Source organism: Gaetbulibacter sp. M235 (genome assembly GCF_043876835.1).
Taxonomy (GTDB): Bacteria; Bacteroidota; Bacteroidia; order Flavobacteriales; family Flavobacteriaceae; genus Yeosuana.
This window is the reverse complement of the sequence record NZ_JBAWJZ010000009.1, coordinates 1-115,343: the sequence shown is the minus strand read 5'-3', so window position 1 is coordinate 115,343 and position 115,343 is coordinate 1. Positions and strand designations below refer to the sequence as shown.

112 protein-coding genes and 1 tRNA gene (1 of these 113 running past the window's edge) are annotated in these 115,343 nt (G+C 31.4%); 58 read left to right on the top strand and 55 right to left on the bottom strand.

Annotated features, from left to right (window positions below):
• The 3 genes from V8G69_RS14145 to uvrB form a co-directional block, all read left to right on the top strand.
• On the top strand, window positions 1-904 hold the final stretch of the coding sequence (locus tag V8G69_RS14145; protein WP_394882718.1) for a choice-of-anchor L domain-containing protein. Its footprint begins 3,923 nt before the window's first position; only the last 904 of its 4,827 coding nucleotides appear in the window; its start codon lies off the left edge, out of view; it ends in the stop codon at window positions 902-904.
• A 93-nt stretch (window positions 905-997) separates the two neighbouring features.
• Window positions 998-3,277, top strand: a complete 2,280-nt coding sequence (locus tag V8G69_RS14140) for a choice-of-anchor L domain-containing protein (RefSeq protein WP_394882717.1) — start codon at window positions 998-1,000, stop codon at window positions 3,275-3,277.
• A gap of 27 nt (window positions 3,278-3,304) precedes the next feature.
• Window positions 3,305-5,308, top strand: coding sequence for an excinuclease ABC subunit UvrB (uvrB, locus tag V8G69_RS14135; protein ID WP_394882716.1), 2,004 nt, complete (start codon window positions 3,305-3,307; stop codon window positions 5,306-5,308).
• Window positions 5,309-5,376: 68 nt separating this feature from the next.
• Here the strand turns inward: uvrB and V8G69_RS14130 are convergent, their stop codons facing one another.
• Entirely contained in the window at window positions 5,377-5,778 is a 402-nt protein-coding gene (locus V8G69_RS14130; RefSeq protein ID WP_394882715.1) for a TerB family tellurite resistance protein, read from the bottom strand.
• A gap of 371 nt (window positions 5,779-6,149) precedes the next feature.
• Here V8G69_RS14130 and V8G69_RS14125 point away from each other — a divergent pair, with 371 nt between their 5' ends.
• A complete protein-coding gene (locus V8G69_RS14125) occupies window positions 6,150-6,410 on the top strand; it encodes a DUF1456 family protein (protein ID WP_394882714.1) in 261 nt (86 codons plus the stop codon).
• 36 nt (window positions 6,411-6,446) lie between these two features.
• Here V8G69_RS14125 and sucC read toward each other — a convergent pair whose 3' ends face one another.
• On the bottom strand, window positions 6,447-7,637 hold the full coding sequence (gene sucC, locus V8G69_RS14120; protein WP_394882713.1) for an ADP-forming succinate--CoA ligase subunit beta: 1,191 nt from the start codon (window positions 7,635-7,637) through the stop codon (window positions 6,447-6,449).
• A 204-nt stretch (window positions 7,638-7,841) separates the two neighbouring features.
• Between sucC and lysA the strand changes: the two genes are divergently transcribed.
• The 27 genes from lysA to V8G69_RS13985 all read left to right on the top strand — a co-directional run bounded on the left by lysA (window position 7,842) and on the right by V8G69_RS13985 (window position 32,730).
• Window positions 7,842-9,077, top strand: coding sequence for a diaminopimelate decarboxylase (gene lysA, locus V8G69_RS14115; protein ID WP_394882712.1), 1,236 nt, complete (start codon window positions 7,842-7,844; stop codon window positions 9,075-9,077).
• Between the two features lie 211 nt (window positions 9,078-9,288).
• Window positions 9,289-11,211 carry a tetratricopeptide repeat protein gene (locus tag V8G69_RS14110; protein WP_394882711.1) on the top strand — a complete coding sequence of 641 codons (1,923 nt, stop codon included), beginning with the start codon at window positions 9,289-9,291 and terminating at the stop codon, window positions 11,209-11,211.
• Entirely contained in the window at window positions 11,212-11,952 is a 741-nt protein-coding gene (locus V8G69_RS14105; RefSeq protein ID WP_394882710.1) for a LytR/AlgR family response regulator transcription factor, read from the top strand.
• 186 nt (window positions 11,953-12,138) lie between these two features.
• A complete protein-coding gene (locus V8G69_RS14100; RefSeq protein ID WP_394882709.1) occupies window positions 12,139-12,654 on the top strand; it encodes a nuclear transport factor 2 family protein in 516 nt (171 codons plus the stop codon).
• A gap of 140 nt (window positions 12,655-12,794) precedes the next feature.
• Window positions 12,795-13,733: an NAD-dependent epimerase/dehydratase family protein gene (locus V8G69_RS14095; RefSeq protein ID WP_394882708.1), complete on the top strand. Its 939-nt coding sequence runs from the start codon at window positions 12,795-12,797 to the stop codon at window positions 13,731-13,733.
• Between the two features lie 37 nt (window positions 13,734-13,770).
• On the top strand, window positions 13,771-14,256 hold the full coding sequence (locus V8G69_RS14090; RefSeq protein WP_394882707.1) for a YybH family protein: 486 nt from the start codon (window positions 13,771-13,773) through the stop codon (window positions 14,254-14,256).
• An 18-nt stretch (window positions 14,257-14,274) separates the two neighbouring features.
• Window positions 14,275-15,156, top strand: coding sequence for an ester cyclase (locus V8G69_RS14085; RefSeq protein WP_394882706.1), 882 nt, complete (start codon window positions 14,275-14,277; stop codon window positions 15,154-15,156).
• A gap of 6 nt (window positions 15,157-15,162) precedes the next feature.
• A complete protein-coding gene (locus tag V8G69_RS14080; protein ID WP_394882705.1) occupies window positions 15,163-15,933 on the top strand; it encodes a sterol desaturase family protein in 771 nt (256 codons plus the stop codon).
• 29 nt (window positions 15,934-15,962) lie between these two features.
• Window positions 15,963-17,138: a dipeptidase gene (locus V8G69_RS14075; RefSeq protein WP_394882704.1), complete on the top strand. Its 1,176-nt coding sequence runs from the start codon at window positions 15,963-15,965 to the stop codon at window positions 17,136-17,138.
• Between the two features lie 11 nt (window positions 17,139-17,149).
• Complete coding sequence (locus V8G69_RS14070) at window positions 17,150-18,196, top strand: proline iminopeptidase-family hydrolase (protein ID WP_394882703.1); 1,047 nt, start codon at window positions 17,150-17,152, stop codon at window positions 18,194-18,196.
• Between the two features lie 38 nt (window positions 18,197-18,234).
• Complete coding sequence (locus V8G69_RS14065; RefSeq protein ID WP_394882702.1) at window positions 18,235-19,260, top strand: hypothetical protein; 1,026 nt, start codon at window positions 18,235-18,237, stop codon at window positions 19,258-19,260.
• A 23-nt stretch (window positions 19,261-19,283) separates the two neighbouring features.
• A complete protein-coding gene (locus V8G69_RS14060) occupies window positions 19,284-20,327 on the top strand; it encodes a hypothetical protein (RefSeq protein WP_394882700.1) in 1,044 nt (347 codons plus the stop codon).
• Complete coding sequence (locus V8G69_RS14055; RefSeq protein ID WP_394882699.1) at window positions 20,324-21,379, top strand: hypothetical protein; 1,056 nt, start codon at window positions 20,324-20,326, stop codon at window positions 21,377-21,379. The genes V8G69_RS14060 and V8G69_RS14055 overlap by 4 nt, the downstream gene beginning before the upstream one ends.
• Before the next feature lie 2 nt (window positions 21,380-21,381).
• Complete coding sequence (locus V8G69_RS14050) at window positions 21,382-22,797, top strand: MBOAT family O-acyltransferase (protein WP_394882697.1); 1,416 nt, start codon at window positions 21,382-21,384, stop codon at window positions 22,795-22,797.
• Between the two features lie 35 nt (window positions 22,798-22,832).
• The gene (locus V8G69_RS14045; RefSeq protein WP_394882695.1) at window positions 22,833-24,143 is read left to right on the top strand and encodes a DUF418 domain-containing protein; all 1,311 of its coding nucleotides are present in this window, start codon (window positions 22,833-22,835) and stop codon (window positions 24,141-24,143) included.
• Between the two features lie 44 nt (window positions 24,144-24,187).
• Entirely contained in the window at window positions 24,188-25,609 is a 1,422-nt protein-coding gene (locus V8G69_RS14040) for an amidohydrolase family protein (protein ID WP_394882693.1), read from the top strand.
• Between the two features lie 18 nt (window positions 25,610-25,627).
• The gene (locus tag V8G69_RS14035; protein ID WP_394882692.1) at window positions 25,628-26,809 is read left to right on the top strand and encodes a DUF1624 domain-containing protein; all 1,182 of its coding nucleotides are present in this window, start codon (window positions 25,628-25,630) and stop codon (window positions 26,807-26,809) included.
• A gap of 14 nt (window positions 26,810-26,823) precedes the next feature.
• Window positions 26,824-28,125, top strand: coding sequence for an APC family permease (locus V8G69_RS14030; protein ID WP_394882691.1), 1,302 nt, complete (start codon window positions 26,824-26,826; stop codon window positions 28,123-28,125).
• A complete protein-coding gene (locus V8G69_RS14025) occupies window positions 28,122-28,337 on the top strand; it encodes a DUF6090 family protein (RefSeq protein WP_394882689.1) in 216 nt (71 codons plus the stop codon). Before V8G69_RS14030 ends, V8G69_RS14025 begins: the two co-directional genes overlap by 4 nt.
• A complete protein-coding gene (locus V8G69_RS14020) occupies window positions 28,334-28,504 on the top strand; it encodes a hypothetical protein (protein ID WP_394882687.1) in 171 nt (56 codons plus the stop codon). Before V8G69_RS14025 ends, V8G69_RS14020 begins: the two co-directional genes overlap by 4 nt.
• Window positions 28,497-29,243 (top strand): DUF6090 family protein, encoded by a 747-nt coding sequence (locus V8G69_RS14015; protein ID WP_394882686.1) that lies wholly within the window; start codon window positions 28,497-28,499, stop codon window positions 29,241-29,243. Before V8G69_RS14020 ends, V8G69_RS14015 begins: the two co-directional genes overlap by 8 nt.
• Complete coding sequence (locus tag V8G69_RS14010) at window positions 29,240-30,031, top strand: DUF6090 family protein (protein ID WP_394882685.1); 792 nt, start codon at window positions 29,240-29,242, stop codon at window positions 30,029-30,031. Before V8G69_RS14015 ends, V8G69_RS14010 begins: the two co-directional genes overlap by 4 nt.
• Window positions 30,024-30,767, top strand: a complete 744-nt coding sequence (locus V8G69_RS14005; protein ID WP_394882684.1) for a hypothetical protein — start codon at window positions 30,024-30,026, stop codon at window positions 30,765-30,767. The genes V8G69_RS14010 and V8G69_RS14005 overlap by 8 nt, the downstream gene beginning before the upstream one ends.
• Entirely contained in the window at window positions 30,764-31,216 is a 453-nt protein-coding gene (locus tag V8G69_RS14000; protein WP_394882683.1) for a DUF6090 family protein, read from the top strand. The genes V8G69_RS14005 and V8G69_RS14000 overlap by 4 nt, the downstream gene beginning before the upstream one ends.
• Complete coding sequence (locus V8G69_RS13995) at window positions 31,182-31,577, top strand: hypothetical protein (protein ID WP_394882682.1); 396 nt, start codon at window positions 31,182-31,184, stop codon at window positions 31,575-31,577. Before V8G69_RS14000 ends, V8G69_RS13995 begins: the two co-directional genes overlap by 35 nt.
• Complete coding sequence (locus tag V8G69_RS13990) at window positions 31,574-31,696, top strand: hypothetical protein (RefSeq protein WP_394882681.1); 123 nt, start codon at window positions 31,574-31,576, stop codon at window positions 31,694-31,696. The genes V8G69_RS13995 and V8G69_RS13990 overlap by 4 nt, the downstream gene beginning before the upstream one ends.
• Before the next feature lie 137 nt (window positions 31,697-31,833).
• On the top strand, window positions 31,834-32,730 hold the full coding sequence (locus tag V8G69_RS13985) for a TolB family protein (protein ID WP_394882680.1): 897 nt from the start codon (window positions 31,834-31,836) through the stop codon (window positions 32,728-32,730).
• Between the two features lie 10 nt (window positions 32,731-32,740).
• On the opposite strand, the gene V8G69_RS13980 is transcribed toward V8G69_RS13985, so the two are convergent.
• From V8G69_RS13980 to V8G69_RS13970, 3 genes are all read right to left on the bottom strand, one after another.
• A complete protein-coding gene (locus V8G69_RS13980) occupies window positions 32,741-33,256 on the bottom strand; it encodes a hypothetical protein (RefSeq protein ID WP_394882678.1) in 516 nt (171 codons plus the stop codon).
• A 59-nt stretch (window positions 33,257-33,315) separates the two neighbouring features.
• Window positions 33,316-34,698 carry a M20/M25/M40 family metallo-hydrolase gene (locus tag V8G69_RS13975; protein ID WP_394882677.1) on the bottom strand — a complete coding sequence of 461 codons (1,383 nt, stop codon included), beginning with the start codon at window positions 34,696-34,698 and terminating at the stop codon, window positions 33,316-33,318.
• Window positions 34,699-34,787: 89 nt separating this feature from the next.
• Entirely contained in the window at window positions 34,788-35,669 is an 882-nt protein-coding gene (locus V8G69_RS13970) for a PPK2 family polyphosphate kinase (RefSeq protein ID WP_394882676.1), read from the bottom strand.
• Window positions 35,670-35,791: 122 nt separating this feature from the next.
• Between V8G69_RS13970 and V8G69_RS13965 the strand changes: the two genes are divergently transcribed.
• Complete coding sequence (locus V8G69_RS13965) at window positions 35,792-36,529, top strand: hypothetical protein (protein WP_394882674.1); 738 nt, start codon at window positions 35,792-35,794, stop codon at window positions 36,527-36,529.
• 67 nt (window positions 36,530-36,596) lie between these two features.
• On the opposite strand, the gene V8G69_RS13960 is transcribed toward V8G69_RS13965, so the two are convergent.
• The 9 genes from V8G69_RS13960 to V8G69_RS13920 all read right to left on the bottom strand — a co-directional run bounded on the left by V8G69_RS13960 (window position 36,597) and on the right by V8G69_RS13920 (window position 45,715).
• Complete coding sequence (locus V8G69_RS13960; protein WP_394882673.1) at window positions 36,597-37,760, bottom strand: sigma-54-dependent transcriptional regulator; 1,164 nt, start codon at window positions 37,758-37,760, stop codon at window positions 36,597-36,599.
• A 10-nt stretch (window positions 37,761-37,770) separates the two neighbouring features.
• Window positions 37,771-38,646, bottom strand: coding sequence for a mechanosensitive ion channel family protein (locus V8G69_RS13955; protein WP_394882672.1), 876 nt, complete (start codon window positions 38,644-38,646; stop codon window positions 37,771-37,773).
• Between the two features lies 1 nt (window position 38,647).
• Complete coding sequence (locus V8G69_RS13950) at window positions 38,648-39,961, bottom strand: ABC transporter permease (RefSeq protein WP_394882670.1); 1,314 nt, start codon at window positions 39,959-39,961, stop codon at window positions 38,648-38,650.
• Between the two features lie 2 nt (window positions 39,962-39,963).
• On the bottom strand, window positions 39,964-40,890 hold the full coding sequence (locus tag V8G69_RS13945; RefSeq protein ID WP_394882669.1) for an ABC transporter ATP-binding protein: 927 nt from the start codon (window positions 40,888-40,890) through the stop codon (window positions 39,964-39,966).
• A 253-nt stretch (window positions 40,891-41,143) separates the two neighbouring features.
• Window positions 41,144-42,262 (bottom strand): molecular chaperone DnaJ, encoded by a 1,119-nt coding sequence (gene dnaJ / locus V8G69_RS13940; RefSeq protein WP_394882667.1) that lies wholly within the window; start codon window positions 42,260-42,262, stop codon window positions 41,144-41,146.
• A gap of 9 nt (window positions 42,263-42,271) precedes the next feature.
• The gene (locus V8G69_RS13935; RefSeq protein ID WP_394882665.1) at window positions 42,272-42,820 is read right to left on the bottom strand and encodes a nucleotide exchange factor GrpE; all 549 of its coding nucleotides are present in this window, start codon (window positions 42,818-42,820) and stop codon (window positions 42,272-42,274) included.
• Window positions 42,821-43,094: 274 nt separating this feature from the next.
• Window positions 43,095-44,585 carry a hypothetical protein gene (locus V8G69_RS13930; protein ID WP_394882663.1) on the bottom strand — a complete coding sequence of 497 codons (1,491 nt, stop codon included), beginning with the start codon at window positions 44,583-44,585 and terminating at the stop codon, window positions 43,095-43,097.
• A 10-nt stretch (window positions 44,586-44,595) separates the two neighbouring features.
• Window positions 44,596-45,180 carry a hypothetical protein gene (locus tag V8G69_RS13925; protein ID WP_394882662.1) on the bottom strand — a complete coding sequence of 195 codons (585 nt, stop codon included), beginning with the start codon at window positions 45,178-45,180 and terminating at the stop codon, window positions 44,596-44,598.
• The gene (locus V8G69_RS13920) at window positions 45,164-45,715 is read right to left on the bottom strand and encodes an RNA polymerase sigma factor (protein WP_394882660.1); all 552 of its coding nucleotides are present in this window, start codon (window positions 45,713-45,715) and stop codon (window positions 45,164-45,166) included. The genes V8G69_RS13925 and V8G69_RS13920 overlap by 17 nt, the downstream gene beginning before the upstream one ends.
• Window positions 45,716-45,888: 173 nt before the next feature.
• Between V8G69_RS13920 and V8G69_RS13915 the strand changes: the two genes are divergently transcribed.
• The 6 genes from V8G69_RS13915 (at window position 45,889) to V8G69_RS13890 (ending at window position 52,212) form a co-directional block, all read left to right on the top strand.
• Window positions 45,889-46,461 carry a DUF2911 domain-containing protein gene (locus V8G69_RS13915; RefSeq protein WP_394882659.1) on the top strand — a complete coding sequence of 191 codons (573 nt, stop codon included), beginning with the start codon at window positions 45,889-45,891 and terminating at the stop codon, window positions 46,459-46,461.
• A gap of 21 nt (window positions 46,462-46,482) precedes the next feature.
• On the top strand, window positions 46,483-47,562 hold the full coding sequence (gene meaB / locus V8G69_RS13910; RefSeq protein WP_394882658.1) for a methylmalonyl Co-A mutase-associated GTPase MeaB: 1,080 nt from the start codon (window positions 46,483-46,485) through the stop codon (window positions 47,560-47,562).
• A gap of 133 nt (window positions 47,563-47,695) precedes the next feature.
• On the top strand, window positions 47,696-49,669 hold the full coding sequence (locus V8G69_RS13905; RefSeq protein ID WP_394882657.1) for an LTA synthase family protein: 1,974 nt from the start codon (window positions 47,696-47,698) through the stop codon (window positions 49,667-49,669).
• A gap of 5 nt (window positions 49,670-49,674) precedes the next feature.
• Entirely contained in the window at window positions 49,675-50,556 is an 882-nt protein-coding gene (locus tag V8G69_RS13900; RefSeq protein WP_394882655.1) for a diacylglycerol/lipid kinase family protein, read from the top strand.
• A 129-nt stretch (window positions 50,557-50,685) separates the two neighbouring features.
• Window positions 50,686-51,225 (top strand): phosphatase PAP2 family protein, encoded by a 540-nt coding sequence (locus V8G69_RS13895; protein WP_394882654.1) that lies wholly within the window; start codon window positions 50,686-50,688, stop codon window positions 51,223-51,225.
• 6 nt (window positions 51,226-51,231) lie between these two features.
• Window positions 51,232-52,212: a phosphatase PAP2 family protein gene (locus tag V8G69_RS13890; protein WP_394882653.1), complete on the top strand. Its 981-nt coding sequence runs from the start codon at window positions 51,232-51,234 to the stop codon at window positions 52,210-52,212.
• Window positions 52,213-52,221: 9 nt separating this feature from the next.
• Here V8G69_RS13890 and V8G69_RS13885 read toward each other — a convergent pair whose 3' ends face one another.
• The 3 genes from V8G69_RS13885 to V8G69_RS13875 are packed head-to-tail and all read right to left on the bottom strand — an operon-like array spanning window position 52,222 to window position 54,408.
• Window positions 52,222-52,791: a phosphatase PAP2 family protein gene (locus tag V8G69_RS13885; RefSeq protein WP_394882652.1), complete on the bottom strand. Its 570-nt coding sequence runs from the start codon at window positions 52,789-52,791 to the stop codon at window positions 52,222-52,224.
• Window positions 52,791-53,018 carry a hypothetical protein gene (locus V8G69_RS13880; protein WP_394882651.1) on the bottom strand — a complete coding sequence of 76 codons (228 nt, stop codon included), beginning with the start codon at window positions 53,016-53,018 and terminating at the stop codon, window positions 52,791-52,793. The genes V8G69_RS13885 and V8G69_RS13880 overlap by 1 nt, the downstream gene beginning before the upstream one ends.
• Entirely contained in the window at window positions 53,005-54,408 is a 1,404-nt protein-coding gene (locus V8G69_RS13875; RefSeq protein ID WP_394882650.1) for an MATE family efflux transporter, read from the bottom strand. Before V8G69_RS13875 ends, V8G69_RS13880 begins: the two co-directional genes overlap by 14 nt.
• A gap of 344 nt (window positions 54,409-54,752) precedes the next feature.
• Between V8G69_RS13875 and V8G69_RS13870 the strand changes: the two genes are divergently transcribed.
• Window positions 54,753-55,694, top strand: a complete 942-nt coding sequence (locus V8G69_RS13870) for a hypothetical protein (RefSeq protein WP_394882649.1) — start codon at window positions 54,753-54,755, stop codon at window positions 55,692-55,694.
• Here the strand turns inward: V8G69_RS13870 and V8G69_RS13865 are convergent.
• The 12 genes from V8G69_RS13865 to bshC form a co-directional block, all read right to left on the bottom strand.
• Window positions 55,689-56,630 carry an NAD(P)H-dependent flavin oxidoreductase gene (locus tag V8G69_RS13865; RefSeq protein WP_394882648.1) on the bottom strand — a complete coding sequence of 314 codons (942 nt, stop codon included), beginning with the start codon at window positions 56,628-56,630 and terminating at the stop codon, window positions 55,689-55,691. The two genes, V8G69_RS13870 and V8G69_RS13865, sit on opposite strands and share 6 nt — an antisense overlap.
• Window positions 56,631-58,253 carry a S8 family serine peptidase gene (locus V8G69_RS13860; RefSeq protein ID WP_394882646.1) on the bottom strand — a complete coding sequence of 541 codons (1,623 nt, stop codon included), beginning with the start codon at window positions 58,251-58,253 and terminating at the stop codon, window positions 56,631-56,633.
• A gap of 26 nt (window positions 58,254-58,279) precedes the next feature.
• Window positions 58,280-59,467 carry a tRNA 2-thiouridine(34) synthase MnmA gene (mnmA, locus tag V8G69_RS13855; protein ID WP_394882645.1) on the bottom strand — a complete coding sequence of 396 codons (1,188 nt, stop codon included), beginning with the start codon at window positions 59,465-59,467 and terminating at the stop codon, window positions 58,280-58,282.
• 76 nt (window positions 59,468-59,543) lie between these two features.
• Entirely contained in the window at window positions 59,544-60,242 is a 699-nt protein-coding gene (locus V8G69_RS13850) for a toxin-antitoxin system YwqK family antitoxin (RefSeq protein WP_394882644.1), read from the bottom strand.
• Window positions 60,243-60,312: 70 nt separating this feature from the next.
• Window positions 60,313-62,211, bottom strand: a complete 1,899-nt coding sequence (gene yidC / locus V8G69_RS13845) for a membrane protein insertase YidC (protein WP_394882643.1) — start codon at window positions 62,209-62,211, stop codon at window positions 60,313-60,315.
• 63 nt (window positions 62,212-62,274) lie between these two features.
• Window positions 62,275-63,915, bottom strand: coding sequence for a CTP synthase (locus tag V8G69_RS13840; protein WP_394882642.1), 1,641 nt, complete (start codon window positions 63,913-63,915; stop codon window positions 62,275-62,277).
• Window positions 63,916-64,068: 153 nt separating this feature from the next.
• Window positions 64,069-64,296 (bottom strand): DUF3820 family protein, encoded by a 228-nt coding sequence (locus V8G69_RS13835; RefSeq protein WP_394882767.1) that lies wholly within the window; start codon window positions 64,294-64,296, stop codon window positions 64,069-64,071.
• Window positions 64,297-64,304: 8 nt separating this feature from the next.
• Window positions 64,305-64,841 (bottom strand): DUF922 domain-containing protein, encoded by a 537-nt coding sequence (locus V8G69_RS13830; protein ID WP_394882640.1) that lies wholly within the window; start codon window positions 64,839-64,841, stop codon window positions 64,305-64,307.
• Window positions 64,842-64,886: 45 nt separating this feature from the next.
• Window positions 64,887-66,821 carry a LysM peptidoglycan-binding domain-containing protein gene (locus V8G69_RS13825; RefSeq protein WP_394882638.1) on the bottom strand — a complete coding sequence of 645 codons (1,935 nt, stop codon included), beginning with the start codon at window positions 66,819-66,821 and terminating at the stop codon, window positions 64,887-64,889.
• Window positions 66,822-67,085: 264 nt separating this feature from the next.
• On the bottom strand, window positions 67,086-68,621 hold the full coding sequence (gene guaA / locus V8G69_RS13820; RefSeq protein WP_394882637.1) for a glutamine-hydrolyzing GMP synthase: 1,536 nt from the start codon (window positions 68,619-68,621) through the stop codon (window positions 67,086-67,088).
• A gap of 61 nt (window positions 68,622-68,682) precedes the next feature.
• A complete protein-coding gene (locus V8G69_RS13815; RefSeq protein WP_394882636.1) occupies window positions 68,683-70,056 on the bottom strand; it encodes a pyridoxal phosphate-dependent decarboxylase family protein in 1,374 nt (457 codons plus the stop codon).
• A 3-nt stretch (window positions 70,057-70,059) separates the two neighbouring features.
• Entirely contained in the window at window positions 70,060-71,664 is a 1,605-nt protein-coding gene (bshC, locus tag V8G69_RS13810) for a bacillithiol biosynthesis cysteine-adding enzyme BshC (RefSeq protein WP_394882766.1), read from the bottom strand.
• A gap of 263 nt (window positions 71,665-71,927) precedes the next feature.
• Here bshC and V8G69_RS13805 point away from each other — a divergent pair, with 263 nt between their 5' ends.
• Window positions 71,928-73,232, top strand: a complete 1,305-nt coding sequence (locus V8G69_RS13805; protein ID WP_394882635.1) for a carboxypeptidase-like regulatory domain-containing protein — start codon at window positions 71,928-71,930, stop codon at window positions 73,230-73,232.
• 8 nt (window positions 73,233-73,240) lie between these two features.
• On the opposite strand, the gene V8G69_RS13800 is transcribed toward V8G69_RS13805, so the two are convergent.
• Entirely contained in the window at window positions 73,241-73,438 is a 198-nt protein-coding gene (locus V8G69_RS13800; protein WP_394882634.1) for a hypothetical protein, read from the bottom strand.
• A gap of 177 nt (window positions 73,439-73,615) precedes the next feature.
• On the opposite strand from V8G69_RS13800, the gene V8G69_RS13795 reads away from it, so the two are divergent.
• The gene (locus V8G69_RS13795) at window positions 73,616-74,122 is read left to right on the top strand and encodes a hypothetical protein (RefSeq protein ID WP_394882633.1); all 507 of its coding nucleotides are present in this window, start codon (window positions 73,616-73,618) and stop codon (window positions 74,120-74,122) included.
• A gap of 152 nt (window positions 74,123-74,274) precedes the next feature.
• Here V8G69_RS13795 and rimO read toward each other — a convergent pair whose 3' ends face one another.
• Window positions 74,275-75,576: a 30S ribosomal protein S12 methylthiotransferase RimO gene (gene rimO, locus V8G69_RS13790; RefSeq protein ID WP_394882632.1), complete on the bottom strand. Its 1,302-nt coding sequence runs from the start codon at window positions 75,574-75,576 to the stop codon at window positions 74,275-74,277.
• 141 nt (window positions 75,577-75,717) lie between these two features.
• Between rimO and V8G69_RS13785 the strand changes: the two genes are divergently transcribed.
• Window positions 75,718-76,794 (top strand): serine hydrolase domain-containing protein, encoded by a 1,077-nt coding sequence (locus tag V8G69_RS13785; RefSeq protein ID WP_394882631.1) that lies wholly within the window; start codon window positions 75,718-75,720, stop codon window positions 76,792-76,794.
• Here the strand turns inward: V8G69_RS13785 and V8G69_RS13780 are convergent.
• From V8G69_RS13780 to recR, 12 genes are all read right to left on the bottom strand, one after another.
• Window positions 76,791-77,219: an SRPBCC domain-containing protein gene (locus tag V8G69_RS13780; RefSeq protein ID WP_394882629.1), complete on the bottom strand. Its 429-nt coding sequence runs from the start codon at window positions 77,217-77,219 to the stop codon at window positions 76,791-76,793. The genes V8G69_RS13785 and V8G69_RS13780 overlap by 4 nt on opposite strands.
• Before the next feature lie 2 nt (window positions 77,220-77,221).
• Complete coding sequence (gene ftsY, locus V8G69_RS13775) at window positions 77,222-78,175, bottom strand: signal recognition particle-docking protein FtsY (protein WP_394882627.1); 954 nt, start codon at window positions 78,173-78,175, stop codon at window positions 77,222-77,224.
• A gap of 190 nt (window positions 78,176-78,365) precedes the next feature.
• Window positions 78,366-78,518 (bottom strand): DUF4295 domain-containing protein, encoded by a 153-nt coding sequence (locus V8G69_RS13770; protein ID WP_394882626.1) that lies wholly within the window; start codon window positions 78,516-78,518, stop codon window positions 78,366-78,368.
• Window positions 78,519-78,564: 46 nt separating this feature from the next.
• Entirely contained in the window at window positions 78,565-78,747 is a 183-nt protein-coding gene (gene rpmG / locus V8G69_RS13765) for a 50S ribosomal protein L33 (RefSeq protein WP_007648529.1), read from the bottom strand.
• 25 nt (window positions 78,748-78,772) lie between these two features.
• Window positions 78,773-79,009 (bottom strand): 50S ribosomal protein L28, encoded by a 237-nt coding sequence (rpmB, locus tag V8G69_RS13760; RefSeq protein WP_394882624.1) that lies wholly within the window; start codon window positions 79,007-79,009, stop codon window positions 78,773-78,775.
• Window positions 79,010-79,091: 82 nt separating this feature from the next.
• Entirely contained in the window at window positions 79,092-80,342 is a 1,251-nt protein-coding gene (locus tag V8G69_RS13755) for a competence/damage-inducible protein A (protein ID WP_394882622.1), read from the bottom strand.
• Window positions 80,342-80,683 (bottom strand): Hpt domain-containing protein, encoded by a 342-nt coding sequence (locus V8G69_RS13750; protein ID WP_394882621.1) that lies wholly within the window; start codon window positions 80,681-80,683, stop codon window positions 80,342-80,344. The genes V8G69_RS13755 and V8G69_RS13750 overlap by 1 nt, the downstream gene beginning before the upstream one ends.
• Window positions 80,683-81,294: a fumarylacetoacetate hydrolase family protein gene (locus tag V8G69_RS13745; protein WP_394882620.1), complete on the bottom strand. Its 612-nt coding sequence runs from the start codon at window positions 81,292-81,294 to the stop codon at window positions 80,683-80,685. The genes V8G69_RS13750 and V8G69_RS13745 overlap by 1 nt, the downstream gene beginning before the upstream one ends.
• Window positions 81,295-81,315: 21 nt before the next feature.
• Window positions 81,316-82,089, bottom strand: coding sequence for an exonuclease domain-containing protein (locus V8G69_RS13740; protein ID WP_394882619.1), 774 nt, complete (start codon window positions 82,087-82,089; stop codon window positions 81,316-81,318).
• A 95-nt stretch (window positions 82,090-82,184) separates the two neighbouring features.
• Window positions 82,185-83,504: a dihydrolipoamide acetyltransferase family protein gene (locus V8G69_RS13735; RefSeq protein WP_394882617.1), complete on the bottom strand. Its 1,320-nt coding sequence runs from the start codon at window positions 83,502-83,504 to the stop codon at window positions 82,185-82,187.
• Between the two features lie 86 nt (window positions 83,505-83,590).
• Window positions 83,591-84,694, bottom strand: coding sequence for a glycosyltransferase family 2 protein (locus V8G69_RS13730; RefSeq protein ID WP_394882616.1), 1,104 nt, complete (start codon window positions 84,692-84,694; stop codon window positions 83,591-83,593).
• 10 nt (window positions 84,695-84,704) lie between these two features.
• Window positions 84,705-85,322, bottom strand: coding sequence for a recombination mediator RecR (recR, locus tag V8G69_RS13725; protein WP_394882615.1), 618 nt, complete (start codon window positions 85,320-85,322; stop codon window positions 84,705-84,707).
• A gap of 127 nt (window positions 85,323-85,449) precedes the next feature.
• Between recR and V8G69_RS13720 the strand changes: the two genes are divergently transcribed.
• On the top strand, window positions 85,450-86,892 hold the full coding sequence (locus V8G69_RS13720) for a sodium:solute symporter (RefSeq protein ID WP_394882614.1): 1,443 nt from the start codon (window positions 85,450-85,452) through the stop codon (window positions 86,890-86,892).
• Here the strand turns inward: V8G69_RS13720 and V8G69_RS13715 are convergent.
• Window positions 86,863-87,225 (bottom strand): CoA-binding protein, encoded by a 363-nt coding sequence (locus V8G69_RS13715; protein ID WP_394882613.1) that lies wholly within the window; start codon window positions 87,223-87,225, stop codon window positions 86,863-86,865. The genes V8G69_RS13720 and V8G69_RS13715 overlap by 30 nt on opposite strands.
• Before the next feature lie 136 nt (window positions 87,226-87,361).
• On the opposite strand from V8G69_RS13715, the gene V8G69_RS13710 reads away from it, so the two are divergent.
• Complete coding sequence (locus tag V8G69_RS13710) at window positions 87,362-89,827, top strand: TonB-dependent receptor domain-containing protein (protein ID WP_394882612.1); 2,466 nt, start codon at window positions 87,362-87,364, stop codon at window positions 89,825-89,827.
• 485 nt (window positions 89,828-90,312) lie between these two features.
• Here the strand turns inward: V8G69_RS13710 and V8G69_RS13705 are convergent, their stop codons facing one another.
• Window positions 90,313-91,317, bottom strand: a complete 1,005-nt coding sequence (locus V8G69_RS13705) for a 3-oxoacyl-ACP synthase III family protein (protein ID WP_394882611.1) — start codon at window positions 91,315-91,317, stop codon at window positions 90,313-90,315.
• A gap of 178 nt (window positions 91,318-91,495) precedes the next feature.
• Between V8G69_RS13705 and htpG the strand changes: the two genes are divergently transcribed.
• The 7 genes from htpG to V8G69_RS13670 all read left to right on the top strand — a co-directional run bounded on the left by htpG (window position 91,496) and on the right by V8G69_RS13670 (window position 100,408).
• Window positions 91,496-93,406 carry a molecular chaperone HtpG gene (gene htpG / locus V8G69_RS13700; RefSeq protein WP_394882610.1) on the top strand — a complete coding sequence of 637 codons (1,911 nt, stop codon included), beginning with the start codon at window positions 91,496-91,498 and terminating at the stop codon, window positions 93,404-93,406.
• A 196-nt stretch (window positions 93,407-93,602) separates the two neighbouring features.
• Window positions 93,603-94,469: a 3-keto-5-aminohexanoate cleavage protein gene (locus V8G69_RS13695; RefSeq protein WP_394882609.1), complete on the top strand. Its 867-nt coding sequence runs from the start codon at window positions 93,603-93,605 to the stop codon at window positions 94,467-94,469.
• 9 nt (window positions 94,470-94,478) lie between these two features.
• Complete coding sequence (locus V8G69_RS13690; RefSeq protein WP_394882608.1) at window positions 94,479-95,123, top strand: hypothetical protein; 645 nt, start codon at window positions 94,479-94,481, stop codon at window positions 95,121-95,123.
• Window positions 95,124-95,151: 28 nt separating this feature from the next.
• Entirely contained in the window at window positions 95,152-95,790 is a 639-nt protein-coding gene (locus V8G69_RS13685) for an MOSC domain-containing protein (protein WP_394882607.1), read from the top strand.
• Window positions 95,791-95,915: 125 nt separating this feature from the next.
• Window positions 95,916-98,099, top strand: a complete 2,184-nt coding sequence (locus tag V8G69_RS13680; protein WP_394882606.1) for a B12-binding domain-containing radical SAM protein — start codon at window positions 95,916-95,918, stop codon at window positions 98,097-98,099.
• 231 nt (window positions 98,100-98,330) lie between these two features.
• Window positions 98,331-98,921, top strand: coding sequence for a hypothetical protein (locus V8G69_RS13675; RefSeq protein WP_394882605.1), 591 nt, complete (start codon window positions 98,331-98,333; stop codon window positions 98,919-98,921).
• A gap of 248 nt (window positions 98,922-99,169) precedes the next feature.
• Window positions 99,170-100,408: a DEAD/DEAH box helicase gene (locus tag V8G69_RS13670; RefSeq protein WP_394882604.1), complete on the top strand. Its 1,239-nt coding sequence runs from the start codon at window positions 99,170-99,172 to the stop codon at window positions 100,406-100,408.
• A 31-nt stretch (window positions 100,409-100,439) separates the two neighbouring features.
• On the opposite strand, the gene V8G69_RS13665 is transcribed toward V8G69_RS13670, so the two are convergent.
• Both V8G69_RS13665 and V8G69_RS13660 read right to left on the bottom strand, forming a co-directional pair.
• The gene (locus V8G69_RS13665) at window positions 100,440-100,856 is read right to left on the bottom strand and encodes a hypothetical protein (RefSeq protein ID WP_394882603.1); all 417 of its coding nucleotides are present in this window, start codon (window positions 100,854-100,856) and stop codon (window positions 100,440-100,442) included.
• Window positions 100,846-101,427, bottom strand: a complete 582-nt coding sequence (locus V8G69_RS13660; protein WP_394882602.1) for an RNA polymerase sigma factor — start codon at window positions 101,425-101,427, stop codon at window positions 100,846-100,848. The genes V8G69_RS13665 and V8G69_RS13660 overlap by 11 nt, the downstream gene beginning before the upstream one ends.
• A gap of 139 nt (window positions 101,428-101,566) precedes the next feature.
• Between V8G69_RS13660 and V8G69_RS13655 the strand changes: the two genes are divergently transcribed.
• Entirely contained in the window at window positions 101,567-101,911 is a 345-nt protein-coding gene (locus V8G69_RS13655) for a DUF6249 domain-containing protein (protein WP_394882601.1), read from the top strand.
• A gap of 56 nt (window positions 101,912-101,967) precedes the next feature.
• Here the strand turns inward: V8G69_RS13655 and V8G69_RS13650 are convergent, their stop codons facing one another.
• A complete protein-coding gene (locus tag V8G69_RS13650) occupies window positions 101,968-102,633 on the bottom strand; it encodes a M15 family metallopeptidase (protein ID WP_394882600.1) in 666 nt (221 codons plus the stop codon).
• Between the two features lie 44 nt (window positions 102,634-102,677).
• Between V8G69_RS13650 and V8G69_RS13645 the strand changes: the two genes are divergently transcribed.
• The 6 genes from V8G69_RS13645 (at window position 102,678) to V8G69_RS13620 (ending at window position 110,041) form a co-directional block, all read left to right on the top strand.
• Window positions 102,678-103,037, top strand: a complete 360-nt coding sequence (locus tag V8G69_RS13645) for a MauE/DoxX family redox-associated membrane protein (protein ID WP_394882599.1) — start codon at window positions 102,678-102,680, stop codon at window positions 103,035-103,037.
• A gap of 6 nt (window positions 103,038-103,043) precedes the next feature.
• Window positions 103,044-103,637, top strand: a complete 594-nt coding sequence (locus tag V8G69_RS13640) for an alpha-ketoglutarate-dependent dioxygenase AlkB family protein (protein WP_394882598.1) — start codon at window positions 103,044-103,046, stop codon at window positions 103,635-103,637.
• Between the two features lie 707 nt (window positions 103,638-104,344).
• Complete coding sequence (locus V8G69_RS13635) at window positions 104,345-105,271, top strand: alpha/beta hydrolase (RefSeq protein ID WP_394882597.1); 927 nt, start codon at window positions 104,345-104,347, stop codon at window positions 105,269-105,271.
• Window positions 105,272-105,534: 263 nt separating this feature from the next.
• Window positions 105,535-106,845 carry a DUF819 domain-containing protein gene (locus V8G69_RS13630; RefSeq protein WP_394882596.1) on the top strand — a complete coding sequence of 437 codons (1,311 nt, stop codon included), beginning with the start codon at window positions 105,535-105,537 and terminating at the stop codon, window positions 106,843-106,845.
• 77 nt (window positions 106,846-106,922) lie between these two features.
• Window positions 106,923-107,621, top strand: coding sequence for a DUF4369 domain-containing protein (locus tag V8G69_RS13625; protein ID WP_394882595.1), 699 nt, complete (start codon window positions 106,923-106,925; stop codon window positions 107,619-107,621).
• 116 nt (window positions 107,622-107,737) lie between these two features.
• Complete coding sequence (locus V8G69_RS13620) at window positions 107,738-110,041, top strand: transglycosylase domain-containing protein (protein ID WP_394882594.1); 2,304 nt, start codon at window positions 107,738-107,740, stop codon at window positions 110,039-110,041.
• Window positions 110,042-110,121: 80 nt separating this feature from the next.
• Here the strand turns inward: V8G69_RS13620 and V8G69_RS13615 are convergent.
• The 7 genes from V8G69_RS13615 to V8G69_RS13585 all read right to left on the bottom strand — a co-directional run.
• Window positions 110,122-110,195: transfer RNA gene (locus V8G69_RS13615), tRNA-Thr, on the bottom strand.
• A 61-nt stretch (window positions 110,196-110,256) separates the two neighbouring features.
• A complete protein-coding gene (locus V8G69_RS13610; protein ID WP_394882593.1) occupies window positions 110,257-110,526 on the bottom strand; it encodes a hypothetical protein in 270 nt (89 codons plus the stop codon).
• A gap of 124 nt (window positions 110,527-110,650) precedes the next feature.
• Complete coding sequence (locus V8G69_RS13605) at window positions 110,651-111,061, bottom strand: 6-pyruvoyl trahydropterin synthase family protein (RefSeq protein ID WP_394882592.1); 411 nt, start codon at window positions 111,059-111,061, stop codon at window positions 110,651-110,653.
• Window positions 111,045-111,584: an isopentenyl-diphosphate Delta-isomerase gene (gene idi / locus V8G69_RS13600; RefSeq protein WP_394882591.1), complete on the bottom strand. Its 540-nt coding sequence runs from the start codon at window positions 111,582-111,584 to the stop codon at window positions 111,045-111,047. Before idi ends, V8G69_RS13605 begins: the two co-directional genes overlap by 17 nt.
• Before the next feature lie 86 nt (window positions 111,585-111,670).
• Window positions 111,671-113,605 carry an OmpA family protein gene (locus V8G69_RS13595; protein WP_394882590.1) on the bottom strand — a complete coding sequence of 645 codons (1,935 nt, stop codon included), beginning with the start codon at window positions 113,603-113,605 and terminating at the stop codon, window positions 111,671-111,673.
• Window positions 113,606-113,622: 17 nt separating this feature from the next.
• Window positions 113,623-114,552: a type IX secretion system membrane protein PorP/SprF gene (locus tag V8G69_RS13590; protein WP_394882589.1), complete on the bottom strand. Its 930-nt coding sequence runs from the start codon at window positions 114,550-114,552 to the stop codon at window positions 113,623-113,625.
• A gap of 29 nt (window positions 114,553-114,581) precedes the next feature.
• Window positions 114,582-115,343, bottom strand: a 762-nt coding sequence (locus V8G69_RS13585; protein WP_394882587.1) for a gliding motility-associated C-terminal domain-containing protein, incomplete at its 5' end; no start/stop codon positions are given.

The window sequence follows — 115,343 nt, the reverse complement described above, 5'->3', positions numbered from 1 at the left end:
GCAAAATAGTACTATAATCGGATTAGAAAATCCAAATGATTTTTCAGTAACCTATTACACAACATTGGTTGATGCTGAAAACGGTAATAATCCATTAAATTACATTCATTCAGCCTATGATGGTGAAGTAATTTTTGCTAGAATGGAAAATATTTCAACAGGTTGCTTTGATACAACTTCATTTAGTACTACTGTATATCCTTTACCAGTCATAAATGTCGAAGATATTGTTCCTTTATGTATGAATGATTTACCATTAATAATTAATGCTGATACAGGAAATTCTGGAGATACTTATTTATGGTCTACGGGAGAAACTACAAATGAAATTCAGCTTATGCCAGAAGATCTGGGAGATTATTGGGTAACTATTACCACACCTAATAATTGTCAGGCCACCAAATCATTTTCAGTTATTCAATCAGAAGAAGCAACTATAAATTTCACAACCACAATAGATTTTGCCGATCCTAACAGCATAACCGTCAATGTTAGTGGTATTGGTTCTTATGTTTATATTTTAGATAATGGAGAACCTCAAACTTCAAATGTATTTGAGAATGTAACTTTTGGTCCTCACACAGTTACCATAAGAGATCTTAATGGTTGTAACGATGTCTCAAAAGAAGTAGTCGTTATTGATGTTCCAAAATTTGTGACACCAAATAATGATGGTTATTTCGATACTTGGCAAATAGTTGGCATTGAACAACTTCCTGGAACAGTAGTCTATATTTATGACAGACATGGAAAACTTCTAAAAACTTTACCATCTAGTTCCATAGGTTGGGACGGAACTTATAGAGGTGCAAACATGCCATCAGATGATTATTGGTTTCTTGCCAAAGTAAAAAAAGATGGCGTTGACTTTGATGTTAAAGGTCATTTTGCTTTGAAGCGTTAAAATATTAATTCATTAAATACAAGTCGTTATATTTGTAATTACTTAATAAATTTAATGAAGCCTCTTTTTTTTATATGTTTTCTTATTGTTAATATGTACTCATTTGGACAAAATGTTCAAGTAGATAGCCAAACATATACTCCACAACAACTTATTGAAGATATTTTAATTGACAGCAACTGTATTACTAACGTTGTTGTAATCAATGTTGTTGGAGGAAACTTTGGCGGAACAGACCAAAGTTATGGATATTTTGATGCTTCCGGAACAACGTTTCCATTTCAAAGCGGTATTGTTTTAAGTACTGGAAAACTAGCCAATGTTGAAGGCCCAAATAATACGCTAAGTGACGATAATGCTACAAATTGGGTTGGTGATAACGATTTAGAATATGTTTTAAACGAAAACAATACCATAAACGCTACCATTATTGAATTTGAATTTACCGCTATTGTTTCACAAATTAGTTTTAGATACCTTTTTGCTTCAGAAGAATATCAAATCAATAATGCAAACACCTGTCAATATTCAGACTTGTTTGGGTTTTTAATTCGAAACGTAAATGATTCTCAGTATGAAAATATTGCACTAATTCCAAACACGCAAACACCCGTAAAAGTTACAACCGTTCACCCAAATATTCCAGGTGGTTGTTCTGCCCAAAACGAGGCCTATTTTGGTAGCTGGAACAATTCAAGTGCTCCAATAAACTTTAATGGGCAAACTGCGGTATTGACTGCTACAGCCAATACGGTACCAAATGAAACCTATCATGTTAAATTAGTGATTGCTGATGAACAAAATTATCGATATGATTCTGCTGTATTTTTAGAAGCCGGTAGTTTTGAATTAAATACAGATTTAGGGGATGACAGATTATTGGCAAACAATAATCCCCTTTGTGAAAATGAAACGTTGCTTCTGAATGCAAATGAACCTGGAAACAATTCATACAAATGGTTTAAAGATGGTGTAGAACTTATTGGTGAAACCAGTGACACTTATACAGTTATTGAAGATGGAATATATAGTGTAGAAGTAACTCTAAACAATAGCTGTGTTGCTTACGGAAACATTACTGTAGAATATTCTGAAAAGCTTCAAACTACAGGAGTCTTTCTTGACACTTGCGATAATGATACCGATGGATTAACCTTTTTTGATTTACGTTTGGCTGACCAATTTTTTACGCTAAATGGATTTCCTCTTTTACCTGTAATTGATTATTATTTAACAGAGAATGATGCCATTCAAAATATAAATCCAATTGATTATCCTAATAGTTTTATTAACACAACACCAATACAAGTTATTTTTGCTAGACTTGAAAATGAATATGGCTGTTTTGCTGTTGAACCATTAACTCTTCGCGCTAACTACACAAGTTCAAACGTTAACTCTTTTATAGCTTGTGATTATGATAGTGATGGATTTACATTATTTAATTTAAATGAATTGAGAGATCAAATAAGACCTGAAGTTTCACAAAGTTCAAATATTACGTTTTATAGTACTTATCAAGATGCAGCTAATAATACCAATCTATTAAATGACTCATATTTAAATACAACAGCATTTTCGCAAGAAATCTATGTAAAAGCACAAGAAATATATTGTGAACTATTTACAACCATCAATTTAATTGTAAACAATTCTCCCAAACTATTACCAAATGAAACTGTAACATATTGTTTAAATAGATATCCTGAAACCATAACTATAGATTCTGGTCTTTTAAATGGCTCTGGAAATAATCCTTCCTTTGAATGGGTTTTCAACAACAACTCCATCAGTAACTTAGATAGTATGGATATAAACGAAACTGGAACTTATACAGTAAATATTACATTTCCAAACGGATGTTCTTCAAGCAGAGATATTATTGTTAACCCTTCAAATGTGGCTACAATTCATTCAATTGAAATAAAGCAAGCCTCTTCAAACAACACAGTTACTGTTAATGTTTCTGGAGAAAGCGATTATCAATATGCTTTAGATAACCCAATCTTTCAAGACGACAATTTCTTTTCCAATGTAAAACCAGGGTTTCATACCGTTTATGTTTATGATGTTAATGGTTGTGGAACTGTTTCAGAAGAAATTTCCATTTTAGGATTTCCAAAATTCTTTACACCAAACAATGATGGAATGCATGATACTTGGAAACCATATGGTGTGAACGACCAATTTAACTCAGATATTGACATTAAAATATTTGATCGCTATGGCAAATTTATCAAGCAGATCAACCCTTTAAGTTCTGGGTGGAATGGCTCCTTTAATGGTAATCTTCTTCCAAGTGATGATTATTGGTATGTGGTTATTTTATCAGATGGCACAAAATATAGAGGTCACTTTACTTTAAAACGATAACACATATATTTTGCTTAATTTTGCGAAATGAAATTCAAAATCAAATCAGAATTTAGTCCTACTGGAGATCAGCCACAAGCTATTTCCCAACTTGTAAATGGTATTAATTCCAACGAAAAATACCAAACCCTACTTGGTGTGACAGGTTCTGGAAAAACATTTACAGTAGCCAATGTAATTCAAGAAGTTCAAAAACCAACTTTGGTTTTAGCGCATAATAAAACCTTGGCAGCCCAGTTATATTCTGAGTTTAAGCAATTTTTTCCTGATAATGCAGTAGAATATTTTGTATCCTATTATGATTACTATCAACCTGAAGCCTATATCCCTGTAACAGGTGTTTACATAGAAAAGGATTTATCTATAAATGAGGAAATTGAAAAAATGAGATTGAGCACCACTTCTTCCCTGCTTTCTGGTCGTCGTGATGTAATTGTAGTAGCTTCAGTATCTTGTTTGTATGGTATTGGGAATCCTGTGGAATTTCAAAAGAATGTCATTTCGTTAGAACGTGATCAAGTCATATCCAGAACCAAATTGCTGCACTGTTTAGTTCAAAGTTTATATTCGAGAACCGAAGGTGAATTCAATCATGGAAACTTCAGAATAAAAGGTGATACCGTTGATATTTTTCCAAGTTACGCTGATGATGCATTCAGAATCCATTTTTTTGGTGATGAAATAGAAGAAATTGAATCATTTAATATTCAAACCAATCAAATCATTGAAAAATACGACCGATTGAATATTTATCCTGCCAATATGTTTGTAACATCACCCGATGTTTTGCAAAATGCCATAAAGGATATCCAAGACGATTTAGTAAAACAACATGATTATTTTAAGGAAATAGGTAAACATTTGGAAGCGAAACGTTTAAAAGAGCGTACCGAATTTGATTTAGAAATGATTCGTGAATTGGGTTACTGTTCTGGAATTGAAAACTATTCCAGATATTTAGATGGCAGACAACCAGGGACTCGTCCTTTCTGTTTATTGGATTATTTTCCAGATGATTTTTTAATGGTAATTGATGAAAGCCATGTGACCATTTCACAAGTTCATGCTATGTATGGTGGAGATAGAAGCCGTAAAGAAAATTTGGTTGAATATGGTTTCAGGCTTCCTGCAGCGATGGACAATCGTCCTTTAAAATTTGAGGAATTTGAAGCCTTGCAAAACCAAGTGATTTATGTGAGTGCTACGCCTGCTGATTATGAACTTCAAAAATCAGATGGTATTTACGTTGAACAGGTTATTAGACCAACTGGATTATTAGACCCAGAAATAGAGGTAAAACCTAGTTTAAACCAAATAGACGATTTAATTGAAGAAATTCAGCTTCGTGTAGAAAAAGATGAACGCACATTGGTTACCACATTAACCAAACGAATGGCTGAAGAATTGACAAAATATTTAGACAGAATACAAATACGTTGCCGTTACATTCATAGCGATGTGGACACTTTGGAACGTGTTGAAATCATGCAAGATTTAAGAAAAGGTTTATTTGATGTTTTGGTAGGAGTTAATTTGCTTCGAGAAGGCTTGGATTTACCTGAAGTTTCTTTAGTTGCTATTTTAGATGCAGATAAAGAAGGATTTTTACGTTCAGCCCGTTCATTAACACAAACTGTTGGTAGAGCCGCCAGAAACTTAAACGGTAAGGCTATTATGTATGCAGATAAGATAACCAACAGCATGCAAAAAACAATAGATGAAACCAATTACAGACGTGAAAAACAAATTGCCTATAACACAAAACATAATCTGGTTCCAAAAGCTTTAAATAAAAGTTTAGACAATGCTTTATCAAAAAATTCTATAAGTACCTATAGTTATGAATTGGAGGCTTTAAAAGCGGCAGAACCTGAAAGTAAATACTTAACCAAACCCGAATTAGAGAAAAAAATTAGAGAGAAACGAAAACTTATGGAAGAAGCAGCAAAAGCGTTAGACTTTATTGTTGCTGCTAAACTACGTGATGAGATAAAAGCATATCAGGAAAAAATAGAAAAGCTAAATGTATAAACATTTAGCTTTTAAAAACCCACTAAAAGGTTAAAAACACTTAAATAATTATAATCTTAGCAGACTATTTAATTGTATTGTGTTTTAAAAATATCAATCAATACATCTGGTGGTACAATTTTATTAGGAAAACTTTCCATTAAATATAAAACCTTAGTAATTGATTCATGGCTTAGCCCCATTCTGAGACCAAAATTGTACAATTTTATAACACTTGAAGGAGAGTGCTCATTGTCAATATTCATTAATAATACCAATCGATGAAATTGTACTATACGTTCACTATGAGATTTTAAATGTATATAATTAATAGGATGTTCTATCAAATAATCAAAATCCTCGCGAGATATTTCTAACTGTTTAGCAACACCTAACAGAAAATTATATTCTATGTTTTTTATGTTTTTATCAGACTTAGCAAAAGCTATCATTTCAGATAAAAGACTTAGTTTTTCTACCCTATTAACCATTGTTTGAAGGATTAAATAATTACATTATAAAGTTACGACACAACTTAACTTTTATAATCGTTGATATTATGTAACTTATCGAAAACACTGGGTTTATTCATCGATAATATTATTTACTTCATCAAACATTTGCATTTTAATTTTTTGAAAAAAGTCAACATTCAATTTGAATACTTGTAGTTAACATGAATAGTATTCAATTTAAAACACTGTATTTCAATAGCTTAAGTGTTAAAAAATAAAATATACAAAAACAGAAAACGTAATAAAATTCATATGTCACAATAAAAATTACAAAAACGCTAGAAATGGTTAAGGATTCAATTATTTTTGTCAAAAATTCGCTTCCATTGTTTATATAAATTATAGATATGACAAATAATGATATTTTAAAGAAATTACGTGTTGCATTAAAACTTAGGGATGATGATATTGTAAAGATTTTAGAGCTCGTAGATTTCAGAATTTCAAAGAGTGAACTTGGTGCTTTCTTTAGAAGTGAAGACCATCCAAAATATATGGAGTGTGGCGATCAAATTTTAAGGAATTTTTTAAATGGGCTAATTATACATTTAAGAGGGCCAATGCCAAAGAAAGAAAACAATAAGCCACAAAAAAAGAGCAACGATTAAAGTTGCTCTTTTTTTTATTTATATTTTATTTAAATATTAAGCTAATACTTGCTGAACTTTATCTGCAGCTTCTTGAAATTCCGTAGCACTTAAAACAGCTAATCCTGAATTATCTATTAATTCTTTAGCAATGTCAGCGTTGGTTCCTTGCAAACGTACAATAATAGGTACATTAATGGTTCCCATATTTTTATAGGCGTCAATAACACCTTGTGCAACACGGTCACAACGAACAATACCTCCAAAAATATTGATTAAAATAGCTTTTACAGCTGGGTCTTTCAATATGATTTTAAAAGCAGCTTCTACTCGAGCAGCATCAGCAGTTCCTCCTACATCTAAAAAATTAGCTGGCTCTCCTCCTGCTTGCTTAATTAAATCCATGGTAGCCATTGCTAAACCAGCACCGTTTACCATACATCCCACATTTCCATCTAAATCAACATAATTCAATCCAACTTCTTTGGCTTCAACTTCAATAGGATTTTCTTCACGTAAATCACGCAAATTCACATAATCTTTATGTCTATAAAGCGCATTGTCATCAATAGTTACTTTAGCATCAACAGCTAAAATTTTATCATCACTTGTTTTTAAAACCGGATTAATTTCAAATAACGAAGAGTCAGATTTTATGTATGCTGTATAAAGACAATCAACAAACTTTGTCATTTCTTTAAAAGCGTTACCTGATAGCCCTAAATTAAAAGCTATTCTTCTAGCTTGAAAAGGCATTAAACCCACACTAGGATCAATTTCTTCTGTAAAGATTAAATGAGGTGTTTTTTCTGCTACTGCTTCAATATCCATACCTCCTTCAGTAGAATACATAATCATATTTCTGCCTGTTCCTCTGTTTAACAAAACAGACATATAAAATTCATCTGTTTCACTTTCGCCTGGATAATAAACATCTTCAGCAACTAAAACTTGGTGAACTTTTTTTCCTTTGGCAGAGGTTTGAGGAGTAACTAAATTCATTCCTATAATTTGTCCTGCAATTTCTTCAACTTCTTTTAAGTTCTTTGCAAGTTTAACACCGCCACCTTTACCGCGTCCACCTGCGTGAATTTGAGCTTTAATAACATACCAGCTTGTACCAGTTTCTGTTGTTAAATGTTTGGCAGCTGCAACAGCTTCATGTGCATTTTGGGCAACAATTCCTCTTTGAATACGCACACCAAAACTGCTTAATATTTCTTTACCTTGATATTCGTGTAAATTCATAATTTGCTTAATAGTTTAAGAACAACAAATGTAAATAATACCTATTAATTACACTAATGTTTTATTAAGGAATACGATGTATAGTTTTATTATAAATTAAATTGTTATATATTTAACAGTTTGTTTAATATGTGAAATTATTAAAATAATTATTTTTACTATAATTAAAAAAAATACCTTTGCACAAAAAATTAAAGTAATATTATGTTAAATTCTCAATTGCTTAAAATAGCAGAAGATTTTGGAAGTCCTGTTTATGTATATGATGCCGAAAAAATTGCATCACAATATAAAAGATTAACCAATGCTTTTAAAGACGTTAAAAAACTTAAAATTAACTACGCTGTAAAGGCTTTATCAAATATTTCAATATTAAAATTCTTCAATACATTAGGTTCTGGAATTGATACTGTTTCTATTCAAGAAGTTCAATTAGGATTGGCAGTTGGCTTTTTACCAGAGCAAATTATATTTACACCAAATGGTGTTTCTTTAAATGAAATTGAAGAAGCCACAAAATTAGGAATACAAATTAATATTGATAATCTTTCCATTTTAGAGCAATTTGGAACAAAACATCCTAATGTACCTGTTTGTATTAGAATCAATCCTCATGTAATGGCAGGTGGAAACAGTAAAATTTCTGTTGGTCATATAGATTCTAAATTTGGAATTTCCATTCACCAAATACCTCATTTGTTACGTATTATAGAAAATACTAAAATGACAATTAATGGTATTCATATGCATACTGGTAGTGACATATTAGACATTGAAGTGTTTCTTTATGCCAGTGAAATTTTATTTGAAACAGCTAAACAATTTAAAAATTTGGACTTTATAGATTTTGGTTCAGGCTTTAAAGTACCTTACAAAACCGGAGATATTGAAACCAATATTGAAGAATTAGGCAAAAAACTAAGTGAAAAATTTAATGCTTTCTGTAAAGAATACGGAAAAGATTTAACCTTAGCATTCGAGCCTGGTAAATTTTTAGTAAGTGAATCTGGTTACTTTTTAACTAAAGTAAATGCAGTAAAACAAACTACCTCAACCGTTTTTGCTCAAGTAGATTCTGGATTTAATCATTTAATCAGACCTATGTTTTATGGTTCGCATCATGATATTATAAACATTTCCAACCCTTCTGGTAGAGAGCGTTTCTACACAGTCGTTGGTTATATCTGTGAAACAGATACCTTTGGAAGCAACCGAAGAATTAATGAAATAAATGAAGGTGATATATTATGTTTTAAAAATGCCGGTGCTTATTGCTTCTCTATGTCAAGTAATTACAATTCTAGATATCGTCCTGCCGAAGTGCTTTGGTATAATGAAAAAGCACTTTTAATAAGACAACGTGAAACGTTTGAAGACATCCTTAAAAATCAAATAGAAGTAGATTTTGTTTCTAAAAAAAATAAGGCCACAATAGCTTAAACCTTACTGTTAAATCTTAGTTATAAAAAGACCCATCAATTATTGGGTCTTTTTTGTTTAAAATCATTCAAATATTTTCAGTAATTAAAAATGAATATAAATAAGATTCAAAACTTTTTTGAAAACTTTAGTTTTTTATTATATTTAGCACTTATTCCCTGACCCTAAGTCTTTTTAATAATAATTTAAATTTTTATAATAAAAAGACAGTATGCTATATTTAACTTTTATCTCTCACATTAAAGTAAGAATAACACTTCTCTTTATAATTTTATTTAATCAAGTATATTTTAGTCAAAATAAATCTGTTGATAGTCTTAATCTCTTACTCTCAAAAGAAACGGTTAATAGCACAAAGCTAGAAATACTTAGCCAAATAGTTAGTTTTGAATCAAACACAGATTTAAAAAAAGCTTTGGTTTATGCAAGGCAAGGTGTAACCCTTTCAAATGAAATAAAGGATAAAAACTGGCAACCAAAATTCAATGAAATGAAAGGGAGAATTCATGCTAATTTATTAGAATTAGATTCTGCATCTTATCATTTTAAAAAAGCTTTAGATGGATACATTGCAATAAAAGATAAAAAAGGACAGGCAACAACCTACTTTAAAATTGGTTGGGTACATAAGAAAAAAGGAGAGTTAGAAAAAGCAATGGAAGTTGATATTGAAGCATTGCGCCTTATGGAATCTATAAATGACAACTTAGGAATAGCTGGCGCAAATAATAGAATTTCAGAAGATTTATCTCGACAAGAAAGAAATTCAGAATCACTTGAATATGCAAAAAAAAATATTGAATTCTGCAAAAAGAACAAATTAAGTGAAGAATTGGTTTATGCCTATACATCTGCAGGTGGCGCTTGCATTGCAATGAACAATCCGCAAGAATCCTTTTTTTATTTTGATAAAGCGCTACGTTTAGCTAAATCTTTAGGTTTTAACCCAATGAATTTAAGTGATTTCAATAACAATCTAGGAAACTCACTAAAAAGACTAGGTAAATACAGTGAAGCATTAACTAATTATGAAAATGCATTAACGTTAGCAAAACAAACCAATTACAGAAATGCCGTTGTTACCGTTACTGCTAATTTAGGAGAGATAAATCTGCTTACTGGAAATTACAAAGAGGCATTAAAATACCAGCTACAAACCGTTCAATTTCAAGAAGACGATAATGATTTAAGTAACCTAACTGAAAATTACGGGCATATAAGCACCATTTATGAAAAGTTAGGAGATTATCAAATGGCTTTAGAATACCAAAAAAAAGCCAGAATAATGAGAGATAGTACGGCAAAAACAGAAAGTGACAAAACCATGTCTGAACTATTGACTCAATATGAAACCGAAAAAAAAGAAAACACCATAGCATCACAAAAAACCCAACTTGCACAGCAAAAATTAGTACAGTGGCTTAGTATTGGTTTTGCATGCTTACTCTTAGCATTTCTATTTTTTGGATATAGAAGCTATCAAGCTCGAACCAAAAGCAATCAATTATTAGCAGCAAAAAACCAACAAAACGAATTGCTCTTAAAAGAAATTCATCATCGTGTTAAAAATAATCTGGAGCTTGTTAAAAGCTTAATATCATTGCAATCTGCACAATTAGAAGATTCTGTAACAAAAGACGCCATGATTGCCAGCCAAAACAGAGTACAATCCATGGGCATTATTCACCAAAAACTGTATCAAGGAGAAAATCTTGGTAGTATAGAAATGAAAGACTATTTTATTAATCTTGGAGAAGGTATTTTAGACACTTTTAATGCAGACGACAAAGTAAAAATTGAATGTGCCATGGACAATTTAGAATTGGATGTTGACACGGCTGTTCCTATTGGGTTAATTGTAAATGAATTACTTACCAATGCTTTAAAATATGCATTTCCTGACAATGCAAAAGGAAATATTTTAATAAGTCTGTCAAAGTCAAATCCAGAAATATTAACACTGAAAGTTTCAGATAATGGTATAGGAAAAATTGCCGGTTTAGCTCCAAAAGGAACTGGTTTTGGTTCGCAACTCATCCAACTATTAACACAACAACTCAATGGAAAAATGACAGAAGACTCTCAAAACGGAACTTCAGTTTTATTTCATTTTAAATTAAATACTGCAGCCTAAATGAACCAACCCACAAAAATATTGATTATTGAAGACGAAATGATTATTGCCGCAAACATATCATTACAGCTTACCTCGCTTGGTTATGAGGTTACTGGAATTATCCCTAGAGGTGAAGAAGCATTATTACATATAGACCAACAACAACCAGACATTGTTTTACTGGACATCAATTTAAAAGGCAAAATAGATGGTATCGAGACGGCCAAAATCATGCAAAAATCTTATAATATCCCAATAATCTATTTAACAGGTAATGCAGATGAAGCTCATTTTAATAGAGCAAAAACAACAAATCCTTATGCATTTATCTCAAAACCTTTTAAAAAATTAGACTTGCAACGTGCTATTGAGCTAACAGTAAATAGAATTAAAACTGAAAATACACCAGAAAACACATTTGAAGAAAAAGCAATACCCTATATTTTAAGTGATAGCATTTTTGTGAAGCACCTTGAAAAAATGGTGAGAGTTGATATTAAAAATATTTTATACATTGAAGCAGAACGTAATTACTGCCGTATCTACTCAAAATCTAAAGAATACTTATTGGTAATGACTTTAAAAGACCTTGATGAAAAATTACCAAGCAAACATTTTATAAGAGTACACAGATCCTTTATTGTGAATTTAGCACAAATTGATGAATTAGCAACAAGCCACATTGTAATTGGTAAAAAAGCCATTCCTGTAAGCAAAGCACTAAAAGAAGAATTATTAAATCGCTTACAAACAATTTAGTCTTGATAATTAAACCAAGAGGTTCGGACATAAAAACCTGAAACTCGTCCTAAGTGATTTTTATTATTATTTAATTAACTGTTATTTTAAAATACTGGACATACCAATGTCCTTTTTATAACCTAACCAACCTAAAACCGGTTGATGAACTTCAACCGGTTTTTAAAAAAGACAAAACCAACCAACATGAAAAAATTATTCCTTTTTGGACTTGCCATAGTTCTATTCACGGCTTGTAACAAACAAGAAAAACGTTATACACAACAATCACCAGAAATTGATACCTACAAAAAGGTTATTGAAGCATATGAAAAACAAAATTGGAAAGACTTAGCTTCTCATTATGCTAATTCCGCAAAAATATTGAACAATGTTACGCTTGATCATGCACAAACAGTTTCTCAATTAATAGAACAAGGCAAAGAAGATGCTAAATTATTTACATCTTGGAGATATGATCCTGAAAGCCTAGAGTATGAAATGGTTGTAACAGATAACGGTGAAACTTGGGTGAATTTTTGGGGACATTGGGAAGGTACTTTAAAATTAAATGGACAATTATATATTATTCCAGTACATATTACAGCACAGTTTTTAAATGGCAAAATTATTAGAGAAGATGGTTATTGGGATGTCTCAAAATTAATGATGGATATCCAAGCAATGGAAGCAAACAAAAAATATACAAACAGAAAAAACTGAATAAATTTATCATAACAGGCAAAATTTTTGGGAGAAAAATTTGGCAATAGTAACAATCCGTTATCATTTATAATGTTTTTTTGAATTAGTCACCAAAACTATTGTCAACTGCCTGTTATATTTAACAATCAAAAAGTATCATGAAAAAGGTAGGAATTATAGGTGGTTCTGGCTTTATAGGAAGCTACATCACAAAAGAATTTTTAAATAACGGTTTTGAAGTTAAAGTATCTGCCACAGATATTACAAAAGAAGAAAAATATAAGCACTTAATGAAATTAAACAAATCAGATCATTTATATATAAGTGAACTGAATGTTGAGGGTAAATATGCCTTAAGAGAATTTGTAAAAGATTGCGATATTGTTATTCATGGAGGCACGCCTTTTCAATTAGATGTTAAAGATCCGCAAACAGAACTTTTCGATCCGACCATTAAAGGCACAGAGAACTTTTTAGAAATTGTTAATGATACACCGAGTATTGACAAGGTAGTTTTTATTGCATCTGTTGCAGCATGGAACACAAACTTTCCAATGCCAGCAGATGGAAAAACAATATCAGATTCATTTAATGAAAATGACACACCTTTTATGAGTAATGAAAGCCATCCATATGCACAAGCAAAATTTATTGCCAATCAAGTGGTGAATGAATTCATTAAAAATCATCCAAAGCTCGATTTTGAGATTACAAGTGTTTCACCAGTCATGGTTATGGGAAAATCATTATCAAACAGAGAAGACTCAACCTCAACAGGGATCCAATTTTTATTTAAAAGCAAAATAGCTCCGAACTCATTCATTCAAATGTTTTATGATACAGATTTACCATTAGCTATTGTTAATGTACAAGATGTAGCAAAAGGTGTTTTTAAAGCTGCTACTATTTCTGGTTTACATGGAAAAGATTATCTGTTAAGTAGTGAAACCTACCCTGTTTCTGATGTTTCATTAATGCTAAATGGTCAACCACCAATAAACGAAGCGAAAATAATTTATCAAAACCAATTAGCTAAACATGATTTGGGAATAACATTTCAATCTGTAAGAGAAACATTAAGTCAATATTCAAATTAATATTTTAAACATGAATAATCAATTAAACAAAATAAATATGAAACCACTAAAATTTTTAAAATCTATAATTTTAGGTTTATTACTAACAACCTCGTTAATAGGTTGTAAAGAAAAAGTTGTTGAAACTGTTGAACCACCAAAACCAGCAACGGTTGAAGAATTAGGGCAAATGAACCGGGATTTTGCAAAAGCTTTATTAGCAGGAGATGCCGAAGCCGCAGCTAATTTATATGACGAAAATGCTTCACTCCTGCCACCAAATGAACCCATTGTTACAGGTAGAGAAAACATTAAAGCCTATTGGCAAGCTGGTATTGATTCTGGAATCGTTGGCGCTTCAGTAAAAACTATTAGTGCTGGAAATAATGGTGATTTAGGTTATGAAATTGGAACCTTTGAATTACAAATAAAACTTGAAAATGACTCCATAATTATTGATAAAGGGAAATATACCGAAATCCTTCGCCGAAATGCTGATGGAAAATGGATATCCATTTACGGTATGTGGAGCAATAACGAATAACTTAAAACTAACTAAACAATGAAAAATTCAATTAAATTACTTTTACTGGCCCTAACCTTTATTTTAACTGGTTGCAATTCCAACGAAAAACACGTTCAGGACAATATTGCAATGTACTCCAAAACTTGGGATGACATAATAAACAATGGCAATTTGGATGCTATAAATAGTTCCAATTTTGATGAAAATGTCACCATGGTTTCAAGTCCTGATAACATTGTTGGCATTGATGCCTTTAAAGCCTATTATTCAAACTTCGTGACAGGATTTTCCAATAAGGAATTTACCTTTGTTGATATTTTTGGACAAGGAGATAAACTTGTGAAGCATTGGAGATTTAAAGGCACCAATTCTGGTGAATTTTTTGGTATACCAGCTACTGGTAAAGATCTGGACATTGAGGGAACTACGTTGGTTGTAATGAAAGATGGTAAAATTGCTCAAGAGCAAGACTTCTTTGACAATGCTGTGTTTATGCAACAGATGGGAATTTCATCATCTCCTGATAATGTTGGCATTATTGAAGGTACATATAATTCATTTGCCGCTGGAGATGTGGACAGTGTTTTGGCTGCTTTTGACCCCAATATAGTATGGAATGAAGCGGAGAATTTTCCTTATGCAGACGGCAACCCCTACATTGGAGGTGAGGCTATTGTTAAAGGAATATTTGCACGCTTAGGTGGAGAATGGGATAATTTTCATATTGCAAATCTAAAAATTCATGATATGTCCAACAACATGGTATTGGCAACAGGTAGATATCAAGGTACTTACAAAAAAAATGGGGCAGCTTTAGATATACAAATGGCTCATTTATGGACATTAAAAGATGGAAAAATAGTGTCTTTTCAACAGTATGCCGACACCAAAGGTATAGACCAAGTTATAAAAAAATAATTATCTATGGGACTTGTAGAAAAAATATCAAACATTGACTCAAATTATATTGCAATTACTTTGATTGTGTTATTTTTTTCTTTGGAGCAAATTCTTAACACTCAATTTAATTTTAAAAAAAGGTCTCTGCACTTGTTTCAAAACTTACCTTTCTACATTATTTTTTTCGTTGCTAATTTTGCTTGGGCAGTTTTTGTTGTTTTTAGTATTGAATGGTTAAATGAAAATCAAATTGGTCTTTTTTATTACATAGAACTTCCTGTATGGTTAAAATTAATACTAGGCGTTGCCATGATAGATATGGTGACTTATTGGTTTCATAGAATAGCTCACAATGTCCATTTCGTGTGGCGTTTTCATAGAGTCCACCATAGCGATACAAGCATGGACTCATCTACATATTTCAGAGGACACCCCATTGAGGTATTTTTTTGGTTTGGCGCTTCAAATATTATAGCTGCAGGGATTTTTGGCCTTGATTTATTAACTCTTGGATTGTATTATGTTATTGCTACACCCTTTTTTGTGATTGAACATGTTAACCTCAAATTTCCTGATTGGTTAGACAGAACACTTGGTTTAGTTATCACAACTCCTAACTTACATAAAATACATCATGAACAAGATGAATATTACACAAATTCAAATTATGCTGATGTTTTTATTATTTGGGATAGATTATTTGGTACATTTAAATACAAACATCCTAATGATATAAAATTAGGCTTAAAAGAATTTGATCATCCTAAAAAAACAAACTTTTTTGGTATCTCTTGAAAAGTCCTTTTATTAATATAAATAAGTAAATGAAAACAAAAATCATCATTATTACTATCTTACTTACAAATCAACTTATGGCACAGTCCTATAAAAAAATTCATGATGACGCTATTTCAATAGATACTCATAATGATTTCTTAACCCAGACCATGGACTACGGTTATTCCTTAGACTCTAATTTGAAAGGGAAAACACATAGTGATCTAAATCGTTTCAAAAAAGGAGGTTTAGATGTACAATTCTTTTCTGTTTGGAGTGATGGTAACCAGCTAAATCCATATGCGTTTGCTAACCGACAAATAGATAGTTTAGACGCTGTCATTAAAAGAAATCCTGATAAGATTGTAAAAGTTAAAAACACTGAAGAGCTATTAGATGTTGTTAAACAGCATAAAATTGCTGCATTGATTGGTTTAGAAGGTGGTCATCAAATTGAAGATAATTTAGATAACCTTAATGCGCTTTATAATCGTGGAACACGATATATGACACTAACCTGGAATAATTCTACGAATTGGGCAACTAGTGCTTTTGATGATAAATTCAATCCAGATTTAAAAGGTAAAGGTTTATCTGATTTTGGAAAGCAAGTTGTAAAACATATGAACTCTATTGGAATGATGGTAGATGTTTCGCATGTTAGTGAACAAACTTTTTGGGATGTTATTGCAACAACAACAAAACCAATTATCGCTTCCCATAGTTCGGTATATTCACTTTGTCCTCACCAACGCAATTTGAAAAATGACCAAATTATTGCTATTGCAAAAAATGGTGGTGTAATTCAAGTTAATTTTAATTCTGGTTTTATTGACCCTACTGTTGATGAAAGAGAAAGCGCATTTATCAAAAAATATCAAGGAGAAATAGATTCACTTAAAGAATCTGGAATAAATGCATACAAAGCTGAAGAGATTATTTATAAAAAACACAATGAAGAATCTGAATCTTTAAGAGCACCTTTCAGCTTAGTGATTGAACATATTGAATATATCATCAAATTGGTTGGTGTAGACTATGTAGGAATAGGTTCAGACTTTGACGGCATTATCCTAACTCCAAAACAATTAGACGATGTTACAACCTATCCTCTTATCACTAAAGCTTTACTTGAAAAAGGATATACTGAAACCGATTTAAATAAAATTTTAGGTGGAAATCTGTTACGTGTTTTAAAAGCTAATGAAGAAAATAAGAATTAAAATCAATCATAATGAAAAACACTTTTTTTTGTTTTATAATTTTAACTCTGGTCATAGCTAGTTGTAAAGAAAACAAACAAATTCAGCCAGAAAAAGATTGCGATACTAGTTATTTAGACTATTCTGGCAGTGATGACCAATTTACTGGTGGTATAAAAATGATTCCTATTACCACTCCAAAAGGAACTTTTAACGTTTGGACCAAACGCGTTGGAAACAATCCAAAAATGAAAGTACTATTACTTCATGGTGGCCCAGGTGGGACACATGAATTTTTTGAATGTTTTGATGGTTATTTTCCAAAAGAAGGCATTGAATATATTTATTATGACCAATTAGATTCGTATTACAGCGACAAACCAAATGATTCAACATTATGGACAACGGAGCATTTTGTTGAAGAAGTTGAACAAGTTAGAAAAGCATTGAATCTAAATAAAGACAATTTCTATTTATACGGACAATCTTGGGGCGGTATATTGGCAATGGAGTATGCCCTAAAATATCAAGATAACATTAAAAGTCTTGTTATTTCAAATATGATGGCTAGTATTCCGGAATATGAAAAATATGCAGCAGAAGTCTTAGGGCCTCAACTTCCTCCCGATGTTTATAAAGAAATTAAAGGCATGGAAGCTAATAACGATTTTGAAAATCCAAAATATGCAGAATTAGTAACCAATTATTATTACACTGAACATATATTGAGAATGCCCCTAAATGAATGGCCTGAATCAATAAATCGTGCATTTAGTCATTTAAACCCAAATATTTATATCTTTATGCAAGGTCATAGTGAGTTTGGAGTTACAGGAAATGCCTCATTAAAAGGATGGGACGTTTCAGAAAGATTAAAAACACTAACTATTCCTACGTTAGTAATTGGTGCGCAACATGATACAATGGATCCAAAATATATGGAATGGATGTCAAAAGAAGTACAAAACGGACGATTTTTATTAACAAGTGGAAGCCATTTATCTCAATATGATGATCAAAAAATTTTTTTTAACGGACTTATAAAATTTATAAAAGATGTAGATAAAGGCTCGTTTTAAGCCAATTAAAACAAAAAAACTAACCAAAACCAACCAAAATGCAATTAAAAAAATCAATAATTATTGCTTTTTTATTGAGTATAATTTGTCTGACAACTTGGGAATTCTATTGGAAATCCCAAGGAAAAAAAGCTGATATTGATGACTCTGATATCTTATGGACCTTTGAGAGATCAAAGGTTGATGATTTATCAAAAGAAGATGTAGTTCTAATAGGGTCTTCTAGAGTTCATTTTGATATTCAATTAGATGAATGGGCAAAAACTATTGGCAGGAAACCAATACAATTAGCTTCAGGTGGTTGTTCACCTTTACCCTTTTTCCATGACATTGTAAATACATCTAATTTTTCTGGAACTATTTTAGTTGGGGTAACACCTGGATTATTTTTTTCTACTACAAACCCAGAGGCACAACCTTGGGCATGGCCTCAAGCCAGAGTTGATCTTTTTCACAAAAGAACTTATGCCCAGTGTTTAAATTATTCCCTATCTATTCCTCTTCAAAAAAGTTTTGCATTTATCAGTGAAATTGAAGGTGTTGATGGCATTAATTTAAAAGAATTACTTAATAAAGTTAAAATAGGTAAACGTGTTATTGATCCTATGCCACCATTTCATCAATTTGAAGATACAAGACTTGATAGGAATGTAAGAATGTGGAAACGTATGGAAACAGAGACATCTTACGCCAATACAGTAAAAACAGTTTGGAAATTTTTCATGAATAGCAATGGTCCACCGCCAGACAAGGAGGCTACCATGTCTTTTTTTCTTAAAGATTTACAAAAATTCAAGAGCAAAGGCGGTAAGGTTTTATTAGTACGCTGTCCATCCTCTGGATATTTAAGAGACTTTGAAAACAATGTGACTCCAAGAAAAAATTTTTGGGATGAATTGGTAAAGAAAGCCGATGTTAAAGCTTATCATTTTGAAGATTATAAGCAAATGCAAAATCTAACTATACCTGAATGGTCACATTTATCAGCAAGTGATGCTGATTTATTTACAAAAGAGTTATTACAAATATTTATAAATGATAAAGTCATAAATAATTCGATTTAAATTAATATAAAAACCAACTTCTAATGCAACTAAAACAATCTTTAATTATTGCTCTCACAATTTTTGTGGTTGCAATATCTTCTTGGGAATTCTACTGGCGTTCACAAGGTTTATGCCCAACTTTAGATGACAATGAAGCACTTTGGGCCGTACAACGTGGCCGAGTAGAAAAAGCCACTAGTAATGACATTCTTCTTATGGGATCTTCAAGAGTCCTTTTTGATATGCAATTAAATGAATGGGAAGCCGAAACAGGCATCAGGCCAATTCAACTTGCATCTGTAGGCAGCTCACCATTACCCATCTTTCATGATGTTGTGAACAATACAGATTTTAGTGGAACCATAGTAGTTGGTGTTACACCTGGTTTGTTTTTTTCCACAACTTCACCAGAGGCGCAACCTTGGCAATGGCCACAATCTAAAGTAGATTATTATAAAAAAAGAACCTATGCACAAATTGCAAATCATTATTTGTCATTGCCTCTTCAAAAAAGATTTGCATTTTTAAGTGACGACCAAGGAGTTGATGGGATAAAATTAAAAGAATTGTTAGGTAAAATCCAAATAGGAAACAGGTATGTTGACCCAATGCCCCCATTTCATGAATTTGGTGAAATAGGATTAGACAGAAATCTAAAAATGAAACCAATTACAGTTACCGATACGGCCTATGCCAATTCTATCATTAAAGTTTGGCGATTTTTTATGAAAGGTGCTGCAAGTGGACCTCCGCCAGATAAAGCAGGAACAATGGCTTTCTTTTTAAAAGATCTAGAAATTTTTAAAGCTCGTGGCGGACATGTTATTTTAGTAAGATGCCCATCAAGTGGTAGTTTAAGACATGGAGAAAACATGGGCGTACCAAGAGCAACTTTTTGGGATGAATTGGTTAAACAAGCAGATGTAAAGGCTTATCATTTTGAAGATTATGACCAATTAAAAGATCTCAAATGTCCTGAAGAATCACATCTCTCTGCTACAGATGCTGAATATTTTTCGACAGAAATTATTAAAATAATGAAAGTAGATGGTGCTTTAACTAACTCTAAAGCAACTAAAAAATGAAATTAACAAAATCATTGATAATTGCTTGTATATTAAGTTTTACTGGGCTGTTATTATGGGAGTTGTATTGGCGTTCACAACCAGATTATTATAAAGCCTGTTTAGAAGATGATAGATATTTGTGGGCTAAAGAAAGAGCAAAAGTTGAGACAGCAACAAAAGACGATATTGTCATTATTGGCTCATCAAGAACAGGTTTTAATTTTAACACTCATATTTGGGAAGACACTCAAGGTATAAAACCTATTAATTTATCCACAGATGGAAAACCGCCTGGACCTTTTTTAGAAGACATTGTTTATACAACCTCTTTTAATGGAACTATAATAGTTGGAGTTACTCCATTAATGTGGTTTGGAGGGAAAGACAATCAAAGATGGAGTGATGCAAAAAAATGGGCCGATCATTACCATAAGCAGACCTATGCTCAAAAATTAGGATATATATTATCAAAACCCTTACAAAGAAATTTGGTAATGCTTTCTTCTTCTGAATTAAAATTCTTTAACGACTTAGATTTAAAATCGCTCATTAATAGAATTTATATTAAGGGCAGACCTGATAATCGTTTTAAGCTGCCAAATTTTAGTTATCATGATGAAGATAGAAATCTAATCATGTTTCCTTCCATGGTTAAAAACCCTGAATTTGCAAAACAAGTTTCGGATATTTGGAATGAATTTTTACCTTTTATACCTGATTATGACGTTGTTAAAGATGAAATTCCCATAATTATTGAAAATTATGCAACCGTCATTGCTAAATTTAAATCTCGTGGGGGCAAAATAATTTTTGTACGACACAAAGCAGAAGAACCTTGGAATAAGGCAACAAAAAGACTACTTCCAAAAGACAAAGTATGGGACAAGTTTGTTGAAAGAGTAAACTGCCCAGCCTATCATTTTGAAGATTATGAATTCATGTCAAAATATACATTACCAGATTGGTCGCATATGTATGTTACAGACGCTAAAAAATACACCAAAGACATGGTTAACCAACTTATTAAAGATGACCATTTAACTAAACATCAACCAAAAAAAACCAACTAATTATGTTATTCAATTCATTAAGTTTTGTCATTTTTTTAATTATAGTTTTAGCACTATACTATTCAAAAATATTTAATTGGACTGGTAAAAAGAGGATGCTGCTTTTTGCTAGTTACGTATTTTACGGCTTGTGGAATCCGCCATTAGTTATCTTACTTTGGATTTCTACTGCTGTAGATTGGGTTACAGGAAAGAAACTGGCCACTGAAGAAAACAAACGCAAAAGACTCTATTGGCTACTATTGAGTATGTTTGTTAATTTGGGCTTTCTAACTTTTTTTAAGTACAGGGATTTTCTACTTGATAACTTCACTGCGGTAGTGAACACTTATGGATACGGTTATAAAACTCAACCCATGGACATCATACTCCCTATGGGTATATCTTTTTATACCTTTCAAACCATGTCATATACCATTGATATGTATTTAAAAAGAACAGAACGAGCAAAAACATTTTTAGATTTTGCTTTGTATGTAACATTCTTCCCTCAATTAGTGGCTGGTCCTATTGTAAGAGCTCAAGATTTAATCTCTCAGTTTTATGAAGAAAAAAGAGCAACTTTTAATCAATTTGTTTGGGGACTATTTTTATTAACCATTGGGCTTTTTCAAAAAGTTGTCATGGCCGATACAATGCTTTCAGACACCGTTGATAAAGTTTATGGCTCTGATAAAATTTTAAACTTTTGGGATGCCTGGATGGGAACCTTAGCTTTCTCTGGACAGATCTTTTTCGATTTTGCTGGCTATTCAACATGTGCCATTGGTATTGCATTATTGCTGGGAATTGTGTTACCAGACAACTTTAAATATCCATATGCATCATTAGGTTTTTCCGATTTATGGAAACGTTGGCACATCACTTTATCTTCATGGCTAAGAGATTATTTATATATTCCATTAGGAGGAAATCGTCATGGCGTGGTACGAATGTATTCTGCATTAATGATTACTATGCTATTAGGTGGCCTTTGGCATGGAGCTGCTTGGACATTCATTGTTTGGGGTGGTTTACATGGAACTTATTTAATTTTAGAACGATTACAACGTCAATATATTCCTTTTAAAATAACAGCTTGGAACGGCATGTTTTTAGCTTTCACAACCTTTACCTGTGTGAATATTACTTGGGTATTTTTTAGAGCCAGAAAATTTGATACAGCTTGGAATATGATTAAATCCATGTTTTACATGCAAGCAGATGGTGAAAAAATCCTGGATACGTTTACCATAATAAAAGTAAGTATTGTAATTGGACTACTTTTTATATGTCACTGGTTTATGCGTAACACCTCATTAAAAGAAGTCTCTTTAAAAACGTCTCCATGGGCACTTGGAGTAGTTTGGGCTATCATGTTCTTTTTGATTGTAATAGCACAAGGTAGTGGCGAACAATTTATTTATTTTCAGTTTTAAACCAATAAAAAACAATTAATATTTAATCATTATATATGACCACAACCAACCAACCCAATTTTAAACCCGTTCAACAAAGCGGGAGAATAAATTCTCTTGATGTAATAAGAGGAATAGCTTTGTTAGGCATTTTATTAATGAACATAAATGGCATGGGGCTTCCCTTTGCCTATTCAGACCCAACTATTTCTGGAGGTTCAGACGGACTAAATTTACAAGTATGGATTGCAAATAATATGTTTTTTGAAGGCACTATGAGAGGCTTGTTTACCATGCTTTTTGGTGCAGGAGCCATATTATTAACCAGTAGATTAGAAAAAAGTGGTGCTGGAATAACCACAGCAGATATTTACTACCGTAGAATACTATGGCTTCTTGTTTTCGGAATTATAAATGTTTACATATTTCTTTGGCATGGTGATATATTATATCCTTATGCCATTTTTGGATTGATGTTATTTCCTTTCAGAAATGCAAGTGTTAAAAATCTCATTTTAGTTGGATGTATTTTGATAAGTATTGGAGTTTTGTGGGATATAAGTGACTACCATAATAATCTTGAGATACAAAAAAATGGCATTGAAATGCAAACACTTAAAGAGCAAGGAACTATTTTAAATGATGATCAAAAAGAAGCCTTGGACAAATGGGAAAAATTAAATACTAAGCATACCCCAGAGGAAGTACAAGAAAAAATTGAAAAAATGCATCAAGGTTATTGGGCTGTTCTTATGGAAAAAGTAAAAGGCAATCAGTTTATGCAAACTTGGTTACCATACAGATTATGGGTATGGGATATTTTAAGTTTTATGATACTGGGCATGGCTTTGTTTAAACTTAGAGTGTTTCATGGTGAGCGGAGTAACAAATTTTATATTTTGCTTTTAGTAATTGGATATCTAATAGGTCTAAGCATAAATTATATAGAAACAATAATGCTTATTGATAGTAATTTTGATCCAGTGATAATTTCAAAAGCAGATCAATCCTATCAAATTGGTCGATTGTTTACTACCTTAGGTCATATTGGTCTTTTTATGTTATTTATAAAATCTGGCATTTTAGGCTTTTTACAAAAATCTTTAGCAGCGGTTGGCAAATTAGCCTTAACAAATTACTTAACCCATAGTGTTGTTACTTCCATAATTTTTTATGGTGATGGCTTTGCTTTATTCGGTGAACTTCAAAGATATGAACTCTATTATATTGTAGGTTCTATTTGGATTGTTCAATTAATCTTTAGCCCTATTTGGCTTAAATATTTCTTATACGGACCAGCAGAATGGGTATGGCGTTCTTTAACCTATCAACAAAAGCAACCTTTTAAAATAAGCCAAAGCGTTTAAGTTTCTGAAAAAACATATCATCAAAAAAAATTAATAATAAATAAATGAAAAGAAAAATCTTCTTTTTTACAATTTGCTTACTATCTATAAGTCAAATTTTTGCTCAAAATTTTACACCAGAAGTAAAGGAATTTATAACTGTTGACACAACTAAAGTCGCAATTACAAATGTTACAATTATTGATGGGCTAGGAAAAAGCATTAAATACCATCAAACAATAATCTTTGAAAATGATAAAATTACCCAGTTAGGAGATAATTCAAATGTCAATATTCCAGCTGAAAGCTTAATTATTGATGGCACAGGAAAAACAATAATTCCAGGATTGGTGATGCTTCACGAGCACATGTTTTACACCAAGCGCTTTGAAAATTGGTTCAGTGTTGGTCAAATGACCTTTAGCTTTCCTAGACTCTATTTAGCAGGCGGAGTAACAACCATGAGAACGGCAGGAAGTATTCAACCACAAACAGATCTTAATGTTAAAAACTGGATAGATGAAGGAAAAATGTTAGGACCAAAAATGAACATTACCAGTCCTTTTATAGAACGAGAAGGTTATGATATTCCTGAACTAAATTTTATTAAAGACACAGAAGAAGTAAGTAAAATAGTTAATTATTGGGCAGATAAGGGCGTAACTTCTTTCAAAGTATATAACCATATAAATAAAGAAGACTTAAAAATGTGTTTAATCGAAGCACATAAACGAGGCTTAAAAGTTACAGGTCATTTATGCTCTCTTACTTATGAAGAAGCTTCCAATTTAGGAATTGACAACTTAGAACATGGTTTTAGAGTGTCCTCAGATTTTGTAATTAATAAAGAGGAAAATTTTTGTGATCCTTTTGAAGCACAAAAAGCACTTGCTGCAGAAAATGTAGATAGCTCAAAAATTAATAATCTTATCGATTTACTTATAAAAAATGGCACTGCAATTACCACTACCCCAAATGTTTTTGAACCTTATACAAACCATGAGTTAATTCCAGGTGGTGGTGAAAAAGCTGTAACTCCTCAAGTATTGGATGATGTAAAAAGAAACTACGACAGAGCTGTTGGTAAAGATTCAGCTCATATTGCCGTATATAATAAAAACATGATTTGGGTGAAACGTTTTTATGATAAAGGAGGAAAACTTGTTGCAGGCACAGATCCTACTGGTGCTGGACGAACAGTAGCAGGATATGCCAATAGACATACGGTTGAACTTTTAGTTGAATCGGGATTTTCATTACTCGATGCCATTAAAATCTGCACGTTAAATGGCGCTACTTTTCTAGAAAAAGAAAAGAGTGTTGGTACTGTTGAAGTTGGCAAAAAAGCAGACTTAATTTTAATTGATGGAAATTTAGAAACCGATATCAAAAACATTAGAAACATGGAAATTGTTTTTAAAGATGGAGTTGGTTTTGATTCAAAAAAAATATTCAAATCAGTTGAAGGTAAAGTAGGATTAAATTAAAACACAAACAACTATATAATGAATTTAAAAACCAACCGCATAGAATCCATTGACATTTTAAGAGGCCTTGTAATGGTAATTATGGCTTTAGACCATGTTAGAGATTATTTTCTTTATGGGTCTTTTTTTAGAGATCCAACCAATATTGAAACCACAACGCCAATACTATTTTTTACACGTTTTATAACCCATTTTTGCGCTCCTATCTTTGTGTTTTTGGCAGGAACCTCAGCCTTTTTATATGGGTCTAAAAAAACAAAAAAAGACCTTTTTAAATTTCTATTTACACGAGGTATTTGGCTTATTTTTTTAGAAGTTTTTGTAAACAGCCTTATCTGGACTTTTGATTTAACTTGGAGTTTAACAATCTTTCAAGTTATTTGGGCAATAGGTTTTAGTATGGTTTGTTTATCATTTATCATTTTTTTGCCAAAAAAAATAATTGTAATTCTTGGTATTATTTTAATTGCAAGCCATAATCTTTTAGATGGTATTGTTTTAAACGGTAATGGGTTTCAATCTGTTATTTGGTATCTCTTACATCAAGATAATATGTTAGTATATAGTTCAAATTTCATTGTTATACTGCATTATCCAGTCATTCCATGGATAGGTGTAATGACTTTAGGATATTGCTTTGGCCAATTATACCATAAAGATTTTTCAGAAAAAATTAGAAAAAAATGGTTACTAATCTTAGGATTAAGCAGTATTGCCATATTCTTGGTGTTAAGAATCATTAATGTTTATGGAGATTTAGTCCCTTGGTCAATACAAGATAATGAAACTAAAACTTTGCTTTCTTTCTTTAAGGTAACCAAGTATCCACCTTCGCTGTTATACCTATGCATCACTTTAGGACCTGCTTTTCTGTTTTTATATGCAGTTGAAAACATTAAAAATAAATTTACCGATTTCTTTTTGGTCTATGGACGAGTTCCTCTTTTTTACTATTTCTTACATGTTTTGGTAATTCATGTTGTAGCCATTGTTGGCATACTAATTTTTGGAGGTAATTGGAGAGATATGATTTTAACTGCAGAAAACTTCAGTAATGAAAATCTTTCAACTTACGGTTATTCTCTTTTAGTTGTGTACATAGTTTGGATTGGTGTTGTGCTATTACTCTATCCATTTTGCAAAAAATATATGATTTACAAAGCCAATAATAAAGATAAATGGTATTTGAGTTATTTATAAATTAAATTAAAAAAATGACACAAAACGAAGAGGGATTAAAAAGAAGTGTTGGGCCAATAGGCTTATCTGCTAATATTATAAACATAATTATAGGTTCAGGAATTTTTGTGCTTCCAGCTATTATTGCTGCAAAAATGGGTGCTTCCAGCATTATTGCTTATATATTTTGTGGTTTTTTAATGGCTATGGTAATGTTATGTTTTGCAGAAGCAGGTAGTAAAGTAACAAACACTGGTGGCCCTTATACTTATATTGAAACTGCTTTTGGCGATTATGCAGGGTTTATTGGGGGAATTATTGCTGTAAGTGGCAATTTTTTTGCCGATGCCGCAGTATCAAATGCATTAGTAGATGTAATAGCTTCGACTTACCCAATATTTGGGAATGGGTGGGTTCGATTTTTATTTATTTTTATCCTGTTTTATGGCTTAGTTTATATTAATATAATTGGTTTAAAGCAAGGAATTGGATTGGTAAAATTTAATACCATAGTTAAACTTATCCCTTTGCTTTTACTTATTATTATTGGTTGGAAAAATGTTTCTTTAGGTAATTTGGAATTTCATTCCATGCCAAGTATTAAATCTTTAGGAGAAACATCTCTTATTTTATTTTTTGCATTTCAAGGCTGCGAAACAGGGCTTATTGTTGGTGGAGAAGTTATAAACCCTAAACGTACCATTCCTAAAGCAGTTTTTATAAGTATCGCATCTGTAGTTATAATCTATATGTTGGTTCAAGGAGTTGCGCAAGGTGTTTTGGGCAGTGAATTACCAAACTTTAAGGCTGCACCGCTTGCCGAAACAGCCAAAGTAGTTTTTGGATCATTTGGGCCTATATTATTTCTCGTTGGTTCTATAGTATCTATGTTCGGTTTAATAAGTGGCTCAATATTAAACAGTCCAAGAATTTTATACGCGCTTTCAAGAGACAAGGTTATTCCTATAAATTGGTTGTCAAAAATCCATAAATCATTTGCTACACCTCACATTGCCATTTTTGTATATGCATCTATAGGCTTTACGCTAGCTGTTATAGGAAATTTTGAACAACTAGTAGTCATATCAACTAGTTCTATACTTTTACTTTATTTAGGTGTCGCCTTATCAGTAATTAAATTACGGAAAACCCATAAATCGTTACCAGGCGAGTTTATAATCCCTGGAGGTTTAACTGTACCAATACTATCCATAATAATTATACTTTATTTTCTATCAAATTTAGCTGTTAAAGAAATTATTGCCACAGTAATAATTATATGTGCTTTATCAATAATATTTTATTTAATAAAGTTTATAAAGAAAAATAAATTATGATAAAACTCTTTAGAAACATACGCCAAAGTCTTCTCAAAGAAGAGCAAACCAGCAGATATTTCAAGTACGCCATTGGAGAAATTGTGCTTGTTGTTATTGGAATTTTGATTGCATTAACAGTAAACAACTGGAATGAGCGCAACAAGATGGGTTCACAATTCAAAACAAGTATTGAAAACCTGTATAACTCCATCTCAAGAAAGGTTTGGTGAAATTTAGATGTCGTGACAGCTGGACTATCAATTGGGGTGGCGACACTTTCCCAGAAGGTAAAGGCTACCAAGACGGTCCGGATATAGAAATACCTGAGGATGGGAACTACCATATAACCCTAAACCTTACTGATAAAACATACCAATTTGAAAAGCTAAATGATTAAACTTTTTCGTAACATCCGCAAAAAACTAGTAACAGAAGGCAAAACTGCCAACTACCTTAAATATGCCATTGGCGAAATTGTGCTTGTAGTGATTGGCATTTTGATAGCCTTACAAATAAACACTTGGAATGACAACAAAAAAGAGAAAAGAGAAGAGCAACTTATCATCAAAAATCTAAATTTAGAATTTCAGAAGAACAAAAAAGAATTGCAGTTCTTTATACAGCATCACGATTCAATATTGGCCACTACCAAAACCATTATGAGTTTAATTGGAGCTTCAGATGATGTTCTAAAATCCCAAAATATAGATAGCCTCATATACCAAAGTATCGATTATTGGTCATACAACCCAAGTCAATCTGTAGTTTCTGACTTGGTTTCCTCAGGAAAACTTAACCTTATTTCATCAAGCGACCTAAGGCAACTTATTTTTGACTGGTCCAGCAAACTAGATGAAAAAAAAGAAGCTTATTCCACTATTGATGAAGTTACACAATCTATTTTATTGATCTATTTGACTAGACAAGGTTCCATGAAAAATATTGATCGTTACAGTTTTTTAAAATGGAAGAAAACATCCAATTTGAATCGGGACAACTTCAAACTCTTTCAAGATTTTGAATTTGAAAACAATATGGATAACCAAGCATGGAATTTAGCCAACTATATATCAGCCCTAAAAAATCTAGAAAAAGTAATTGATGATATTCTTGCAAAAACCAACTCTAATCCATGATAAAGCTTTTTAAAAATATTCGTAAAAAACTTCTAAAAGAAGGAAAAACCACCAATTACTTAAAATATGCTATTGGTGAAATCGTCCTTGTCGTGATTGGCATTTTGATAGCCTTGCAAATTAATAACTGGAATGAACAGCGCAAGGCCAAAATTATAGAAGCCATTTTTTTTGAAGATGTGCTTCAGGATTTGAAAAAGGACCAGGACAGGCTTGAATATTATGAATTATTTCATACAAAAAGAGCTGAATACTTAGACACGCTTTTGACCTATTTGAGAAATCCTCAAAAAACTATGGGTATCGACAAATTTCAGCAGTATGTCGAGCCTTTGTATTATTCGGTTAGCGCCACCTGTTATTCCACTTCTTTTGAATCTGCAAAGGCCACAGGCGTATTTAACGACATTGAAGCCAAAGGCCTCATCAAGGATCTTTCACAATACTATAGCGATTTTGCCCAGATTGAAAATAATTTCACCTCCATTACCCGATATATAGAAGATAAATTTGAACCCATCATGTACAACTTCCCCGAAGGTAAAATGAATAAAGAAACTGGGAACCTGGTCATCAACGAAGAAAATGTACAGGCATTTTACGGTAAAATAGCTGCAATTGAGGACAACCGAAACATTACCATTGACTATGAAATAATTTTAAGAACTCCAAGGATGGAAAACTATTTAATAGGCGATATGGGAAGGACATTTAATGCCATCGGAAAAATAAAATCGAGACAGAAAAAACTAAAAGAATTAATGCAAAAAATTGAACAACGTGATTAAACTATTTCGTAATATTCGCAAAACTCTGATTAAAGAAGGTAAAACTACCAACTACCTTAAATATGCCATCGGCGAAATTGTGCTGGTGGTGATTGGGATTTTGATTGCATTGCAGATTAATAACTGGAATACTTCTCGTATTGCTTCTATTGAAGAAAGTGAAATATTGAGCAATATCAACTCAGAATTTAAACAAAACAAAGAAAATTTAAACAATGATATTTTATTAACTGCACAAAGTATTGCCACAGGTAAGCACATAATGAGTTTAATAAATAATGATGATGAAATTCTTAAAACTAAAAATATAGATAGCCTTTTGTTTGCTGTTTTTGAATATCCCGGCATCAATATTTCAGAAAATACAATTATTGAAATCATACAGTCTGGAAAATTTCAAAATTTAACTAACACCAAATTGAAACAATTAATAATTGATTGGACACAGAAAAAAAATAAAGCTCAATCAAATCTTGATGATACCAAATTAAATTCTAAACAATTAATTTCCTATTTGTACAAAAGATATCCTATAAAAAACATTGATGCTTACGGTATTTTAAAATGGAAAGATAATTCAACTATAATTATTAATAAAAACTTGATTTTTAAAGATATTGAATTTGAAAATCTAGTTGACGATCTTTTATATAAATTAGTAAATCTTCAAGAAAAATTAAAAATATTACAAGATATAATTGATGCCATCATTGCAGAATCTCAAACACAAAAATGATAAAACTCTTTAGAAACATCCGTAAAAAACTTGCAGCTGAAAATAAAGTTCCAGCGTATTTACGCTATGCCATTGGCGAAATTGTACTGGTGGTTATTGGTATTTTGATCGCCTTACAAGTAAATAACTGGAATGAGACACGTATTGAACAAAAAAGAATCAAGCAATACGCAAAATCATTGATTCAAGACTTAAAAAACGATATAGAAATGCTTAAGGTAAGTAAATTTCAAGCTGAAAAAAAATTCATGTATATAGACAGTTTAAGACAATATGTTAACATTACCCCTTATTCTAACTTATCCAATACAGACTTATATGTTATTGCCCATGACATTATGTACAGACCTTATTTTTGGAACCGCGCAACATTAAATGAATTAAAAAATTCTGGTGGACTTCGCTACATTTCTAATGATAGTTTGCAAAAAAAAACTGGTAGCTTATGAAAGCTTTTCAAACCATTTAGATGAAGACTTTCAATTCGACAAATCCAATGCTGAGAAGGGGGACGATATCATGGCGTTACTTTTAAATTTGAATTCTCCTTATATATCTAAAATAGTAGTGCTTGAGAATAGTGATTTTAACGATCTTTTTTTTAATATTTACAACACTGAAGCATATCGAGATTCAAAAGCAAACGACATAAAGTTGCTAAGTTATGATGACATCCTTATTAAAAAGTTTGTGAATACCTTTATATTAATACAAGATAACTATCGTATACGTGCCTTTAAAGAAATGCCAAAAATAATTAATGATGCAAATGACCTTATCAACCTTTTAAAAAAAGAGTACAACTTATGAACGGATTTGATATTGTAATGGTATTTGCGGTTATTCTATTCGCCAGATTAGGAGCCAGACTTATTTCTAAATACATTGAAATGAAAAAGAATAACAAAAAAAATGATCATAAGGACTAAATAATATCAAGAGTATATAAAAGTTTATTAAAAACCAATTTCTGCTTTCTAGACTTTCCGGTAAATTCAATTCACAAAAACTGTCTTTAAAATGTTATATATTAGTATAACTTTTTTATTTCAATATATCACAGCAAATGAAAATTTTGAAATCTGCAATTACTTCAACCATATTATTAATAATGTCTCACTGTTGTATTGCTCAAGCCAATGGGTACAAAGAAGTTCAATTAACTGATAATACTTTTGACAATAGATATGCCAGTTATAACAAAAGTGGCGATTTAATTTTATTTGAATCAAACAGAGATGGTCACTGGCAAATTTATACCATGGATGTTAATGGTAACCACCAAAAGCGATTAATTAATAGTGTTTATAATGATAGACGTCCTGCGTGGAATCCTCTTAAGAATATTATTTTGTTTGAATCAGACAGAAGTGGCACCAACGAATTGTATAAATTATATTTGGATACTAATACCATTCAAAAAATACCCATGTCATTAAATGGTAATAAGTCATTTGGTCAATTTGCCCCTAACGGAGTAGATGTGGTTTTTAATTATGAAAATTCAAGCGAGGATATTGACATTTACTCAATAACCCATAACGGTAAACGACAAAAAATGTTAGTTGATGATACTTATAAAAAATTGAGACCCATTTTTTCTCCAAAAGGAAATAGTATTGTGTATTACACCAATAAAAATAACACGGGTGATACGGATGTTATTTATGTTTATAATTTATTTCTGAAAGAAAAGAATAAGTTAACGTATTTTAAAGATCAAAGCCAATATCCTGCATATTCAAATACTGGAAGACGAATTGCATATTCAACATCTTACAAAGATGAACAACCAGAAATATACATTATGGACTCTGATGGGGATAATAAAAAAAGAATAACATTTAACGATACTGAAGATATCTTACCCTATTGGTCACCAAAAGATATAAATATACTTGTTTCAAGACTTATTAATAATAGATATCAAATTTGTAAAATACTCTTAAAAGAGCCATTATAAATTATAAAAATCACTCTTTAACTTTACCTGTAAAAACACTCGCTTTTGAGTTATAAGGATTACCCGAAGACCGCCTAAAAGATACTATTTGTCCACAATGCCAAACGGCATCTTCAATTGGGCCATTAAGGTTGTTCCAAAAAGGGAATTCGCGTGCTCCAAAAATCAGTTTGAATTGAGAAACATCCTCTGAGTTTCTTAAAATATCTGCTGCTGTTTTTATGTTCTCTAAAGTTTGTTTTCTTTTTTCTGAAAATGTCGATTCAAGAATATCATTCCCTCCTTCATTTGATTTTTTTAATGTAGCATTAACAATCACTTTTGACAATCCATAAATATGCTCAATAGTTTCTCCACTTGTCCTTGCCTCTTCACTTGGTTTAAAATTTAAATCATTTTCTGTTAATCCTTCTGTTGCCCAATAATATCTAAAACCCAAACCATCTAACATCCTAGCTGCAACACTACCAGCTGTATATGTTTCTGGGTAATCTGGAATTTCATAATAAGGTAATTTAGTTTTCATATCTGTTTGAGATTGAAGTTGAAACGCAATAAAAAGGGTAAGTATTAATAACATTTTCATTATTTCACTCCGTATTTATCAAACAAATACATTAAAGATGTCATGCTTGCAGCACCAAGTTCTAATTCCCTTTTATTTATGGCATCAAATGTATCATTACTAGCATGATGATAATCGAAATAACGTTGAGAATCTGGTTTTAATCCAGCTAAAACTATCTTATCATTTTTTAAAGGACCAACATCAGCACCACTTTCACCTTTTTCAAAATAATGTATCAAATAAGGCTTGAATAAGGGTTCCCAAGATAATACCTGGCTTAAATTAGCATCATCACAATCAAATGAAAAACCTCTCGGTGTAAATCCGCCAGAATCACTTTCCAAAGCAAAAACATGTTTTTCTCCTTTTTGTTCAGCTACTTCTGCATATTTTTTTCCACCCCTTAAACCGTTTTCTTCATTCATAAATAATACGACTCTAATACTATGCTTAGGTTTAATATCTGATTCCTTTAATAATCTTAAAACCTCCATAGATTGTACAATTCCTGCGCCATCATCATGTGAACCATCTCCTAAATCCCAAGAATCTAAATGACCTCCTACAACCATATATTCATTAGGGAATTCACTTCCAGTAATTTCTCCAATAACATTATAAGATTGAACATCTTTTAACTGCTTGCAACTTTGTTTAAAATAGAATTTCACATTTTTATCAAGCTCTAGCATGGTGCTCAACAATTCGGCATCGTTTGTGGAAATAGCTGCTGATGGAATTCTTTGTTCTACTGGCAAATCATTATAGGTCATAGCACCTGTATGAGGTAAATCATCTAATCGCAAATTCATTGATCTCACAATAACTGCAGCTGCACCATATTTAGCTGCTTCAACAGCTCCCAAGTAGCGTTGATTAACACAACCTCCATAAGCTTCATGGGTCTGAATTAAATCGGCCTGCATGGGTCTGTTATAAAACACTATTTTTCCTTCAATATTTTCTTTTCCTAAAGCTTCAAGTTCTTCAAAATTATGAACTTCTACAACATTGGCTTTAATTCCTAAAGCAGGTGTTTCCACAGAGCCGCCAAGGGCACAAATATTTACGGTAGTAGTTTTTCCCGGTTCACTTTCTATAAAGGCATATTCTTTAGCGCCTCTGACCCATTTTGGAACCATAACTGGTTGCAACCAAACTTTATCCAATCCTAACTTGTCTAACTCCTCTTTTCCCCATTCAACTGCTTTTTCTGCTCCTAAAGAACCTGATAACCTGCTTCCAATTTGATTTGACAAATAATTCAACCAATCGTAGCTTTTTCCGTTTGTTAAGGACTGTTTGTAAAATTCTTTAATTACTTCTTCATCTGATTGTGAAAAAACTGGAACAGTAATTAAGAGCGCTAATAGAAAAAAGGTAGATTTAAACTTAACCATATGTTTTATTTTAGATTTTAAAGGTAGTATTAATCAAAATTTTAAGATGTGAACAAATTCATAAAATTTATAGAAAATAACTTGATTTGTTATGATTCACTTTCAAGTTGTTGCTTATAAATCTCAATATTCGATTTTAAGTCATCGTCAACATCAGGATATTTAATATCTGTATAAGTGCTTAAAGTATCATACATTATTTTAGCGACAATATAACGCGCTGTCGATTTATCGTCCGCTGGAATATTGTACCATGGCGCATATGGTGTTGATGTTCTGTTTATGGCATCTTCATAACACTCTTGATATTTTTCCCAAAGTTTACGCTCTTTTAAATCGCCGGCTGAAAATTTCCAGTGTTTTTCTGGTTTTTCCAATCGTCGTAGTAACCTTTGTCTTTGTTCTTCTTTAGAAAGATTTAGAAAGAATTTAAAGATAATGGTTCCGTTTTCAGATAAATGCTTTTCAAAATTATTTATTTGCTCAAACCGTTTATCCCAAAAAGCATCATTAACATCTTCAACCGATTTTACTGTTGGAATATTTTCAGATAAAATATATCCGGGATGAACTCTGGTAACCAATACATTTTCATAATGCGTTCTATTGAAAACTGCAAATTTCCCTCTAACCGGAAGTACTAAATAATGTCGCCATAAATAATCATGGCCCAATTCTAATTCGGTTGGCACCTTAAAACTATGAACAACAACACCTTGAGCATTAAAATCTTTAAAAACTTCTCGAACCAGACTGTCTTTTCCAGAAGTATCCATGCCTTGGAGGCAAACCAAAACAGCATATTTACCTTGTGCATACATGGTGTCTTGAATACTACTTAGTTTTATTCTAACTTCTTCTAATTCTTTATTTATTTTTTTTTCGGAAACCTTTAAATCATAGTGTGTGGAGACTTCTTTTAAATTAATTTTTGATGATAAGCGAAACTCTTCAAGTGAAATTCTTTTCATAAGTCAATCCTTTTAAATAGTTTATAAATATAACGAAAACAATAAACTCGATGAAATGCACCTTACTTTAATATGTTTTTAATATTTTTGGGCACCTACTTATTAATTTTACACCAAATACCATGAAAAGAAACTACCTTTTTTATTTATTCATTATTATTTGTTTAAAATTTCAAGGACAGACTAACTGTTCTGAAGCAGATTCTGATTTAATATATGCCTACTCTGATATAAAAACGTCATACGAATCCAATAACATTTCACATTTAAAGTATAACGCACATAAATCGCTCGAAGCTTTTAAACTTGCTAAACCAAAATTAAAATCCTGCGGTTGCGAAGCTTCATATAATCTTGTTTATGACGCTATAGAATTATTAGAAAAAGTTGATCCAACTGAAACTTATGAAGATGGAAGATTTTATGTGAAAAGAGTTAGAGAGCTTGCCAAACAAAGTATTATTGAATTGGATAAATGTACAGCTGGAGCTGATGTTCAAAAAGACAATAGTCTTGAAACATTGCAAAATGAGCAAGAAGCATTAAGAAAGCAACAAATGGAGCTGAAAGCAAAGGAAAAAGAAATTCAGCTTAAATTAAAGCAACAACAAGAAAAGGAATTAACACTTCAAAAAGAGCAAAAAATAAGTAAATACGAAACTGCACTTTCTACAAGTTTAAAAAACTACAATGACATATTAAAAATATGCAACTGCGAAAGTGAGATTACAGCTTTTAATGAAAATTCAGATTCTTTAAAAGATAAAAGCCTTGAAGAGATTAAGACTTATTATATCAAAATTATTAAGTCTGTATCATCAGATTATTTAAGTGCTTTAAATTCCTGTACCAACAACTAAAACTTTTAAATTAAATTTTGAGGATTAAGATTTTTAGTTTTAATACAGTAAAAGGATTTAGAATAAATTATTTAGACGCAAACAATTTTACATCATTCTCGGTAACTTCTTTATCTCCAAGAATGATTAATCGTTCTACGACATTTCTAAGCTCTCTAATATTTCCTGTCCAGTCATAATCCTGTAATAATTTAATTGCTTTATCTGAAAAAAGTTTTTTTGCAGTTCCATGTTCACTGGCAATTTTTTCTGTAAAATGATTAATTAGCAACGGAATATCTTCTCTCCTATCATTTAACGAAGGAACTTGGATTAAAATAACAGCAAGTCTGTGATATAAATCTTCTCTAAACCTGCCGCTTTCAATTTCCTTTTTTAAATCTTTGTTGGTAGCAGCAATAACACGAACGTCAACTTTAATATCCTTATCGCTTCCAACACGTTGTATTCTGTTTTCTTGAAGTGCACGCAATACTTTTGCTTGGGCAGACAAACTCATATCACCTATTTCATCTAAAAAAATAGTTCCTTGATTTGCTGCTTCAAATTTACCCGCTCTGTCTTTTACTGCACTCGTAAAAGCACCTTTAACATGTCCAAACAATTCACTTTCTATAAGTTCACTTGGTATTGCCGCACAATTTACTTCAATCATGGGTCCATTTGCACGATCACTTTTTTCATGCAACCAATGTGCAACTAGTTCTTTACCTGTACCATTTGAACCTGTAATAAGAACACGTGCATCTGTTTGTGCAACCTTCTCAATCATATTTTTAATAAGAGAGATGGCATTGCTTTCTCCTATCATTTCAAAGTTTTTGCTGACTTTCTTTTTCAGTAATTTGTTTTCAACAACAAGTTCTTTTCTATCTAAAGCATTTCTAACGGTATTGAGAAGTCTGTTTAAATCTGGTGGTTTTGAAATGTAATCAAAAGCACCCATACGCATTGTATTTACAGCGGTATCTAAATCGCCATGACCAGAAATCATAACAATAGGAATTTCTGGCTTTAATTTTTTTGCTGCTTCCAATACTTCAACACCATCCATTTTTGGCATTTTAATATCACAAAGCACTAAATCATAATCTTCTTTTTTTATTTTCTCGATTCCATCTAATCCATCAACTGCTTCTTCAACTTGATATGTATCATTTTCTTCAGAAAGAATTTTTACAAGCACTCTCCTGATTGCAGCTTCATCTTCAACTATTAAAATTTTTGGCATATTCTTAATTTTATTTTTGAATAATATGAATACCTCTTTGAGGGAATGGAATACTAATATTATGTTCTCTAAATAATCTATCTATTTCAAATCGAATGTCGCTTTTTGGTCCGTTGGCATTAAAACTATCACCTAATGTAAATACAACTTTAAAGTTTAATGAGCTGTCACCAAAATCTGTAAACTGTACGGATGTATCTTGATGATCTAAAACTTCTTGATTCGAATTTGCGGCTTGCAATAGCAACTTTTTAACTAACTGTACATCGCTTCCATAGGCTACTCCAACAGTAACACTCTCTCTAGTGGTTGCTCCATTTTGTGTCCAATTGTACAGGCTGTTTTCTAAATATAAATGATTTGGTATGATTAACACTCTATTATCAACAGTAACTGCTCTAGTAGTTCGCAATTTAATTTCTTCTACACGCCCCACTTTACCGTTAATCTCAATAATATCACCAACATGAACAGATTGATCAATAAGTATAAAAACTCCAGAAATTATATCTTGAAATAAGGTTTGTAATGCTAACCCAATACCTATTAATAAAGCTGCCGATGCTGCAAAAACGGTTGTGACATTAACGCCTACGCTATCTAAAGTTATTAATGAAATTATTATATAAATGAGCCATCTAAAATATCCAAAAACTACATTAAATTTAGCTTTATCATCTTCAGGAAGTCTTTTAGTAATTAACCGTAATAAGAGTCTCAACACCAAGGTTGTTAAAAAAATAACCGTAATAATTATCAATATGTCTTTTACAGATATGCTTATATCCTTTCCTATATCCATATGTTGGTTAAGAAAAGTCTTTATGTCTTCCCAAAAAGTACTCTTTGTAATCGTGTTTTCTATTTTTTTTAATTCTTGATTCATCTCAATATTTTATCCACTTAATCAATTCTTTATATGTAGGTTTTTTTCCATACATTAAAATACCAACTCTGTAAATTTTAGCTGCAAACCAAACAGTAAATAAGAATGTACCAACTAATAACAACAATGATACCAATTGTTGCCATATTGGAACACCAAACGGAATTCTCATAAGCATAACTACAGGTGAAGTAAATGGAATAAATGAAAATACTGTAGAAACCGTGCCATGTGGATCTTCAATAACTGTAAAAAACCCAATATAAACTGCTAAAATTAAAGGCATTAAAATGGGTAATATAAACTGTTGGGTATCAGTTTCATTATCTACTGCTGCACCAATCGCAGCATATAATGAACTGTATAATAAATAACCACCAATGAAAAACAAAATAAAGGCAACTATTAAATTTGTCATTGGAAGATGGTGTAATGAATCATATACATCTTGAATTTGCATATGTATATTGGAATTATTCATAGCCTCTTCCATAATTTGTTGATTGGGAGATTGTGCTCGGGAAGTGTCAATTCCAAAAACAACAGATACCGTAAACAATAAAGCTCCGCCTATAAAAAGCCAAATAATAAATTGTGTAATTCCGGCTAATGAAGTTCCGATAATTTTACCCAACATTAATTGCATTGGTTTTACAGATGATATGATGACTTCTATAATTCTGCTCGTTTTTTCTTCAATAACGCTTCGCATAATCATATTGCCATAAATAATGATAAACATGAACAATAAATACCCGGAAGCTCCGCCAAATGCCAATTTAATCACACTGTCAATTTTAGAGGTTTTTTCACCTTCAAAACTTTCTTGAACAATATTAATATTGGTTTTTGATTCTTCAATCATTGCAATATCAACACCTTTCTTTTGAAGTTTTAAATTTTCAATTTTCTTATCAATTTTAGCTTCTAAATTCGAAATGATCGTTATCGATGGAGAATCTTCTGAATAAAATTTGATTTGATTTGAGATTGAATCTAAGTTCGAAATTTTTTCAATATGCAATAAGCCATATGCTTCAGTTTGTTTTACAAAATCTTTGGCATCATTTAAAGACATGTTTTCTAAAAAATTATAAGTGATTTTGTCCTCACTTTTAAAATCGTCTTTAACTAATCCTGTTTCGTCTAAAATATCAATAGTTCTTTGTTTATCATTATTTAATTGCGACAAATAAGCCACAACCGTGATAAGAGCAATCATAATAACTGGACTTAAAATAGTCATTACTATAAATGATTTGTTCTTAACCTTGGTTAAATATTCGCGTTTTATAATAAGTGGTAAATGGTTCATAATTAATTATTCTTTACTGTTTGAATAAAAATATCGTTAACACTTGGTATCAATTCAACAAAATGAGAAACTTCACCATTATTACATAAAAAGCTTAACAATTCATTTGGTTTTTCTCCTTCAGAAAGTTTGATGTTTAGTTTTAACTCTTCTCCTAAAGTTTTAAAACTAGCTGGAGAAATTTGAAATTTATTTGCTAACTCTTTTTCTAACGCTCCTTTTTGATTTGATAAAATCCCAACTTCATAAGTATTTGTTTTGTATTGACGTTTAATATCAATCAGCCTGCCATCAAGGATTTTATTTGATTTATTTATTAATGCAATATCGTCACACAATTCTTCAACAGATTCCATTCTATGTGTTGAGAAAATAACGGTTGCACCATCTTCTCTTAGTTTTAAAATTTCATCTTTAATTAAATTGGCATTAATGGGATCAAAACCAGAAAAAGGTTCGTCAAAAATTAAAAGTTTAGGTTCGTGTAAAACAGTAACAACAAACTGGATTTTCTGTGCCATTCCTTTTGATAGCTCCTGGATTTTTTTGTTCCACCAGTCACCAATCTCTAGTCTATCAAACCAATATTTTAATTTTTCTTTGGCTTCTTTATGACTCAAGCCTTTTAATTGAGCTAAGTATAGAGCTTGGTCACCAACTTTCATAGATTTGTACAATCCGCGTTCTTCTGGTAAGTAACCTATATCTTTAATATGAGACCCATTCAAAGGTTCTCCATCTAAAAACACTTTACCAGAATCTGGCATGGTAATTTGATTAATAATCCTTATAAGTGTTGTTTTTCCTGCTCCATTTGGACCTAATAAACCATAAATACTTCCTTTAGGAACAGAAATAGATGCTTTATTAAGGGCTGTAAATGATCCATAATTTTTAGTAACATCTTGAACTTCTAATATATTACCCATTCTTAATTTTTAATTGCAATTTGTGTAAATATATTAAATGTTACCTATTAACTTTTATAATAAAATGATAAAGTTAGCAAATGTTATTAAAAACAAAACCCACCCTCAATGTGAATTAAGGATGGGAAAAAAATTGCTATGAAAAAGAAAATATCACTAATTAAAGTGATATTCAAATATAATGTTTTTTATTAAATAATTAATTAAATAATATAATACTTTTTATTTTTAAAAAGTATTATAGCATTAAAATCTATGAAAACATGTCTTTTACTTTCTCAAAAAATGATTTATCACCACTATCAGGTTTTGGAGTAAAATGGTCATCATCTTTCATACTTTCAAAAAATTCTTTTTGTTGCTTACTTAATGTTTTTGGTGTCCAAACATTAACATGCACCAACAAATCACCTCTACCATAACCATTAATACTTGGGATACCTTTACCACGCAATCTTAATATTTTTCCAGATTGAACTCCTGGCTCTATCTTAATACGAACCTTACCAGTTACCGTATCAATCTCTTGAGATGCTCCTAAAATAGCATCAGGCAGGCTCACATATAAATCGTAGTGCAAATTATCGCCTTCACGTTGCAGTTTTTCATGCACTTCCTCTTCTATAGCAACCAATAAATCACCTGAAACGCCATTTCCTGGTGCTTCATTTCCTTTTCCAGCTACTTTAAGTTGCATACCATCAACCACTCCAGCAGGTATTTTTATTGAAACCGTTTCTTCAGCAACTTTTAACCCTTGCTCATCGGCATCAGCTGGTTTTTTATCAATTATCTGTCCTGCACCACCACAAACATTACAAGTGGCAGCAGTTTGCATTCTACCTAAAATTGTATTGGTAATTCTGGTTATTTGACCACTTCCATGACAAGTAGTACACGTTTTATATGTAGTTCCTTTGGCTTGGACTTTTCTTCTAACTTTAATTTTTTTCTCAACACCATTAGCAATTTCCTCTAAAGTTAATTTCACTCTGATTCTCAAATTGCTTCCTTTAACACGACGTTGGCCGCCACCGCCACCAAATCCAGAAAAACCTCCGCCACCAAAAGCTCCCCCAAAAATATCACCAAACTGACTGAATATGTCATCCATATTCATGCCACCTCCACCAAAACCGCCACTTCCATCAAAAGCCTGATGACCAAACTGATCATAACGTGCTTTTTTATCGGCATTACTTAAAATTTCATAAGCCTCTGCTGCTTCTTTAAATTTTGCTTCGGCCTCTTTATTATCTGGGTTTTTATCGGGATGGTATTTTATTGCCATCTTTCTATAAGCCTTCTTTATTTCTTCAGCTGAAGCTCCTTTGCTTACACCCAAAATTTCGTAATAGTCTCTTTTTGCCATGTAAGTATCTTATTGTCCGATTATTACTTTTGGAAAACGAATTACTTTATCGCCTAAAGCATATCCTTTTTCAATAACATCTATAATTTTACCTTTTAAATCTGCTGAAGGTGCTGGTATTTGAGTAATTGCTTCGTGATTATCAGCATTAAAAACATCTCCATTTGAAACCTTTAAAGCAGATAGTCCTTTTTGTTCTAAAGTTGCTTTTAATTTATTACTGATTAATTCTACACCTTTTAAAAGATCTTTCTCGTCTGTTTTTGAAATTTCAATATATGCCCTATCAAAATCATCTAAAACAGGCAATAAAGCTTTCATAACTTCTTCATTTGCAGTTTTAAAAAGTTCAATTCGTTCTTTAGAAGTACGCCTTTTATAATTTTCAAATTCGGCAAATAATCTTAGAAATTTGTCTTTCTCTTGTTTAATTTCTTCTTGCAATTTCTCTTCTATTGTTTGTTCTTGGGCTAATTGTTGCTCAACTTCAACCGTTTCGTTTTGAACATTATCAACTTGTTCAGTTTCTATATCTTTTTGTTTATCCTTTTTACTCATTGTAGCATTCAATTTTTTCAATACAAAAGTTAGTTGGCAAAAGTACTGCCATTATTATAAAAATGTCAAAATGTCACTAACTTTTTTTCATGAAATTTTATATGCTGAGTTATATTTTGTAAAAAACAATAAAATGAATACTAAAAGTTTGAAAAAAAATAAAAGAGAGTTTTAAAAACTCTAATGGAGACTTTAGTCTAGTAATATTAAAATGTTCCTATGAAGAATGGAAGACTATTGAAAAAGGGAAGTATAAACTAAGTAAATATAATTACTATTGCATAGTTACATTGCTATATTTTGCATTTATAACTATAGATTTTGGGCTACTTAAATTACCTGTAGAAAAACTTGAAACATTTTCTTTATTACTCTTTTTAGGGTGAACAAGATGTGACTTATTTCCTTTGTATTGCATGTTATATTCCACTTTAGGAAGCACAATAAGAGCATCACTATTCTCTAATGTTATGTTTAAGTTTGTGAAAACATCATCTATTTTTAAGACTTTAAGATTACCTATAGTACCATTTATTATAGCATTATTAACTAAGTTTTTAATAGTAATGTTTGATGCGTTTGACGTTAGCATTAAACTTTTTACATTATCAATTTCAGCATTTTTTACATAATTTAAATTAAGAGTTCCTAAATTCCAATTGGTTACAAAAATTGGAGAATAGGAAGCATTAATGGAAGTTTTACTTCCATTAATGCTGTTTGCCATAAGTTTTGTGTGTGATAAATCTGCTTTTAAATTATCAATATTTGATGCGAATTTTAATTCACCATATCTTACATTCACTTTCAATTTTGTGTCTTTTGGCATTTTAATCTTAATAGTTTTTTTAACTTTAGAACTATTATTATTCATCATTTTTTCAATTTTAACACGTCTTTCATCAGCAAATTTAGCACGCTCTGCTGCTTGTTTCTCTCTTTCTGCAACCATTTTTTCTCTTTCTGCAACACGCTCTTCTACTCTAGCGTTTTGCTCTTCAATTCGTTTGGCTCTTTCTTCCATTTGTTTAGCAAAACGTTCTCCCCACTCTTCCATCTGTTTTCCATATTTAGCTTCCCATTCCTTGCCAAATTTCTCTCCCCAAGCTTCCATTTCCTTTCCGTATTTTTCACTCCATTCTTTTCCAAATTTCTCTCCCCAAGCTTCCATCTTTTTTTCATAATCTTTACCAAAATTCTTATCAAAATTTTTAGACCATTGTTCCATGTATGCATCTCCATCCTTTTTGTAAGCATCATAGTCAAAATTCATTTTACTAATGCCTTCTGGTAACTCTGGCAATTCAGGCATGTTTGGTATATTTGGCATTTCTGGCATCCTTGGTATTTCTGGCATTTCCGGTAAATCAGCCAATTCAAACTTTAATTCCTGCAAAACTGCATTAACTGCATCAGTATCAAAATCTTCAGTTTTATATCCCCAAACAAATGGAGAACTACCTTTTGTTGAAATAGTAACCAGACTATTTGTTCCATTAACACTTACTTGCCAGTCTTTTAAAGCTTCTTGGAGTTCTTCTTTTGAAAGTTCTTCGCCTTCAATATAAGCTTCAATTTCAACTGAATCTTTATTCCAAGTATCAAATACTATATTACAATAGCTAGTATTTAAATCAATGGTCACATCTTTATCAACTTTAATGGTTTGTGATACTTTAGTTAGTTTTTGTTGTGCCGTAATACTTCCTGCAATACATACAGCAAGTGTGAATAATCTTAATTTTAATATTATTAACCGTTTCATTTTTTGATTTTTAGATTGATTGTGACGCTCCTTCAGTTTTTGTGTTTGAAGCGTTTAATTCATTTAACTGTTCTCTTAATCGATATAAAAGATTTAATCGATATTTTAAATTATCAATTAAGGCATTAACTGTTAATTCACTTGGTCCGTTTTCGGTTAATTCAACAGATAGATTCTCGTATTCCTTGTTTAAAACATTTATTTGCTCAAGGTATCCATCAAACACATCCTTTGTTTCTGGAGTGTATTTCATTTTAGACAATTCTAAATTGATACTTGCCAAATAATAATCTTCAACCTTTTTAAGACCAGGAGACACATCTCCTAATGTTTTGGTTTCCACCGTTTTTGTTTCTACAACATTATTTGTTGGTGCAACAGGAATTGAAGGTTGAAAATATTTAAACGCACCAAAACTTAAGCCTAATAAAACAATTAAACTCGCTGCAATTTGCAACCAACTAAAATTAGTTTTCCTTTTAACTGGCATTGCGTCGTTTAACTTTTCAAGAAACCTTTCTTGATGATTTTCAGGCATCTTCTCTTGAGTTACTTTTTGTTCGTTTTTAAACAACTCTCTAATATCTTGTGCCATCTTTTTTAAGGGTTAACAGTTCTTGTAATTTAATTTTTCCTCTTGATAATTGCGTTCTGGATGCTATTTCTGAAATGTTTAAAATCTCTGCTATTTCTTGATGATCATACCCTTCAATTAAATATAACATCAATACATATTGATATTTTTCGGGCAACTCTTCAATAGCTTTTTTTACATCTTGTATTGTAATTGCATCATCTACCAACCATTTGTCTTCATCATCAGCATCAATAACTTTAAGGTGCACCTCTTCTAAATCAACCAAATGTTGCTTTTTAGATTTTAAGAAATCAATACTTTTATTAATGACAATACGTTTTAACCAAGACCCAAAAGTAACCTCTGCTTTGTATTGATGCAATTTTGTAAAAGCTTTAATAAAAGCTTCTTGCACCACATCTTCAGCATCCTGAGCATCTTTCAAAAACCTTTTAGCAACAATATACATCCCGTCGCAGTACTGGTTGTATAACTGCAATTGTGCTTTTCGGTTGTTTTGTTTACATTGCTCAATAATGTCAACTTGAAACATACTAGGTCTACTTTTGGTTTTAGTTAGTTCGTTTTAAAAGACGATGAAAAAAAAAGAGTGTTGCAAAATTTAATTTATTTTTTTAAAATAATACAAAATTTAATAAATCTACGTTAAGTATTTTTCATATAAACCATTTTAATTTACCTTTATAAATAAATATCAAATTGCTTATGAATAAGTTTTTGAAACGCCTCCTAATTATTTTATCAATTGTTGCTTTAGGTCTTTTTTTATATTCCTATTTTGTTGAAAACATTTTTGCAACTCGATTGAGTCCTAAGGACACGGTTGAATTTAAATTCAATGATTTAAAACTTAAAGTTACTTACAACAGACCTTATAAAAAAGGCCGAGACATTTTTGGAGCTTTAGTACCTTTTAATAAAGTATGGCGAACTGGTGCCAATGAAGCTACTACTTTTTCAACCAATCAGCCGTTATATATTAAAGGATTTACCATTCCTGCTGGAGAATATACTATTTGGACAGTTCCTAAAGATAGCGTTTGGCAAGTAATGCTTAATACAAAAAAATATCCTTGGGGTGTTGATGCTGAGATGAAACCTATGTGGGATCCTAATTATGATTTGCTTGAAATTGATGTGCCAGTTGAAAAGCTAAATTCTGTAGTTGAACAGTTTACAATAGGTTTTGATAATACTACCGGTAGTTTAGAATTAACTATGGCGTGGGATCAAACCAAAATTGCAGTACCCTTAGATACTACCAATAATCCTGAATGATAATTGTAATTTTAATAGAATTTGTCTAAAACAAAAAAAACATCTTCGTCTATTCAAGAAAAAAAAGGAGTGTCTCAGCAAGATATAACCAATGAAGATTCTATTAAAGCCATTAAAAATAAGCGTAAAGCCAAGCTAAAAATTGATGATTTAGTTAGTGATATTCTAAACAGAAACATTACAGCGTTAAGCAGAGGCATTACTCTAGTTGAAAGTAAAAATACGGAGCACATAAATCTAGCCAACAGCTTATTAAAAAAATGTTTGCCACATGCAAATAAATCTATTAGAATAGGAATTACAGGTGTTCCAGGTGTTGGTAAAAGTACATTTATTGAAACTTTTGGAAACTATTTAATCTCTTTAGGTAAAAAGGTTGCTGTGTTAGCAATAGACCCAAGTAGTTCTTTATCAAAAGGGAGTATTTTAGGTGACAAGACAAGAATGGAAAATTTGGTGAAAAATCCAAATGCATTCATTAGGCCTTCTGCTTCAGGAGATTCGTTAGGAGGTGTTGCACGCAAAACAAGAGAGAGCATTATTTTATGTGAAGCAGCAGGATTTGACATCATTATTATAGAAACTGTAGGTGTTGGGCAAAGTGAAACAATTGTCCACAGCATGGTGGATTTCTTTTTACTGCTTCAATTAACCGGTGCCGGCGACGAATTACAAGGCATTAAACGTGGTATTATCGAAATGGCTGATGCTATTGCTATTAATAAAGCGGATGGGGATAATTTAAAACGTGCTAAAATGACTATGATTGAATATCATAGAACACTTCATTTATATCCTGAAAAAGCATCAAATTGGTTACCAAAAACAACCATTTGTAGCGCCTTAAAAAATGAAGGAATTGATACAATATGGAAAATTATTGAAGAGTATATTAAAATTACACAAGAAAATAATTATTTCTATCAAAAACGAAATGAACAAAATAAATATTGGCTAATACAAACTATTGAAAATCAATTAAAAACAGAATTTTTTAATAAACTAAGTATTAAAAAAGAACTTCAAAAACAATTAGACTTAATCAATACCAATAAAACAACACCTTTTGTTGCCGCTGAATTACTCTTATCAATGAAATGAATGCTAGATTATTTTTTGGTTAATCAAAAACATAAAAAGTACGCTTAAGACAATATTAAGAAATCACCTTATTTTAATTTAAGTTTTCAGCTTACATTTGCAAAAAACAAAGCGTAACTAAACAAACTAAACCATGTTTAACAAATTATTCCCAAGTAGGTTTTCTTTACTTAAAACATTTGTATTATTTTTTCTTATCCTATCCTTTTTTGTTAGACTAGTATTATTTATTTGGAGTTTTTCAGAAACCGACACTTCAATCTTTAATTTAATATTTACATTCTTAATTGGTTTTTTATTCGACATTGGTACTGTATCATTCTTTGCTCTACCTTATGCTCTTTACTTATTATTTTTACCAACCAAGTTTGCTGGTAGTATTTTAGATAAAACAGTAACCTACTTTGGCTACTCATTAGGCTTAATCATTTTTATATTTTCTTTTTTTGCAGAAATAACTTTTTGGGAAGAATTTAAACGTCGTTTTAACTTTATTGCAGTAGATTACTTAATATACACCAACGAGGTAGTTAAAAATATTAATGAATCTTACCCTATTCCTTTACTTTTAAGCATAATACTTTTAGCTTTTTTAGTACTCTTTTTTATAACAAAAAAAAGAGGTGCTTTCAAAGAAACATTTCAAAGTAAATCAAAATTTGGAAATAAATTAATCCCAACATTAACCATAGGAATAATTGTATCTATTTTCTCTTTATTCATTCAAAACAAAGATTCAGAACAATTTGATAACAGATACAACAACGAACTTTCTAAAACAGGTATTTACTCATTTTTTGCTGCCTTTAGGAATAACGAGTTGCCTTATGTGAAATTTTACAAAACTATTGATGAACAAAAAGCCTTTGCAATTGTAAAAAGTGACTATAAGTTGAATAACGAAAGTTTTGTAAATCCTGACAAGAACGAAATACTAAGAACTGAAATAAATTCAGATTCCTTAAACAAGCCTCAAACACCAAACATTATATTTATCTGCATAGAAAGCTTAAGCGGTAAATTTTTAAACTCTTTGGGAAGCAATTTAAATATCACACCTCATTTAGACTCTTTAGCCAACAACGGCTTATTTTTTAGCAATCTTTTTGCCACAGGAACTAGAACGGTAAGAGGTATGGAAGCCATAACTTTATCTATTCCTCCTACACCAGGGAGAAGTATTGTAAAAAGAAAAAACAATCATGACCTATTTACAATAGGTGAAATTTTTAAGGAAAAAGGGTATGAAAGAAACTTTTTTTATGGTGGTGACGGATATTTTGACAACATGAATAACTATTTTGGTGGAAATGGTTTCAATATAATTGACAGAGGTCGTGGTTTTTTGCTGGATAGTGGTATCAAAACCAAACGCACCAACATTGAAGACGATGAAGTAACTTTAGAAAATGCTTGGGGAGTTTGTGATGAAGATATTTATAATAAAGTAATTAAAGAAGCTGATAAAACTTTTGAAGAAGGCACTCCTTTTTTTGATTTTATTATGACGACTTCAAACCATAGACCATACACGTATCCTGAAGGAAGAATTGACATCCCATCTGGATCAGGCAGAAATGGCGCAGTAAAATACACCGATTATGCTATTGGAGATTTCATAAAAAAAGCCAAATCCAAACCATGGTTTGAAAACACTATTTTTGTTATCATGTCCGACCATTGTGCCAGTAGTGCCGGCCGTTGGGAATTAGATGTTCAAAATTATCATATCCCAGCAATCATTTTTAACGCCAAAAACACAACACCTCAAAAAGTTAATAAATTATGTTCTCAAATTGATTTATTTCCGACAATTTTTAGTCTATTAAATTGGGATTACACAAGTAATTTATTTGGCAAGGATATTTTAAAAATGAATTTGACAGATGAACGAGCTTTTATAGGAAATTACAGAAAGCTAGGTTTATTAAAAGGAAATAGCCTTATGGTTTTGAATGAGCAAAGTGGATATGATTTTTACAAATGGAATAAAACAGATAATAGTTTAAAAGAAATACCACTTGATACCACTTTTTTAAATGAAACCATTTCATATTATCAAGTAGCAGATTATTTATATAGAAACGAAGGACTCAAAATAAAATAAACCTATTGAAACATATACATTTTATTATAAACCCAATTGCCGGTTCTGGCAACCATAAAATCAATCAAGAGTTCCTTCAGCGGTTTTTTGATAAAAGTAGCTATGTAATAGCTGTTAAATTTTCGGTACATAAAAACCACACAACACAATTAACGCAAGAGTCCATAAAAGAAAATGCAAATATTATTGTTGCCTGTGGTGGTGACGGCACAGTTAATGAAGTAGCCTCATGTATTATAGGCACACCAATTCTATTAGGTATTATTCCCTTAGGGTCTGGAAACGGTTTAGCATCCAACCTTAAAATACCTAAAAACATTAAAAGGTCTATTGAAATTATTAAAAAAAACGAAGTCAAAAAAATTGATGTAGGCCTTTTAAACGATCGTTATTTTTTTAGCAATACTGGTGTTGGTTTTGATGCTTATGTTATAAAACATTACGAAGAATCTAATAACAGAAAACTGTTTAGTTATGTAAAAGCTGTATTTAAATCATTTAAGTTCATGAATGATACACGTAAAGTTGATGTAATAATTAACAACGAAAGCTTTAAAGTAAAACCATTTATGATTTTTATTTCGAATTCAAATGAATTGGGTTATAAAGTTAGTTTAACACCAAAAGCTTCATTAGAAGATGGATTACTTGATGTTATTATTGTCTCTAGATTAAATGCTTTTAAAATTCTTTTATTTAGTTTTTTAATGATTTTTAAAAGGCATCATCTAATAAAAGAAGTAGAAAGTTTTCAAACAAAAAACTTAATACTTTCGCGAAAGGATTTTGATCATTTTAAGATGCAAATTGATGGTGAGTATCGTTTAATTGAATCAAATGAGATAAATATATCCATATCAGAAAAAAGACTAAATATTATCTGTTAATCTACCCTGCCCATTATAATTTTAAATGAAAATCATATCTGTTAAGTGAGAATTTTTCCTTAACTTAAGGATATTAATTACTAATGCAATTAGTAATTCAAAATGAGACCTTTTGTCTATATTCTTTTTATGATTTTCCCAATAATCCTTTTTGGGCAAGACACTTATAATGCAGTAGACAAAAGAGAAAAAGTAGTTCAAGACATTGGTGATGTTTTGCAATTTGCACCAACAGCTGCATCAATTTGTACCTTAATTATTTTAGAAGACAAACAAGGAAGTATACAATTTTTAAAGTCATTTGCTTTAAGTTTTGGATTAACCTATGCTTTAAAATTCACAATTGATAAAAATAGACCCATAGGGCGTACCGATGGATTAGCCTTTCCTTCTGGTCACACTTCTAATGCTTTTCAAGGAGCTTCATTTTTACAACGACGCTATGGCTGGGTTTATGGAATTCCAGCTTATTTAGTTGCAAGCTTTGTGGCTTATTCAAGAATTCATGGGGTTGATCACAGGCATGATGGATATGATATTCTAGCTGGAGCTATCATAGGTATAGGAAGCACATACTTCTTTACTAAACCTTATCAAAAAACACAACTGGAAGTATCATTTAATAATGATTTTAATGGTTTCATAATTGGCATAAACTATAAGTTTTAAATTATAATGAAAATTTTAAACGTCATAAGTTCAATTTTTTTAGGTTTATTATCCATAAATAGTATTGCCCAGAAGCAAAATACAAATACTATTCAAACCATTAGTATTTCTGATTCTGTTAGTTATAGTTATAAAAAACCAACATTTAATGAGATTTACAAACACATTCCAAAAGATATAGCCCAATTTGCGAATTTTACCATTCAAAAAGATAATTTAAAATGGACAAGTCTGGCATTTGGTTCTACAATAGCTCTTATTCCATTTGATCAGCAATTAACTAATGGTGCCATAGATTTAGGTCATAGAATCGATTGGGACAAAGATCATTCATACAATAAAGTTTTTGGGGTTTTAAGAATTATACCAAATGACATCAATTCTGCAGTTTATTATATTGCTAATGGTGGAACAACAGTTCTATTAAGTGGTACTTTTTATGCCATTGGTAAAATAAATAATGATTACAGAGCATTAACTACTTCAAATGAACTCGTTGAAGTATTGTTATCTGTTGGTCTGGTAACTCAAACCATAAAACGTATTACCGGACGACAAAGCCCTTCGGAAGCTATATTAAGTGGTAATTCTGGTGGTCATTGGACCCCGTTTCCAAGCTTTAACGCTTTCCAAAGCAACACACCAAATTATGACGCCATGCCATCTGGTCATATAGCAACTTTTATGGCTACCATCACAGTGATTTCAACAAATTACCCAGAAATTAAATGGATTAAACCTATAGGTTACACATTAATGGGAATTATTGGTTTTGAAATGGTTAGCAGTAAAGTTCATTGGGTTTCAGATTACCCTATAGCAATATTAATTGGCTATGTTATAGGCAAAAATGCAGCAAATAGAAGAATTTTAAAAACTAAAAAGACAGACATAACCAACGAAATTAAAGAAGCGAAATTTAAGACTGATTTTAACTTCATTTTTACTAATCAATATAAAACGATTGGCGTAACGCTAACCTTTTAAATGCATTCTCTAAACAGAAATATAGCGCTTTAAAAGATACTTGGCAATCTTGTAAAAAGCAAAACCCGATAAAGCTCCAAAAGATAATCCACAAATAATATCTATTGGATAGTGAACTCCAACATAAATTCGGCTATAGGCAACCACAGCACTCCAAAAAAGCAACATAAAAATCAGATTCTTATAATATGACCTTAATGTTAAACCTGCAAAAACTGCTGCAGCCATAGAATTTGCAGAATGTCCTGAGAAAAATCCATATTTACCACAACGAACAGCTATAAACCGTATTTGTCCCATTAAACTTTCCTCACCACAAGGCCTTGGTCTTTCAAAAGTTCTCTTAAAGATATTAGTCACCTGATCTGTAAATGTTATCATTAAAGCAATAATAATCACAAAAATTAAAAGTGATTTTAACCCAAATTTCTTATAGAGAAGAAACAATAGTAAGGCATAGAGAGGAATAAAAGTATATGTATCCGTAATAATTAGCCAAAAATTATCCCAAGTTGGCGAGCCTAGATTATTAAGAAATATGAATAGGGTTTTATCGTATTCTATTAACCGATCAATCATTATTCTTCGTATAAAGAAATTTCTCTATCATAAAATTCGGTTGCAAGCTTTATCATATTTTCTGTTTCTGCTGCTAATTCCTTTTCATCTTCTTCATCAAAGTCTTCAAACCATTCAACTTCATCATCTTCAAGATTTATAATAAATCTTGGAAATTCTGTATGTATAACATAGATGGCATTAGGATAATCTGTGTTATCGCCCAATATAAATTTAGGAAGTTGCATTGTTAGAAAAATTTAAATTATTAGACAAAATTAACTTTTTGGTTAGATAATTAAACCTAATATACAATAAAATTGCTGCGGTTGTTAATCCTGCCAAAAGTCCTAACCAAATTCCAAAACTCCCATAGGCTTCTTCTTTTCCTAAGAACCAACTAATAGGAAATCCAATAATCCAATAAGAAAAAAATGTAATAAGTGTAGGCATTTTTACGTCTTGAAGTCCTCTTAAAGCACCTAAAACAATAACTTGCAAACTATCACTGATTTGAAAAATGGCTGCCGCTATTAGCAAAGTAGATGCTATTTTAACAACTTCAGTATTGTCGATTAAATTTTTAGCGTCATTATAATCAACATATATTTTAGGTAAATAATTATTGAAACTAAAAAACAAAACAGCAAAACTTAAAGCGAGAATAATTCCAAATAGAAAAATTGAAAAAGCTATTCTGCGCAGTTCAAAAAAGTTTTGCAATCCTTTTTGGTTTCCAACTCTAATCATAGCGGTAACACTCAATCCCATAGCAACCATAAAAGTCATAGAAGATAAATTTAGAGCAATTTGATTGGCTGCTTGAGGATTCTTGCCTAAAGTACCACTTAACCAAATAGCTGCGGTAAAAATGGCAACCTCAAAAAACATTTGCATAGCACTTGGAGCCCCAAGATTTATTATTTTTTTTATCATTGAAGTATCCAATTCAAATAATTTAATGTTGGTAACAAAAGCTTTAGATTTTTCTTTTCCTTTAAGCAACCACCAAATATGTAAAACCATAACAAATCTTGAAGCCAAAGTCCCATAAGCAGCACCAACAATACCAAGTTCAGGAAATCCGAATTTTCCAAAAATCAATATATAGTTTAAAAACACATTAACAACGTTACCCAAAAGCGTAGCATACATGGGATATCTTGTCATAGATAAACCATCACTAAATTGCTTAAACGCTTGAAAAACAATTAATGGGATCAAAGAAAATGCTACTAAATCTAGATAAGGTATAGCAAATGCTACCACTTCTTTTGGCTGTTTCATTAAGTGCATAAGTGGTTTTGCAAAAAATACTAACAAAAACAATGAAACTCCAAGTACAGTGCATAAAAACAATCCGTGTTTAAATGCCGATTTGCCATTTGTGAAATTTTTCTCAGCATCTGCCTCTGCAGTTAAAGGTGTAATAGCTGTTGAAAATCCAATACCTAATGACATGGCTATGAACATAAAACTATTACCTAGGGAAACTGCTGCCAATTCTGCCGTTCCCAGTTGTCCAACCATTATATTATCAACAAAACTAACAAATGAATGACCGAGCATGCCCAACATAACAGGCGCGGCCAGTTGCCAATTATATTTAAATTCTTTTGTATAATTTTTTAAATGCATGCTGCAAAAATAAACTTTAGAGGTTGTTTTAACCAATTTTAGAATGTCGTTTTGAAGAATTCTTAAAAATCAAATTCAATTATGTTAATAAATTATCATAACTTATTAATAAACAGGAGTTTATTTTTAATAATTTTGATTGTCTCCAAAAAACCTTTCGTCAAAAATATATATAGAAACATTTAGCTTTTATGATTTATAGGGATTAAAAGAATTTCAGCCTATAGGTTTCAATATTAAAAAATGGGAAATAGTATTTCCCGTTTTTTTTGTTATCATACAAATTATTATTTTCATTGAAAATTCAAAGAATAACAATAAGTACATTGCATAAACTTTTTAATATGAAAATAACTGCGATCATAATATTTTTTATTTACTATAATTTCACTTACTCACAGCAAACAATCAACCCTTTTTTAGAAAGTATAGTTAAACAATTCCCAAATGTTAGGGATACTGCCATATCAACTAATGGAAATGAAGTCTTCTTTTCTGCCCAAAGTGTTATGGGGAACACTTCTGCTATTATGACGGTTACTAAAAAAGATGCTGTTTGGAGTTCACCAAAAGTTGTCAGCTTTTCGGGGCAATATTTTGATATTGAACCTTTTCTTTCTTCAGATGGATTAACATTATATTTTGCTTCTAACCGACCATTGGACTCAAACTCAAAAGAAGTTAAAGATTTTGATATTTGGTATGTAAAAAGACAAAGTATTAAGGATGCCTGGTCTGAACCAATTAATATGGGAAGCCCAGTTAATAGTAAAAATGATGAATTTTTCCCTTCACTTACAGAAAATAAAAATATTTATTTTACAATGGACAATCCTCAACTTAACAAAAAGGACGATATTTATGTAAGTGAATATCATAAGGGCAAGTACACAACACCGATACCTCTAGATAATTCGATTAATTCTGATGGCTTTGAGTTTAATGCTTATGTATCTTCTGATGAAACTTTTATGATTTACACTTGTTATGGAAGAAAAGATGGTTTTGGAAGTGGTGATTTGTACATTAGTTATAAATCTGATGATGGTTGGACTCAATCAAAAAACCTTGGTGATAGTATTAATTCAAATAAAATGGATTATTGCCCTTTTATTGATACCAAATCAAATATTTTATACTTTACAAGCAAGAGAGACAATTCAAAAACAAGCTTTGATAAACCTCAAACCTTAGATGAATTATTAAAAGAATTTTATAAGTATGACAATGGATTAAGCAGGTTATATCAAGTTTCTGTTTTGGAATTACTAACTCAAAAACTATAATATTTTTACCTGATTTTTAGCCATATTAAATTCTTCAATCATATCTGAAACAATTTGGGCAACAGGTTTTATATCATGTATCAATCCAGCAATTTGACCTATTTCAAGCTCTCCTTCAATTAAATCTCCTTCGAACATTCCCCTTTTTGCTCGAGCTCTCCCCAAAAGTGCATTTAACTCTTCAACTGTTGGAGCCTTTTTATACAATTCCTGAACATCATTATAAAATTTATTTTTAATCAATCTCACTGGCGCTACCTCCTTTAAAGTTAGCTGTGTATCTCCTTCTTTGGCATCAACTACAACCTTTTTAAATGAATCATGAGCCGAAGACTCAACACTAGCAACAAAACGACTTCCAACTTGTACACCATCAGCTCCTAAAACCATGGCAGCCAACATGGCTTGACCTGTCGCAATGCCACCAGCGGCTATTAAAGGAATTTGTATTTGCTCTTTAACCATTGGAATTAAAGTTAAAGTTGTGGTCTCATCTCTTCCATTATGGCCTCCCGCTTCAAAACCTTCAGCTACAATAGCATCCACACCAGCTTCTTGAGCTTTTAAAGCAAACTTTACACTACTCACTACATGAACAACAGTGACACCTCGTTCTTTTAACCAACTAGTCCATGTTTTTGGATTTCCTGCAGATGTAAATACAATTTTAACGCCTTCTTCAACAATTATATCCATGATTTCCTGAATATTAGGATACAACATAGGTACATTAACACCAAAAGGTTTGTTAGTTGCTTTTTTGCATTTTTGAATATGTTTACGCAATACATCAGGATACATGGATCCAGCACCAATCAGTCCTAAAATCCCTGAATTACTAGCTGCCGAGGCCAATTTCCATCCACTATTCCAAACCATACCTGCTTGAACAATTGGATATTGTATATTGAACAACTGAGCGATTCTATTGGCCATTTATTGCTTTATGATTTTTATTATTTTTGATATGCTCTTTGATTGTATTTTTGCTATATAAATACCTTTTGAAAATGTTGACATATCAATTTGATTAGAAACCTCTGAAATTGATTGATCAAGAACTCGTTTACCTAAAATATCAAAAATACTGACCTTTACGTCACCTATATCGGACGGAAGTCTAAAATAAATCAATTCTTTTGTTGGATTAGGAAACAGGGTTATATTTTTACTCTCATTTGAGTTTCCATCAGCAATTATGGCATTATCTAAGGCTAGTTGCAAATCTGGAATACCATACCCCAAATAATAATCTGGTGAACTGTATTGTGACGCTGATTCTCTTACCAATTGCATAATTTCTGCATTTGTTTTATTTGGCAAAGCTTGCCATAAGCAAGCAATTCCGCCTGCCATTATTGGAGAACTAAAGGATGTTCCGTTAGCCGTTCCTATAACATCATTTTGATTTATTACAAAGCTTGCTTCGCCTTGTGCTACTACATCTGGTTTTTGAGTAGGCTGAATTGCACTTCCCATAGAACTGAAAGAAGCATAATCACTATTAGAATCAACAGCACCAATAGAAAACACTCTGGCAGAATCTGCCGGTGCGTTAACACCTGCATTTCCTTCATTACCTGCTGAATTAACAATTAACAACCCTTTCTCGAAAGCAATATTTGCACCTTTAGTTATGTAAGTTGTATATCCATCAAAATCAGAAGCTGAATAATTATAATTGGTATTGTCATAAAAGCTACCATATCCTAAAGACGAATTAATCACATCCACCCCTAAACTATCTGCACGTTCTGCTGCTTCCACCCAATAACTTTCCTCAACAGGATTTTCATTTAGTCCATCTTCAGTAATAAACAAATAATAGGATGCATCTGGAGCGGTTCCAACATATTGACTTTCAATATATCCTGCCATTGTACTTAAAACTAATGTACCATGATTGGTAGCATCACCAATTCTGTTTATATATACATCATCATCTCTATTCACAAAATCATAAGTTCCCATAATATGACCTGCATTTCTTAAACGTTGAAATGATGACATACTATTTACTTTTGGAAAAGCAGCATCAAGAACTGCTATTGTGATTCCTGTTCCGGTATAATCGGCTAAATGAAGTTGGTCTCCATTAAACATTTGAATTTGATTAGCCGCTTCGCCATAATTAAACACCGTAAAAATTTCTTGAAATTTTGAAATTTTCTTTTGCTGTGCACTCTTTGATGCATTCAAACTTTTATCGGCAAAATCAATGGAGCTAACAAAACTTAGTCCTAAAAGGGCATTTATGTCGGTTTCAGTTCCTCTAACATGAACAGCATTAAACCATTTTGATTTTGCTAATACTAAAATGCCTGATTGCACTTTAAGTTGAGAAATATAGTTTTCATTAACAGGCACGTCACGTTCATCAATAACAACGCCATGAGCATTTTTTCTGTCAATAGCTTTTTGGGTGAGAATGGTTATGGGATTTGCTAACGAAGTTGAAACATTATTTTTATCTGTTAAATAAACCCAAGCATCCTGTTCTTGGGAAAAACCAATTATAGGTAAGACTATTAATATGAATATAAGGAGGTGTTGTTTCATAATTTAACAGCATAATTTTAAGCAATTTATGAAATTACTCCTGAACCAACTAATTCATCTTGTAAATACCATGCAACAAACTGACCTTCTGTTATGGCAGATTGTGGGTTTTCAAACTCTACATACAATCCTGAATCCACTTTATATAATTTAGCTTTTTGCAAAGGTTGACGATAACGGATTCTTGCCATAACTTGCAAAACCCCATCAGTTTCTAAAGCTAAATCTTCACGAATCCAGTGTAGTTCCTCATTTTTTACAAATAAAGCATTTTTGTACAACCCAGGATGTTGTTTCCCTTGTCCTGTATAAATTATGTTGGTTTCTACATCAGTTTCTATAACAAATAGTGGCTCTGCATTGCCGCCAACAGCCAACCCTTTTCGTTGACCTTTTGTAAAATAATGCGCACCTTGATGTTTGCCCACTACTTTACCATCTTCTAAATGGTATTGAACTTTTCGAGATAAAAACTCTAACCGATCTTTATCATTACTGAAATTTGGTTGATTTAAATTATAAAGATTATTGTCTTTAGAAATTTCAACAATTTTTCCTTCTTTTGGTTTCAATTGTTGTTGCAAAAAATCTGGTAGTTTCACCTTTCCTATGAAACATAATCCTTGAGAATCTTTTTTTTCAGCCGTCACTAAATCTAATTCTTGGGCAATCTTTCTAACTTCTGGTTTTGTTAACTCTCCTATAGGAAATAAAGATTTTGCCAATTGTTCTTGTGATAACTGACATAAAAAATAAGATTGATCTTTGTTTGGATCAACACCCGCTAGTAACTGATAAATTTCTTTTCCATCTTTATTTATAACACCTTTTCTGCAATAATGACCAGTAGCCACATAATCAGCACCAAGTTCCATGGCTATTTTCATAAACACATCAAACTTAATTTCTCTATTACAAAGTACATCTGGATTTGGTGTTCTTCCATTTTCATATTCCTTAAACATATAGTCGACAATACGTTCTTTGTATTGTTCACTTAAATCAATGGTTTGAAATGGGATTCCGAGTTTATCGGCGACTAGCATAGCATCATTACTATCATCTAACCATGGGCATTCATTAGATATAGTTACAGAATCATCATGCCAGTTTTTCATAAACAAGCCTATAACTTCATAACCTTGCTGCTTTAACAAATAAGCTGCAACACTAGAATCTACTCCTCCAGAAAGTCCTACAATTACTCTTTTCATATGACAAATTTACAAATAAAAAAAGGTAACACTTATATGCTACCTTTTTAAAATTCTTTATTAAAACAAATAGCTTTTATGTTTTTTTTATATACTTTGGTTTATATGTAAAATCTTTTTCCTCAATTAATTTACCATTTTCATAGGTTTTCCAAATTCCATCCTTTTTACCTCTTTTATAACTCCCTTCTAAAATTAATTCGCCTTTAGGATTGTAAAACTTTGAAAGACCGTGCAATACACCATTTACATATTGAAATTCTTTTAAAACAATGTTTTTTTCTGAATACCAAACAGAATCACCTTCTAATTGACCATGTACATAAAATTGTTTTTCAGCAATCTGCCCGTTTTCATAATAAACAGACCTATCTCCATTTAAAAGTCCTTCATCATCATAATTTTCTAAAGTGAGTAATTTATTTGAATTTTTTTGATAATATTTCCACTCACCTATATATAGTTTTCCATCCATTTGGCCTTCACTTACAACTTTACCTTTTGATGTAAAAAAGGTAACATAGGATTTATTATTAGTTTCATTAAATTGCTTTGTAGCAGTAAGTGATGCTTTTTGGTCAACATTTTTGTAATACTTAAACAGCCCTATTTCTTTACCATGATTAAACTCTCCTTCATATCTTAAAATAGTGGTGTTCTCATAATATTTTTTCCAAATACCATGACGCATTCCATCTGCATCTAATTGATTGATTGTTTGAGCTGAAATAAATCCAACTGCAAAAATAAATATTGAAACAAATACTTTTTTCATATTCTAATTAACGACAACTTGTTACTGAAATTGTATATAACAAAAAAGCTGCCAAAAGGCAGCTTTCAAATTATTTACGCTTTTGATTTTGCTTTTGTTTTTCTGCCTGTTCCATCATTTCTTTCATTTTCTTCTGGAAACGATTTTCTTTTTTTGGCTTCTTTTTATTTTCCTGTATTCTAGCATGAATTTTATCTTCATCAATAATAAAATTCTTGATTACTAACATAATACCAATAGTAATTAAGTTCGAAACAAAATAATATAGACTCAATCCCGAAGCATAATTATTAAAGAAGAACAGCATCATTAAAGGAGAAAAATACATCATGTATTTCATCATTTTACTCATATCTGGCATACCTTCTTGTGTAGGTTGCGATGCCATTTGTTGTCCAGTTGTCATTTGCATATAAAAGAATATGGCAACCGATGCCAATATTGGGAACAAACTTACATGATCGCCATAAAACGGTATGTGAAATGGTAATTTAGCAATCGTGTCATATGAAGATAAATCTTCTGCCCAAAGGAAACTTTTTTGACGTAAATCAAACGCTGATGGGAAAAATTGAAATAAGGCATAAAACACCGGTAATTGTGCCAAAGCCGGTAAACATCCTGCCATTGGGCTTGCTCCTGCTTTACTATACAATGCCATAGTTTCTTGTTGCTTTTTCATGGCGTTGTCTTTGTACTTTTCGCTAATCTCAGCAATTTCTGGCTTTAAAACTTTCATTTTTGCCTGAGACACATATGATTTATAGGTAACTGGAGACATAACAATTCTAACCAAAATAGTCATAAGAATGATTGCAAAACCATAAGGTAAGAATGAACTTAAAAATCCAAACGTTGGAATAAATACATAACGGTTAATCCAGCCAAAAATACCCCAGCCTAAAGGCACAACTTCATCTAAATTTCTATCGTAGGCGTTTAATATTTTATAGTCTGTTGGTCCAAAATACCAATCCATGCTTTTATTAATTTCTCCAGAAGCCAATTCTAAAGGTAATTTAGCCTCAAAAGATTTTGTAAAAACCGTATCAATTTCCTCATCTTTAATTAAATTTTCAGACTTTAAATCTGCATTTTTAAATGGTGAATCCGCTAATAAAATTGAGGTGAAAAAGTGCTGTTTAAACGCTACATAGGTCACATCATCAACAGTATCTTCAGAAAGTCCACTTTGTCCAAGATAATTATCTTTACCTCCTTCATACTCATAAATCAACTCCGTATATCTGTTTTCATAAGATACACTTTTAGCATGACGATAGGTTTTAATTTTCCAATCTAGGTTGATAGGTTGAGAAGAGTTTATAATATTGTCAAGTCCTTGAGATCTGATGGTAAAACCAATCATATAATCATCTTTCTTAATCTCATATCTGTATTCTAAAAACTTGCTTTCAGACACTTTAAGTTTCATAGAAACAACCGTATTATCTCCATTTTTTGTAATGGTTGGTTGAAAATATAAATCTTGAGTATTTAATATGCGACTGTCTGTAGTACCAAAATTGATATTAAAAGCAGAATTGTTACCCTTTATTAAGTAAACAGGAATGGAATCAAAATTTACAAAGTTCTTTAATTTGATTTCAGAAAGATAACCACCTTTATTACTGAACTTTAATGCTAAAACATCGTTTTCAACAAGTGTTTCAGTTGCTGAAGCTGATGGTAATGTTGATGAATAGGCAAAAGCTCCTAATTTTGATTTTAATGCCTCCAGCTTCGTAGAATCTGTAACTGTTTCAACTGAAAAATCTTCAGCAGTCGTTACAATAGCATCTTTTTGTTCTTTTGCTTTTTCTTCAGCAGTTTGTTGTTCTTGTTTTGCTTTTTCCTGTTCAGCAACTTGCTCTGGTGTTGGTTTATTTTGCCAAAGCATGTACATTAATATTCCGAAAATAAGGGCAAAACCTATTATCGAATTAATATCTAATTTTTTTTCTTCCATTTGCTATAAATTTCTCCTCTTAAAACTTGAGGACATAGGTATTAATCAAAAAACCAACCAATTTTAGTTTTGTGACACACTGGCACCTTTTTTACTATTTTTAAATTTTAATGCTGCTTTTACAAACGCTACAAATAGCGGATGTGGCTTGGCAACCGTACTGCTATATTCTGGGTGATATTGCACACCAATAAAAAACGGATGTGTAGGTATTTCTATAATTTCTACTAAATTGGTATCTGGATTTAAACCAGTAGCAATCATACCAGCTTCTTCAATTTCTTTTCTATAGATACCGTTAAATTCATAACGATGTCTGTGGCGTTCTTTAATACTTTCCGCTTTATAAATTTTGCGAACAGCACTTCCCATCTTTAAATCACATTTCCAAGCACCTAAACGCATGGTTCCTCCTTTATCAGTAATTGTTTTTTGTTCTTCCATAAGATCAATTACCGGATTTTTGGTTTTAGGATTCATTTCTGTTGAATCTGCATCTGGCAAATTTAAAACGTTACGAGCAAATTCAATCACAGCCATTTGCATTCCTAAACATATTCCAAAAAATGGCATATTATTTTCACGCACATATTTAACAGCCACTATTTTTCCTTCAATACCACGCTCACCAAAACCTGGTGCCACCAAAATACCGTCTAAATGAGATAGTTTTAACTTAATATTATCTTCATTTAAATATTCAGAATGAATAGATTCAATATTAACTTTAACTTCATTTTCTGCACCTGCATGAATAAAAGATTCTAAGATAGATTTATAGGAATCCTGCAACTCAACATACTTTCCAATTAACCCAATATTAACAACAGTTTTTGGGTTTTTAAGTCGGCTTAAAAACGTGTTCCAATGTGTAATATCAAGTTTAGAGCTTTCTAAAGCCAGTTTTTTCAAAACCACTTTATCTAACCCTTGCTGCAACATCAAATTTGGCACATCATAAATGGTAGATGCGTCTATAGATTGAATTACTGCTTCTTCTCTAACATTACAGAATAATGCTAACTTTCTGCGTAAATCATAAGGCAAATCATATTCTGTTCTACAAACCAAAATATCGGCTTGTACTCCACTTTCCATCAATGTTTTTACACTATGTTGCGTTGGTTTTGTTTTTAATTCTCCTGCAGCAGCCAAGTACGGCACTAAGGTTAAATGAATTACAATAGCATTGTTTTCACCTAAATCCCATTTTAACTGTCTAACGGCTTCAATGTATGGTAATGATTCTATATCACCTACAGTTCCACCAATTTCAGTAATAACAATATCATAATCGCCAGAATTCCCAAGAATTTGAATACGTCGTTTAATTTCATCTGTAATATGAGGAATTACCTGAACTGTTTTTCCTAAAAACTCACCACGACGTTCTTTTTCAATCACGCTTTGGTAAATTCGCCCTGTAGTTACATTGTTGGCCTGACTTGTAGGCACATTTAAAAAACGTTCATAGTGCCCTAAATCTAAGTCGGTTTCTGCTCCATCTTCAGTAACATAACATTCGCCATGTTCGTATGGATTTAAAGTTCCTGGATCTACGTTAATATACGGATCTAATTTTTGGATAGTAACTCTATAACCTTGTGCCTGAAGTAACTTAGCAAGCGAAGCTGCTATAATTCCTTTTCCTAAAGATGAGGTAACGCCTCCGGTTACAAATATGTATTTGGTTGTTTTTGTCATGTTGCGCTTATAAACGCAGGCAAATTTACAAAATTAAAATAGTTATTAAAGCATTGTTTTAGTAATTTAAAAGGTATTTATAAACAACGTTTTTTTAGTAAAAAGTGAATTTATTGATTAATTCTGTACGAAAATTAAACGAACAAAAAAATTCTACTTAGGATATTGTTTTTTAATGTTTCTAATCAGCTCTTCCAAACCGTTTAGTTTGAGTTCGTAAACCGTTTGCAACATATCTCCTAATTTACCTTTTGGAAATCCTTGGTTATGGTACCATACCACATAATATTCTGGCAGGTCAATTAGATAGCGGTCTTTGTATTTACCAAAAGGCCTTTTGGTATGTGCCAAGGTTATCAAGAAATTTTTATCGGGTTGCAATAACACAGCTATTCTGATTTATATGAAACTAATGTTTGTAATTCTTTAGTAATTTTTTGTTGCCAAAGTAATTGAGCTTCTTTATTTATTGAATTATTAGTTTCTGCATCATATTCATTTTGCCTAACTGCCAATTGCTCATTTATTGATTTTTGCAATGATTCTAAATCATTTTTTATGGTTTTTGAAACTTTTAGCTGTCCTAGTTGCTGTCTAAATTTACGGGCATAAAGCTCGGTAATATCATAGTGCAATTGCTCATGAGACAAAATATAATCATTAACCAATTCTGGTTTAAACCACGACTCTTCTGGGAAAAAACAGGCTTCCACTTTAGTTTTAAAACTTACTGCTTTAAAAGCATTTTGTTTGATATAATATTCAAAATTAATACCTGATGCTGTAATTGCTACAGCTTTTAAACTCTGATTTGCTTCTCCTTTAAAATCATTCCATGATAATTTATAGGATTCTCTCCAAGTGATTATTGGTTCATCTTTTTGAACACAAATAAAGCAACAAAATAAAATGATTATTCTTGACAAACGACAAAAAATAAGTTTGAATTAAAAAACGATTTTATGTTTAGCTTATTGCTGAACTTCAACAATTCTTAAATCCTGGTACTTCACTAAATAACCTGAATCGTTATAATAACCTCCAAAAAGTTTCTTTTTGTATTCAAACTTGTTTTCAACATATTCTGTTAAAGGTGTTTCGTTTACAGACTTGTACAAATCATCTGAAGTTACTAAACGCAACACGACATCCATAGTTACATCAAAACCTCTAATCGCTCTCTTATTTGGTGTAACATGATAAACTTCCTCATATTTCTTGATGAAATAATTATTGTCTTCAATGTTTTTTGTTTTCGACATGGTAGCAAAAGTAAAACTCAAATTAGACAAGTGTTCATTAGATATTTCATCACTCTCAAAAGCTGAGTTATTGTTCGTGGTTACCAATACAATGTCTTTTTTAGCTATGTTCCCATCAGCATTTCCAGCGGATATTAATGAATTTAATATACTAGTTGCATTGGATGCCAGTCCTTCGTTTTGCGTTTCAAGAAATACAACATTTAATCCTGGTTTTAAAACACTTGCAATATCATCAACCAATATGTAATTGGCATCTTTTCCTTCTTTACTTTTTCTTGAACGCACTTGGGTAGCAAAAGTAAACTCTTGTTTTAACTCAGCTGCAATCGATGCATTTTTAGTGTCAGAAATAATGACAATATTTTTTGGCACAGAAAGCGATTTCACATAATTAATGGTTTTACTTTTTAACAATTCTGCTGAAGGCCTTGTTTGAAAAACGTTATCGTATAGATTTAGATTTTCGCCTATTGGCGACACCACAGGCACGTTGTATTTTTTTAATTCAGAAGCTGCTCTTTCAAAGTTATTTGGAGTTAACGGTCCGATAACAGCATCTAAATTTTCAAAATCATTGTTTTCAATAATTTTAGATACTTCACCAACTTGGTATTTTGTATCGTAAACATCTACTTTAAGTGAAATTCCTAAAGTTTTTAATGAGTCGATAGCCATTAATATTCCTGAGTGAAAATCTAAAGATGCATTTAGATACGGATCAGAAGTAATACTCTTTTTTGTTCCTGGAATAGAATCAAAATCTACTCGATCTAAACGAAACGGCAACATAATCGCAATATGTTTTGTTTTGTAGTCTTTAATTTTTTCAATTAGATTGTTGGCTATTTCGTCAGATTCAAAAGATTCGGTGTTAAGATTGTAAGGCACTTTTAAAATCATCCCATCTTTTAATCCACTTTCTTTTAATCCAGGATTTAACGCTTCAAGTTGGTCTTGTTCCAATCCTAATTTTAGCTTTAATCTATAAAATCCTTCTTTAGGTAACACTTTATAGTAACTGTACTGCTCATCAACTACCTTTTCATCTGTTTTGGTAATATTGGGTACATTAATAACTTCACCTTCCTGCAATACTTCGCCCATATTTGGGTTAAGAGACTCCAATTCGGCAAGTGTAATGCCAAATTTATAAGCAATGCGCCATTTTCCCTCTTTAGGCAAAACCATATAAGGTTTTGTTAGCTCTTTGGTTCGAGTAACCTCTGTAACTTTAAAAACTGGAATTTGTAATTTATCCCCTTTACGTAAAGGGTTTGAATATAAAAACGTGTTGTATTTTTTAATATCGTCTTCTGAAACATCATACTCTTTTGCTAAACTGTATAACGTTTCTTTTTTACCTGTCCTATGGGTTTTAAAACCCTTCAGCTCTTTTGTAACAGTAACTTTTGGTGTAGAATCTGTCTTTGGTTTAGGAATAATTAAAAGCATATTTGGCTTTAAACCCTTTTTTGCATCTGGATTTAATGAGTAAATATCAAAAGGAGTTACATAATATTGTTTAGAAATACTTTCAATAGTCTCTCCTTGTTTAACTTTATGAGTCTTGTAATTTTGGGCATTAACTGTATTAATACTTATAAAAAAGGCTAAACAAACAATGGAAAAGAATTTAATCATGTATACTAATTTTTAAATTGCGTTAAGGATGGAAACAACATCCTTTTCTTTTTTATACACATAACATGCCAAAAAGAAAAGATATCGTGTACAGCCTGACAATATTTTTTGAACTCACTTGTTATATACGCAAATTTTACTCAAGCAAGATACTTTCAATATTATAAATATAGTTTATAAATATTGGAACGCCCAAACCTAAAATAGAATTTTACTTATTTTGAATCATTCACAAATTAAGACTCAAAATGAATTTAAAAGTCACTATTCCCACTCAATAGTTGCTGGCGGTTTTGAGCTAATATCATAAACTACTCTATTAACGCCTTTTACTTTATTTATTATGTCGTTTGAGGTTTTTTGTAAAAACTCATAAGGTAAGTTAACCCAATCTGCTGTCATACCATCAGTACTTTCAACAGCTCTAAGAGCAACACATTTTTCATAAGTACGCTCATCACCCATAACACCTACGCTGTTTACTGGCAGTAAGATGGCGCCAGCTTGCCAAACTTTATCATACAAGCCCCATTCACGAAGTCCGTTAATAAAAATAGCATCTACCTCTTGAAGAATACGCACTTTCTCTGCAGTAATATCTCCTAAAATACGAATGGCCAATCCAGGTCCAGGAAATGGATGTCGACCCAACAATAAAGGATCAATTCCTAAAGTGGCACCAACACGACGAACCTCATCTTTAAACAATGCTTTAAGTGGTTCAACAATTTTAAGCTTCATAAAATCCGGTAACCCTCCAACATTATGATGGCTTTTAATAGTTGCAGATGGTCCACCAGTAGCAGACACACTTTCTATAACATCAGGATAAATGGTTCCTTGGGCTAGCCAAGTAACATTTTCGATTTGGTGAGCTTCATCATCAAACACTTCAATAAAAGCATTACCTATAGCTTTACGTTTTTTCTCCGGATCATCAATTCCCGCTAAGGCATCTAGAAAACGTTTGGAAGCATCAACACCTTTAACGTTAAGCCCCATGCCTTCGTATTGTTTTAAAACACTTTCAAATTCGTTTTTACGAAGCAATCCATTATTAACAAAGATGCAGTACAGATTTTTTCCAATAGCTTTATGAAGCAAAACCGCTGCTACGGATGAATCTACACCACCAGAAAGCCCTAAAACAACTTTATCATTACCAACTTGTTTTTGAAGTGACTCAACCGTTTCTTCAACAAAAGATTGTGGTGTCCAATCTTGATGTACACCAGCTATATGAACTAAAAAGTTTTCTAATAAATGTTTTCCATCGGTTGAATGGTAAACTTCAGGATGAAATTGAATAGCATAAGTCTCTTCACCTTCAATTCTGAATGCCGCATTTTCAACATCATTGGTGCTGGCTATTAAAACAGCATTTGTTGGCAAATGCTTTATAGTATCACTATGGCTCATCCAAACCTGACTCCCTTTTTGAATACCTGCTAGGAAAGCTTCATCATTTTTTATAAATGATAAATTGGCTCTACCATATTCTCTGGTATTTGATGGAGCTACTTCGCCTCCAGAAAAATGTGCTAAATACTGAGCGCCATAACAAACCGCAAGCATTGGCTTTTTTCCACGTATTTGTGACAAATCCGGATGTGGTGCATCTTCTCCTCTAACAGAAAAAGGGCTTCCAGACAAGACCACTGCATTGTATTCTGATACATTTGCAGGTATTTTGTTGTAAGGATGAATTTCACAATAAATATTGAGTTCTCTAACTCTACGGGCAATAAGCTGTGTGTATTGCGACCCGAAATCTAAAATAAGTACCTTGTTGTGTTGCATGCGCAAAAGTAATAATTGATTTTAGAATGCGAAATTAGCCTTGTACTTTTTTTATAAATTTTTAAATCATTGAATCTAAAATCATTTCAATGTCTTTTTCAGTCGTATCTGGGTTGATAAAACAAAAACGAGAAACGGTTTCAAACGATTCACCTTTTTTCCACTTTGTTGGTGTTACTAAAGCAAAACCTTTTTTATGATTTTCATAGGTCCAATGCGTATAGTCTTCAGGTTTCCAACCTATTCTTCTATATAAAACACAAGATAAACTTGGGTCTCTGACCAGCTCAACGTGAGGCTTTTCATTTATTAATCTGCCTGCAATTTGAGCCAATTCAAGTCCGCGCTCAACCGCTTCTTTATACCTGTCCGTACCATGCATTGCTAATGAAAACCATAATGGCAAACCTCTAACACGTCTTGTTAATTGTATCTGATAATCAGAAGGATTAAAACCATGCGCCCCTTCATCTTTAAAAATATCTAAATAAGACCCTTGTTGTGAATGTGCTTCTTTAGCTAATTCAGGATTTTTATAAATAACTGCCCCACAATCATAAGGTGAGAACATCCATTTATGTGGATCGATGGTAATACTATCTGCTTTTTCAATGCCATTAAATAAATGCCTTACAGAATCTGCTGCCAAAGCACCACCTCCATAAGCTGCATCAATATGAAACCACAAATGTTCCTTTTTACAAATTGTTGCAATACCAGATAAATCATCAATAATACCTGCATTGGTTGTACCGCCAGTTCCTACAACTGCAAATAATCGTTGCCTTTGGTGAGGCGTTAACTTATCTATAGTAGATTGTAATGCGTCTGCTTCCAATTTATCTTCAGTATCAACCAATAAAACATCAACATCAACCACTTTCGCCATAGCTTTAACAGAAGAATGTGCCCCAATAGATGTAATTATTATGCCTTTTTCGCTTTTATTTTTATCATTCAAACTTCTCCAGTATTCCCTTGCAGTAACTATTGCCGAAAGATTAGCAGCAGTTCCGCCACTTGTAAAAACACCAAAAGCTCCTTCTGGCAATCCGGTAAGTGATACTATCCATTTCATGGCTTCGTTTTCACAAAATATACCTCCAGCACCTTCCATCCAATAAGCCCCATGAATACTGGATGCAGATGTTACCAAATCAAACATAATAGCTGCTCTTGTTGGTGAAGCCGGTACAAAAGCTAAATGCCTTGGATGATCTATTGACACATTGGCTTTCACTAAATGCTCCTTCCACAAATTAAAAGCTACTTCTCCACCAATTCCTTTTGCAGTAACGGTTTCCCCTACTAACGCTTTTAAATCTTCTGCTTTTTGTGGAACTCCAATTTTGGGTTCTATTACTGAAATTCTATCAATGGCATATTTCATGACATCTAATGTCATATTAACTAAATCAATATCTATCTTATGCATTACCTAAAGTGTTAATATTAAAAACTCAGCGTTAAGAGGTTTTAAGTTTTCTATTAATTGAGGAATTAATTGTTCTCCATATTCTAAATAGAACTGGGAAAAATTGGTATTACGTTCTTGCAAGCTTTGATTTGGAAACAACTCGTTTTGAATATCGGTCATTCTTAAAACTTGGTCTTGAAGTTTTATTTTTTGAGCTTTAAGCAATCTTTTTTCAAGGTTATCTATTCCTTTTAATTGCTTTTTTTCTTGTGATTTTACAGCACCTAGAAATGATTTATCTGTTTCTTCTGCAAGTTTATATAACGCTTCAAACTGTTCTTTTAAATACTTTTTTTGAGAAGAGAAATCAATATCAATATTCGATATTTCCCTTACTTTTTTATTTATTAAAACATCTCTCTTTAAAAAAACATCTTCAACAGAAATATTTAAATTCTGAAGTTTTTTTTGTTGTTTAACCGTTTGAATTAATACTGAATTACGAAGTAAAAGAATCGGGAATGGTATTTTAACTTCATCAAAAAATTGTTTTAACTCAACCCAATATGCCAATTCTCCGCCGCCTCCTATATAACATAAATTAGGCAAAATAACTTCTTGATATAAAGGTCTCATAATCACATTTGGACTAAAACGCTCAGGATAATTTTCAACCTCATTTAAAATACTCACTTCAGTCCAAGAAATATCACTATCTACAACAGAATATTTACCTTCTTCAAAAACAATTCTTTCACGTAAATTTTCACCCAAATAAAACAAATTTATCTCACGAGGATTTACCTGAATGTTGTAAGAATGATTGGGTAAACTATTTATTTTTTCAATGGTTTCTGTTACAGATTTATATGAAGTGTTATTTAATAATTCATCCTTAATGAAGGGAACAAACAATTGCTTTAACACAGCATCATTGCCATCTATAATTACCAAACCATATTCAGAAAAAAGAGCATTGGTTAAAAATCTTGTTGCATCGGCCAGGTTTTGATGTTTTAAATAAGCTTCTGAAAATAAATTCCTTAAAAAATCTGCCTGCTTGCCAATACCTAAATCTTTTGAAAACAATTCAAAAACATCTTTTAATCCTTCAGTTGATAATTCTCCAACAGCACCGCTTGCTGACCTGTTCCAACGAACTTTTTTTCCTTTAAAATTAAAATAGTTTATTTCTTCAAAATCATGATCTTCGGTAGCCATCCAATAAATTGGCACAAAATTATAATCTGGATAAGCTTCCTTTAATTCGGTTGTAAGATTGATTGTTGAAACAATTTTATATAGAAAATAAAGTGGCCCCGTAAAAATATTTAATTGGTGACCTGTCGTTATTGTAAAGGTGTTTTCTTGTTTTAAAGATTCAATATTTTGGGAAGTAAACTCAGAAATTTCAAAATTAGCGTATTGCTTTTGTAAGCTTTCAACTAATTTGGTTCTAGTAACTAAACCAAATGACTCTTGCTTTTCTTCAATTTGGCTTTTAAAGTTTTCAAGTTTTGGAAAATTATTATAAAAAGGTTGCAACGTAGAAGATTCTTCAAGATAATCACAAATAAGTGATGAAAAATAACCCGTTTTTTTAAATGAAATACTTTCAGTTGGCATATTTACTGTTACTGTATATAAAATGTAAAGATACATTTAATACATTTTGATTTTCTAAAAAATTAGTTAAGACTTATTGCAGAGTTTAAAAAATATTTCGGTTTAAGTAATGCTTCTGAATAAAATAATCTATAAATAAGCCGGAAAAGCTACAATTAAATTAAAATCAATTTCCTTAATTAATAATTGAATAAAATCTTGATTTTTTAAATGGATTTCACTATATTAATAGGTTAGAAATTAACTCCTTAAGACTCGATATCATGAAAAAAATACGTGCTATAAAATGGATTAAGTTTTTATTCATTACATCCAATTTTTTATTTTTTTTAGTGTTTTATTCAAATGCTCTGGCAACTAATTTATTTCAAGAGCCAAATCAAGTTATTCAAAAAATTAATGAGTACAAAGGAATTGTTTTAGACAGCAATTCTAAAGAACCGCTTGCCTATGCAGATATAAACATTAGCGAAACTAATATTGGAACCGTTTCAAACAATGAAGGCGAGTTTTTATTAAAAGTACCTAGTGAATATTTGGATAAAACAATCATGATTTCACTTTTAGGCTATATTAAAAAGGAAATCCCAATTGCATTACTTAAAAAGGAAAACAATAAAATTCTATTAGATGTTTCAATTACTGAACTCGGTTTTGTAAATGTATATGGCATTAAAGATGCTGAAGCTTTGGTTCGCGCAACTTTAGATAGAAAAAGTGAATTTTATGATGATGTCCAAAAGAACATGACAGCCTTTTATAGAGAAACTATAAAAAACAGAAATAAAAACGCATCTCTTTCTGAAGCTATTTTAACAATTTACAAACAACCCTATTCAAATAATAAGCATGACAATATAAGTTTATTAAAATCAAGAAAAAGCACTGATTATTCAAGGCTTGATACTTTAGCATTAAAACTTCAAGGTGGTCCATTTAGTACCCTTTCCACAGATTTAATTAAATATCCTGAATACATTTTTGATAATGATAATCTTTCAAATTATCAATTTACTTTAGATAAATCTACAGAACTGAATAACCGGGTTGTTTATGTTGTAAATTTTAAACAAAAAATAAAAAACAATGACCCTTTATATTACGGAAAACTTTATATAGACTCACAAACACTTGCTTTAACCAGTGCCGTTTATAATTTGAATGTTGAAAACAGAGATTTAGTGAGCACCATGTTTGTTAGGAAAAAACCTAATAACGTTAAAGTTTACCCAACATTAGCATCATACAAAGTTGATTACAGAACTAAAAACGGCAAATGGTATTATGGCTATAGCAAAATTGAATTAACCTTTAAGGTAAATTGGAAAAGAAAATTATTCAACAGTGTTTATACTTTAAATAGCGAAATGGCCATTACAGATTGGAAAAAAACAGAGGAAAAAAATTTTTCTGGTGAAAAACTAAGCCCAAGTGTAATATTAACAGAAAAAGCTTCAGGTTTTTCTGATCCTGAATTTTGGGGCGAATACAATATCATTGAGCCAGAAAAATCGATAGAAAACGCAATTAAAAAAATTAATAAGCAGTTAGAAAAAGCTAACAGTTAGATTATTAATTACCATAACTGATGGACTTTTGGTTTTATAAATTCTGAATAAATTGATGTAATGGTTTTCATGTCTTCTAAAGACAAGTTTTCCATATCTTCAACTTGAAGATTGGACTTTACTTGTTCAAAACTTGAAGCTCCAGGAATGACGCAACTTACTTCTGATATTTTAAAACCTGTTTTTCCTAATAATTTATAATTCATCTTCAATAAAATTTTAAATACACGCTAAAGTAACCATCTTTTTGCTTCCCTAAAAAGCAAAACTGCTATTTTAAACAATTGACTTTGTGAGAAAAATTAACTAACTTCGTTTAACTGCTGATATAAACAATTGAAACATTTCATATCATCGCATTGGCAAACATTAACAAAACGCATATGAACAGAATAATTTTCACTATAATTTTCACTTTCTTTTTTACGAATATCTATTCTCAAGACACATATGTGAAATTACCATTTACGAAAAGTAATTGTCCAACAATCATAATTGAAAATGACATTATTGCGAATGAAAATACCATCGGAGCAACAAAAGAATTAATTGCTGAAATAAGTGTTCTGAAAGACAAACCAAATCGGAAAGAGCATAAATTTTTCAATCTGACTGAAAACGGAATTATTTTTGTCAGTTTAAAGAAAGAAACTGCTTTTAAAACACAATCTGAATTGAATGAATTTTTTGGAATTGAAAATAATAACGAAATCTATGTAAACGGATATTTAATAGAAAATTCTGATTTCAAAATTGCGACTGAATCTATTATAGAAATTGAATTGGTGGAACCTAATTCTAAAAATAAACTTGAAAACAAAGTAATTAACGTTTGGACTCTGACTAAAGAAAAAAGAATTAATGGTTGTGAAAGACAAAACGTGAATTAAAATAACGATTTGCCAACAAAGTGTAAAAATAATTGCTTAGTTCTAGACTACTCGGAAAATCCTACGGATTTTCCTCTGGTTCGTTCCATTTTTAGTAAGTTAGTTGCTTGCATACGCAACTATCCTTACACAAACAGTTAAACGAAACTTTTTCAAACAACTTCTGCGTACAAATCGAAATCTGCAGCATCTGTAATTTTAACCATAGCAAATTCACCAGTCTTTAAATAAGTTTTAGAAGCATCAATAAGAACTTCGTTATCAACGTCGGGTGAGTCAAACTCGGTTCTACCAACAAAATAACCACCTTCTTTTCTATCTATTACAACTTTAAAGGTTTTTCCAATTTTTTCCTGATTTAACTCCCAAGAAATCTGTGATTGAATCTCCATAATTTCATTGGCACGTTCTTGTTTTACTTCTTCAGGAACATCATCTTCAAGATTATAAGCATGTGTATTCTCTTCATGTGAATAAGTAAAACAACCCAAGCGTTCAAAACGCATGTCTTTAACCCATTGCTTAAGTGTTTGATAATCCTCTTCGGTTTCTCCAGGATATCCAACAATTAAGGTTGTTCTTATGGTCATATCTGGAACAGCTACTCTAAACTCCTTTAAAAGTTGAGTTGTTTTTTCCTTAGTAGTTCCTCTGCGCATACTTTTCAGAATACGATCGGAAACATGTTGCAATGGAATGTCTAAATAATTACAAATTTTTGGTTCGCGGTTCATTACTTCCAAAACATCCATAGGAAAACCTGTTGGAAACGCATAATGCAAACGAATCCACTCAATACCATCCACTTTTACAAGTGCTTCAAGCAATTCAGCAAGATTTCGCTTTTTGTATAAATCTAACCCGTAATAGGTCAAATCCTGTGCAATTAAAATCAGTTCCTTGACACCTTTTGCTGCTAGTTTTTCAGCTTCGATAACAATCTCTTCAATTGGCGTTGATTTATGTTTTCCACGCATTAACGGAATGGCACAAAAACTACACGGTCTATCACAACCTTCAGCAATTTTTAAATACGCATAATTTTTTGGTGTCGTTGTTAAGCGCTCTCCAATTAACTCGTGTTTATAATCGGCACCTAAAGCTTTTAATAATCCAGGAAGCTCGGTAGTTCCAAAATATTCATCAACATTTGGGATTTCCTTTAATAAATCTGGTTTATAACGTTCACTTAAACATCCTGTAACAAACACTTTATCAACTTCACCATCTTCCTTTTTTTGCACATACTCTAATATGGTATTCACACTTTCTTCTTTAGCATTATTAATAAATCCACAGGTATTAATAACTACAATATTTCCTTCCTCTTCATGAACTACGTCTTTTCCACTGGCTTTTAATTGCCCCATTAACACTTCACTGTCGTAAACATTTTTACTACAACCAAGGGTTACTACATTAATTCTGTTTTTCTTAAGTGATTTTGTACGCATATTATTTTTAAAATAAGTGTGCAAAGATACATAATGATTTGTGATTAATGGATATAGAATAAAAATTAGAGGATTTTGGGTTTTTGTGGATTCGTTAAACCTTTTATATATTTGATAGTCTTAAACTTAAAACCTACTGTTATGAAAAAATGGATATATTGCTTTTTAGCTATAAGCTCCTTTTTAGGATGTTCTTCAAACGACAACCCTATTGACCAAAATCCTACCGATGATCAACTATATTTTCCACCAATAAATTCAAACACTTGGGAAACTAAATCCATTACAGATTTAGGTTGGAATGAAGCTGCTTTGCAACCATTATTAGATTATTTAGAAGCAAAGAACACCAAAAGCTTTATGATATTGTATAATGGAAAAATTGTTACAGAAAACTATTTTAACGGACATAGTAATACCTCAACTTGGTATTGGGCCAGTGCAGGAAAAACACTAACATCTACCGTTTCTGGAATTGCACAAGACGAAGGCTTAATTAACATTAACAACAAGGTATCTGATTATTTGGGAACTGGATGGACAAGCGAAACCTTGGATAAAGAAAATTTAATTACCTGTAAAAATTTATTATCCATGAATTCTGGTATAGATGATAGTTTGGGTGACGATGTAAGTCCTGCAAACCTAATATATAAAGCAGACGCTGGCACACGTTGGGCTTATCATAATGTGTATGTTAAAATGCAGAATGTTATTGCTGCAGCAAGTAACCAAACATGGAACAGCTACTTTAACACGAAGCTAAGAGACAAAATTGGTATGACCGGACTTTGGATTGATTTAGATAATTTAAGTGTCTATTGGAGCACCACAAAAAGTATGGCACGTTTTGGACTCATGATTTATGCGAAAGGTAAATGGGAAAACAGTCAAATAGTTTCTGAAAGTTTTTTAAATGAAGCCACAAATACGTCTCAAAATATTAATCAAGCATATGGTTATTTGTGGTGGTTGAATGGAAAATCCAGTTATCATTTACCACAAACTCAGCTTCAATTTAGTGGTAGCTTAATACCAAATGCTCCTGATGATATGTATGCTGCTCTGGGTAAAAACGATCAAAAAATTTATGTTGTACCGAGTAAAAAATTAGTCATTATCAGAATGGGAGATGTTGCAAACCCTGACAACCCAACATTTGCTCTATCTGGTTTTGATAATGAGTTGTGGGGTAAAATTAATACCTTGATTAATTAATTTCTGTTCTCAAAAGAAATAATAACTCCTTTCTCAAGATAATTTTTTAGTCCGTTTAAAAGCATAGCCCAACAAAATGAAGAATACTTAAAATGATGGTTAGCCTCCGGCCAATTCACATGACTGAACTTAACTAAAGTACCCTCCTTGGTGGTTACCAAATCAAAACCAAAAGTAGTTGGATTCCAATCAGCATCAGATTGAGTCATTTTTAAATGAAACGAAGCATTAGGTTCCGCTACCGAAACTTTACAAAACCAATTGTAATCATCTGTAAAGTTTAAATTATATTCTAAACCTAATTCAGGTTTCCCAGAACTTTTCAGTGTCCACCAATTGTTTAAATGTTGAGGCAGAGAAACCGCATCAAAAACCTTATTGATAGGTGCTTTTATAATTAAGTTATGGAAAATATCAAAACTCATATCTATTTAAAAAATGAATCTACAAACTCAAATTTATTGAATACCTGAAGATCTTCAATACCTTCCCCAACGCCTATATATTTTACAGGGATTTGGAACTGGTCTGAAATACCTATCACCACACCACCTTTAGCAGTTCCATCTAATTTTGTAACGGCTAATGATGTTACCTCGGTAGCTGCTGTAAATTGTTTAGCTTGTTCAAATGCATTTTGCCCTGTAGAACCGTCAAGTACCAATAATACATCATGTGGTGCATCATCAACAACTTTTTGCATCACACGCTTTACTTTGGTAAGTTCATTCATCAGGTTTACTTTATTATGTAAACGCCCTGCTGTATCAATTATAACAACATCGGCATTTTGGGTAACTGCACTTTTAAGAGTATCAAAAGCAACTGAGGCAGGATCACTTCCCATGGACTGTTTCACTAATGGCACATCTACTCTATCTGCCCAAACTTGAAGTTGGTCAATTGCGGCTGCTCTAAAAGTATCGGCTGCCCCTAAAACCACATTTAAACCTTGCTTTTTAAATTGATAAGCTAGTTTACCAATGGTAGTAGTTTTACCCACTCCATTAACACCAACAACCATCATAATATATGGTTTTTTGTTTTGAGGAATTACAAAATCTGTATCTTCTCCACTATTGGTTTCCGATAATAAACCAGCTATTTCTTCACGAAGTATTTGATTCAACTCATCTGTTCCAAGATATTTATCTTTTGAAACTCTTGATTCAATACGCTCAATAACTTTTAAAGTTGTATTGACTCCAACATCACTTGATACCAAAATCTCTTCGAGATTATCTAAAACCTCATCATCAACTTTAGATTTTCCCGCAACTGCTTTACTGAGTTTATTGAAAAAAGTTTTTTTGGTTTTCTCTAAACCTTTGTCTAGTGTTTCCTTTTTTTCTGATGAAAATATCTTTTTAAAAAAGCTCATTCAAATTATCTTTATATGATTTAAAAGCTAGTTAGAAAAGTTTTAACCTTGTGCTAACGCCTAAATTACAATAACAATTTTCTTGCCTTAAAGCTGATACTGAAAAATTGTCATTAATATCTTGATGTAAATATAAAACAAAAGCCACTTTATATAAAGTGGCTTTTAAATATTATATAAAAAGTAATTCTTATTTCTTATTCAAGAAATCGCTTACTAGTTCTGGTGCCATAATCGCTTCAACAAACATGTATGCTCCGGTTTTTGGAGACTTTACCATTTTTATTGCTTTTGATAATCTTTTTGATGAAGTTTGTAATGATGCTACTGTTTTCTTTGCCATGACTTTATAAGTTATTTGACATTTTCACTAAAGCGAAAATCTCTAATTATTTAATTTCTTTGTGAACTGTCATACGTTTTAAGATTGGATTAAATTTCTTTATCTCCATTCTATCTGGCGTATTCTTCTTGTTTTTAGTTGTAATGTATCTTGAAGTTCCTGGTTGTCCAGATTCTTTATGCTCAGTACATTCTAAAATTACTTGTATTCTGTTACCTTTCTTTGCCATTTCTTTTACTTATTAAATACAGCTATTATTTTAAAAATCCTTTAGATTTTGCATCCTTAATTGCTGCAGCAATACCTATTTTGTTAATAGTTTTTAAAGCAGATGTTGATACTTTTAAAGTTACCCAGCCATCTTCTTCCGGAATGTAAAAACGTTTCTTAATTAAATTAGCATTGAACTTGCGTTTAGTTCTATTTAATGCATGCGACACGTTGTTACCAACCATTGCTTTCTTTCCTGTAAGTTCACAAACTCTTGACATTATTTTATAACTTTAAATTTTTGTTGTTTAAAAACGAGGTGCAAATATACAAAATCTTTAATTTATGACAATCTAATTTTTATCAATTTTTAAAAATTTCTTTCAGAAGCATTTCAAAGGCTTTATTTACAGCTTTATTTATCACTTTTGAACGTCCATTACCGAACATGAATTTTTCTGAATAAACGCCGTTTTTTGTAGCTATAGCTATAAAAACAGTCCCTACTTCGGCATCAGAATCTCCTTTGGTAGGCCCAGCGTTTCCTGTTGTTGCTACTGAAAAATCTGAATCAAATAATTCTAAAACTCGCTTCGCCATAGCTTCTGCTACTTGAGAACTTACAACTGAATGAGAGTCAATAACATCTTTTGGAATCCCTAAAACATTAATTTTGGAGTCTGTTGCATAACTAACTATACTTCCTTTAAAATAATTTGATGCACCCGCATGAATTGTAAATCGTTCCGCAATTTTGCCTCCAGTACAGCTTTCAGCAACTGCTAATGTTTGTCCTAATTTGGTTAACTCGTTTGCAATTATAGATTCAACCGCACCTTCTTCATCTTCATAACCAAAAAAATTGTCCTTTATTAACGGTAGCAAATTATCTATTTGTACTTGAACTTCAGTTTTAATTTTTTCTTTATCGAACCCTTTGGCCGATAAACGTAAACGAACTTTTCCTAAATCTGGCAAATAAGCCAATTTAATAAAACTAGGCAATGCATCTTCCCATGACTCAATTTTTGCCGCTAAAGTGCTTTCTCCCAACCCATAAACCAACAATGTTTTATGCAAAATAAAAGGCAAATGATACTTTTTTGTAAGCCTTGGCAAAACTTCATTTTGAATTAAGGCCTTCATTTCAAATGGCACTCCTGGTAGTGATATGAATACTTTATTGTCTTTTTCAATCCACATTCCAGGCGCTGTTCCATTTAGATTCATCAAAACTTTTGCTTTAGAAGGAACAAGAGCTTGGTCTTTATTGACTTGCAAAAGCGTTTGCCTCACGTAAAGTTTCCAGATATTTTCAATATTTTCTAATACAGATTGGTTTAAAACCAAGGTATCATTAAAATATTCAGCAATTGTTTTTTTGGTAATATCATCTTTCGTAGGACCTAAACCACCTGTTATAATAATAATCTCAACTCGACTTTCTGCTTCTTTAAAAGCTGTTAAAATGTGATTTTTATCATCTTGAACAGAAGTAATTTGATACACAGAAACTCCCATTTTATTTAGCTCCTTAGCTATAAATGCAGAATTGGTATCTACAACTTGTCCTATAAGGAGTTCATCCCCAATGGTGATTATCTCGGCAAGCATTATAAATTAAAGTCTGATTTTATTTCTGCTACTGCGTTATCAACAGCAGAAATAACGGTATTTAATTGAGAGGTGATGTCCAAATCCCGTTTTTCGAATTTTCCCCAATCTTGCACTTCAATTAAAATATCAAGTACACCCAACTCAAACAAATCAACAGTTGGTTTCATTTTATGAGCAGCTTGATATGCGTTATAATAATCTTTTTCTGCAACTGCTTTTTTTAATCGCTCTGCATCTTCAGGAACTTCTTCTAAAAATGCTGCTGCTAATGCGTCAATGAAATCTTGATCATTGTCTGCTAATTCTTTTACTCTATATAATTTGTAGTGCTGTTCCATTATTTTACTGTTATTGAAAACATCTGTTTGTTTTCTATAAATCCTTTAAGTTTATCATTTGTAATTACTTTGCCTACCCCAGCTGGAGTTCCTGTAAAGATAATATCTCCAATCTTTAAAGTAAAATATTTTGAGATATATTCTATCAATTCATCAATTTTCCAAAGCATATGGCTAGTATTTCCTAATTGTACAATAGTATCATTCTTTTTTAAGGAAAACTCAATGGCATTAACATCTTTTATGTCTTTAACTGGTATCCAATCGCCAATTACAGCTGCACCATCAAAAGCTTTTGCTTTTTCCCAAGGCAAACCTTTTTCCTTTAATTTGTTTTGTAAATCTCTTGCTGTGAAATCGATTCCTAAACCTATTTCATCATAGTATTTATGAGCAAATTTTTTATCAATATATTTTCCAACCTTATTTATTCTAACCAATATTTCTACTTCATAATGGACATCATTTGAAAAATCCGGAATAAAAAAGGGTTGTTTTTTTACTAAAATTGAAGTGTCTGGTTTTAAAAATATTACAGGATCTGTTGGTTTTTCGTTTTCCAACTCTTTGATATGCTCTGCATAATTTCTTCCAATGCAAATAATTTTCATTTTTTTAATACTTTAATTTTATTAAAATTTATTATTAAAGTTTCTCAATTTAATAGCGGTCAAAACCTTTTTTGTGTACAATGGAAAATCTGCATTAAGCAACCATCCAAAATATCCGGGTTCGGTTTCTAAAACTTCGGTTACTAATTTTCCCTTGTGTTTTCCGAAAGAAAAACATTCTTCTCCATTTTTATTAAACGCAATAAATCCTGCAAAATCTGCAAATTGTTTTCGTGAACTAAATTCTGCCAAAAATTTGGTATCATTTTCAATTTCATCATATTTAGCAATTTGCGCCTTTAGCACTTCAAAAGTGGCTCTTGTATCAGCTTCTGCTCCATGCGCACCTTCTAATTCTTCATTACAATAAAACTTATATGCGGCACTTAAGGTACGCTGCTCCATTTTATGAAAAATTGTTTGGACATCAATAGCCACGCGATTTTTCATATCAAAATCCACATCGGCACGCAACATTTCTTCAGCAAGTAAAGGAATATCAAATTTATTGGAGTTAAAACCTCCTAAATCTGAATCTTTAATCATGTTATAAATTTCTTTTGCTAATTCTTTAAAAGTTGGTTTATCAGAAACATCTGCATCAGTAATTCCGTGAATAGCCGTAACTTCTTTAGGAATGGGCATCTCTGGGTTTACTAACCAAGTTTTGCTTTCTTCGTTTCCGTTAGGAAATATTTTTAAAATTGAAATTTCAACAATTCGATCTTTTGAAATATTTACGCCCGTTGTTTCAAGATCAAAAAAACAAATGGGTTTGGTAAGATTAAGATTCATCAACGATTATCTTTAAATTTTTATGTTCTTCTTATACAAAAATAGAAAAACCTAACCGTTTTAGGGTTAGGTTTTTCTATTGTTTATTTTGATTATTAAATTTCTCTATTACTATCCCAAGCTTCTAAATAATCCTTAACTGCTTTTACAAATTGCCCGCCAAGAGCACCATTAACAACACGATGGTCATAAGAATGTGATAAAAACATTTTATAACGGATTCCAATGAAATCACCTTCAGGTGTTTCAATAACTGCTGGAACTTTTCTAATAGCTCCAAGTGCTAAAATACCAACTTGCGGCTGATTGATTATTGGTGTTCCCATAATACTACCAAAAGTACCTACGTTAGTTACCGTATAAGTACCTCCTTGAATTTCGTCTGGTTTTAACTTATTGACTCTTGCTCTATTAGCTAAATCATTTACTTGTTTGGTCATTCCAACCAGGTTAAGTTGGTCTGCATTTTTAATAACGGGTACAATTAAATTTCCGTCAGCTAAAGATGCAGCCATCCCCAAATTGATGTTTTTCTTTTTTATAATAGTATCTCCTTGAACAGAAATATTCATCATAGGAAAATCACGAAGCGCCTTTGCTATAGCTTCCATGAAAATTGGCGTGAATGTTAAACTTTCACCTTCGCGTTTTGCAAAAGCATCCTTAACTTTATTTCTCCAATTCCAAATTTTTGTAACATCGGCCTCTATAAAACTTTGAACATGTGCTGATGTTTGAACAGATTCAACCATATGATGTGCAATAATTTTACCCATCCTGGTCATTTCAATAATCTCATCACCACCTGTTGGGATTACTGGCGCTTTCTCAACTTTAGGAACTTCAGCAACTTGAACTGGTTGTGTGGCTTCTTTAAAAACTGGTTGCTCTGTAGGCTTGGTTGTTCCTTTGTTATCAAGATAATCCAGAATATCATTTTTAGTAACTCTTCCGTCTTTTCCTGTGCCTTGAATACTATCTAACTCTGCTTGTGAGACTCCCTCTTGTTTGGCAATGTTTTTAACTAATGGCGAATAAAAACGATCTTCATTTGAAGTAATTGGTGCAATTGTTTCTTGAGCAGAAACTATAGTTTTCTCGATTTGAGAAATATTTTCTTGATGCAAATCTTCCTTAACAGAGCTTTCTATATTTGAACTTACAATAGCTTCTTCTTCAGTTTCAATAACAGCTATGACTTGCCCTACTTGAACAACATCATCCACATTAAAAAACTTTTCAACCAAAACTCCATCAACCTCACTTGGCACTTCACTATCAACCTTATCCGTAGCAATTTCAAGAACTGCTTCATCAAGTTCTATAGTATCGCCTACTTCTTTTAACCAACTTGTGATTGTTGCCTCTGCAACACTTTCTCCCATTTTTGGTAACTTAAGTTCAAATCTTGCCATATCAATAACGTAATACTCTGTTTTTAATTTTTGTTTGCAAAATTAATGAAAAATCATCAGTTTCGTTAAACTATTTACAATTAAAACTAGTGGAAATTTAAAATTTCTCCTCTACTAATCGCATCATCACTACCTATAACAAAATTAGAATTTTTAGGTAATATCTTAAAAGTCACTAACTTATTTTCACTAAAACCTTCAACCATTTGAATTATTTGCTTGAAAGTCAAAATATTATTATCAAATATAATTTCTGTATTATTTGGAATCTTCTCTTCTAAAATTGATTTTAAAATGACTTCTTTAGCTAAACTATTCTGCAATGGTAAGTTCATTCTGTTAGAAATAAAAATGAATCTTTCTACTTTTTTTCTTTGAATCACTGGAATCTTCCTAAATAGATAAACCATTCTAATTCCAACCCAAACCAATAAATTAAATATGGCATTTCTCTTAAAATGTTTTTTATAAAAAATTTGCATGGCTCCATAAAAACGCTTTGCATAAAGCTTGTCCCTCAAAGTACTTTCGCCTTTGTAATGAATCATTGCTAAATCGCCGAAATAATAATTGTGATAGCCTGCTTTTAAAACCTTATATGATAAATCTATATCTTCACCATACATAAAATAATCTTCATCAAATCCACCAACTGCATCAAAGACTTTAAGTTTCATAAACATAAAAGCTCCTACTAAAACAGATACTTTTTCTATTTGTTTTTCCTCTAAATGAGAAGCATAATACTCTTTAGCATTTCCCATTAATTTTTTTACAGCAACTTTTACATAAGGTATATTGCGTTTACTTTCTTGCAAGTACTCACCTCTACCATTAATCAATTTGCATCCAACAATTCCCAAGCTATCCTTACTTGAAGAAAAACTTAAAAGTCTTACAAAAATGTCTTCTGGTATAACGGTGTCTGGATTTAAAATACAAATGTATTCACCTTTAGCTTTTGCAATACCTATGTTATTCCCTTTTGAAAACCCAAAATTTTCTTTGTTCTCAATTAGAATTACTTCGGGAAACAATTCTTTAACCATTTGACAACTATCATCTTCTGAGTTATTGTCTACTACAATAATTTCGGAGTCAATAGTTTGAATTGCCTGTTGTACACTTTTCAAACACAGTTCTAAAAAGTATCGCACATTATAGTTTAAGATAATAACAGAGAGTTTCAAGGGAGAGAGATTATAGTTTTAAGGTGGGTTCAAAGGGAATTCGGTTTAAAATACTTCTTCCTAACGTAATTTCATCTGCATATTCTAGTTCATCACCAACAGAAATTCCTCTGGCAATGGTTGATGTAATAACATTGAAATCTTGAATTTGTTTGAAAATATAAAAATTAGTGGTGTCCCCTTCCATTGTAGAACTTAACGCAAAAATAAGCTCTTTAATATGCCCTTGCTTAACTTTTTTTACAAGAGATTCTATATTTAAATCATGAGGACCTATGCCATCCATTGGAGAAATTTTTCCTCCCAACACATGATATAATCCTTTAAATGAACTTGTATTTTCAATTGCCATTACATCTCTAATATCTTCAACAACACAAATTATTTCTTCATTTCTATTAGGATTTGAGCAAATTTCACATACATCTACATCACTAATATTATGGCAAGATTTACAGAATTTTATATCATTTCTCATAGTTTGCAACGCCTGAGATAATGAAACTATTTGCTCTTTAGGTTGCTTTAGCATGTGCAAAACCAAACGTAAAGCTGTACGCTTTCCAATTCCTGGAAGCTGTGACATTTCATTTACTGCGCGCTCTAATAATTTTGATGAAAATTCCATGTGGGCGAATTTACAATTTTAAAATAAACTGTTAAATTCAATATTATTTTATTTTTATAAACATTTATTAAATCTCATTTGGAAATAGAATTTTTAAATATGTAATTTGACAGTTGAATAAAAATACATGACTGCAACAAAAATTATTTTACTTATTGTATCTTATTTTGGTGTTCTTATTTTAATATCTTATTTCACAAGTAAAAAAAAGGATAATGATACTTTTTTTAAAGCCAACAAAAAAGCTCCTTGGTATGTAGTAGCTTTTGGCATGATAGGAGCTTCACTTTCTGGAGTCACCTTTATTTCTGTACCAGGTTGGGTTGAAGCTTCTCAATTTAGCTATATGCAGGTTGTTTTAGGATATATAGTTGGTTATTTAGTTATAGGAACTGTTTTATTACCATTATATTACAAACTCAATTTAACTTCTATTTACACCTATTTAGAGGAACGCTTTGGCGTGAATTCTTATAAAACTGGCGCTTCCTTTTTCTTAATTTCTAGAATTGTTATAGCTAGTTTTAGGTTATATTTAGTTGCCAACGTTTTACAAATAATAATCTTTAATGACATTGGAATTCAGTTTTGGCAAACTGTAACAATTACGGTATTACTCATTTGGCTCTATACATTTAGATCTGGAATAAAAACGGTTATTTGGACAGATATTTTTCAAACTCTATTCATGCTAATAGCTTTAGGTGTTACTATTTATATTGTTAGTGATGAATTAGGGTTAAATAGTGAAAATTTATTAGGATTTATTTTAGATAATGACTTATCAAAAACATTCTTTTTTGATGATTATAAATTAGGTAATTATTTTTGGAAACAATTTATTTCGGGAGCTTTTATAGCCATTGTTATGACTGGTTTAGACCAAGATAACATGCAAAAAAACCTCACTTGCAAGTCATTGAAAGATGCTCAAAAAAACATGTTTTGGTTTACTATTGTATTGACTATTGTAAACTTTGTGTTTTTAAGTTTAGGATTACTGTTAACAGTTTATGCCCAAAAACACGGTATTGATGCCCATAAAGATGATTTATTTCCAATATTGGCAAAAAACCACTTAGGTATTGGTGTACTTTCGTTTTTTATTATTGGATTAATTGCAGCCGCATATAGTAGTGCAGATAGCGCGTTAACATCGCTTACAACCTCGTTCAGCATAGATATTTTTGATATTGAAAAAAAATACAATCCCACAAAACAAATAGCTATTAGAAAGAACATTCACATTGCAATATCAATTGTTTTAATATTGGTTATTATATCTTTTAAATATCTCATTAAAGACGAAAGTATTATCTCAAAACTATTTGTTTTTGCTGGTTATACTTATGGCCCTTTACTTGGTCTTTATACTTTTGGATTGTTTACTAAATTAAAAATTAAAGATAAATTTGTTCCAATAGTGGCTATTCTATCCCCAATTTTATCCTATTTTATCAGTATAAATAGCATCAAATGGTTTGGCTTTGATTTTGGATTCTTTGTTTTAATCTTAAATGGTTTTTTAAGCTTTTTAGGATTAATATTGATTAGTAGAAAGCAAAACTAAAGTACAGGCAACTTCATATAAAATATTGTTTTCTTCTAAAATTTTATATAATTCAGGGTTTTCTGTTCCTGGATTAAAAATAACCCGTTGTGGCTTTAAATCTAAAATGTAATCATAATACATTTTTTGTACTGAAGGATTTATATATAAAGTAACCGTATGCACATTTTCATAAAGTTTCAATTCCGTATCAATAGCAATCCCTGCGACTACTCCTGTTTTTAAACCTAATGCAACAACTTCAAAACCATGACTTACAAGTTTATTTACAGCTAAATAAGAATATCTTTCTTGTTTTAAAGAAGCTCCAATTACTAGAGTTTTGTTTTTCATTTTTTTGTTAAAAATATGTTAATGAATAAAAAAAAAGTAACATCATTTAAATTCTGTCGTCTCTATATAAGAACCTCATCAGTTCGATTATAAAAATAAATAAACAATCAATCAAAAAATGAAAAAACTTGTACTCTTGTGCACAATATTTTTTTGTGCCCTAACAAACGCTCAACCTTTAAACAATGAACCTAGAACTGGTTCAGTTTCTGGTAAAATTTTAGATGCTTCTCTAAATGAGCCTCTACCATATGTAAATGTTATAATTAAAAATGAAGCGAATGAAACCCTTACCGGAGGGATATCGTTAGACGATGGAACCTTTAATATTTCTAAAATACCCGAAGGAAAAGCCATTGTAACCATTCAATATATCGGTTATAAAACCGTAACAAAAACTATTGATGTTGGAAACAAATCTTACGAAATTAATTTAGGCGAGATTTTACTTGAAGAAGAGGCAGCCAAATTAGACGAAGTAACTGTTGTTGCCGAAGTTTCTACCATTCAACAAAAAGTTGATAGAAAAGTTATTACAGTAGGTAAAGATTTAACAACAGCTGGATCAACTGCTTCAGATATTATGAATAATATTCCATCTGTAAGCATTGATCAACAAACCGGAAATATAAGTTTACGTGGCAATGAAAATGTGCGTGTTATGGTTGATGGTAAATTATCAAATGTACCTGTTGCCCAATTGTTAAAACAAATTCCTTCAACATCTATTAAAAGCATTGAGTTAATTACAAATCCTTCAGCTAAATATAATCCAGAAGGCATGAGTGGAATCATCAATATTATTTTACACAAGAATACTAATATTGGTTTTAATGGTAATTTAAACTTAGGTCTAACTGAAGATATTAATGCTCGTTTTAACAGTTCTATTGATTTGAACTACAGAAATGGAAAATTTAATCTTTATGGAAACTATGGCAACAACATTGGTAAATCTAACAATTATGGTCAAGTTGAACGTTTAGATGATAACTCATTACAATTATTTAATTTTGATAACAATAATAAATCTCATTTATATAAGGCAGGTTTAGATTTTTACATGAATGATAACAACACGTTCTCATTTTTTACAAATCAAAATAAATATGATGGAAAAGCTAATGGTTCTGCAGCAATTCAATATTTAAACCAACCTTTGCAACTTCAACTTTTCAATAATGCTAACGACAATTTATCATCTCAATACAACGGTGTTTTCAACCATAAATTTGCAAAAGAAGGTGAGAAATTAGACGTTGAATTTGACTATAATAAATTTCACGATAATGAAATTTCAGATTTTAGTTTCTATAATTTAACATTTCCACCAAACTACATGGATTATGTAAAAACAAAAAGAGATCAAACAGTAGCAAATATTGATTATGTAAATCCACTTTCAGAAAAAGCAAAATTAGAAGCTGGTTTAGAAGCTAGGTTATTTGAAACAAATATTGACTATAATTCTACAGGGTTATCTGTTAACGAAAATCAAGATGACATAGAAAATAATGGTGATGAATTTATACCTACACCAAGTACTGACTTTACCTATAAAAGAGATATATATTCTGCTTACGCTACCTACAGCAAATCATTTGAAAAATGGACACTTCAATTAGGAGCAAGAGCAGAAACTGTTAAAGAAGATGCTAAAGCTATTAAAACCTTTGAAAATTCTACAGAAGCAACGCCGTTTAAAAATGATTATTTTCAAATATATCCATCAGCGTTTATAACTTATTCATCAAGTGAGAAAAACTCATACCAAGCAAGTTTTAGCCGTCGTGTAGACAGACCAGGTTTAGAGCAAGTTAACCCTATTAGAGAATGGAGCACACCATTAATATCTTCTTTTGGAAATACAGAATTGAAACCTCAATTCACAAATTCTTTTGAAATAAATTATACAAGAAAATTAGAAAAAGGAAGCATTACTGCTGGTGTATTCTACAGAATAATAGAAGATAATATTAATAGAGCTTTATTTATTGACCGAATTGATTTAAACAAGACCATTTTAAGCTATGACAATTTTGATAACACTACAGCTTTTGGCATGGAATTAAGCTCTAATTATAAGCCAACAAGTTGGTGGAACTTCAATGCAAGTTTTGATTTGTACTCTAAAAAGCAGAAAGGAATCACTGAGATTTTAAACGCACCAATTGAAACTGCTACAGCCGAAGATATTTTAGTATCTACTATTGAAACTGATAATGTGATTTGGAATTTTAGAGTTAACAATACCTTTAAGGCTACAAAAAAACTAAACCTATCATTATTCACTATGTATAGAGGTAAAGAAAATGGATTGCAAATGAATAGAAAACCCATGTTTATGGTAAACACCGGTTTACGCTATAGCTTCTTAGAAGATGACAGAGCTACATTTAGTTTTAACTATAATGACATATTTAATACAATGAGGTTTAAGTTTGATGGAGATAGACCTTTCCCTTCTAAAGGAGAGTTCCATTGGGAAAGTAATAGTTGGAACATTGGATTGTCTTATAAATTTGGTGGTGGAAAATATAGAGCCTTACAGCGTAAAAACAGAGATAATAACGAAAAATCTGGTGGCGGAGGTTTTATATAAAAAAAATTTAATGGCCTTCATATTATAGTTGATGGTTAGTGTAATGTAAGGTTGTTAAATAACAAAACCCAAAGTAAAATACTTTGGGTTTTAAATTTTATACCTCTAACTTTTTGATTTACAAATGTTAAAGAATGTTAAAGTTGTTATTTCGCATAATAAAAATAAAGACTATTCGTTAACGATACATACTAACCATTTCTCAAAACGCGATTTATAATTTTTTAGAATTAGTCAGCTATCAAAATTCAAAGACGTTAATTAGTTAGTATAAAAAAAGAGCGCTAAAAACTCGAAATGTCTTATTTCGGGTTTTTTTTATTGCTATGTTAAAAAATGTGTTAAATATTAATGTTATAACAATAAAAGAATGATTATTACGTCTTTATATAGTAAACTTCAGTAAAAGTGTTAGTTGGAGTTGATTAATAGCTAAAAAAATCCGAAACTTTAAGAGGTTTCGGATTTTTATTTTTTAAAAGATTTTACCATTTAATAATAACGCTGCCCCAAGTAAAACCACTACCAAAAGCTGCTAAAACCACATGATCACCATCTTTTATTTTATCTTGTTCCCAAGCTTCTGTTAAAGCAATAACAATAGAAGCCGCAGTTGTATTTCCATATTTAACAATATTATTAAATACTTTATCATCACTCAAACCAAATTTCTTTTGAATAAATTGAGCAATTCTCAAGTTTGCTTGATGAGGAATTAACAGGTCAATATCTTCTTTCGAAAGATTATTTTTTATCAAGCCTTCCATAATAACTTCGCTAAATCTAACCACTGCGTGTTTAAATACAAAAGTACCATCCATATAAGGAAAATAGGAAATATCTTCATCACCAGCTTCAATAATTTCAGGAACCCAATGCGCAATACTTGGAGAAGCAACTATTAGTTTATCGGCATATTTTCCTTCACTATGCAAATGAGTTGATAAAATTCCTTTTGTAGTATCTTCTTCCCTAGAAAGCACACAAGCTCCTGCTCCATCTCCAAAAATAACCGTAACACCTCGTCCTCGAGTCGTTTTATCTAGTCCATTGCTATGATATTCTGCACCAATAACCAATATATTTTTATACATTCCAGTTTTTATAAACTGGTCAGCCACAGAAATGGCATACACAAATCCAGAGCATTGGTTTCTAACATCTAAAGCACCAACATTTGGCATATCTAACAAATCTTGAATTTGCACTCCGCAACCTGGAAAATAATAATCTGGACTTAACGTAGCAAACACAATAAAATCAATATCATCTTTAGTTAAACCAGCACGCTCAATAGCAATTTTTGCCGCTTTTGCGCCCATTACTGATGAAGTATCATTGGTTCCTTCTTTTATCCAGCGTCGTTCCTGTATACCTGTTCGTTCCTGTATCCACTCATCACTGGTGTCCATCATTTTTGATAAATCATCATTTGTAACAATGTTATCAGGAAGGTATTTACCTAAACCTATAATCTTAGAATTATACATAATTAGTTTAATTGATTTTACAAATTACAAAATTAAAACTTTAAAATGCAATGATTGAAATACCATTTAACTATTTAATATTGTTTTAAACTGTGTCAGTTTGTCACCTTTTGACTCTTGGTACTTTTTTTGTCTATAAATCAATCATATTAATAAACATAACTAAAACATATATAACATGACAAAAGGAAATATTAATGTATCGGTTGAAAATATTTTTCCACTTATTAAAAAGTTCCTGTATAGTGACCACGAGATTTTTTTACGTGAATTAATTAGTAATGCAACTGATGCTACTTTAAAATTAAAACACTTATCCAGTGTTGGTGATGCCAAAGTTGAATATGGCAATCCTCAAATTGAAGTTAAAGTAGATAAGAAAGGGAAAAAGCTTCATATCATTGACCAAGGTTTGGGTATGACAGCCGAAGAAGTTGAAAAATACATCAATCAAATTGCATTTTCAGGTGCTGAAGAATTTTTAGACAAGTATAAAGATTCGGCTAAAGATTCTGGCATTATAGGCCATTTTGGTCTTGGTTTTTATTCGGCTTTTATGGTAGCTGAAAAAGTAGAAATCATTACAAAATCTTTTACAGATGCGCCTGCTGCCCATTGGACTTGCGACGGAAGTCCAGAATTTTCTCTAGAAGCTCATGATAAAACAGACAGAGGAACTGAGATTATTCTTCATATTGCTGAAGACTCTACCGAGTTTTTAGAAGAATCTAAAATTAGAGGGCTTCTTTTAAAATATAACAAGTTCATGCCTATTCCAATTAAGTTTGGAACTAAGGAAATAAACGATCCAGACTTTACCCCAAAAACCACAAAGGATAAAGACGGTAAAGAAACTACAGAACCTCATAAAAAAATAACAGTTGATAACATCATCAACAATCCAAATCCAGCTTGGACTAAACAACCAACAGATTTAAAAGATGAGGATTATAAAGCGTTCTATCACGAATTGTATCCTATGCAATTTGAAGAGCCTTTATTCAATATTCACTTAAATGTAGATTATCCGTTCAACCTTACTGGAATTTTATATTTCCCTAAATTAGGTCAGGATATGAACATTCAAAAGGATAAAATCCAATTATATCAAAATCAAGTTTATGTTACCGATAATGTAGAAGGTATTGTTCCAGAATTTTTAACCATGCTTCGCGGTGTTATTGATTCTCCAGATATTCCGTTAAACGTGTCTCGTTCTTACTTACAAGCCGATGGCGCTGTTAAAAAGATTTCATCGTATATTACTCGTAAAGTAGCCGATAAATTAAAATCCCTTTTCAATAATAATCGTGATGATTTTGAAGCGAAATGGAACGATATTAAAATCGTGATTGAATATGGAATGCTATCTGAAGAAAAATTCTTTGAAAAATCGGGTGATTTCGCTTTATATCCAACAGTTGACGGTGCATATTATACTTATGATGAATTATTCAATAAAATAAAGGCAAATCAAACAGATAAAGATGGTAAGTTGGTAATTCTTTATGCTTCAGATAAAGATGCACAGCATAGTTATATTGATTCTGCTAAAGCTAAAGGTTATGAAGTATTGCTTTTAGATTCTCCAATTGTTTCACATTTAATGCAAAAACTAGAAAGCACAAAAGAAAACATTACTTTTTCTCGTGTTGATGCTGATCATGTTGATAATTTAATCAAAAAAGATGACACCAAAATTTCAAAATTAACTGATGAGCAAAAGGCAGAGTTAGAAACTGTACTTAAAGAAATTATCCCCTCTGAAAAATTTATGGTTCAATTAGAACCTATGGATAGTGACGCTTCTCCGTTTATGATTACACAACCAGAGTTTATGCGTAGAATGAAAGAAATGCAAGCAACAGGCGGTGGTGGCATGTTTGGGATGGGTAATTTCCCAGAAATGTACAACTTGGTAGTTAATACAAATTCTGAATTGGTTAATGAAATTCTTGAAACCAAAACAAAAAAGAAACAAGAACGATTAATAAACCAAAGTTTAGATTTAGCACGCCTATCTCAAGGCTTGTTAAAAGGTGAAGAACTTACCAATTTCATCAAACGTAGCTACGAAATGATTAAGTAAAATAAGAATTCGGGGTGTTAACCTTAACACACTATCTACTTACAAATATTTTTTAGGACCTTCTTTTTAGAAGGTCTTTTTATTTTAAAAAACTTATTGTTTGACACTTTCTAGAATATATTGTACCGTTAGTCAAATAAATAAATTGGAATAAAAAAATTGTTCTAATTTTAAAACAACTCAAAAATACTTTACCATGGATGATAATTTAATCATAAACTTTACACCTACAGGAATGATTCCTACTAAAGAAATGACCCCACATGTTCCTATTAGTGTATCTGAAATTGTTGAAGATGTACATAAAGCCCATGAGATTGGAATTACTATGGTTCATCTGCATGCCAGAGATCCAATATCTCAAGTACCAACTTACCATAAAGAAATATACGGACAGATAATTGAAGGCATTAGAAAATATGCTCCAGAATTAGTACTATGTGTTTCTTTAAGCGGCAGGGATTTTAGTGAATTTGAAAAACGAAGTGCCCCTTTATTATTAGAAGGAAATTTAAAACCAGATATGGGAAGTCTTACCTTAAGCTCCTTGAATTTCAACAAAACGGCTAGCATGAATGCTCCGAGTATGATTGCAAAATTAGCTGGCATGATGAAATCTAAAGGAATTGTTCCAGAACTTGAGGCTTTTGATATTGGCATGATTAATTACGCAAAATATCTAATAAAAAAAGAGTTATTAAAACCTCCTTACTATTTTAACCTTTTGTTTGGAAATATAGCCTGTTCTCAAGCTAATTTGTTACATACAGGGGTTATGATTAATGATTTACCTGAAAATTCACTGTGGAGTTTAGCCGGAATTGGAAATGACCAACTTAAAATGAATTCACTCTCAATTGCTGTTGGTGGTGGCGTAAGGGTTGGGATAGAAGACAACATATGGTATGACACATCTAGAACAAAATTAGCCCATAATACAGATTTAATAAAAAGAATCCATACAATAGCCCATGCAAACGGAAGAAATATTATGAAACCTAAGGAATTTAGAATGAAAATGGATTTAGAACCTGGCAATGGTAACTATGGTCGAAAAATTTAATTCTTTTTTATGATTACAAAAAACACTGAAGACATCTCACCTTTAAAGAGGTATTGGAACATTATTAGTCACGGTTTATTTTTGTTTGGCTTAAGAAATAGGCTAGCTAATATAGGATTAGATATTAACCCTTATTATTGGGTACAAGAAGAGGTTGATGAATGCAAAGAACCAAAAATTAAAGGAAATCCTTTAGAATATTCTGTCAGATTTTTAAATGTAGAAGAATTCAAATCAATTACCGAAAATGAATCCGGTGCTACTGTAAATGAAATGATTGAAGGTTTAAAAAAAGGACAATTATGCATAGGCTTAGAACACAATGGAAATATTGCTGCATATACCTTTATTGAACTACATGATTTTGTTTATTACAATAGAACATTTAAATTAAAAGACAACGAAGCATATCTTTTAAATATGTGGACGTTTCATTCATATAGAGGTAAAAACCTGGCTCCCTATTTACGTTACCAAAGCTATAAATTACTAGATAAACAAGGAAGAACAGTTAAGTATAGTATTACTCAATATTTTAACAAGTCATCCATAAAATTCAAAAGCAAATTAAATTCAAAGCATCTTAGTCTTTTTATAAGTATAGCATTATTCAAAAAATATTACTGGAACTTTCCAATAAAAAAATACAGATAAGCAATCATAACAAGTTGCCTAATAAACTATGAAAATAATCTCCACAAATATCGCCAAACCAACTACAATTATATGGAACGGAAAAGAAGAAACCACTGGCATTTATAAAACACCAACCAATAAACCTATTTACTTAGGCAAAACCGATGTAAAAAATGATGAAGTAACAGACCGTGTGCATCATGGTGGTTTTTATAAAGCATGCTATATGTTTTCGTCTGAACAATATCCTTATTGGAAAAACCTATACCCACATTTAGATTGGAGTTGGGGCATGTTTGGTGAGAACTTAACCGTATCTGGTTTTGATGAAACACAAGTACTTTTAGGTGATATTTACAAAGTTGGAGAAGCATTGGTGCAAGTATCGCAATACAGAGAACCATGCTACAAATTAGGATATAAGTTTGGCACCCAAACGGTTCTCAAACAATTTATAGAACATGGCTTTGGAGGGACCTATTTAAGTATTCTTGAAGAAGGCTACGTACGTGTTAATGATGAGTTTGTTTTAGTGAAACGACCAGAAGAAAGTTTAACTGTAAGTCAATTGTTTCATTTGGTACATGCAAAAAACAAAGATCAAAACTTATTAAAAATAGCAGCAAAAAGTTTGGCTTTACCTCCTAAAAAACAAGCATTATTAAGCAGTTATATTAAAGATTAAAAGAAGCACATTTTCTATAATCATAAAGTATTGATGTTTGGGGTTATGCTTAGTTTCAAAAATGAATGATTACTTAAAGCAGTCATACTTTTCAGTTATATTTGTTTTATTTTAAAAATTATCTTTTGAAAGACCTCTTACTCATCACACCGCCGTTTACGCAACTTAATACACCTTATCCTGCCACGGCTTATTTAAAAGGTTTTTTAAACACAAAAAATATTGGTGCTTTTCAAATAGATTTGGGTATTGAAGTCATTTTAGAGTTATTTTCAAAAAAAGAACTTCAAAATATTTTCGATTTTGCTTTTAACAGCAATCAAATAATTTCTGAAAATGCTCAAAGAATTTATGCCTTAAAGGATACTTATTTACAAACTCTGGATGCTGTTATTTCCTTTTTGCAAGGAAAAAACCCAACGTTTGCCAGACAAATTTGTACTGATAATTTTTTACCACAGGCATCTCGCTTCGAACAGTTAGACGACTTGGATTGGGCTTTTGGCAACATGGGAATTCATGACAAAGCTAAGCATTTGGCCACCTTATATCTTGAAGATTTATCAGATTTTATTGTTGAATGTGTTGACAAAAATTTTGGGTTTAGCCGTTATGCAGAACGTTTAGGACAAAGTGCCAATTCATTTGATGAACTTTACAGACATTTAAAAGAAGAGCCTACACATATTGATTCTATAACATTAAGAATTCTTGAGAAAAAACTAAAAACCATTCAACCAAAATTAGTTTGTTTTTCTGTGCCTTTTCCGGGGAATTTATACAGTGCTTTTCGTTGTGCCCAATATATTAAAACCGCCTATCCAAATATTAAAATTGCCATGGGCGGCGGCTTTCCTAATACCGAATTACGTTCAGTAAATGATGTCCGCGTGTTTGAATTTTTCGATTTTATAACTTTAGACGACGGCGAACTTCCAGTTGAATTATTACATAATCATGTACAAAATCCTATTTCAAAAGAATTTAAAAGAACATTTCTTTTAGAAAACAGCAAGGTTACTTTTGTAAATAATAGCTCAAAACCAGATTATAAACAAGCAGACATTGGAACTCCAGATTATTCCGATTTACTTCTCGATAAATATATTTCAGTAATAGAAATTGCAAACCCAATGCATAGTTTGTGGAGTGATGGCCGTTGGAACAAACTCACCATGGCACATGGTTGCTATTGGGGAAAATGCACATTTTGTGATATCTCGTTAGATTATATCAAAATTTACGAACCAATTGCAGCCACTATTTTGGTTGACAGAATGGAACAACTTATTGCGCAAACCGGAGAAACAGGTTTTCATTTTGTTGATGAAGCTGCTCCACCTTCGCTAATGAAAGCTTTGGCTTTAGAAATCATAAAACGTCGGCTTATTGTAACATGGTGGACCAACATAAGGTTTGAAAAAAACTTCACTAAAGACCTTTGTTTATTATTAAAAGCATCGGGTTGCATTGCGGTTTCTGGCGGATTGGAAGTGGCTTCAGACAGATTATTAGCCTTAATAGATAAAGGTGTCACTGTAGAACAAGTAGCCCTAATTACAAGAAACTTTACAGACGCCAACATTATGGTTCACGCCTATTTAATGTATGGGTATCCAACACAAACCGTTCAGGAAACTGTTGATAGTTTAGAAATGGTGCGTCAGCTTTTTGAAGTTGGCGTGTTACAATCTGGATTTTGGCATCAATTTGCACTAACAGCGCATAGCCCTATTGGATTAAACCCTTCTGATTTTGGTATATCTCCAAACTACAAAAATATTTCCTTTGCTAATAACGATATTGATTTTACTGACCAAACTGGTATCGATCACACTCAATTTAGCTACGGATTAAAAAAATCATTATTCAATTTTATGCATGGTATTGGGTTTGATTTACCACTTCAGGATTGGTTTGAATTTAAAATTCCAAAAAACCAAATAAAACCAGATTACATCTATTCTTGTTTAGAAACAGTTTTAGATTTCAATATAAAACCAACTGCAAAAATTGTTTGGTTGGGCAACAAACCCTTAGTTAATTCTCAAAATAGAACTAAGAAAGGACAAACATGGGAAATGCTTAACATAACATTTCATGACGAAACAGATTCTTTTCAAATTTCTTTAGAAAAAGAGCGTGGTTTATGGCTGTTAGATATGTTAGAATTAGTTACGCCAAGGAATAAACCTCTATCATTTGGCAATTTAAAAGCAAATTTTGAGACTAAATTTGAAAATTTTGAATTGTTTTGGTTCTCAAAACCAATACTAAAATTAAGAGATTCTGGGCTTTTGGTTTTGTAACATAAAACATTAATTTTGTAAGAAATTTTTACTAACTTCGTTTAACTGTCGATAAACAAACATGGGAACGTTTTTTATCTAAGCATTAGCTGCAACACTATGGAACAACTGAACAACTATGCCGATAGTCGACTGATTCGCGGATGTATATTTTGCGGAGGTTCAGCTGATACTCGAGATCATATTCCATCAAAATGCATTCTTGATAAGCCATATCCTGAAAATCTACCTGTGGTGGGATGTTGTTATGAGTGTAATCAAAGCTTTTCAAGTGATGAGCAATACTTTGTTTGCTTTCTAGAGTGTTTATTATGTGGTTCGACAAATCCAGAAAATATTAGACGTCCATCAATATCTAAAATTCTTAGTAAATTACCAGGTCTTAGAAAACGTATTGAAAACTCTACAACCGAAGTGGACGGAAAAATTGTCTTTACTCCAGAATTTGAACGTATTGATAATGTCATGTTAAAACTAGCTCAAGGACATGCCGCTTTTGAATTCAGTTTGATGCTTCGTGACAAACCTAATCAGTTTTGGTATGGGTTACTTTCTTCATTGTCAGAAGAAGAAAAGAATCTATTTAATTCTGTTCATTTTCAACATAATGTTGGGGAAGTTGGCTCTCGATCAGTACAACGCCTTCTTGTAGTGCAATTATCAATGCAAGACGGTGAGAATATTCCGTTTGCAATTAATGACTGGGTTGATGTACAAGATGACAGATACAGATATATTGCTATCCACGATATGGGAAAGAAAATTATTAGAATTGTAATAGATGAATTTTTCGCTTGTGAAGTTGTTTGGGAAGATGAATAAGAAAGTGCAGCAGCTAACAGCGGTTTGCGGCAAGTGGGGTTTTAGGGAAAACTCCAACTTCTTTTTGTATATTTGGCTTTAGGAATAAACAAACTAAAGGTATAAAATCCCCACCTGCTGCAAGCCGGCGGGACGTTAAACGACACTTTTCAAAAAGAAGTTATATATCTAAATTCTTAAATTTCAAATCCCTTTATAAAAATAAAACCCAATACAATTTAGGTTATCTTTGTTGCAAAATTATTTACATGTCGTTTAAAGACTTACAACTTAACAGACCTATTTTAAGAGCCGTAGCTGAAGCTGGTTATGATAACCCTACCTTAGTGCAAGAAAAAACGATTCCTTTGGTTTTAGCTAAAAAAGACGTGATTGTGTCTGCCCAAACTGGTACTGGAAAAACCGCTGCATTTGCATTACCTATTTTACAACAATTATTTGATAAGCAAGATGCATCAAAACGTGGAAAAAAAATACGTGCTTTGGTAGTAAGCCCCACACGTGAACTGGCATTACAAATTGAAGAAAATTTTAAAACCTATAGTGCATACACTAATTTAAGAACTACGGTTGTATTTGGTGGTGCTTCTATAGAACCTCAAATAGATATTTTAAAAAAAGGTGTTGATATTTTAATTGCTACTCCCGGGCGTTTGCTCGATTTACATAAACAAGATATAATAAACCTTGATTACATTGAGACATTAGTATTAGATGAGGCCGATTTAATGCTTGATATGGGTTTTATTGATGATGTGAAAAAAATTGAACGTTTGTGCCCAAAAGAAAAACAAATTTTATTGTTTTCGGCAACTATTCCTTTTAAGGTGGAACAATTGGCAAACACTATTTTAACAAATCCAGAACGTGTAGAAGTAGCACCAAATTCATCCACTTCAAAAAACGTTAATCAGGTGCTATACTATGTTCCTAAACGCAATAAAATAGAATTATGCTTACACTTGTTACGAAACACCATAAAAGGAAGTATTATTATTTTTAGGCGTACAAAATTTGGCGTTGATAAATTAGAACAAACCCTTTTAAAAAACAATTATAAAGTAGTTAGTTTACACGGAGATAAAAACCAAAACGACCGACAAGCCGCTTTAAATCAGTTTAAGAATAAAGAAGTAAATATTTTAATTGCTACTGATGTTGCTGCTCGTGGTATTGATGTTGACAATTTAGATGCCGTAGTTAATTTTGATTTGCCCAACGTTCCAGAAACTTACGTGCATAGAATTGGCAGAACCGCACGTGCAGGAAATACTGGTACATCTTATTCTTTTTGTTCGGCAGATGAAAAATCCTATGTAGCAACCATACAACAACTCATCCAGCTTCAAATAGATGTTATTGAAGATCATCCATATCCTTTAGACCCAAAAGCAAAAAAGGAAATTCATAAAACTCCCGGAAAAAGTAAACACAAAAAAGGAAGAAAAAGCGAAGGCTCTAAAAAGAAAAAGAAACGTTGGTATTAACGTTTCTTTCCATTTAAAAATTTCTATTTCTCTATAATTCAAACCTTTTATCCATATAATGCTTTAAAATTGGAATTTGTATAAAAAGCATCACCGTTAACAAAACACAAGCGTAAATTGTAGTTCTTGAAAAATGAAAATTTTCAAAAGCTTTAGAAATATTCAAACTTGGTAAAGCTTTTAAGTTTAATTTATCAAATAATCCGGTAGAAGCAGAATTTGAATCATTAAAAGTTAAATACACCATTAAACCAATCATGCTGGCAAAAACAACATACCATATCCATTTTGAAATCAATGGTTTATAAACAGTAACCTGACTTGTTTTAGCTTCTAAAACCTGGGCCATAACCATATCAGTAAAATTAAATGAAGGTGATTCTAATGATGTTCCTTTCATCATTTTATCTACCAGTTTTTCTATTTGCTTATCTGTTTTATGATCCATAATGTTCAATTATTTCTGGTTCCAATCTTTCTTTTAAAATAGCAGTTAGTTTTTTTCTGCTTCTAAATAGCTTCACCTTTACATTATTTGCTGTTAAACCAATCACTTTTGCAATCTCTTCTAAAGATTGTTCTTCAAAATAAAACAAGGTTAACAAAAAGGCATCATCACTTGGTAATAGGTTAATACAATGTTGAATTGTTTGGTTTCGTTCTTCATCTTCCATTAAATCAAGTGCATTATCAAGACTCTTTATTTGATTTGAATTAAACTCATCAATAGAAACTACATGCTGTTCTCTTTTGTTTTTCTTTAATCTATCTAAACACGTATTATAAGCAACCTTATAAATCCAAGTTGAAAATTTCGAGTCACCTTTAAACTTACTCAATGATTTAAAAACTTTGATAAAAGTGTCTTGAGCAACTTCTTCAGCTTCTTCCCTATTCTTAACCATTTTCAACGCTAACGAAAACACCAAATCTTTATAACGGTCAACTAAAACACTAAATGCCTTTGAGTTGCCTTCAATAATCAAATTGATATAATATATGTCGTCGTTGGTGGTCATTTGATAGTAAGACGATAATAATTAGTTTTAGGTTACAAAAACATTTTAAAAAAATTTATTATAATGTGTAACCTAATTTAAAAAGGTGTCGTCATAAGCTATGAACACATTAAATATAATCAATTAAAAACAAACAATTATGGATAGAGTTTTAATACCAATCAGTATGTTTCTAGCTATTTTCGGAATAGTATATTTATTCTTATCTACAAGAAACAAAGAACGTTTAGCACTTATTGAAAAAGGTGCAGATGCCAGTATTTTTATGGGAGACAGAAGTAACCGTTCTCCTATTTGGAAAGTATTTTTGTTGAATTTAGCCTTATTATTAATGGCAATTGGCCTTGGTGTATTTATTGCATCTATTTTACAGTACAATTTAGGTGTTGATGAAGATGTAGCCTATCCGGGAACTATCTTCCTAATGTCTGGTATTGGGTTATTTGTAGGATTCAACATGACCAAGAACTTAGATAAAAACTAACTAAAAACACCAACCAAGCAATATTAAAAACTGCTTTCTAAATGAAAGCAGTTTTTTTATTCTATAACAAAATCAAAATACGTTTCCGGGAAAGGTTCTTGCCTTAAGGTAAAATGCCACCATTCTTTTGGGTAGTTTCTAAAACCATGTTTTAACATAACTTCTTGCAATAATTTTCTGTTTGCTTTTTGTTTTTCTGAAATATTTTGGTAATCAACCCAAGATTCTTCTCCAAAAAAATCATACGGACTTCCCATATCTAAAGGAATGCCGGTATTTCCATCTATAATTGTTAAATCTAAAGTACTTCCTTTACTATGACCAGAGTGGGTTGCAATATATCCATCCTGAAACAAATCACTTTTATTTACTTGAGGATAAAAAATATGTTTGTTTATGGTATCATTCAAATTTCTTGCCCAAATTATAAAATGATTTACAGCTCGTTGAGGACGGTATCCATCATACACTTTTAAACATAAATTTTGTTGTAATAATTCCTTTTGAACTTGTTTTAATGCCGTTGCGGCTTCTTTTGTTAAAATAAGAGAATTAGTTTGATAACCATCAATAGGTTTGCCAACAAAATTATATGAAGTATGATATCTTAATTCAACATTCAAATCTGGAATAACATTTTCCACATACACAAAACCTTCAGGTAATTGAGAAAATACACGGAAGCAAACCAAAAACAGTAACAAAAATAATTTAGACTTCATATCCAATTCAATTTAAGCTAATTTAGAGAAATTAATTTTTAGTTATGACCTATCCTTGGCATTTATACCTTATGTCTTTTTTATATATGATGGCAGGGGTTTTCCATTTTATTAAGCCAAAAATATATTTACGCATTATGCCAAAATACATTCCAAACCACAAACTAATGGTTTACTTAAGTGGCGCTTTTGAGATAGTCTTAGGAATTTGTTTATGCATTCCTCCATTAAAAAATATTTCCATTTATGGAATTGTTAGTATGTTGAGCGTCTTTTTGCTTGTTCATTTTTATATGCTTACAGATAAAAAGAAATTCGATAGTATTCCAAAATGGATATTAATTTTAAGAATTCCACTTCAATTTGCACTTATGTTTTGGGCTTATTGTTATTTAAAATTATAGAATGAAATGCTTTTCCAAGATGCAATAAATTTAAACATGAAAGATGCAGATGTGGTTTACTACGACCATTTTTTTAATAAAAATCTATCTGATCACTATTTCAAGTTACTTTTAAATTCTATTGAATGGCAACAAGATTATATAACAGTTTTTGGAAAAACATATTTGCAGCCACGGTTAACTTCTTTGTATGCCAACAACAAACTTCCCTATACATATTCAAATATTACAATGCAACCAAAAGCATTTACAAAAGAATTACTGGAAATAAAACAAGCTACTGAAAAAGAAATAAATACAAACTTTACGAGCTGTTTAGCAAATTTATATAGAAATGGTCAAGATAGTAATGGATGGCATGCCGATGACGAAAAGGAATTAGGCTCACAACCAATCATTGCATCAGTAACTTTTGGGGCAGAACGTATTTTTCATTTTAAACACAAATTTGAACCTCAGCTTAAAACAAAGATTATTTTAAATCATGGTAGCCTCTTGATAATGAAAGGTGATACACAAAAATTTTGGCAACATCAGTTACCAAAAACCAAAAAAATTATTAGCGAGCGAATTAATTTAACCTTTAGAATTATTGCATAAAAAAAACCAAGATCCCTCAATCTCGGTTTTTCGTCAATTTGCTTTTTTTTATTTTGAAGATAGATTTAGGGTTACCATAACTACTACAAAATGCAAATATTAATTAATTAATTAATCCATTGAACTAAAAAGTATGTTATTTAGTACACTTCAAATGTAAAACAATATTTCAATTTAACCGATAAAAAGTATATTTTTTCGATGAAATACAATATACTTTAACATTTAAGTATAATTTAGGATGTTTTTGAGAAAAAATAAGTACGAAAAGTAAAAAGAATATTAAAAATATAATTGAATAAGAATTTTAAATTCATTGCATAAAAAAACCGAGATCCCTCAATCTCGGTTTTTCGTCAATTTGCTTTTTTTTATTTTGAAGATAGATTTAGGGTTACTATAACTACTACAAAATGCAAATATTAATTAATTAATCCATTGAACTAAAAAGTATGTTATTTAGTACACTTCAAATGTAAAACAATATTTCAATTTAACCGATAAAAAGTATATTTTTTCGATGTATTGCACAATATTTTAACATTTAAACATAAATTAGCCTATTTTAAGTATAAAATAAGAGAAAAAATTCAATCATTTAATTTTTAATATAACGCTAAATAATCAACAACTTTAATATATTTTTACTACTTATAAAATAAAATCTATATCAAACAGTTTAAACAAAATAATCTATCGTTTAAAAAATGAAAACTAAAATTTTAGTATTATCATTATTATGTTTTGTTAAATCATTCTCTCAAAACAATACTTTCACTTCTCAAGATATCCAAGTTAACACTATAATTGATGGTACATTGTTGCTTCCAAATGAAGTTAATAAACCAAATTTAGCTATAATTATTGGTGGTTCTGGTCCTACAGACAGAAATGGCAATCAGAGTTTTTTAAATAATAATTCATTAAAAAAACTAGCAGAAGATTTAACCAATAATGATATTGCCACTTTTAGGTACGATAAGCGTATAGTAAAACAAATTAGAACTGGAAAAATAGATCCTAACATTATGTTTGATGATTTTGTTACTGATGCAATTTCTGTTATAGAATATTTCAAAAACAGCAAAAACTTCAACCATATTTTTGTAATTGGTCATAGCCAAGGTAGTCTTGTAGGTATGTTAGCAGCTAAAGACAAAGCAGATGGATTTATTTCTATAGCTGGACCTGGACAATCTATTGACAATATTATTATTGAGCAAATTGGTAAAACCTATCCTGTTTTAACAAACGATGCCAAAAGAGTAATTGAGAGCTTGAGAAAAGGAATAAAAACCAATGATTATCCACAAGAATTAGCTACTGTTTTCAATAAAGATATTCAATCATTTATGATGAACTGGATGCAATACAATCCAGTTGATGAAATTAAAAAACTGCAAATGCCTATTCTTTTAATTAATGGAACTAAAGATTTGCAAGTAGAACCAAAAGAAGCTGAATTATTGAATGAAGCCGTTCCAAATTCCACATTAAAATTAATTGATAAAATGAACCATGTGCTAGTTACAATTGATGGTGATAATTTAGAAAATTCAAAATCTTACAATGAACCTTTCCGAAAATTATCAGACGAACTTATTGAAACAATCTCAAATTTCATTAATCAATAACAACCTGATTCTTTTAAACACAACAAATGCTTGTGTCTAGACTGTTTAAATATAAAAAAAAGCATCCAAAAAGGATGCTTTTTAACTAACCAACCAAAAATATAATTACATTCTCAAGTTTAAAGTAACCACTCAATAAACTTTTAATTCTGAATGCAACAATTATTATAATTCAATGATTGTGCCAAATTATCAATTTAACATAATCTTAATAATACTTTATATTGTAATATTTTGGTATTTTTAGCCAAAATAAAATTTACATGGATAATTCTCCTTTGTTTACAGACGACACAATCGTATTTGGCTTACTAATGATTGCCTTAGGGCTCATTTTTTATACAGAATCAAAAACATCAGGTTTTTGGTTAAAATTTTATAAAATTGTTCCGGGTCTATTCGTAGCTTATATGCTACCCTCTTTATTTACAACCATAGGTTTAATAGCTCCTGAATGGGAAACCATTAATGCATCCGGTGAAATAACAAAGCATAGTTCAAATTTATACTATGTTTCAAGTAGATATTTGTTACCCGCAGCTTTAGTATTAATGACTTTAAGTATCGATTTAAAAGCTGTATTTAATTTAGGATGGAAAGCTTTAATCATGTTTTTTACAGGAACTTTGGGAATTATAATTGGTGGCCCTATTGCTATATTATTAATTTCAATGATTTCACCTGAAACAGTTGGAGGAGTTGGACCAGATGCAGTTTGGAGAGGATTATCAACATTAGCCGGGAGCTGGATTGGTGGTGGAGCTAATCAAACGGCTATGCTGGAAATTTATGGGTACAACCAAAAATTATATGGAGGTATGGTATTTGTTGACATTGTTGTTGCAAATATTTGGATGGCCGTATTATTAATTGGAATAGGAAAATCAAATGCAATCGACAAATGGCTTAATGCTGACAATTCTGCTATAGAAGCTTTAAAAGAAAAAGTTTCTACGTTTACTGATAAAGTAAAGAGAAATCCGTCATTAAAAGATTTAATGATCATTGCCGCTATAGCTTTTGGGACAGTAAGTATTTCTCATTATTTAGCTGGGTTTTTAGCAAACTATTTTGAAGATGTTATAACAAAAATTGAGTCTCCTACTACAAGAAACATATTCACATTTTTAGATTCAGAATTCTTTTGGATGATAAGCATTGCAACCCTTATTGCCATAATATTATCATTCACAAAAGCAAAAAATTATGAAGGTGCAGGTGCGAGCAAATATGGAAGTGTTTTTATATACATCCTTGTTGCAACTGTTGGAATGAAAATGGATTTAACCCTTATTTTTAACAATACTGGATTAATTTTTATTGGCATTGTTTGGATGACTATTCATGCTGCACTATTAATTCTAGTAGCTAAATTAATTAAAGCTCCTTATTTCTTTTTAGCAGTTGGCAGTCAGGCCAATGTTGGTGGAGCAGCATCTGCTCCAATTGTAGCTGCAGCATTCCATCCATCACTGGCAACTGTCGGTGTTTTACTAGCGGTTTGTGGTTATGCCATTGGAACTGTTGGTGCCATTTTATGTACTATTTTAATGGAACTGGCGTCTGTAAGTTAATTGTAAATATTGTATTCACTTAATTTTTTTAAAACTTATAATTATCTGATATTTGCTCACTAAATTCTAATCATAAAATGAAAAAAATATCTGTTTTATTGGTCTTGCTTTTAATATTTTCATGTGGTAAAGAGCAGCACGACCTAACTGTAATTGGCAATATTAAAGGACTTAAAAAGGGAAGCGTTTATCTTAAAAAAGTAAAGGACACAGCTTTAGTAGTGGTAGATTCTATAGCCATAAGTGGAAATTCTCAATTTGAATTGCACAGTGATTTAGAATCTCCTGAGGTGTTTTTTCTCTATTTAGATAAAAACAGCAAAAGTGAAGATGATAGAATTCTGTTTTTTGCAGATAAGGGAACAACAGAAATAAATACTACTCTAAAGAATTTTGTGTTTGACGCTAAAATTAATGGATCAAAACAACAAAAAATTTTAGAAGAATATCGAATGATAGTGTCTCGTTTTAATGAAAAAAACTTAAATCTAATTAAAGAAAGTTTTGAAGCGCAAAAAAGTGGTGATACTTCAAAATACAATAGCATTCAAAATGAGTTTGATAGCTTGTTAAAAAGAAAATACTTATATACTGTAAATTTTGCTTTAAACAATAAAGATAGCGAAGTTGCTCCTTATTTAGCACTTACAGAAATTTATAACGCTCAAATTAAGTATTTAGATACCATAAATGTTTCTTTAACTACTGAAGTAAAAAATTCAAAGTATGGTAAAGAATTTCAATCATTCATTGATTCAATAAAAAGCAAAGAATAGCCTAGCACTAACCTACCAATTATTCTTTTAATATAATTCTTAAACATTATAGTCGTTACTATTAGGAAGCTCCTTAAAAATTGGCTTCCTTGTAACTTCTATTACTTAGCAAACCTATGTTTATAAAAAAACTATTAAAAAATAAATGGTTCAAATACGTTCTTAAAGGTATAATAGTTCTATTAGTTTTAGCTGTTATTTTTTTTACGAGCATATATTTAGGTCTATGGGGCAAAATACCTTCAACAAACCAATTAAAAAATCTTAAACAGAGTCAGGCCACTCAAGTTTTAGATGTTAATAAAAACCTCATTGGTAAATACTATATTTACGATAGACAATCTATCCCATATAGTGATTTTCCTCAACATCTTATTGATGCTTTAATTTCTACAGAAGATGCCCGATTTTATAAACATCATGGCATTGATACAAAAAGCTTATTCCGGGTATTTTTTAAAACAATCTTAACAGCAAATAAATCATCAGGAGGAGGTAGTACCATTACGTTACAATTAGCAAAAAATTTATTTGGCAGGAAAGATTTTGGAACCTTCAGCAGTGTTGTCAATAAAATAAAAGAAAGCATTGTTGCCACAAGAATTGAAGACATGCATTCAAAAGAAGAAATACTCACTTTCTACCTCAACACAGTACCCTTCCCTGATAATACTTATGGTATTGAAAGTGCTTCACTTAAATTCTTTAACGTTCACACAAAGCAACTAAATATCTCACAAGCTGCAACCTTAATAGGATCATTAAAAGCTAATAACAGTTACAACCCCAGGTTGTTTCATAAAAAGTCTCGATCCAGAAGAGATGTTGTTATTAAGCAAATGGAAAAGTATGGCTATTTAGGTTCTGAAGAAGCCTCAAAAATCATAGCAACTGATTTTGTTTTGGATTATCAATATTATGCCCCAAACCAAGGATTGGCACCCTATTTTAGAGCAGAAATCAAAAAACAATTAGATAGCATTCTGCAACAAGACAAGTTTAAAAAACCAGATGGGGAACCCTATAATATTTTTCAAGATGGCCTTAAAATCTACACAACATTGGACAATACCATGCAAAGGTATGCTGAAAATGCCATGCGTGACCATATGGCTGAGTTACAAAATCTCTATGAAAAAGCTTATGGACAAAATGCTCCGTGGTTAAAAAACAAACCTGCGTTTATAGCTTCAAAAAAACGTTTAACAAAATATAAATCTTTAAAAGCACTAAACATAACAGAAAAAGTTATTGAAGATTCTTTAATAAAACCGCAAGAAAAAGAATTGTTTTCTTGGGATGGAAATATCGTAAAATCCATATCAACTTTAGATAGTTTAGAATATTTTTTAAAATTTTTAAATTCAGGAGTGCTATCAATCGAACCATCAACAGGCGCCGTCAGGGCTTATGTTGGTGGCATTGACTATCTTTTTTTTCAATATGATCACGTATCACAAAGCAAACGCCAAGTAGGCTCAACCTTTAAACCAATTGTCTATACTGCGGCATTAGAGGCAGGCATGAAGCCTTGTACTTACTTTTCGACAAAAGCCATTACCTATACTGATTATGATGATTGGACACCAACAAACGCTTCCAAAGACGATAATGATGATTTAAATTTTTCATTAGAAAATGCATTGAGTAATTCTATCAACACCATAGCTGTAAAAGTATTATATGAAACTGGTATTGAAAATGTTATAGCCCAAGCAAGGGCAATGGGTATTACAAGCGACATGGACAAAGTTCCATCGATTGCATTGGGATCTTCAAACCTGAGTTTAATAGAGCTTGCTAAAGCCTATACGTCTTTTGTTAATGGCAGTAAACCTTCCACTCCTGTTTTCATTACAAAGATTGAAAACAAAGAAGGTCACGTTATTGCATCTTATAACGATTTAAACCCAAATAAGACCACAGAAAAAGCATTTAGTGATGATACCAGACAGGTCATGTTGGAATTTCTAAAAGCAACTGTTAATAATGGCACTGCACAACGATTAAGATCTAATTATAATTTAAATAACGATATTGCAGGCAAAACAGGTACAACGCAAGACAATAAAGATGGGTGGTTTGTTGGAATCATGCCTAATTTAATTACAGTGACCTGGGTAGGAAACGACAACCAACAAATTGGATTTAGTAATACTTCTATTGGTCAAGGAGCCAATTCTGCTCTTCCCATTTTTGCAAAATTTCTACAACAACTGAATAAAGACCCTAAGTATAACCTAATTACCAAAGCTTCTTTTGAAAAACCTTCCGATGAGGTTCTAAAGTCTTTAGATTGTGGATTAACAAAAAAAGATAATTTTTTTCAACGGCTTTTTGGAGTTGATATAAAGAAAAAAACATTTAAAAAGAAAAAGAAAAAAGGCTTTTTTTCTTGGCTTACGGGTGATAAAGATTAATGTTTTAGCACAAACATATTAATTTAAACAAAAACACATAAAAAAACTCCAATCACAGAAATGTGTTGGAGTTTTTGTTGAGCCGATAGAGGGACTCGAACCCACGACCTGCTGATTACAAATCAGCTGCTCTAGCCAGCTGAGCTACATCGGCGTTTTTAACGGATGCAAATATAATAGCAAATTTGATATCTACAACAATCCGTTAAAAAAAATTATCCTAGCTTATTAATTTTTTCAATTAAAGCTCTTCCTTTTTCTTCAAGTTCAGAATTAATCGCTTTAAAATGTGCTTTTTTATTCTCAATATTTTTATCATTTATTTTTGCAATTAATGCATCAAAAGTGTTAATAGCCTCATCTACAATAGCTTCACTCTTTTTATTATCCTTATCTGTGTTTGCGTATTCCCAAACATAAGCTGCTTCAATAATATCACCTAAAACATAATTAATGTCTTTTTTTAGGTTTCTAACATTTGCCATATTTAAAATTTTAATTTAGATGCAAAATTACACATAAACTTCTAATAGTGATATAATTTTATCACTAATTTAAATTTCAACTAAATTAGGAAAGGCTTTAGCAAAATCTATTTTAGCAAAAAAATTATTTACCTGAATAGGTTACAAAATTTCTTGGTGTTTCGTATAAAACAACTTCTAAATCGAACTTTGAATCTAGTTTTGCTTTAATCTTATTATAAATTACAACCACAATGTTTTCGGCTGTAGGGTTTAAGTCTTTAAATTCCGGAACTTCTAAATTTAAGTTTTTATGATCAAAGGAATCTTCAACTTCTTCCTTAATAATGTCTTTTAATGTTTTAATGTCGATAACATATCCCGTTTCTGAATCAATTTCTCCGGTAACACTAGCTATAAGTTCATAATTATGACCATGAAAATTAGGGTTATTGCACAGCCCAAACACCTCGTTGTTTTTCTCAAAACTCCAATCTTTTCTATACAATCTGTGAGCTGCATTAAAATGTGCTCTTCTGCTAACTGTTACTCTCATTGTCTAGAATATTTATGTGTTGATAAAATTTTTCAAAAATAATCTTAAACCATTCTGTATAAATTTCTGGATGCACAATCATATCGTCCTTTACCTCTTCTATATTCATCCATTTCCAATTGGCAACTTCACTTGTGTTAATTTTGGGATTCTTATTATACTTGCCAATTAAAATATGGTCAAATTCATGTTCTGTTAAACCGTTATCAAAAGGCGCTTTATAAATAAAAGAAATAGACTCTTGCAAATCAACAACAAACCCCATTTCATCTTGCAATCTACGTTTTCCAGCTTGTATATTACTTTCTCCATCGCGTTGGTGGCTACAGCATGTGTTAGTCCAAAGTCCTGGTGAATGGTATTTATCTAATGCTCGTTGTTGTAACATGAGCTCATTTTTGTCATTAAAAATAAACACAGAAAAGGCACGATGCAACAAAGCCTTTTCATGAGCTTCCATTTTAGGCATCAACCCAATTTGCTCATCAAATTCATTAACTAGAATTACATTTTCTTCTGACATGATGTAAAAATACCAAGTATAGCTTAATTATAAGAATTAAACTATAAAAAATAAATACTGAGATTGAGATTTTATAATCTGCTAAACTACATCTTGGTTATTATAAACTCGCTTCGTCTATTTTCTTGATGCTCTTCTTCTGTACAAGGGACTCCATTAGAACATTTGTTAACTAAACGCGTCTCACCATATCCTTTTCCAGTAATACGGCCACGATCTATTTGAGCCTTTTTCACAATAAAATCTTTGGTTGATTTATTCCTCTTCTCAGACAAGGTTAAATTGTAAGCATCGGCACCTCTTGAATCGGTATGCGAACGCACATCAATGGTCATATTTGGATACTGTTTAAGCACTTCAACAATTTTTTGTAGCTCTAATGCAGCATCTTGGCGGATATCGGATTTATCGAAATCAAAATAAATAATGGGAATATCCAATATTTTGGCTAAATCGTCACCAACCTTAATTTCTTGTTGTTCTTTTTCAAGTTCTAAAATTATTTTTAAATCCTGTTTTAAATTGGGTGTTACAATGCGTTTCTCATCAGCTATATATTTGTTGGATTCTCCACGCACCAAATATTCTTTTTCACAATCTAGATCAATTGAGAACCTTGCTTCTTCATTAGTTTTAATTTTAGAAAGTTCCCTACCAGTTTCATCTAAAAGAATCACTGTTGCAAACGGTATGTTTTTATGTGTCTTTTTTTCAACTACAACTCCGGTCAGAGTTTGCAAGCAATTAGGGATTATAAATGTATAAATATCGTCATCTCCTTTGCCTCCTTTTCTGTTGGAAGAGAAAAAGCCTTCTTTGGTCTCAAGATTTTCATAATATGCAAAATCATCTAAAGGACTGTTTATAGGTTTCCCTAGGTTTTCTGGTACACTTTCTTTTCCCTTGTTTCCGTTTTCAAACCCTCTTACCACATACACGTCCAATCCACCCAAACCTGGATAGCCATTGGATGAAAAATATAAATCACCTTTAGCGTTTATAAATGGAAAGGTGTCCTGTCCTTCTGTATTAATCTTAGTCCCTAAATTTTGTGGTTCTCCAAGTGTGCCATCTACACTAATTTCGGTCACAAAAATATCAGAGAGTCCTATTGTTCTGTTCATATCGGAAGAAAAGTATAGCTTAGTGCCATCTGCATTTATGGTTGGGTGTGCTACACTATAACTGTTACTGTTAAAATGTACTGGAGTAACATCAACCCATGTACCATCTGCATCATTGTATCTTGCTCTAAAGAGACTTAAGCGATTTGTTCCTTCTTCATCATTTTTAAGCTTATTCTCAAAAAAATTATTTCTGGTAAAAAACATAAATTTTTTATCGGGAGTAAAGGCTACTGAAGACTCATGGTACTTAGTGTTTAAATTATTTTGAAATATTTTAGCATCCTCAAAAGAATCAAAACTTTTTTCTGTAGCTGAATATAATTGTAAAAAGGGTTGATTATTCCACTTATAAATTTTTCCGTTGTCTCTTGCAGAAGCAAAAATCATTTTATCTCCCCAGAAAGTGGTTCCAAAATCTGAAACTTCTGAATTTATGTCTAGGTTATAAACCTTAAAATCTCTACTGAGTCCATCAATCATTGTAAGATAATCTACTGCCTTTGTAAAATACTGCCCTCGGGTATCATAAGATTTAGCATCATAAAATTTTTGCATCCATTTATCTGACTCTTTATAATTCTCTACAGATTTCAAGGCTTGAGCATATCTAAAAAAATACTCTGGATCCACACTAATACTGAAATTCATTAATTTACCATACCACCTGACAGCCTCATCCATTTTACTGTTGAAATAAAAAGCATCACCAAGTTTTTGAAAAAGCTCCTCAGACTCATAACCTTTTTCTGCCAGACGGAGCAAGATCTCTGTGGTTTTAATGTATCCAAAATCTTTATAGGCTTTATCAGCTTTATCAATGACTCCTTTTTGAGCGAAAATATTGCCTGTAGTTAAATATGTTAAAAACAAAATGATTAATATACGTGATTTCATGATTTACCAATTTTGTATTAAAAGAATCTAGGGGATAAGAACCTATTGTTCTTGAACAATTCAAACCTTAACATAACTTCGTGTGATCCGTTATTATATTTAGTCAAAGGAGTTGTGGTATAGTCAAAGGCATATCCTATATCAATTGCTGGTGTTATTTGAAACCCTATCAAAGCACTTACAGAATCATCCCATCTATAAGCCAATCCTAACGTAAGCCTTTCCTTAATCAAAAAATTGGCTGAGACATCAGCAATTAGTGGAGATCCTGAAACAGCTTTCATTAAAAAGGCTGGTTTAAAACTAAGATTCGGGTTGATCTCAAACACATATCCTCCAATAAGATAATAATGTAATCGCTCTGCAGCAGCAGAAAAGGTCACCTCATCAAAATGATCAGTTGTTAAAAAATTAGGTACAGAAAGACCTAAATACCAAATATCATTGTGCAAGTAAATACCGGCTCCAATACTGGGCGATTTCAAATCAAGATTATCTTGGTAGAGATTATCAGGAAATTGAAATTTTCCTTTGGTCCAATCAGAATTTAAAAAATGAATCCCTGCTTTAACTCCAAATGTCAATTCAGTATAGGCATTATCGTTCAAATAAATACTATACGAAAAATTAGCATCAAATTGGGTTTCGTTTGTAGGTCCTAATACATCGTTTACAACCGATATTCCCCAACCCATCCTATCATTGCTAAATGGAGCGTGAATTCCTATTGTTTGGGTTTCAGGAGCTCCATCTACACCAACCCATTGTGAGCGATACAACGCCGTAATACTGAGTACATCCCTTTGTCCTGCATAGCCAGGATTAATACTCATTGTATTATACATGTATTGAGTGTATTGTGCATCTTGTTGTGAAAAAATAACTTGAGGTATTACAAGTATTATTATACAAACACAATTGGTATATATATTAAAAAACAATTTCATGATAGTCTGATTTACGATTTGATTCTTGATTATCTGTTTAAATACAACCATCCAACAATAGGTTTAAGTTGATCATTAAGTGTAATCACATAGTAATAGGTGCCCTCAGGAAGTTCATTTGATTTATTAATAGTTCTCCTTCCATTTGAAGTACCATCCCAATCATTACGATAACCCTTTTTAGAATACACCAAGTTACCCCATCGATTATAAACTTCTAATTTATTATCTGGATAATTTTCAATACATTCAATAACAAAAACATCATTTACGCTATCTCCATTAGGTGAAAACTCATTGTAAACTGTTAAACAATCTATTGCTGGTAGTACTATTTCTAAACCTGCAGTATCTGAATCATTTGTATCATCAGTATCATCCTGGTCTAAATCAGTCAATTCAGCTTCATTAAGGTAATCTGGAACATCCATGACCTCAACCGAAATATTTACGGATTGTTTCTTTTTGACACCTATTAAAGGGATTCTCCATGCTCCTGAAATTTCGTTATAGACTCCTGTAGAAGCTGATTGAGAAACATACCTATAACCACTTGGTAAATTATCTAAAACTGTCACGTTTGTAGCCTCAAAATCTCCATTATTGGTTATTGTAATTGTAAACGTAATAACATCTCCAATACGAGCCGAACTAGTACTAACCTCTTTATCTACCTCTAAATCTATAGTTTCACAATCGTCTGGAATGCCGTCACCATCGGTATCTGTTTCACAGACATCTCCGATGCCATCACTGTCACAGTCCTCTTGTCCTGGGTTGGATATCGCTGG

Bases quoted from the DNA above. Each gene is read 5' to 3' on its own strand.
- recR (WP_394882615.1), bottom strand. From the start codon at position 85,322: ATGGAATTTTCATCAAAATTATTAGAGCGCGCAGTAAATGAAATGTCA.
- V8G69_RS13755 (WP_394882622.1), bottom strand. From the start codon at position 80,342: ATGCTTGCCGAGATAATCACCATTGGGGATGAACTCCTTATAGGACAA.
- V8G69_RS13735 (WP_394882617.1), bottom strand. From the start codon at position 83,504: ATGGCAAGATTTGAACTTAAGTTACCAAAAATGGGAGAAAGTGTTGCA.
- V8G69_RS13650 (WP_394882600.1), bottom strand. From the start codon at position 102,633: ATGAAGTCTAAATTATTTTTGTTACTGTTTTTGGTTTGCTTCCGTGTA.
- ftsY (WP_394882627.1), bottom strand. From the start codon at position 78,175: ATGAGCTTTTTTAAAAAGATATTTTCATCAGAAAAAAAGGAAACACTA.
- V8G69_RS13990 (WP_394882681.1), top strand. From the start codon at position 31,574: ATGAACGGATTTGATATTGTAATGGTATTTGCGGTTATTCTATTCGCC.
- V8G69_RS14130 (WP_394882715.1), bottom strand. From the start codon at position 5,778: ATGGTTAATAGGGTAGAAAAACTAAGTCTTTTATCTGAAATGATAGCT.
- V8G69_RS13935 (WP_394882665.1), bottom strand. From the start codon at position 42,820: ATGAGTAAAAAGGATAAACAAAAAGATATAGAAACTGAACAAGTTGAT.
- V8G69_RS13695 (WP_394882609.1), top strand. From the start codon at position 93,603: ATGGATGATAATTTAATCATAAACTTTACACCTACAGGAATGATTCCT.
- V8G69_RS14100 (WP_394882709.1), top strand. From the start codon at position 12,139: ATGAAAAAATTATTCCTTTTTGGACTTGCCATAGTTCTATTCACGGCT.
- V8G69_RS13800 (WP_394882634.1), bottom strand. From the start codon at position 73,438: ATGAATTATAAATTATTAGGAAAAACAGGTTTTAAAATATCAGAAGTA.
- V8G69_RS14125 (WP_394882714.1), top strand. From the start codon at position 6,150: ATGACAAATAATGATATTTTAAAGAAATTACGTGTTGCATTAAAACTT.
- V8G69_RS13665 (WP_394882603.1), bottom strand. From the start codon at position 100,856: ATGGATCATAAAACAGATAAGCAAATAGAAAAACTGGTAGATAAAATG.
- V8G69_RS13925 (WP_394882662.1), bottom strand. From the start codon at position 45,180: ATGGCACAAGATATTAGAGAGTTGTTTAAAAACGAACAAAAAGTAACT.
- V8G69_RS14010 (WP_394882685.1), top strand. From the start codon at position 29,240: ATGATAAAGCTTTTTAAAAATATTCGTAAAAAACTTCTAAAAGAAGGA.
- V8G69_RS13850 (WP_394882644.1), bottom strand. From the start codon at position 60,242: ATGAAAAAAGTATTTGTTTCAATATTTATTTTTGCAGTTGGATTTATT.
- V8G69_RS14085 (WP_394882706.1), top strand. From the start codon at position 14,275: ATGAAAAATTCAATTAAATTACTTTTACTGGCCCTAACCTTTATTTTA.
- V8G69_RS13780 (WP_394882629.1), bottom strand. From the start codon at position 77,219: ATGAGTTTTGATATTTTCCATAACTTAATTATAAAAGCACCTATCAAT.
- V8G69_RS14045 (WP_394882695.1), top strand. From the start codon at position 22,833: ATGACCACAACCAACCAACCCAATTTTAAACCCGTTCAACAAAGCGGG.
- V8G69_RS13950 (WP_394882670.1), bottom strand. From the start codon at position 39,961: ATGAACCATTTACCACTTATTATAAAACGCGAATATTTAACCAAGGTT.
- V8G69_RS13870 (WP_394882649.1), top strand. From the start codon at position 54,753: ATGAAAATAACTGCGATCATAATATTTTTTATTTACTATAATTTCACT.
- V8G69_RS14025 (WP_394882689.1), top strand. From the start codon at position 28,122: ATGATAAAACTCTTTAGAAACATACGCCAAAGTCTTCTCAAAGAAGAG.
- V8G69_RS13960 (WP_394882673.1), bottom strand. From the start codon at position 37,760: ATGCCAAAAATTTTAATAGTTGAAGATGAAGCTGCAATCAGGAGAGTG.
- V8G69_RS13975 (WP_394882677.1), bottom strand. From the start codon at position 34,698: ATGGTTAAGTTTAAATCTACCTTTTTTCTATTAGCGCTCTTAATTACT.
- mnmA (WP_394882645.1), bottom strand. From the start codon at position 59,467: ATGAAAAGAGTAATTGTAGGACTTTCTGGAGGAGTAGATTCTAGTGTT.
- V8G69_RS13630 (WP_394882596.1), top strand. From the start codon at position 105,535: ATGGATAATTCTCCTTTGTTTACAGACGACACAATCGTATTTGGCTTA.
- V8G69_RS13865 (WP_394882648.1), bottom strand. From the start codon at position 56,630: ATGGCCAATAGAATCGCTCAGTTGTTCAATATACAATATCCAATTGTT.
- V8G69_RS13920 (WP_394882660.1), bottom strand. From the start codon at position 45,715: ATGTTTCAAGTTGACATTATTGAGCAATGTAAACAAAACAACCGAAAA.
- V8G69_RS14090 (WP_394882707.1), top strand. From the start codon at position 13,771: ATGAAACCACTAAAATTTTTAAAATCTATAATTTTAGGTTTATTACTA.
- V8G69_RS13815 (WP_394882636.1), bottom strand. From the start codon at position 70,056: ATGCATAAGATAGATATTGATTTAGTTAATATGACATTAGATGTCATG.
- V8G69_RS14040 (WP_394882693.1), top strand. From the start codon at position 24,188: ATGAAAAGAAAAATCTTCTTTTTTACAATTTGCTTACTATCTATAAGT.
- V8G69_RS13785 (WP_394882631.1), top strand. From the start codon at position 75,718: ATGAAAAAATGGATATATTGCTTTTTAGCTATAAGCTCCTTTTTAGGA.
- V8G69_RS14105 (WP_394882710.1), top strand. From the start codon at position 11,212: ATGAACCAACCCACAAAAATATTGATTATTGAAGACGAAATGATTATT.
- V8G69_RS13720 (WP_394882614.1), top strand. From the start codon at position 85,450: ATGACTGCAACAAAAATTATTTTACTTATTGTATCTTATTTTGGTGTT.
- V8G69_RS14060 (WP_394882700.1), top strand. From the start codon at position 19,284: ATGCAACTAAAACAATCTTTAATTATTGCTCTCACAATTTTTGTGGTT.
- V8G69_RS13995 (WP_394882682.1), top strand. From the start codon at position 31,182: ATGATAGTTTGCAAAAAAAAACTGGTAGCTTATGAAAGCTTTTCAAAC.
- V8G69_RS13660 (WP_394882602.1), bottom strand. From the start codon at position 101,427: ATGACCACCAACGACGACATATATTATATCAATTTGATTATTGAAGGC.
- V8G69_RS13965 (WP_394882674.1), top strand. From the start codon at position 35,792: ATGAAAAGAAACTACCTTTTTTATTTATTCATTATTATTTGTTTAAAA.
- sucC (WP_394882713.1), bottom strand. From the start codon at position 7,637: ATGAATTTACACGAATATCAAGGTAAAGAAATATTAAGCAGTTTTGGT.
- V8G69_RS14110 (WP_394882711.1), top strand. From the start codon at position 9,289: ATGCTATATTTAACTTTTATCTCTCACATTAAAGTAAGAATAACACTT.
- V8G69_RS13740 (WP_394882619.1), bottom strand. From the start codon at position 82,089: ATGAATCTTAATCTTACCAAACCCATTTGTTTTTTTGATCTTGAAACA.
- V8G69_RS13880 (WP_394882651.1), bottom strand. From the start codon at position 53,018: ATGCAACTTCCTAAATTTATATTGGGCGATAACACAGATTATCCTAAT.
- V8G69_RS13895 (WP_394882654.1), top strand. From the start codon at position 50,686: ATGATTTTCCCAATAATCCTTTTTGGGCAAGACACTTATAATGCAGTA.
- V8G69_RS13590 (WP_394882589.1), bottom strand. From the start codon at position 114,552: ATGAAATTGTTTTTTAATATATATACCAATTGTGTTTGTATAATAATA.
- V8G69_RS13655 (WP_394882601.1), top strand. From the start codon at position 101,567: ATGGATAGAGTTTTAATACCAATCAGTATGTTTCTAGCTATTTTCGGA.
- V8G69_RS13890 (WP_394882653.1), top strand. From the start codon at position 51,232: ATGAAAATTTTAAACGTCATAAGTTCAATTTTTTTAGGTTTATTATCC.
- V8G69_RS13915 (WP_394882659.1), top strand. From the start codon at position 45,889: ATGAATAAGTTTTTGAAACGCCTCCTAATTATTTTATCAATTGTTGCT.
- V8G69_RS14000 (WP_394882683.1), top strand. From the start codon at position 30,764: ATGATAAAACTCTTTAGAAACATCCGTAAAAAACTTGCAGCTGAAAAT.
- V8G69_RS14035 (WP_394882692.1), top strand. From the start codon at position 25,628: ATGAATTTAAAAACCAACCGCATAGAATCCATTGACATTTTAAGAGGC.
- V8G69_RS13595 (WP_394882590.1), bottom strand. From the start codon at position 113,605: ATGAAATCACGTATATTAATCATTTTGTTTTTAACATATTTAACTACA.
- V8G69_RS13715 (WP_394882613.1), bottom strand. From the start codon at position 87,225: ATGAAAAACAAAACTCTAGTAATTGGAGCTTCTTTAAAACAAGAAAGA.
- V8G69_RS13705 (WP_394882611.1), bottom strand. From the start codon at position 91,317: ATGTATAATTCTAAGATTATAGGTTTAGGTAAATACCTTCCTGATAAC.
- V8G69_RS14095 (WP_394882708.1), top strand. From the start codon at position 12,795: ATGAAAAAGGTAGGAATTATAGGTGGTTCTGGCTTTATAGGAAGCTAC.
- V8G69_RS13905 (WP_394882657.1), top strand. From the start codon at position 47,696: ATGTTTAACAAATTATTCCCAAGTAGGTTTTCTTTACTTAAAACATTT.
- V8G69_RS13620 (WP_394882594.1), top strand. From the start codon at position 107,738: ATGTTTATAAAAAAACTATTAAAAAATAAATGGTTCAAATACGTTCTT.
- V8G69_RS14140 (WP_394882717.1), top strand. From the start codon at position 998: ATGTACTCATTTGGACAAAATGTTCAAGTAGATAGCCAAACATATACT.
- yidC (WP_394882643.1), bottom strand. From the start codon at position 62,211: ATGGAAGAAAAAAAATTAGATATTAATTCGATAATAGGTTTTGCCCTT.
- V8G69_RS13645 (WP_394882599.1), top strand. From the start codon at position 102,678: ATGACCTATCCTTGGCATTTATACCTTATGTCTTTTTTATATATGATG.
- V8G69_RS13640 (WP_394882598.1), top strand. From the start codon at position 103,044: ATGCTTTTCCAAGATGCAATAAATTTAAACATGAAAGATGCAGATGTG.
- rpmB (WP_394882624.1), bottom strand. From the start codon at position 79,009: ATGTCAAGAGTTTGTGAACTTACAGGAAAGAAAGCAATGGTTGGTAAC.
- V8G69_RS13605 (WP_394882592.1), bottom strand. From the start codon at position 111,061: ATGAGAGTAACAGTTAGCAGAAGAGCACATTTTAATGCAGCTCACAGA.
- idi (WP_394882591.1), bottom strand. From the start codon at position 111,584: ATGTCAGAAGAAAATGTAATTCTAGTTAATGAATTTGATGAGCAAATT.
- V8G69_RS13955 (WP_394882672.1), bottom strand. From the start codon at position 38,646: ATGAATCAAGAATTAAAAAAAATAGAAAACACGATTACAAAGAGTACT.
- rimO (WP_394882632.1), bottom strand. From the start codon at position 75,576: ATGCGTACAAAATCACTTAAGAAAAACAGAATTAATGTAGTAACCCTT.
- bshC (WP_394882766.1), bottom strand. From the start codon at position 71,664: ATGCCAACTGAAAGTATTTCATTTAAAAAAACGGGTTATTTTTCATCA.
- V8G69_RS13875 (WP_394882650.1), bottom strand. From the start codon at position 54,408: ATGCATTTAAAAAATTATACAAAAGAATTTAAATATAATTGGCAACTG.
- V8G69_RS14070 (WP_394882703.1), top strand. From the start codon at position 17,150: ATGAAAAACACTTTTTTTTGTTTTATAATTTTAACTCTGGTCATAGCT.
- V8G69_RS13970 (WP_394882676.1), bottom strand. From the start codon at position 35,669: ATGAAAAGAATTTCACTTGAAGAGTTTCGCTTATCATCAAAAATTAAT.
- V8G69_RS14075 (WP_394882704.1), top strand. From the start codon at position 15,963: ATGAAAACAAAAATCATCATTATTACTATCTTACTTACAAATCAACTT.
- V8G69_RS13670 (WP_394882604.1), top strand. From the start codon at position 99,170: ATGTCGTTTAAAGACTTACAACTTAACAGACCTATTTTAAGAGCCGTA.
- dnaJ (WP_394882667.1), bottom strand. From the start codon at position 42,262: ATGGCAAAAAGAGACTATTACGAAATTTTGGGTGTAAGCAAAGGAGCT.
- V8G69_RS13980 (WP_394882678.1), bottom strand. From the start codon at position 33,256: ATGAAAACTAAATTACCTTATTATGAAATTCCAGATTACCCAGAAACA.
- V8G69_RS13885 (WP_394882652.1), bottom strand. From the start codon at position 52,791: ATGATTGATCGGTTAATAGAATACGATAAAACCCTATTCATATTTCTT.
- V8G69_RS14080 (WP_394882705.1), top strand. From the start codon at position 15,163: ATGGGACTTGTAGAAAAAATATCAAACATTGACTCAAATTATATTGCA.
- lysA (WP_394882712.1), top strand. From the start codon at position 7,842: ATGTTAAATTCTCAATTGCTTAAAATAGCAGAAGATTTTGGAAGTCCT.
- V8G69_RS13945 (WP_394882669.1), bottom strand. From the start codon at position 40,890: ATGGGTAATATATTAGAAGTTCAAGATGTTACTAAAAATTATGGATCA.
- V8G69_RS14065 (WP_394882702.1), top strand. From the start codon at position 18,235: ATGCAATTAAAAAAATCAATAATTATTGCTTTTTTATTGAGTATAATT.
- V8G69_RS14050 (WP_394882697.1), top strand. From the start codon at position 21,382: ATGTTATTCAATTCATTAAGTTTTGTCATTTTTTTAATTATAGTTTTA.
- V8G69_RS13745 (WP_394882620.1), bottom strand. From the start codon at position 81,294: ATGAAAATTATTTGCATTGGAAGAAATTATGCAGAGCATATCAAAGAG.
- V8G69_RS13770 (WP_394882626.1), bottom strand. From the start codon at position 78,518: ATGGCAAAGAAAACAGTAGCATCATTACAAACTTCATCAAAAAGATTA.
- V8G69_RS13685 (WP_394882607.1), top strand. From the start codon at position 95,152: ATGAAAATAATCTCCACAAATATCGCCAAACCAACTACAATTATATGG.
- htpG (WP_394882610.1), top strand. From the start codon at position 91,496: ATGACAAAAGGAAATATTAATGTATCGGTTGAAAATATTTTTCCACTT.
- uvrB (WP_394882716.1), top strand. From the start codon at position 3,305: ATGAAATTCAAAATCAAATCAGAATTTAGTCCTACTGGAGATCAGCCA.
- V8G69_RS13805 (WP_394882635.1), top strand. From the start codon at position 71,928: ATGAAAAAAATACGTGCTATAAAATGGATTAAGTTTTTATTCATTACA.
- V8G69_RS14030 (WP_394882691.1), top strand. From the start codon at position 26,824: ATGACACAAAACGAAGAGGGATTAAAAAGAAGTGTTGGGCCAATAGGC.
- V8G69_RS13750 (WP_394882621.1), bottom strand. From the start codon at position 80,683: ATGGAACAGCACTACAAATTATATAGAGTAAAAGAATTAGCAGACAAT.
- guaA (WP_394882637.1), bottom strand. From the start codon at position 68,621: ATGCAACACAACAAGGTACTTATTTTAGATTTCGGGTCGCAATACACA.
- V8G69_RS14015 (WP_394882686.1), top strand. From the start codon at position 28,497: ATGATTAAACTTTTTCGTAACATCCGCAAAAAACTAGTAACAGAAGGC.
- V8G69_RS13635 (WP_394882597.1), top strand. From the start codon at position 104,345: ATGAAAACTAAAATTTTAGTATTATCATTATTATGTTTTGTTAAATCA.
- V8G69_RS13795 (WP_394882633.1), top strand. From the start codon at position 73,616: ATGAACAGAATAATTTTCACTATAATTTTCACTTTCTTTTTTACGAAT.
- V8G69_RS13825 (WP_394882638.1), bottom strand. From the start codon at position 66,821: ATGATTAAATTCTTTTCCATTGTTTGTTTAGCCTTTTTTATAAGTATT.
- rpmG (WP_007648529.1), bottom strand. From the start codon at position 78,747: ATGGCAAAGAAAGGTAACAGAATACAAGTAATTTTAGAATGTACTGAG.
- V8G69_RS13930 (WP_394882663.1), bottom strand. From the start codon at position 44,585: ATGAAACGGTTAATAATATTAAAATTAAGATTATTCACACTTGCTGTA.
- V8G69_RS13840 (WP_394882642.1), bottom strand. From the start codon at position 63,915: ATGACAAAAACAACCAAATACATATTTGTAACCGGAGGCGTTACCTCA.
- V8G69_RS14055 (WP_394882699.1), top strand. From the start codon at position 20,324: ATGAAATTAACAAAATCATTGATAATTGCTTGTATATTAAGTTTTACT.
- V8G69_RS13690 (WP_394882608.1), top strand. From the start codon at position 94,479: ATGATTACAAAAAACACTGAAGACATCTCACCTTTAAAGAGGTATTGG.
- V8G69_RS13985 (WP_394882680.1), top strand. From the start codon at position 31,834: ATGAAAATTTTGAAATCTGCAATTACTTCAACCATATTATTAATAATG.
- V8G69_RS13860 (WP_394882646.1), bottom strand. From the start codon at position 58,253: ATGAAACAACACCTCCTTATATTCATATTAATAGTCTTACCTATAATT.
- V8G69_RS13610 (WP_394882593.1), bottom strand. From the start codon at position 110,526: ATGGCAAATGTTAGAAACCTAAAAAAAGACATTAATTATGTTTTAGGT.
- V8G69_RS13625 (WP_394882595.1), top strand. From the start codon at position 106,923: ATGAAAAAAATATCTGTTTTATTGGTCTTGCTTTTAATATTTTCATGT.